Below are 82,260 nucleotides of genomic sequence, written 5' to 3'. Positions count from 1 at the left end.
GGGTTCGGGCGGGTTTACCGCCTCTGCCGATCTGGTGCTGGTCGCCACCGGCGCGCGACCCGACACCACCCTAGCCGCCGCTGCGGGGATTGCGCTGGGGCCCTCTGGCGCCATCCGCGTCACGCAGCGCATGGAAACCACGCTACCCGGCATTTGGGCCGCCGGCGACTGCGCCGAGACCTGGCATCGGATACTCCAGCGGCCAGCGTACCTGCCACTCGGGACGACCGCGCACAAACAGGGCCGTGTGGCCGGCGAGAACGCGGTAGGCGGGGAGCGTCTGTTCGCGGGCTCGGTCGGCACCCAAACCGTGAAAGTGTTCGAGTTGGCAATCGCACGGACGGGCTTGCGCGAAGCCGAGGCGCGCACGGCCGACTTTGATCCCGTCACCATCGAGACTGAAACCTGGGATCACAAGGCCTACTACCCTGGAGCGCAGAAGCTCCGCGTCCGGGTGACCGGTGATCGCCGGACTGGCCGGCTCCTGGGCGCGCAGATCCTCGGCCCCTGGCGCTCGGAGGTGTCGAAACGCATCGACGTGTTCGCAACGGCACTGTTCCACGGCATGGGCGTCGAAGACTTGAACGATCTCGATCTCAGCTACACACCGCCCTTCGGCAGCCCGTGGGACGCGGTGCAGATGGGCGCGCAGGCCTGGACGAGCGTGATGAAAAACGAAGTGGCAAGTTGTTCACCGCCCATCGACCCACAAATTTTAGGAAGGAGCACACCATGAAAGTTCGCGACCTGATGACCCCAAACCCGATACAAATCGCGCCCGAGACGGCTGTGGCGGAAATCGCCCGCATCTTGATTGAACACCGCATCAACGGCGTTCCGGTCACCGATACTGAGGGACGTCTGCTCGGCATCGTGACCGAGGGTGATTTGGTCCATCGCGCCGCCGACGAGCGGTTGGAGCCGCGCGAATCGGTCTGGAAGGAGAACTTCTACCGCTCTGTGTTTCGCCGGCGCACACCCGAGACGGACAAGACCGAGGGCCGCACGGCCGCGCAGGTCATGACGCGGGAAGTCCTTACCGTGGCGCCCGAAGACCATGTCACCGTGGCCGCGCGTCTGCTCGCGGATCACAACATCAAGTCTCTGCCCGTCATCGAAAACGAGCGGCTGATCGGCATCATCTCGCGCTTCGATTTGATCAAGCGACTGGCCAGCAACCGCGGATATCTTCAACCCCATGAGCAAGGACTGAGCTAATGTTGACCGCTTTTTTAATTTTTATCGCCACCATCGTACTGGTCATCTGGCAGCCGAAAGGTTTGGGTGTGGGCTGGAGTGCCCTGCTGGGCGCCGCACTGGCACTGCTAGCCGGCGTGGTGCATCTGGGTGATATTCCAACGGTTTGGGGTATCGTCTGGAATGCCACCATCACCTTCATCGCCGTCATCATCATCAGCCTGCTGCTTGATGAAGCCGGTTTTTTTGAGTGGGCGGCGCTACATGTGGCACGCTGGGGTAACGGTAACGGACGCAGGCTGTTCGCCTTTTTCGTGCTGCTGGGCGCGGCCGTGGCGGCACTGTTCGCCAACGACGGCGCGGCGCTGATCCTGACACCGATCGTAATGGCGATGCTGCTGGCGCTCAGGTTCAGTCCAGCGGCGACGCTGGCCTTCGTGATGGCGGCTGGCTTTATTGCCGATACCGCCAGCCTGCCACTGGTCGTCTCCAACCTGGTCAACATCGTCTCAGCCGATTTCTTCAAGATCGGCTTCACCGAGTATGCCGCCATCATGGTGCCGGTCAACATCGTCGCCGTCGCTGCCACCCTGGCGATGTTGATGTGGTTCTTTCGCCGCGACATCCCGAAAGACTACGATGTTATGCAACTAAAAAACCCGCGTGAGGCGATTCTTGACAGCGCCACCTTCAAGGCCGGTTGGTGGGTATTGGCGCTGCTGCTGGTTGGCTTTTTCGGGCTGGAACATGTCGGCGTGCCGATCAGCGCTGTAGCGTCAGCCGGAGCGCTGATTCTACTGGGTGTGGCGGCGCGCGGCCATGTGATCTCCACCCGCAAGGTGCTCAAAGAAGCGCCTTGGCAGATTGTGATTTTTTCACTTGGCATGTACCTGGTGGTCTACGGCCTGCGCAACGAGGGTCTCACCGAACATATCGCCGGACTGCTCGATTACTTCGCACAAGGAGGCGTATGGGGCGCAGCTTTCGGGACGGGCATTCTCACCGCGCTGCTATCGTCGGTCATGAACAACATGCCTACGGTGCTGGTGGGTGCACTCTCCATTGATGCCACGAGTGCAACCGGTGTGGTCAAGGACGCGATGATCTACGCCAATGTGATCGGCAGTGACCTCGGGCCGAAGATCACCCCCATCGGATCGCTGGCGACGCTGCTCTGGTTGCATGTGCTGGCGCGCAAGGGCATGACGATCACTTGGGGTTATTACTTCAAGGTGGGTGTTGTACTAACTGTTCCTGTACTGGCAGTGACACTAGCTGCGCTAGCTCTTCGCCTGAGTCTCACTTGATGCGAGCGGAGCGCTGTTTGCGGACATGCAGTATTGGAGTAAAGAAGGGTGAGCGGCTTGGCGTATGGCTATTCTCTTGAGTGCGGTCATCGGGATACCGCTCTATATCCGCGCCTTTTTTTAGTGGAACTGGATTTACTCGGCCACAGAAAGAAAAAGAGCATCCATGCCACGCCGTTCGATCCTGTCCGCCGCCGAGCGTGACAACCTGCTTGCATTGCCGGACGCCAAGGAAGAGCTGATCCGTCACTACACGTTCAGCGACACCGATCTGTCCAGCATCCGGCAGAGGCGCGGCCCGGCCAACCGCCTTGGCTTCGCCGTGCAGCTCTGCTATCTGCGCTTTCCCGGCGTCATCCTTGGCGCCGATGAACCGCCGTTTCCGCCCTTGCTGAAACTGGTCGCTGACCAGCTCAAGATTGGCATCGAAAGCTGGGGTGAATATGGGCAGCGGGAGCAGACCCGGCGCGAGCACCTGGTCGAGCTGCAAATGGAGTTCGGCTTCCAGCCGTTCACCATGAGCCACTACCGGCAGGCTGTTCAGTTGCTGACCGAGTTGGCCATGCAGACCGACAAGGGCATTGTGCTGGCCAGCGCCTTGATTGAGCATCTGCGGCGGCAGTCGATCATCCTGCCCGCTCTCAACGCCATCGAGCGCGCCAGTGCCGAGGCCATCACCCGCGCCAACCGGCGCATCTACGATGCCCTAGCCGAACCGTTGTCGAACGGGCACCGTCATCGTCTCGACGATCTGCTAAAACGCCGCGATAACGGCAAGACAACTTGGCTAGCCTGGCTGCGCCAGTCGCCCGCCAAACCGAACTCCCGCCACATGCTCGAACACATCGAACGCCTCAAAGCCTGGCAGGCCCTCGACCTGCCCGCTGGCATCGAGCGGCTGGTGCACCAGAACCGCCTACTCAAGATCGCCCGTGAGGGTGGCCAGATGACGCCCGCCGATCTGTCCAAGTTCGAGCCGCAGCGGCGCTACGCCACCCTCATGGCGCTGGCCATCGAGGGCATGGCCACCATTACCGATGAAATTATCGATCTACATGACCGCATTCTGGGCAAGCTGTTCAACGCTGCCAAGAACAAGCATCAGCAGCAGTTCCAGGCATCCGGCAAGGCGATCAACGCCAAGGTGCGCCTGTACGGGCGCATCGGTCAGGCGCTAATCGACGCCAAGCAATCGGGCCGCGACCCGTTCGCCGCCATCGAGGCCGTCATGTCCTGGGATGCCTTCGCCGAGAGCGTCACCGAGGCGCAGAAGCTCGCGCAGCCCGATGACTTCGATTTCCTGCATCGCATCGGCGAGAGCTACGCCACCTTGCGCCGTTACGCGCCGGAATTCCTTGCCGTGCTCAAGCTGCGGGCTGCTCCCGCCGCCAAGGACGTGCTTGATGCCATCGAGGTTCTGCGCGACATGAACATCGACAACGCCCGCAAGGTGCCCGCCGATGCGCCGACCGGCTTCATCAAACCGCGCTGGCAGAAGCTGGTCATGACCGACGCGGGCATCGACCGCCGCTACTACGAACTGTGCGTGCTATCGGAGATGAAGAACGCGCTGCGCTCCGGCGACATCTGGGTGCAGGGGTCGCGCCAGTTCAAGGACTTCGAGGACTACCTGGTGCCGCCCGCGAAATTCGCCCGCCTCAAGCAGGCCAGCGAATTGCCGCTGGCCGTGGCCACCGACTGCGACCAGTACCTGCACGACCGGCTGACGCTGCTGGAAACACAGCTTGCCACCGTCAACCGAATGGCGCTGGCCAACGAGCTGCCGGACGCCATCATCACGGAGTCGGGCCTGAAGATCACGCCGCTCGACGCGGCAGTGCCCGACACCGCACAGGCCCTGATCGACCAGACCGCAATGATCCTGCCGCACGTCAAGATCACCGAATTACTGCTGGAGGTGGACGAATGGACGGGTTTCACCCGGCACTTCGCGCACCTGAAATCCGGCGACTTGGCCAAGGACAAGAACCTGCTGATGACCACGATCCTCGCCGACGCGATCAATCTGGGCCTGACCAAGATGGCGGAGTCCTGCCCCGGCACGACCTACGCCAAGCTGGCCTGGTTGCAAGCCTGGCACGTCCGCGATGAAACCTACGGGGCGGCGCTGGCCGATCTGGTCAACGCACAGTTCCGGCATCCCTTCGCCGAGCACTGGGGCGACGGCACCACGTCATCGTCGGACGGCCAGAACTTCCGCACTGGCAGCAAGGCCGAGAGCACCGGCCACATCAACCCGAAATACGGGAGCAGCCCGGGACGGACGTTCTACACCCACATCTCCGACCAGTACGCGCCGTTCCACACCAAGGTGGTGAATGTCGGCGTGCGCGACTCGACCTACGTGCTCGACGGCCTGCTGTACCACGAATCCGACCTGCGCATCGAGGAGCACTACACCGACACGGCGGGCTTCACCGATCACGTCTTCGCGCTGATGCACCTGCTGGGCTTCCGCTTCGCGCCGCGCATCCGTGACCTGGGCGATACCAAGCTCTACATTCCCAAGGGTGAAACCGCCTATGACGCGCTGAAGCCGATGATCGGCGGCACGCTCAACATCAAGCACGTCCGCGCCCATTGGGATGAAATCCTGCGGCTGGCCACGTCGATCAAACAAGGCACGGTGACGGCCTCGCTGATGCTGCGCAAGCTCGGCAGCTATCCGCGCCAGAATGGTCTGGCCGTCGCCCTGCGCGAGTTGGGCCGCATCGAGCGCACGCTGTTCATCCTAGACTGGTTGCAAAGCGTCGAGCTGCGCCGCCGTGTGCATGCCGGACTGAACAAGGGCGAGGCCCGCAACGCGCTGGCCCGTGCCGTGTTCTTCAACCGCCTGGGCGAAATCCGCGACCGCAGTTTCGAGCAGCAACGCTACCGGGCCAGCGGCCTCAACCTGGTGACGGCAGCCATCGTGCTGTGGAACACGGTTTATCTGGAACGGGCCGCGAATGCCCTGCGTGGCCACGGCAAGCCCGTTGATGATTCTCTATTGCAGTATCTGTCGCCGCTGGGTTGGGAGCACATCAACCTGACTGGCGATTACCTCTGGCGCAGCAACGCCAAGATCGGCGCGGGCAAGTTCAGGTCGCTACGGCCGCTGCAACCAGCTTAACGTGCTTTATTTTCCGTTTTCTGAGACGACCCCTTATCAGGTCCGGATACGCGTAAAAAAGCCTCCGGATGGAGGCTCATTTTCGGCAGGGGGGANTCTATTGCAGTATCTGTCGCCGCTGGGTTGGGAGCACATCAACCTGACTGGCGATTACCTCTGGCGCAGCAACGCCAAGATCGGCGCGGGCAAGTTCAGGTCGCTACGGCCGCTGCAACCAGCTTAACGTGCTTTATTTTCCGTTTTCTGAGACGACCCCTACCAGTACACGCTCAACTGGTGTCACGACGATCAGCCCACCCGTCTGCTTACGCGCAACGGTCAGCCGTTGTGGGCGATTCCGTATCAGGAGGAAGTCAACGATATCCCAATGATCCTTGCGCGCCAGATGGACGCGAAGTCGTTCGCCGATCTGATGATTGACCACTTTGAGGAAATGCTGCGGCAGTCCGCCCGAGAACCGCTGGTGATGGGCATTGCATTGCATGCGTACCTGATGGGACAGCCGCATCGATTGTGTCACCTGCGGCGCGCACTCGAACATATTGCCCGCGCGCGCGACGAAGGCCGGATCTGCATCACCACCCCGGGTTCTATTGCAAGCCACATGGATTTTCTAGGCCATTAATCACTTCATTCTAACTTCGTTGTACCGCCTCTATCGCTCGTATTCCGTTTTCAACCTCAATAGGATTCGCCATGTTCATGTCAAAGGCCATCAAGCTGCTGTTATGCGCCCTCACCGGCCTGCTCCTCGCACAAGGCGCATCGGCGCAATCGTGCGAACCGTCCAAGGTCGCCCAGAAATATCCGTCGCTTGCGGGCAAGACCATCAAGATCGGCGTGGACCCCGAGTCGCCGCCGTATGCGTTTCGTGACAGCAAGGATTTCAACAAGATCATCGGCGCCGATGCCGATATGGCTCGCGCCGTATTCGACTGCGCCGGCGTGAAAACGGAGTTCTTCACTGCCGGCTGGCCCGGGCTGCTGCCGGCGCTGCGTGCGGGACAGATCGATGTGATGTGGGACTTGCTGTACTACACACCGGAACGCGCGAAGGAAACGACTTTCGTCACGTATATGCAGGCCGGCACCGGCGGTCTGGTAGCGGCCGGCAACCCCAAAAAGGTCGATGACATCTCAAAGCTCTGCGGCCTCACGGTCACGGCGGGCATCGGCACGGTCGAGCTGACAATGGCGCAAGCGCAAGCCGCCAAATGCAAAGCCGAAGGTAAATCCGATGTGACCATCATGACGTCCGCCGATATCGCGTCGGGCGCGCGCCTCGTCGCCAGCCATCGCGCAGACGTCATGATGTACGACCTGGCGCTGGTCGACGGTCTCGCGAAGCAGAATCCCCAGCTCTACACCCGCGGCTTCATGGTGACGAGCGGCATGAAGATCGGCGTGGGCGTGAAGAAAGGCAACGCCGACATGATCGCCGCCGTGTCCGATGGACTCAAGATCATGCAGGCCAATCAGACGCAGAAGAAAACCTTTCAGCAATACGGCGTAGATCCGTCGCTGGAAATGCCCGCCACACTGCTTACTCAATAAAGACTGCCTGCACGGCACACCTTGCCGTGTGCCGGTAGCGTCATGGATCAGGTTCTGAAATGAAGGCATTGCGTATCAAACACAACGTCGTCGGCGCGCTCGGTATGGTCGCCATATTCCACCTGCAGCCGGCAATGGCCGCCGGTCTCGATGGCGTTCAGGTGCTCGACGGTTTCAAGGAACTGGTCGGTTATGTCGGCTCGCCGTTCCTGCTCGGCGGCGCATGGATCGCGGTGAAGATCACGCTGATCGCGATGTCAATCGGGCTTGTGCTCGGGCTCGGCCTTGCGCTGATGCGGCTGTCACGGTTCAAGACCTTGAACTCGGCGGCGTGGGGTTATATCTGGTTCGTGCGCGGCACACCGCAACTGCTGCAACTCGTGTTCATTTTCGACGCGTTGCCGCTGATCGGATTGCGCTTCGATGAAGTCACCACTGCGGTGATCGGCTTTGCATTGAACGAGGCGGCGTTCAGCGCTGAACTGTTTCGTGCCGGGATTCTGTCCGTGAACCGCTCACAATCCACCGCGGCCGCCGCGCTCGGCATGGGACCGTTGCTCACGTTACGCCGCATTATCCTGCCGCAATCGATGCGAGCGGTGATCCCGGGTCTCGCCAACGACACCATCGGCATGTTGAAGCTAACATCGATTGCGTCGGTGATCTTCGTCAACGAACTTACGTTCCGCTCGCAACAGGTCGTCGGACAGAACTTCAAGTTCTTTACCGTGTTCGGTGCGGCAGCGGTGATCTATCTGTTTCTGACGAGCGGAATTTCCTTGCTTCAGGTATGGCTCGAACGCATCTTCGATCACGAGCGCGATCGGAAACTCACGTTCTCGTGGTTCGGACTGCGCGCTTCGACGCCTGATGCGAAACCGCTCGACGCACCGACTGTTTTGCCGGTCCCCACCCAGCAGCCGGAGGCCAACGATCATGCATGGATCGGCACGCTGCTTCCCTCCGAAAGCCGCACGCCGCGCCATCGCGATGAACCGTTTGTGACGTGCAGGAACGTCTGGAAATCGTATGGCAAGCGCGAGATTTTGCGCGGCGTCGACTTGTCGATTTCCCATGGCGAAGTGGTCGTGATCCTCGGTCCGAGCGGTTCCGGTAAAAGCACGCTGCTCAAGCTCATCAACCATCTCGAACCGCTTGACTGGGGGACGATCAAGGTCGATTCAGAGTATGTGGGTTATCGGGAAGTGCCGGGTGGCGGCGGCACTGTGCGGCCCCTGCACAACCTCGCACGTGCGCGCGCCGAAGCACGCGTGGGCATGGTGTTCCAGCATTTCAACCTGTTCAGCCATTTGAGTGCGCTGGAGAACATCGTCGAAGCACAGCAGCAGGTCTATGACGTACCTCGCGCCGAAGCAGAAGCGCTCGGCCGCGAACTGTTGAAGAGCGTGGGCCTCGCCGCGCATGCGGATTTTCTGCCGCATCGGTTATCAGGTGGTCAGCAGCAGCGGGTAGCGATTGCGCGTGCGCTTGCGATCAAACCGAAGTTAATGCTGTTCGACGAACCGACTTCGGCACTCGATCCAGAACTCGTCGGAGAAGTGCTTGGCGTGATGCGCGGGCTCGCTGATGCCGGGATGACGATGGTCGTGGTCACGCACGAAATCCGCTTTGCCCGCGATGTCGCCGATCGCGTCGTTTTCATGGATGGCGGCGAGGTCATCGAGCAAGGGACGCCGCAGGAGGTGATCGACAACCCAACTCACGAGCGTACCCGAAAATTCCTTAACGTCTTCGCCAATTAAATATGAGGCTCACATGACGGACTTCGAAACTTTCAGCCTTGGCCGCGTCGCGTTGCAGTCCGGCGCGACGATGCCTGACATGCGGCTCAGCTACAAGACATATGGCCAACTGAATGCGGCGCGGGACAATGCGATTGTCTACCCGACGTTTTATAGCGGCAGCCATGTCGACAACGAGTGGCTGATTGGGGAGCACATGGGTCTCGACCCGCGGGAGTACTTCATCATTGTGCCGAACATGTTCGGCAACGGCGTATCGAGCTCACCGAGCAACAACCCGCCGCCTTATGATCGCGGCCGTTTTCCGCATGTCACGCTCTACGACAACGTCGCGATGCAGCACCGCCTTGTGACCGAGAAGTTCGGCATCGAGTCGCTCAAGCTCGTCACCGGCTGGTCGATGGGCGCGATGCAGGCGTTCCATTGGGCCGCGACGTATCCGGAAATGGTCGAGCGCATTCTGCCGTTCTGCGGGGCCGCGCGCTGCTCGCGGCACAATTTCGTGTTTATAGAAGGCCTCAAGGCGCCATTGCTGCTGGACCCGGAATTCAAGGACGGTTTCTACGATTCACCGCCGACACGCGGAATGCGGGCTGCGGCGCGTGTGTTCGCCGGATGGGGATTTTCGCAGGCGTTTTTGCGTCAACGGCTCGACATGGAAGCAATGGGATATGGCTCGCTTGAGGACTTTATCACCCAGTTCTGGGAGGGTGATTTCCTGAAGAAGGACGCGAACAATATTCTGTCGATGATGTGGAGTTGGCAGCACGGCGATATTTCCGCCAATTCTCTTTACCAGGGAGACTTCGATCGCGCGTTGGGCAGCATCACTGCCAAGGCTATTGTGATGCCCGGGCGCACGGATCTGTACTTCCCGCCGGAAGATAGTGAGTATGAAGTTTCGAAGATGCGCAACGCTGAGTTGCGGCCCATTGAGTCGGTATGGGGGCATTTCGCGGGTGGGCCCGCGGCCAATGCGGTCGATGTCAAGTTCATCGATAGTGCGGTGAGGGAAATTCTGGCTATGTAGTGGCCCGGCACTTGTCCTACACAATGCTTGCAGCGAGATGTCGCGCTGCGGCGGTTCACCCACCGTAATCTTTCCAGACGTAAGCTCCGGAAGGCGCCTTCAACGCGATTGCCGCGGATTGCCTACACTCATTTGCGACCGCGATAGCGCTTCGATCGTTCGATCGACAGCACGTGCTGCGTTGCGCTGCGCGTCGTCACCCGGACCACTCGTTCACCACACTGTCAGATATGGAAAACAGCACCCCCACCAGCATTTCTCTCAAACAGAGCCGCGTCGTCGTGGCCGGCGGCACGTCAGGAATTGGCTTTGCCGTAGCCGACGCTGCTGCGCGCGCCGGCGCCGAAGTCATCATCGCCTCGAGCAGGCCTGAGCGCGTCGCGGCGGCGTTGGAACGACTACCTCATGGCGTGCGCGGCGAGTCGCTTGATTTTACCGACGAGGAGCAAGTGCGCGCGTTTTTTGCGCGCGTCGGTACGCTCGACCACTTCGTCTACACCGCCGGGGAATCATTGCTTCTGCAACCCCTGGCTGAGCTTCGCATCGACGACGCGCAGCGCGCTTTCGAAGTGCGCTATTGGGGCGCGCTCAAGTCCGTTAAATATGCGGCTCCCCTTATTCGCGCCGGTGGCTCCATCACCCTCACGAGCGGAGTGGCCTCGTCGCGGCCGCTGCCTGGCTGGGCGATCCCGTCCAGTATCCTGGGCGCAATCGAATCGCTGACACGGACATTGGCCGTCGAGCTTGCGCCACTGCGCGTCAATGCCGTGGCACCCGGCGTTCTGCGTACTGCGCTGTGGGACAACATGAGCGAAGCGGATCGAGCGGGTCTCTACGAGCATATTGCCGCGAAGATGCCTGTACGGCGCATCGGGGAAGCAAGTGACGTTGCGCAGACGTATCTTTACCTGATGCAGCAGGGGTTTAGTACGGGGCAAGTCATCGTTGTCGACGGTGGTCACATTCTGGTTTGATGGACGGCAACTCGCGTTCTTCGCGAGTTGCCATCGGCGAGAAGATAGATCCGGCCTTGCCCCCTTACATGTCTTCTCAGCCATAGAACTGATCTCTGTGACGCAAAGACTCAGGCAAAGCGAACAGGCCAATCAGAGCGCACACGAGACCCATTCCTCCGATGGCATACAGCGCCGGTGTGGTCCAATAATTCCGCAGACGCGGCCGGTCGCGCACCGCTGTCGCGCGATGACGCACTCGGGATGATTCACGAACTGAAAACCTGGCCTTTGCTCGACGGGTATCGTGGACGGCCGCGCGCTGATATTGATGCCCTTGTGACCGCCATCGTCGCGTTTGCGCGAATGGCGGTGCAGCTTGACGGACGCATTGTCGAAGCAGAAATCAATCCGCTCTTCGTGCTGCCAGCGGGCCAAGGGGTGCGCGCCGCTGACGGCGTTGCTGTACTCGCATCGGAGGCTCACGAAGCGTGAGGGTCTTCGGGTCGCCTTCGACTGGCTCGCCGAGGTAAGCGGCCCCGGGTTCAAGCCGGCCGCCTCGACCTGGCGTCGGGGATGGCCCTCACCTCGTGGCAATACCGTCGTCCCCAGCTGAAGCGCTAGCACGACATCTATGATCGGCGCAGAACGCTCTCCCGCGGACAGGAGTTTTTTTTGCACTCGCGACCGCCCCCGTGCATACTTTCTTTCCGCCACGAGAAAGTGCGGCGCGACGAGAAGACCGCGCCTCGGGAGACTCAATGCGTTTTGATTTCCAGTCGCTGAAACTATTCGTTGCCGTCTGCGAGCACGGCAGTATTGCCCGCGCGGCAGAAGCCGAAAACATCGCGCCTTCTGCGCTCAGCAAGCGTATGTCTCAACTTGAGGACACCCTCAAGACCCCCCTCTTTGTGCGGAGCAACAAAGGGCTCGAGTTGACGATCGCGGCTACCGCCCTCTTGCAGCACGCCCGCGTGCTGCTGCGCGATGTCAAACAAATGGAAAGTGAACTGCTCGACCATGCCGAGGGCGTGCGTGGACAGATCCGGCTACATGCGAGCCTCTCGACCATCGTCCAGTACATTGCCAACGACATTCGCGACTTCCTGGCACTGCACCCGGGACTGCGCATCGACCTGCAGGAAAGTTTAAGCCCGGCCGTGGTCCGCGCAGTCGCGGAGAACACAGCCGACATTGGCGTGTTCGGCGGCACGACGGTGACCGCCGGCCTGCAGGTATTTCCCTATCACAGTGACCGGCTGGTGGTGATCATGCCGCCCGATCATCCACTCAGCCATGCAGACAAGGTGAAATTTCGCGAGATGGCCCAGTACCCACTGGTGGGACCACAAGCTGGTAGCTATCTGAATTCGCTCGTCTTGCGCGCGGCAGCAGACCTGGACCACCCGCTCAAGCTGTCGATCCGGGTAAATGGTTTTGAACCCGTGCGCAGCATGGTCGAAGCGCGGCTTGGCATAGGGCTGGTGCCTGAACATCATGCCCGCCGCTATGTGAGCTCGGGGCCCCTCGTCGCCGTGCAGCTCGACGAGGTCTGGGCCGAACGACACTGGAAGATCTGCGTGCGCGAGGCCGAAACGCTCCCCGCACCGGTCCAACTGTTCCTCAAGCACTTGCTTGCACGTAGCCATCAGGAATGAGCCAGTCTCAACCCCGCTTGCGGCCAGTTCAAGGTCCCCAGGCGCCCCGTGCCCGACAGCGTGACGTAAGCGGTCTTCATGTCGGCGCCACCAAAGCAGATGTTGGTCACCATGCCATCGGGCACCGTCACTTGCCGCAGTACCTCACCGGAGGGCGCCACCACCGTGATGCAACCCGTGACCAGCGTTGCCACGCAGATATTTCCTTCTGCGTCCACGGCCAGGCTGTCAAAGCGTTGGTAGCCCGGTAGCCCGCAAATCAGGCGTCCGCCGTGCGGAGACGGATAAGGATGCTTGCGGGCCCTGCCGGGCGCCTCGAGATCGAATGCCCATAAGCGCGCGGTTTCGGTTTCCGCCACGTACACGACACGATCGTCAGGCGACAGGCCAACTCCGTTCGCCGTCGTGAGCGGGTAGGCCACTTCGACGATCATTGATCCGTCGGCTCGCCCGTAATAGAGGCCGGCATGATCGCGCTCGCGCAGCCGGTTCTTGCCGAAGTCGGTGAAGTAAAAGCCGCCGTTGTGGTCAAACACGATGTCGTTGGGACCGCATAGCGGGTGTTGACCACAGCGGTCGTACACAGTCTTCAGATCCCCCGTGTGTGGGTCGAAACGCTCGATGCGCCCGCTGGTATAACGCGGATGTACGCCTGGTTTGGTGCGATTCAGACCGGCAATGGTACGGAACAGGAAACCACCGTTATTGCAGATGTAGAAGGCTCCATCCGGGCCCAAGGCCAACCCGTTGGGCCCGCCACCCACCTCCTTCAATACGCTGACCGTGCCGTCGGGCGTCACGCGGCTGATGGTCTCGCGCTCGATTTCGACCAGCACGATTGAGCCATCGGCCATCGCCACGGGTCCTTCGGGAAACTTGAGCCCTTCAGCCACGATATGGATGCCGTTCTCCATCATTGACCTCCGTGCAAGTCACCGCTTGCTGGCATTTTCGACGAAATGATTGTCATACGTAGCTTTCAGGTCAATCGAAGCCTTGCCGATGTCGGGATCGAATGCGGCAAGCACATCGCGTACGGTGTGCGCCGCGGCGTCCGTCATCAGTCCATCGCGCGAAATGCAGTTCTGCATGTTGCCGTAGGCTCGAGCGAAGACATTCTTGTCGGCGAGAGCATATTGGGCGGGTACTGCTTCGACCACCTGCTCAGGCGTGGCGTGCGCCATCCAGCGCTCGGCCTCGAGGACAGCGTTCGTCACGGCCTGCACCGTATTGGGATACCTGGCCGCGAATTCCCTCGTGGTGTAGACAGAGGCTTCCGGGTAGTCGCCGCCCAGCGTCGCACGGGTTGCGGCGGGGTCGCGCATCACGGCCAGAGGGAAAAGATCGCCGCTGCCCTGCAGTACGGTCGCGACCGGGTCGTTGCTCATCAATGCATCGATCTGCCCGCTGCGTGCCGCTGCAATCGCACCGGCAGACGAACCCACGCCGATGATCGAGACATCCCCCGTTTTGAGGCCGGCCCTGTTAAGCAGATAATTGACGCCCATGTGGAAACTCGAACCGGGCGAGCTCACGCCGATGCGCATCCCCTTAAGATCCGCATAGGTCTTGACCTTGTCACGGCTGGCACGCGTCACGCCGAACACCCAGCCAGGGCAAGAAGCCAGGGTCACGAACGAGACCAACTTCTGCCCTTTGACCGCCATCGTGATCGTGTTGGAATAAGCACCCGCGACCATGTCGGCGCTGCCGCCCAACATTGCCTGCAGCGCCTTCGCGCCGCCGCTAAATACACCAATGTCGACGTCCAGCCCCGCCTGCTTGAAATAGCCCCGGCTTTGCGCAATGACGAAGGGTAAGTAGGGAAAGCCAACGCCGGCGGCGGCCAGGTGAAGTGTTGGTTTCTCCGGCACTGGCGCCGGGGCAGCGCTCGCGCCCGAGTGGCTCGTCAGCGCGAGGCAGGCAGCTAATATCGGCAACAGCAGGCGCCTGATCGTTAGCACGATGTTGTCTCCTTGTTGTCCAGATCGGTTCGACGGCGACTCTTTAGCCCTGTACGACGTTCTGGCGTTGCTGCCCCAGGCCCTCGATGCCAAGCGTCACCACGTCACCGGGTTTCAGATACACGGGCGGCTTCTGCCCCAACCCAACGCCCGGCGGCGTGCCGGTGGATATGATATCGCCCGGTTGCAGCGACATGAACTGCGACAGGTAGGCTACGAGGTAAAGCACGCCGTAAATCATGGTGGCCGTATTACCGTTCTGGTAGCGGTGGCCATTCACCTCCAGCCACATGGGCAGTGCTTGCGGATCGCGCACTTCGTCTGAAGTCAGCAGCCACGGGCCTGTTGGACCGAAAGTGTCGGCCGACTTACCCTTGGTCCACTGCCCCTGGCGCTCCGCCTGAAACGCGCGCTCGGACACGTCATTGATCACGCAGTAGCCGGCCACGTGATCCATCGCATTGCTCTCGCTCACGTACTTCGCGGGCTTGCCGATCACGACACCCAGTTCCACCTCCCAATCCGTCTTGAGAGAGTTGCGCGGGATCTCGATGGCATCGCCCGGGCCCACGATCGCGCTGACAGCCTTCATAAAAACAATGGGCTCCGGCGGTATCGCAGCGCCCGTTTCGGCGGCATGGTCGGAGTAGTTCAGCCCGATGCAGATGAATTTTCGCGTACCGCCCACGCATGGACCCAGGCGCGGATTGCCTTCCACGCGCGGCAGCGAAGTGACGTCGAGTGCTTTCAGGCGGGCGAGACTCTCGGGCAGCAGCGTGTCGCCGGAGATGTCGGCCACATGGCCCGACAAGTCTCGCAAGTTTCCATCGGCGTCGAGCAGTCCCGGCTTCTCCTCGCCGGGCGGACCGTAGCGCAATAGCTTCATTTTCTGTGTTCCCTTCAATAGGTCGCGCGGCCGCCCGACAGATCAAAAACCGAGGCCGTGGTAAATGAATTCTCTTCACTGACAAGCCAGGCAATCATCGCGGCTGCTTCGTCTAGTTCGAGAAAACGGCCACGCGGAATCTTGCCCAGCATGTAGCGGATATGCTCGGGCGACTGCTCCATCGCGCCTGGCGTACGCGCCACTGCCGGCGTCACGCAGTTGACCGCGATGTCGTGGCTCGCCAGTTCCTTTCCGAGCGACTTGGTCATGGCAATCACGGCAGCCTTCGCCGAGCTGTACGCCGCGGCGTTGGGGTTGCCTTCCTTGCCAGCGACAGAAGCCAGATTCACGATGCGGCCGTAGTTCTGTCGGATCATCACGGGTACCACGGCGCGGCAACAGTGGAAGGTGCCATTGACGTCGATGTCGATCACCTGCTTCCAGACGTCGACGGGATACTCGGCCAAGGTCGCATTGGGGCCAACGATCGCCGCGTTATTGATCAGGATATCGATGCGTCCCGCCACGTTCAGCGTACCCGAGACGGCAGCTTCGACGCTCGCATAGTCGGCGATATCAACACGCTCGACGTGAACATCGGTGTGTCCCAGTTCTGTACGGGCCCGCTCCAGGCCCGCGGCATTGATATCCCAGATCACGAGGCGCGCGCCAGAGGCCAGCAGCCGGCGGCCGACCTCCAGGCCGATGCCTTGTGCGCCGCCGGTCACAACAGCGATGCGATCCTTCAGGTTGATTGCGTTGGTCTGCAAGATAGATTCCTTGATGTTGGATTGTCGAGCGCGGCTGGCAAGCTCATGCGCTCACGGCAACGGTCTGCCCGGCGACAGGGCGCCAGCGCAGCAGATAGTCCTCGACGACGGATACCGCTGTATCGAGCACCAGTGCAAACAAGGTCAGCACCAGAATGCCCGCGATCACCGAGTTGATGTCGAACACGCCCTCAGCCAGCAGAATCAGATACCCTACGCCCTTCTCCGAGCCCAGATACTCACCGACCACGCTTCCGACAAACGCGATACCAATCGCGTTGTGCAGGCTTGAGAACACCCAGCTCGTCGCCGAAGGCAAATAGACGTGCCGCATCAGCTGACGTGCATTGGCGCCCAGCATGCGGGTGTTGGACAACACCGCAGGGCTGACCTCGCGCACGCCCTGGAAGACGTTGAAGAACACCACGAAGAAGACGAGCGTCACGCCCAGCGCCACCTTCGACCAGATGCCGAGGCCAAACCAGAGCGCGAAGATCGGCGCAAAGATCAGGCGTGGCATGGAATTCATGGCCTTTATGAATGGATCGAACACGACCGCGAGGAACGGATTGAGCGCGAGCCATAGTCCGCACGCGAGACCAGACACCGTACCGATGGCGAACGCCAGCATGGTTTCGAGCAAAGTCGTGTACAGGTGGCGAAACACCGAGCCGGTCACGGTCCATTCGACGATGCGACGCGCAACGCCCAACGGATCGCCGAAGAAGAAAGGCGACAACCATTTCTGACTGGTGCCGATCCACCACAGAAACAGAACGCCGAACAGAAGTGCGAGCCGCGTGACGAGAACGACAACGCGATTGTTTGGGTCAAACACGATTGCGCGCATAGCTTTTCAGAACCTCCCCTCGAAGCACGTCCCAGATCTGGGTGTGCAGTTGCAGGAACCGCTGCGTCATACGGATTTCTGACATTTCGCGTGGACGCACGAGGTCGATTTCAAACTCGGCGATAGGCCGCGTACCCGGGCCCGCCGACAGCACGATGACGCGGTCCGATAAGGAAATAGCCTCCTCCAGATCGTGGGTCACGAACATCACGGACTTACGGTCGCGCGACCACAGCCTCAGCAGCTCGTTTTCCATCAGGTGCCGGGTCTGGATGTCCAGCGCACTGAACGGTTCGTCCATCAGGATGATGCGAGGATTCAGCGCCAGTGCCTGCGCCAGGCCGGCGCGCTTGCGCATGCCGCCCGACATCTGGTGCGGATACTTTTTGCCATGGCCTTGCAGCCCCACCCGCTCAATCCACTCGTGCGCCACCTCAAGCGCCTCATCGCGAGGCGTGCCACGGAAGATGAGGCCCATCGCGATGTTCTCTTCGGCCGTCTTCCAGGGCATGAGTGCATCGACCTGGAACAGGTAGGCAGCTTGCGTGTTCAGGCCATGGCTCAGTTTCTCGCCGAACACGCTCAAGCTGCCCGACGAAGGCCGGGTGAGCCCGGCCGCCACGTTCAGCAACGTGGACTTGCCACAGCCCGTAGGGCCGACGATCGAGACGAACTCGCCGTCGCCGATCGTCAGATTCCCGCCGGAAACGGCGGTGTAGGTCTGAGCGTTCTTGCCATTGCCGGCGAAGGTGCAGGTCACGTTGTCAAAGCGCAAAGCCTCACGCATTGCAGTCTGGCCATGCTCGAGAGTGATAGTGCACGGCGCGGTACTCATGGCTGGATCTCCGCCGCTTTCACGACAAACCGGTTGTCATAGGTCGAGGCGAGATCGATTTTGGCCGACGCCACGGTGGGGTCGAACGCCGACAGCACATCACGCACGGTCTGTGCGCCTTTTACGGTGATCTCTCCGTTCTGTGCGATGCAACGGCGGCTGTTCGTGAAGGCATCCGCATACAGTGCCTTGTTCTCGCCCAGGTACTCAGGCGGCACATTGTCCGCGACTTGCTGAGGCGTGGCTTTGGCGATCCACTTCTCCGCGCGCACGATCGCATTGGCGACTGCCTGTACCGTCTTCGGATTCTTATTGATGAAATCCTGAGTCGCGAACAGGCTCGACTCGGGATAATCCGAGCCGAACACCTTGACGTTACCCTCCGCGGTACGCATGTTCTCCAACGGTTTGAGGCTGCCGTCTTTGGTCAGGATCGTGGCGCTCGGATCATTGACGATCAGCGCATCGATCTGACCCGCCCTCACTGCCGCTACCGCTCCCGCAGCCTGGCCAACACCGATGATGGAGACGTCCGAGGGCTGAAGGCCCGCCTTGTGCAGGATGTAGTTCAGTGCCATGTGAGTGCTGGAGCCGGGCGCACTCACGCCGATACGCATACCCTTCAGATCCTTCGTCGACTTGACTTCGGCCTGACGCTTCTGGGACACGCCAAAGATCCAGCCGGGACAAATGACCTGCGCCGCGATCACCACGAGGTGCTGCCCCTTGGTAGCCATCGTGATGGTGTTCGAATAGGCGCCCGCTACCATGTCGGAGCTCCCACCCAACAACGCCTCCAATGTCTTGGACCCACCGGAGAAGGCAGCGATGTGCACATCCAGCCCCTCGTCCTTGAAGTAGCCGCGTTGCATCGCGACGAGCATGGGCAAATAGGTGATGCCGACGGAGGCGGCCGCAATGTGAAGTTCGGGTTTTTCAGGCACGTCCTTGGCCACGGCCGCGACAGAACCGCAGCCAAGCTCGAACGCGACGCAAAGCGCGATGGCAAATTTCAGCTTCATGGTTGTCTCCTCCCTTTCCGGGGATATTTGGGTGCGACCTACCGCCGAGGACGGACCGGATCTTCACGACCCCGATTCCTGTGATGCTGAGAACGGCCGAGGATCATCGGCTCCTCATGCTCCCGACCCTCGTGCTTCTGACTTTTGTCCTGCTGCGCAATGCGCGCTTACGCTGCCTGCTTGCGCAGTGCCTCGACTACCGCATCGCCCATGTCTCGGGTACCCACGGATTGCGTGCCCTCCTGATGGATGTCCGCAGTTCGATAGCCGGCGGCTAGCACTGCACGCACGGCCCGCTCGACGCGGGTTGCGGCATCCTCCATGCCGAAGCTCTCACGCAGCATCATCGCAAGCGACAGGATCGCGGCGAGCGGATTGGCGATATCCTTGCCTGCAATGTCTGGCGCCGAGCCGTGCACAGGTTCGTACAAACCCTTCCGGTTATAGCCCAGCGATGCTGAAGGCAGCATGCCGATTGAACCGGTCAACATGGCCGCAGCATCCGATAGAATGTCTCCAAACAGGTTGCCCGTGACGATTACGTCGAACTGCTTGGGTCGACGCATGAGCATCATCGAGGCGGCATCCACGAAGAGATGACTCAGTTCGACATCCGGGTACTCATCGCGCCCGACGCGCGTGACCACTTCGCGCCACAACTGGCTCGCCTCCAGCACATTCGCCTTGTCCACCGAGCACAACTTGCGGCTGCGGCGTCGCGCGCTTTCGAAGGCAGCACGCGCAACCCGCTCGACCTCTGATTCCGAATAGCGCATTGTGTTGAAACCCACGCGCTCTCCGGCCTGGTTGGTTTCGAACCCGCGCGGTTGGCCGAAATAAGCGTCGCCATTCAATTCACGCACGATGACGATATCCAGCCCATCGACGACCTCGGGCCGCAAGGTGGAAGCGCCGATCAGTTCCGGGAACATGTAGGCCGGCCGGAAGTTGGCATATAGCGTCAGCGCCTCGCGCAATTGCAGCAATCCCGTACCGGGACGACGTTCACGCGGGATATCGGCCTCGTCGGCCACCCCCACCGAACCGAACAGGATCGCATCGGCCTTGCGCGCCAACGCCAGCGTGGGTTCGGGAAGCGGCACACCATGGGCCTGAATGCCCGCCTCGCCGATGGGCGCCTCCTGAGTCTCGGCCTGAGGAGCCAGGATCCGCAGTACCTTGACAGCCTGCGCCACCACCTCTGTGCCGATACCGTCACCCGGCATGACTGCAATCTTCATCTGAACTTCTCCTTGGTTGTTATCCGTGAGAGTGCGTCTTCAATAAGCTTGGGCACGGTTGCGCTCGAACGCGTCAATGCGGTCCTGATGCGACAGTGTGTAGTCGATCTCGTCCATGCCGCGCAGCAGACACTGCTTCGCAAAGGGCTCCAACTCGAAGACATGGACAGAGCCGTCGGGCAACGTCGCCGTCTGTGCGGGCACGTCGATGGCAATGCGGCTACCCGGACTGGCCACCAGGGTGTCCAGCAGTGGCAAAACCACGGCCTCGGGCAGCACGATCGGTAACAGCCCGTTTTTCAGGCAGTTGATGAAAAAGATGTCGCCGAAGCGTGGCGAGATCGCCGCACGGATACCGTAGTCATACAGCGCCCAGACGGCGTGCTCCCGCGACGAACCGCATCCGAAATTGTGGTTCGCTACGACGATGCGAGACTCCCGGTAAGGCATCTGGTTGAGCACGAAGTCCGGTCGCTCCGCACCGTCGTGGTCGAAGCGCAGCGCACGGAACAGAAACTGGCCGAAATCGTCGGAACGAGGTTTCTGGAGGAAGCGTGCCGGCAGTATCTGGTCGGTATCGCAGTTGATGGCTGCAATCGGCACCGCGGCTGAGTCAAGGTAGTTCAGGCTGTCCATCTTCAGACTCCCATGAGGCGGCGCACGTCCGTCAGGCGACCTGTCACCGCAGCGGCGGCTGCCATGGACGGGCTCATCAGGTGCGTGCGCACACCCGGCCCCTGGCGTCCCACGAAATTACGGTTTGAGGTCGAGGCACAGCGCTGGCCAGGGGCAGCGATATCGCCGTTGGTCGCGAGGCACATCGAACAGCCGGGGAAGCGCCACTCGAAACCGGCTTCCCTAAACACGTGGTCCAGCCCTTCGGCTTCGGCCTGCGCGCGTACCTGGTGCGATCCGGGCACCACCCATGCCTCGACGCCGGGTGCAACGCGGCGACCGCGCGCGACCTCGGCCGCGCTGCGCAGGTCCTCAATCCGCCCGTTGGTGCATGAGCCGATAAAAACTCTATCGATCGCCACGCCTTCGAGCGCCTCGTGCGGGTTCAGTCCCATGTATTCGAGTGCCCGCAACATTGACGCCCGGAGATCGGGGTCAGCCTCATCGGCAGGATCGGGCACGCGGCGATCGATCGCGCATGCGTATTCAGGCGTGGTTCCCCATGTCACCATGGGCGCAATATCAGCCACGTCGATATGCACTTCGCGATCGAACACCGCGCCTGCGTCGGTGAACAACTCGCGCCAGTGCGCCATCGCCCGCTCCCACTGTGCGCCTCTGGGGGCGTAAGGACGGCCGGACAGATAAGCGAACGTGGTGTCGTCGGGAGCGATCATTCCGGCACGGCCGCCCGCCTCGATGGTCATGTTGCACAGCGTCAACCGCCCTTCCATCGATAAACCCGCGATAGCCGAGCCGGTGTACTCAATCACGTGGCCTGCCGCGCCGGCCACGCCAATCCGCGCGATCACGGCAAGAACCAGGTCTTTGGCGGTAACGCCCTGCCCCGGCCTTCCGTCGAGGACGACGCGCATATTGCTCGATTTGCGCTGCCACAGGCATTGTGTGGCGAGCACGTGCGCCACTTCGGTTGCGCCGATGCCGAATGCCAGCGCGCCGAGCGCGCCGTGGGTCGATGTGTGGCTGTCGGCGCAGACGACGGTCATGCCAGGCAGACTTAATCCCTGCTCGGGTCCGACGACGTGGACGATTCCGCGCCGCGCGTCATCCATGTCGAAGAGCGTGATGCGCGACTCCGCTGAATCACGTTGCAAAGCCGTGATCATGCCTCGCCGCTCGGGGTCCGCCACGGACGCCAGATCGTTCGCCGTGCTGGAAACGTAGTGATCAACCGTGCCGAAGATACGCTCGGGTGAGCGGGGTTTGAGTCCACGCTCACGCAACATGTCGAACGATTGAGCCGTGACGTCGTGGACGAAATGCCGGTCTATGAACAGCAGGTCCTGCCCATCGTCGCGGGTCATGACCCGGTGAGCTTCCCAGATCTTGTCGTAAAGGGTTCGCGGACCACCCATCGCTTGGTCGAATTGCATTGCTTCGTCTCACTCCATCAATTTATCGACCGTGATCAACACGGCCATGCGGTTTCGCAATTGATTCTGGTGTGGAAGCATCATGCATCAGGCACGCCGGCTCGTTCGTGGTCTTTTGGAAAGGCACCATCGCCGATCGCGATGACGAGATTCATCACTTTCGACGTTCTCGACGACGCGACAAAATTTCGTGGCCTGTCGGGATCAAGGACGCAATGGCCGGCAAGACGCGTCAACGGCTGGTGGCAAAAGCGCCGTGCGGGCAACCGCTCGATCCGCAAACGCTTCGCGATTGGGGTGTGAGCCCTGAGCAGACCACCCGTCCGGTCAACGCCGGATCGTTGCAACGCCTGTTCAAAGGTGCCTATTTGTTAGCGGGCGACACGCCCACCCGCGCTGGAAACATGAGTTCCCGGCGCAGCGAAATCGCTGTCAACTTGAGCGGCATCGCGTCGAGCGTCTTCGGATCGTCGACGACGCCAAGCTAGCGCCCCGGATGTTTTCCAATCACGGCACCGCTCGCGTCATTCCGTTGCCCGCGCAATCGCCTGACAATCCGGTCAAACGCGTGCCATTGCTGTGCGAGCAATCCGCCACGAGCGATGACACGCAACGCGAGGCCGAATGCGGAAATTGCCGGGTAACGGGGCAATCGACAACGGCTCGCCGTCGATCGCCCCTTAGCCACTGTTGAATCCGCCCTGTGAAGCGGACGCCGGTCAAAGCAACCCACCTTGGGACTGCTTATGTTGATTACGAATGGAGGTCGAAGAGCGGCAGCCCGCAGGCGCTTACATCCCGTCTGCCCGCTCAGCGAGTCGTGAAGGCGCAAATCCTTCGTCGCCCACGATCTTTCTTTGCCGCGCACAATACTTCGCAAATAGTGCGGTTAACAACGGCGCCAGCAGCGACGTGACAATCGTCGACGCGGCAATCTGCGGTGTGGCGACCGCGACGAGCGACGCGAGGTGCGGATCGACGGCTGCAATGGCGATTGGCGTCGCGACCGCGTTGCCGGCGGTCGTCGACACGGCGACACCGGCCACGCCTGAACCACCGGCGAGACGGGACGCCGCGATGTTGACCACGCCGCCAATGATGAGCGTTACGAGCCCGAGCAGGATGCCCGACGCGCCCGCGCCAAGGATCGAGTGCAGGTTGATCTGCGCGCCGAGGCCGAAAGCAAAGAAAGGAATCAGGAGATCACTGCCTGATTTCAGAAACGCGCGCATGTTGCGATCGAGGTTGCCGAGCAGCATGCCGATCAGAATCGGCAGGATTGTCGCGATCAGGTCGACAAAGGGAATCCTGGCGAGACCGGACATGCCGAGCGCGAGCATGGTCACGAATGGGCCTTCAAGAATCGACAGTACCGCGAGCGCGCCACGATCGACCTCGTCACCAAACTGTTTGGTCAGCGCCGCGTAGAGCCCCATGTTCGCGTTGGTCATCGCCGCGATGATCGCCATGCTGGACAGCCCGAACACCGGGCGCCCCTTGAACAGATAACTGACCAGCAAGCCGATCGCCACCCCGCTCGCGAGCTTGGCGAGCGTGATCGCCGCGCCGTTCTTCAGCGCGCGCGGCGCGGTTTTCAACTGTATTTCGGCACCCATGCAGACGAAGAACGCCGCGAGAATCGGCAGCGCTCCGTGCGCGAGCGAGGTTGAGAAACTGCCGATGGTCAGTACATGCGGGAAGAACGTGTTAAGCAGGCTGCCCCACAGCAGCGGAATCACCATCATGCCACCGGGAAATCTCTCGATGGTTTCCTTGATCTTCATTTCGATTCGTCTCCGTCGGAGGACGCGCCCGCTCGGGTGAGCGTGGCGCCCCACCGTTGTCCATATTCAATAAGGCAACTTCACGGACTGCGCAGGCTGCCAGGGCTCTGCCGCAGTTCGCTTCAAGGATGCGTCACATCTGCGCGCCGATCATCCAGGGCACGAACTCTTCGTTGCCGACCCCGAGCGCTTCACTCTTGCTCTGCGCGCCAGATGCGACTTCGATGATCATCTCGAAGATCTCGCGGCCCTTCTGCTCGACCGTCGTCTTGCCATCCATGATGTCGCCGCAGTTGATGTCCATGTCGTCGACCATGCGTGTGTACATCTTCGTGTTCGTCGCGAGCTTGATTGACGGCGCCGGCTTTGCCCCAAAGCATGAGCCGCGGCCGGTTGTGAACAGAACGAGGTTCGCGCCGCTCGCAATCTGGCCAGTCGCGCCCATCGGGTCGTAGCCTGGCGCATCCATGAACACGAGTCCCTTCGTGTCGACTGGCTCGGCATAGCGGTACACCCCCATCAGCGGCGTCGAGCCGCTCTTGGCGACCGCGCCGAGCGACTTCTCGAGAATCGTGGTGAGCCCGCCCGCCTTGTTGCCCGGCGTCGGGTTATTGTCGATGCTGCCCTTTTCCCGCTCCGCGTAGCTTTCCCACCAGTGGATCCGCTCGACGATTTTCTCGCCGACCTCCGCGGTAATCGCGCGGCGCGTCAGCAGGTGCTCAGCACCATAGATCTCCGGCGTCTCACTGAGGATGGCGGTGCCCCCGTGTTGAACGAGCAGATCGACCGCGGCGCCAAGCGCCGGGTTCGCCGTGATGCCCGAGTAACCGTCCGAGCCGCCGCATTGCAGTGCGATGTTGAGGTTGGAGATCGGCAAGGGCTCGCGCTTGACCTCATTCGCAGCCGGCAGCATCGCCTCGATCGCCGAGATTGCCGCATCGACGGTCTTCTGTGTACCGCCCTGCTCCTGGATCACGAGCGGCACCATGGTTGCACCCGGCTCGACACCTTCCGCGATAAACAGCGCACCCATTTGATTCGCTTCACAGCCGAGCCCGATCACCAGTACGCCCGCGAAATTCGGGTGGCGGATATAGCCACCAATCGTACGACGCAATTGCTGCACGCCTTCGCCATTGTGATCAATGCAGCAACCGAAACTGTGCGTGACCGGCACGATGCCATCGACGTTCGGATACGCATCCAGCCTGCCGGGCGCCGAGAAGTGCTGCGCGACGAGCTTGGTCACGGTTGCCGAACAGTTGACCGTGCTGACCACGCCAATGTAGTTTCGCGTAGCCACCCGGCCATCGGTACGACGAAAGCCCATGAACGTCCGCGATTCTCCGGCAGGCGCAACCGCCTTGACGTCCTTGCCAAACGCGTAATCGCGCGCGAAATCGCCCATCGACACGTTCTGGGTATGCACGTGCGCACCCGGTTGGATATCCTGCGTGACGAAACCGATGATCTGCCCATAGCGCCGCACCGGATCGCCGGCTTTCAGCGCGCGCAGCGCAACCTTGTGCGCACCGGGGATATCGTCGCGCGTAACGATGCCGCCGGCCTCGGCGAGCGTCGTGTCCGCAGGTATCGGACCGCGCGCGATCGCGACGTCGTCGTCCGCATGCAGCCTGATGACCAGTGAAGTAGAATCCGTCATGTTTTTCTCCTGAATCGTGGGGGACGGACGCACCCGAGATTGATGCATCTCTTCAATGTGCCCGTTCTGCCAAATGGTCGTTTCTTGCCAGGAGCGGCGCAAATTGGTCAGGCCACTTCGGCCGGAGCAGAGATGGGATTTCACAGACTTTCATCCGGCATCCTCGACAAGGTTGTGCGGCAGATCGAGGAAAACGTGCTTGACGGCACTTGGGCTTTATCTGCGCGCCTGCCGGCCGAGCGCGTGCTCGCGGAGCATTTTGGTGTGTCGCGTCCGACCGTGCGTGAGGCGATCCGTCACCTGATCAGCAAGGGGATGCTCGAAGCGAAGCGTGGTAGCGGTGTGTATGTGGTGCAGAAGCAGCTTCCCGCACTGACTTCGCCGTGGCTGCAACTTGTCGCCGAGCACCCGCCGCTGCGCGAGGAGACACTCGAGTTCCGAATGGTGTTTGAGTGCGCGGCAGCACGTTTCGCCGCGCAGCGCTCCACACCCGAAGAGCTGCGCCGGTTGGAGTCTCTGCTTGCGCGGATGCACGATGCGGTGATCGGGCACGATGTCGATACCGAGGCGCGAATGGACGGTGAGTTTCACACCGCGCTGACCGCAGCGGCGCACAACCGCATGCTCGGGCAGTTCTATGCCAGCGTGATCACCATGTTGCGTGACCATATCGCCGCGAACACCTTCGACGCCACCGCGAACAACGCGAATGCAGCCGTGCAATCCGCCATGCGCATGCGCCAGCACGAATTGATTTTCCTCGCAGTGCGTGAACGCAATCCGGAAGCCGCGCAGCAGGCGATGTTCGCGCACATCGATTTTGTTGGGCGGCAGTTCATGCCCGCTACGAGCGCGTAAGGCAAACAAGCGGCAAGGTTGCCGTCGCCGGCACTATCGTACTGATTGAATACACGCCCCACAAGCGAGGCAGATCCGGCGTCGAGCAGCGAGGCATGTCACGTCGGTTCGACCAATAGCCGCCACGAAGGCAATCCGCGCGAAATACCTTGTCGCTGCGACTATCGCTGCACATTCGTCATCACTTCCGCTTGAGCCGTGACCGAACCCGCGCCAGCCTCATGACGCAAACACCACACGGCAACTAAGCGCGTCGATCGTGAAGCGCATCACGCCGCGCTGCGCTTTCGGCATGCGTTCACTGATCTCCGGGCGTCCCGCTAGACGCTATACCACTCTTCCAGGCCGCACTCTCGCGAAGAGCGGATCGCCGTCCGCGAGAGCCCTGCCGTGCGGGACACCTGCCCGGATCAGAACCCTGCGGCCAGGCCGTCGCGCCGGGTGTCGCTCGCGGCAACATAACCGCGCTCGGGGTCGTTGCGGTCGAGCTTCCAGATGTACTGCCCGGAACCGAAATCCATATACGGATCCTCAATCGACTTGATCGTATGACCGAGCGCCTGGAGCGCGCGCACGGTGTCCCGATCGAGCGTCGCCTCGACGTCGACTGTGAAGTCCCGATTGACCTTCCAGCGCGGCGCGTCGCACGCGGCCTGTGGCTGCTGACCGTAGTCGAGCATGCGTACGATGGATTGCAGATGCCCTTGCGGCTGCATGTCGCCGCCCATCACGCCGAAGCTCATCACCGCTTCCTGGCGGCCGTCCACCTGCTGGGTCAGGAAAGCGGGGATGATCGTATGGAACGGCCGCTTGCCGCCTTCCACCACGTTCGCCGATTTCGGATCCATCGAGAAACCGTAGCCGCGGTTCTGCAGCGAAATGCCGGCGTCCGGCACGACGATGCCCGAGCCGAAGCCCATGTAGTTCGACTGGATGAAGCTCACCATCATGCCGCGCTCGTCGGCCACCGACATATAGATCGTGCCGCCCGCTTTCGGCATACCAAAATCGAACTGCGTGGCGCGCTTCGGATCGATCAGTTTGGCGCGCGACTTCAGGTACGCGTCGTCGAGCATCTGCTCGGGCGTGACCTCCATCGAACGCGGATCGGCCACGTAGCGGTAGACATCGGCGAACGCCAGCTTCATCGCTTCGATCTGCAAGTGCTGCGATTCGATGCCGTCGACCGGCAACGCACCCATGTCGAACTGTTCGAGAATGCCCAGCGCGATCAACGCGGCGATGCCCTGCCCGTTCGGCGGAATCTCGTGCACCGTATGACCGCGATAGTCCTTGCTGATCGGCTCGACCCAGTCGGCGCGGTAGTTGCGCAGGTCGTCCATTGTGAGCGCGCCGCCGCCTTGACGCGAGAACGCGGCAATCTGCTCGGCGATCTCGCCTTCGTAGTACGCGCGCGGACCCTGCTCGGCCAGTTTGCGCAGCGTCTTCGCGTGGCCTGGAAAGCGCACCAGTTCACTCACTTCCGGCGCGCGGCCGCGTGGCATGAAGGTGTCGGCAAAGCCCGGCTGATCCTTCAACTCGGGCACGGCCGCTGCCCACTTGTATGCGACGACGCTCGCCACCGCGTGCCCGCGCTCGGCGATCTCGATGGCCGGCTCCATCAGGTCCGCAAACGGCAGCGACCCGAACTTCTGATGCAGCGCCTCCCAGCCGGCGATCACACCCGGCACCGTCACCGCATCCCAGCCGCGTTTGGGCTGCTTCGCGAGACCGTTTTCCTCACCGTACTTTCGCTTGAAGTAATCGACACTCCATGCGGCCGGCGACACGCCCGACGCATTCAGCCCATGCAGCTTCGCGCCGTCCCACACCAGCGCGAACGCGTCGCTGCCGAGACCGCACGAGACCGGCTCGACCACCGTGATGGCGGCCGCCGCCGCGATCGCCGCATCGACGGCGTTACCGCCTTTCCACAACATCCGCAGGCCGGCTTGTGCGGCAAGCGGATGGGACGTCGAAACAATATTGCGCGCGAAGACGGGCAAACGGGGGGTGGGATACGGGTTTTGCCAATTGAAACGTGTCATTGCAAACTCAAACGAAAGTGATGAGGGAGCCGCCGCCCAGCGAAGCGGTCATGGAATCCGGTTACGACTCGCGCGGATCGAGCGCATCGCGCAAACCGTCGCCGAGCAGGTTGAAACCGAGCACGGCCAGAAAGATTGCGATGCCCGGAAAAATCGACATCCACGGCGCCTGACTGACAAAGTCCTTCGCCGTGTTGAGCATCGAACCCCACGACGGCGCCGGCGGCAGTTGGCCCAGCCCGAGGAACGACAGGCTCGCTTCGGCGATGATCGCGGTCGCGATCGTCAGGCTTGCCTGCACGATGATCGGCGGCAGCACGTTCGGCAGAATGTATCGCATGATGATCCGTGCGTGGCCGAGACCGATTGCGCGCGCGCCTTCGACGTATTCCTCGGCCTTCACGGTGATCGCCTGGCCGCGCGTCAAGCGGACGAAGCGCGGCATCGCGGAGATGCCGATCGCGGCCATCGCGTTGGTCAGGCTTGGTCCGAGGAACGCGGCGAGCGCGATAGCGAGAATCAGGAATGGAATCGACAACAACGCATCGGCGATTCGCGAGATCACGCCGTCGACGAGCTTGCCGAAGTAACCCGCCAGCAAACCGAGTGGCACGCCGATCAAGACCGCAATGCCAACCGATACGACACCAGCAAGCAGCGACGCGCGCGCCCCCCACAGCAGACGGCTCAACACGTCGCGGCCAAGTTCGTCGGTGCCGAACCAATGCGCGGCCGAAGGCGCCTGGCGCACGGTCATGAAGCTCGCCTGCACCGGGTCGTAATGTGACAGCCAGGGTGCGAAAAGCGCCATCAGGACGATGAGCAGCACGAGCGCCGCGCCAAGAACGGCAGCGCGATTGCGCATGAATTTCGCGAGTCCGCGGCGCTTGCGGCGCGGCAAGACGGCCGCCTGCGAAGCGGCGCGCGCGCGAGCGGGGGTTGTGGGAGTAGCCATCAGCCGCGCCTAAGTCGGGGATTGAGGAGGACGTACAGAACGTCGGCGCACAGGTTCACGACGATAAAGCACAATGCGGTGACGAGCACGACGCCCTGCACGACCGCGTAGTCGCGATTGAACACGGCATCGACGATAAGCTTGCCGAAGCCGGGGATCGTGAAAACCTGCTCGGTCAGCACCGCGCCCGCCAGCAGTTCGCCGAACAGCAGCGCGAGCACGGTGACGATCGGAATCAGCGCGTTGCGAAGAGCGTGCTTGACGACCACGGTGCCGCGCAGCAGCCCTTTGGCGCGCGCGGTCCGAATATAGTCGGTGCGCAGCACGCTCAGCATTGCGCTGCGCGTGTGGCGCATCAACTGCGCGCCGAGCGACGCGCCGAGCACCAGCGCGGGCATCAGCATCGTCTTGATGCTCAGCCAGAAGTCTTCGGTCGGCGATACGTAGCCCGACGACGGCAGCAAATGCCAGCGCACCGATACGATGAAGATCATCATGATCCCGAGCCAGAAGTTCGGGATCGACATGCCAGACAGCGCGAAAATGTTCGCGCCGTAATCGAGCGCACCACCGCGGCTTGCGGCGGAAATGACGCCGGCCGGAATACCGATGCCGATCGCGAAGATCATCGCCATCGCCGCGAGTTGCAGCGTGACCGGCAACTTCTGCGCGATCAGCGACGTCACCGGCACATCGGTTCGCAGCGACGCGCCGAGATCGCCGTGCACGACGTCGCGAACCCATAGAACGTATTGCGTCGGCACCGGCTCGTCGAGATGGTACTTGACGCGCAGCGACGCGATCAGCTGTGGATCCTGATCTTCCCCGGCCATCGCCGTCACCGGATCGCCGGGCAGCAGCTTCTGCAGGCCGAAGATCAGCATCGACACGAGAATCAGCGTTGGAATGGCGACCAGCATGCGATTGGCGATGATCCGCAGCATGATCGGTCAGCCTTTGATGCTAACGCCGCGCAGGCGGATCAGGCCGTCCGGATAGGGCGTGAAGCCTTGCACCTTCTTCGACAGCTCGAACGGCCAGGGCTGGCTATAGACATAGACGATCGGATCGTCCTCGGCGAGCAGCTTCGACGCCGCGTCGTAATCCGTTTTGCGGTCCGCCGCAGTCAGTTTCACGCGCGCGGCGTCGAGATACCGGTCGACTTCAGGGTTGCAGTAATGCGCGTAATTGAGGTTGCCGGCGCACGTATTGAACTGATGCAGGTTGCCGTCGGGGTCGACGCGGCCCGACCAGCCGAGGTACATCGCCTCGAAGTCGCCGCTGTGCGCGGCATTGAGCTCGGTCGCGTAGTCGGTCGGCCGCAGCTTCAGGTTGAAGCCGGCTTCGCCGACCATCGCCTGCATCATCTGCACGATCTGGCTCGACACCGTGTTGTTCGGATAAGTGAACTCGATGTCGACATGCTCGTGGCCCGCCGCTTTCAGTAGCGCCTTCGCTTTCGCGACGTCGCGATGCGGCATTGGCAGCGACGCGTTGTAGTACGGGCTCGACTTCGGGATCGCCTGATTCGCCGGCGTGAAGATGCCGGCCCCGATCACCTGGTTGATCGCATCACGGTCGATCGCGAGGTCGAACGCCTGCCGCACCCGCTTGTCTTTCAACAGCGCGTTGCTGCGCTTGCCGTTACCGATATTGAACGTCACGTAGTAATAGCCGAACCCGCTGACCGGCGCGAACTTGCCGCTTGCGTCGCTCTTGACCGACGCGACATCGGACGGCGCAAGGCGTTCGAGCATGTCGAGCGAACCCGAGCGCAGATTGGCGAGCCGCACTGTGCTGTCCGGAATGGGCAGGAAGATCACGCGCTGGACCGGGTATTTATCGGCGTCCCAGTAGCCGGGGAATTTTTCGAGCACGACGCGATCGTTCTGCACGCGCTGGACGAACTTGTACGGGCCCGAACACACCGGATGCGCGGCAACGCCGGCCGGATCGGCCAGCGTCTTCGGCGCGAGCATCATGCCGGCGCGGTCGGTCAGCGTCGCGAGCAGGGCCGCGTCCGGCTGTTTCAACGCGATCGCGACCGTGTAGTCGTCGATTACATCGACGTGATCGACCGACGCCAGTTCGCTCTTACGATTGCTCGTCGGCAGCGTGCGGTCGCGGTCCAGGTTCGCCTTGACGGCGGCCGCGTTGAACGGCTCGTCATCCTGGAACTTGACTCCTTGACGCAGCTTGAACGTCAGCGTCTTGCCGTCGGCGCTCGTCGTCCACGACGTCGCCAGCATCGGCACGATCTTCAGGTCCGGCGTGATATCCACCAGCGAATTGCACAGCGACGCAAACACGATCCGGTCGACGAGCTGCACGCTGCGCGCGGGGTCGAGCGAACCGATGTCGTCCTGCAGGCCGATCCGTATCGTCTGGCTGGTCTGGGCCATCGCAGCAGTGGCGCCGAGCGCGAGCGCCGCGGCAATCAACATTCTTCGCATGAGGACTTTCCCTTTCTTTTCTAATTCAAAAAATGGTGCGCTAAACGGGCATCGGTGCGGCGGCAACTTGATGCTTCACTCGCTCTTCATCTCGGGCAGTGGTTCAATCGCCGCCGGCGGCGGCCAGCGTCGCCTGACGATCGCGGTAGATCGCGAGCCGTTCGGCCAATTTAGGGCTGACGCTCGTGAGCAGCGGCGCGCCGCCGGCGTTCTGGATCTCGCGCCAGAAATGGCACGCCACCTGCCGTCCGTCTTCGAGTCGCTCGCTGACCGGCCGCACTTGCGCACAGTGCGGCTTCGCGTGCGGACAGCGCGTATGAAAACGGCAACCGGACGGCGGCGCAGTCGGACTCGGCAGATCACCAGACAACGCGGGCTTCGCGCGCCGCTCGTGCGGGCTGCTCGCCGGAATCGCGCGCAGCAGCGCTTGCGTGTACGGATGCAGCGGCGCGTCGAACAGGGCATCGACGTCGGCCAGCTCGACAATCTCGCCGAGATACATCACGGCGACGCGATCGCTCATATGGCGAATCACCGCGAGGTCATGCGCAACCATGATCAGCGTGAGGCCGAGATTCTGTTTCAGTGTCTCGAGCAGATTGATCACCTGCGCCTGCACCGAGACGTCGAGCGCCGACACCGGCTCATCGCCGACGATCAGCTTCGGCTCGCCGGCCAAAGCGCGGGCAATGCCGATCCGTTGTCGCTGGCCGCCCGAGAATTCGTGCGGGTAACGGTCCGCATAGGCCGGTTGCAGGCCAACCGTGCGCAGCAGTTGCGCAACGCGCTCGCGGTGCTCGACGCCGTTGCGCGCGAGCCCGTGCAGCGCGATCGGCTCGCCGACGATCTGACCGATCGTCATGCCCGGATTCAGCGAGGCGAACGGATCCTGAAAGATGATCTGCATTTCGCGACGCAGCCGCCGCAGCGGCGCGCCTTGCTGGTGTGTGATGTCCACGCCTTGATAGAACACCCGGCCGTCTGTCGAGTCGATCAGACGGAGCAGGAGTCGGCCCAGCGTGGACTTGCCACAGCCGGATTCGCCGACGATCGCGAAAGTCTCGCCGGCGTTGACCGCGAACGACACGTCGTTGACCGCATAAACAGTGGGCGTGCGCGTGAAGAGATGCCGCGCACCGCCAAAATGCTTCGTCAGTGCGCGCGCCTCGATGATCGGCGACGGCGAACTCGACGCCGGGTCCGCATGCGGCGTTGCTGGAGTCAACCTCGTCATGCGAATTCCTTGCGTGATAGCGGCGCGGCGACCTGTTCGACCGGCGCTAGCCAGCAGGCGACGCGATGCACACCGTCGATCACCTTGTCGGGCGGCGCGGCGTCGATGCAGCGCTGCTCCGCGAACGGACAGCGCGGCGCGAAGCGGCAGCCATGCGGCATCATCTCGGGCGACGGCACTGAACCGCGGATCGTCGCGAGCGCGCCTTCACGCTTGCCGACCGACGGAATCGCGCCCATTAGTCCAATTGTGTACGGATGTTGCGGGTCGTCGAACAGATCGGCGACCGTGCCGTATTCGACGATGCACCCTGCGTACATCACCGCGACATGGTCGGCGACTTCCGCGACGACGCCGAGGTCATGCGTGATCAACACCATCGCGGTGCCGGTCTCGGCTTGCAGATTCTTCACGAGTGACAGCACCTGCGCCTGGATCGTCACGTCCAGCGCGGTGGTCGGCTCGTCGGCGATCAACAGGCGCGGGCGATTGGCGAGCGCCATCGCGATCATCACGCGTTGGCGCATGCCGCCGGAAAGCTGATGCGGGTAGGCGTCCAGCCTGCTTTCCGGCGCCGGGATCCGCACGAGCCGCAACATCTCGAGCGCTTGCTCGCGCGCCTGGCCGCGCTCGACATGGCGATGCCGCCGGATGCTTTCGCCGATCTGCTCGCCGACGGTGAACGCCGGGTTCAGCGACGTCATCGGCTCCTGGAAGATCATCGACAGCCGGTTGCCGCGAATATCGGCCAGATCGCGCTCGGACAGTGAGAACAGGTCCTTGCCTTCGAAGTGCGCGGTGCCGCCGACGCGGTGCGCAGGCGGGCTTGCGAGCAGACCCATCAGCGCGAGCGACGTCACACTCTTGCCGCAGCCCGATTCACCGACGATGCAAAGCGTCTCGCCAGGGCCGACTGAAAACGACACGTCGTGCACGAGGTTCGGCACCTCGGCCGCGCGCGAAAACTTCAACGAAAAGCCGCGGACCTCCAGGACCGGTCGACGGTCGGCATCGGGCATGCTTGAAAGCTCCATATCGGACTAATGGTCCTGTTCAATGCGTCGTTCCGGGACGATTATCTGGTGCGCTTTACGTTGGAAAATATTAATATTTCTTGGTCACACTTAAATTTTTCTTGTGGATGGGCAATGCCAACGCTGCGCATGTTGAGAACCTTCCGGGCCGTCGCACGAACCGGATCATTCGCCGCCGCGGCCGAGAGCGTCGCGCTGACGCAGGCGGCCGTGAGCTTGCAGATGCGCGCGCTCGAACAGGCACTCGGCCGCCAGCTGTTCGATCGCAGCGGACGGCAGATCGCATTGAACCGGCACGGGCAAGAGATCTGGCCGAAAGTCGAGCAGATTTTCGATCTGCTGACCGAGCTCGAGGGAACGCCGACGGATTCGATGGTCGGACCGGTGACGATCGGCGCCGTGGTATCGGTGATCGGCGCGCTGTCGCTGGTCGTCGCGCGGCTGAAGGCCGCCCATCCGCAACTGGATGTGCGGCTGCTATCGTCGCGCTCCGACGAACTGGCCAAGATGGTGGAGGCGGGAGAGGTCGATATCGCGGCGATCGTTGCGCGTGCGGACATCACGCTGCCCGACACGCTGAAGTGGACGACGCTCTACACGGAGCCGCTGATGCTGATAGCCAGCCGCAAAATCACCGATACCGATCCGCAGCGCATCCTGCTCAGCCACCCCTTTCTGCGCTTCGACCGTCGGGTGCGCACCGGGCGCGTCGTGGAGCATGCCTTGCAGGCGGCAGGCCTCGCGGTCAACGAGTACCTCGAACTCAACTCGATCGAGACTATCGTGGCGCTGGTGCGCGAAAATATCGGTGTCACGGTGCTGCCACTTCTGCACCGCGGCAACTGGCACAACGATCCATCGCTACGCGTGCTGTCGATTTCGAATTCACCGGTATTGCGCACGGTCGGCATGATCCATCGCGCGTCGTATGACAGACGCGCCATCACGCAGGCGATTATCGATACGCTGCACGGTAGTTAGGCGGCCCATCTGTGCGCGTGGGGTTGGCTGGCGAGAAGTGAAGAAAGGTGATCGGGAGGCCGGTTAACTGAACCGTTTACCGATGTGCAATCTGAGCGCGCTCGTCGACCACACCGGCAGGCAGATCCCCGACGCGCTCGCAGCGATGACGCGACAATTCCGCGCGACTGCACGCCGCGCATGCCTACCTCAAGCGTCACGAAGACTCACGACTTATCCGACGGCCGCGGAGTCAGCATCAGCGCCAGCACCGCGACCCCAATCACCAGCAACACGCCGCCATACACGGTGTCGTTGCGGGTGTCGAACAGAACGCCGTGAATGACCATCGCCATGCCGGCGAGCGCGACGAACACCGCGATGGCCGCGAACACGATCCGACGTTCGGCGCGAATCATGGCGCTCTCCCGCAAGATGGTTGGTGCCGTAAGACGCACAGGAACAACGGAAGACTTCCAACCTCGCACTATTCTCTTTCTAAAGACGACAAATCGCGCAGGAAGTCGAGCCGAAACCTCAATCTATCGTAGGCGGCGATCGGCCAATAGTAAATACGGATACCGCCTGGCTGCTCTCATATCCAAGGCGGCAGCGGCAGCCTCAGCGCAGCGCAAGCTTTCTTCGGATTGAATGAGTACTCAGAGATGCAGACGATCGACTGCTAAGGTGGCTGAAAATTCCACGCCACGAGTCGGCGCTGATTGAACGCCTAAAACTTGGGATGACATTCGAAATTCATGGACGATCCATGCTCCGTCAGCACTTGCACGCCGCTGACGGTTTCCGTCGTCACGCTGGCTTGCATGCCGCGATGCTCGCAGTAATCGCGCGCCTGGTTCATCGCCTGTTCGTGCGCGCGCGCCCACGCCATGCGTCCACCGGTAGCGCTTGCCGCGACTGTATAGGTGTTGGGCTTGCTGGTGGCCACCACGTCGCTGGACGTGGCGCATCCCATCAGACTCGCGCACGCGGCGATGGCCACGACAAGGGCGCGCGCGCGTCCCGACAGCGGGTATCGCTCGTTGAGCGCGCCGAATGCCGCCGCCCGCCCGGGCGTGTGGTCCGAGACTGAGTTGAACATGTGTCACCTGCACTTCATTACGGATTAGTCGATATCGAATTATCCGTAATCGCGCGCAAGAGATCAGCCTCGCCATCTGAAAACACTGTTGCTTGCGCCTAAACAATCGCACACAGCGAGTCCACTCGGCTCTCACCCGACATCAATTCGACCGCCTGTCACGCGTTCTATTGACGGAGGATCGTCGCACGCGCCAACGGGTGGCCGCGTTATCTCGCACCGTCCGTCCAACGCGAACAGGTCGGCACAGTCGTGGCTGTCGGTTCCCGTGTGAGCGCGTTCGGTAATTTTCCGCAGGCCTTGACCCATCTGGCGCTGATCAGCGCGGCATATCAGCTCGATCGCATCCTCGATAAGGTCCACATTCCGTGGACCTGAGCGCGGCGCGGGGCGCAAAAAACTTCCGCAATCGCACCTCAGCGTCTAGTCTGTAACCACACCATTCCAACCAGACCGGACATGAACCGGAGGAGACAGTCGATGGATCTCGAAGCACGCACCATGAAACGCGTAACGGTTCGGCTCGTGCCGTTCCTGATGCTCTGCTATTTCATAGCCTATCTCGACCGCGTCAACGTCGGCTTTGCTGCGTTGCAAATGAACAAGGCGCTCGGTTTTTCCGCGAGCGCTTTCGGTTTCGGCGCTGGGATCTTCTTCATCGCCTATTTTTTCTTCGAGGTGCCGTCCAATCTGCTGCTGGAGAAATTCGGCGCGCGCCGCTGGATCGCGCGAATCATGTTCACATGGGGCATTCTCGCGGGCGCGATGGCGTATATCCCAGATATTGCGCGTTACACGGGGCTCTCGGCCGCGCACGTGTTTTACGGCCTGCGCATTTTGCTGGGCGTAGCGGAAGCCGGCTTCTTTCCCGGCATCATCTTCCTGCTCACCTTGTGGTTCCCCGCCGCGTACCGCGGCCGCGTGGTCGGCTACTTCATGGCGGCCATTCCGCTATCCACCGTGATCGGCGGGCCGATTTCGGGCGCCTTGCTGTCGATGGACGGCTTCGCCGGACTGGCCGGCTGGCAATGGGTCTATCTGATCGAGGCGGCGCCCGCGCTGGTGCTCGCGTTCGCGGTGCTCTACTACCTGACCGACAAGCCTGCCGACGCGAACTGGCTCGCCGCAGACGAGCGCAACTGGCTGGTCGCGCGCCAGAAACAGGAGCGCGATCATCGCGAAGCCGTGCATGCTTTCAGCGTGAAAGAAGCGCTCTTCAATCCGCGCGTGCTCGCGGTCGCACTGATCTATTTCGGTGCGAACGCAACCAACTACGGGCTGAGTTTCTTCCTGCCGCAGATCGTCAAATCGTTCGGCCTCACCAACCTGCAGACAGGCTTCGTGACGTCGCTGCCGTATATCGTCGGCGTGATCAGCATGGTGTTCTGGGGACGGCATTCGGACCGCAAGCTCGAACGCAAACGGCACGTGGCGTTCGCGCTGCTGGTGGCGGCCGGCGGCATCGCCGCGGCGGCCGGGCTCGACAATCCGGTGCAGAAGATGATCGCACTGTCGATCGCCGGGTTCGGCATCTTCGGCTGCCTGCCGGTGATCTGGACCCTGCCGGCCGCATTCCTGTCGGGTGCGGCGGCGGCGGGCGGCATCGCCGCGGTCAACTCGCTCGGCAATCTGGCGGGCTTCTTCGGACCCTACGCGATGGGCTGGATCAAGGACAGCACCGGCGGCTTCGGCGCGGGTCTGTTGTGTCTGTCGGGCGCGGGACTCGTCGGGGTAGCGGCCGTTCTGCTACTGCATCACGACACTTCGCTCGAAGCGTCGTCCGGTTTTTCGGAACCTGACATCGCGGACGGCGCGGAGGCGGCGCGGCCCTAGACGCGATTATTTCCGCCGCGACCGGAACGGAACGGGCCACGCCGTGAAAGGCGTGGCCCGTTCCACATCAAGGCGCGCCGCGGCCGCTCGCCGACGTTGCCGGCAGCGCGTTGGCGGGACTGCCGGCATCGGGCGGCACTACGTCGTCCGGCGTGGGTGTCGGCGCCAAGGCCGGCTCGCCACCCCCGCGCGCTTCACCATCCACCGCCCCGCTCGCGGCCACCGGCGCCGAGCCCGGCGTAGGAAGCAGCGGCGGTTGCGGCAACGCACGCGGCTGCGCGGCCGCAGCGGACGCCGACGGCTCCACAGGCGCCGTCGGCGGCGCATGACGTGTCGTACTGCGCGGCGCAACCGGCGCCTCCGGCTTGGCCGGCGAAGCCGCGAACAGATTCTGGAACCACTCGCGCAATCTGCCCGAGCGCTCGGCAAACCAGCCCGGCTTCTCGTCGGTCGCGAACTTGACGCGCGTATCGACCAGCCTCGAGCGCTGCGCGCGCTGGAAGAAATCGCCGACGATCGGCAGCGCGCTGTGCGCCCCTTGCCCCCAATAATCGCTGCGCAAGGTCACGCGGCTGTCGTTGAAGCCCACCCACGCGCCCGCCACGAGTTGCGGGTGAATCAGGATGAACCAGCCGTCCGCATTGCCTTGCGTCGTCCCCGTCTTGCCCGCGACGTCGCCGCGCACGCCGAAACGGCTGCGAATGCTCGACCCCGTGCCGCGGTTCACCACGTCGCGCATGACGTCGATGAGCACGCGGTCGGCGTCGGCGGATAGCTCCTGTTTGGGCGGCACCGGCGCGAATTCGGCCAGCACCTCGCCCTTGCGGTTCTCGATGCGCGTCACCATTACCGGTTCCACGTAGCCGCCCAGATTGGCGATCGTGCCGTAGGCCGCGACCATCTCCTTCAGCGTGACGGGGCTCGTGCCGAGCGCGAGCGACGGCACCGGGTCCAGCTCGCTGTCGCGCACGCCCATGGCCCGGGCGAGACGCGCGACCTTGTTCGGCCCGACCGTCTCCATCAACTGCGCGGTAATCCGGTTGCGCGAATACGCGAGGCCGTCGCGCAGGCTGATCTTGCGCTCGCTCGGCTCGTCCTCGTCGCTCGGACGCCAGACTTCGCCGCCCGCCAGCGGGATTTCCACGGGCTTGTCCACGAAGGTGTCGGCGGGCTTCGCGCCCGACTCGAAGGCCGCCGCGTAGACGAACGGCTTGAAGGTCGAGCCCGGCTGGCGCCGCGCCTGCTGAACGTGATCGAACGGATCCTGGCTGAAGTCGCGGCTGCCCACCCACGCTCTGATCTGGCCGTTGCGCGGGTCCATCGCCAGAAAGTCCGCCTGCACGCGAGTCTTGGTCTCGCAGAGCGACTTGACCAGTTCGCGGTCGGACGAGACGCGCTTGAGCGCGTCGTCGTCGCTTAGTCCCGCGTCTTTGGCGGCGCGGTAGTCCGGTGTTTCGCGCAGGAAGGTCTGCAGCAGATCGCGGCCATTCGAGCAGCCCGAACGCGTGCCCCACGCCGCGTTGGCGATCCCCTGCAACTGGTTGCCCTGCAAGGTGACGGCTTGAGTGGCCATGGTCTGCAGACGCGAGTCGATGGTGGTGCGCACCACCAGCCCGTCGGCGTACATGTTGTAGTCGTTGCGATCCGCCCATGAGGCGAGCCACTTGCGCAACTGCTGTGCGAAGTGCGGCGCGGGTCCGGGCGGCTCGGTCTGGCGCTCGAAATCGATGCGCAACGGCCGGCGGCTGAGCGTGGCATAGGCCGCCGGCGTCAGCTTGCCGTACTTGACCATCTGCCCGAGCACCGTATTGCGGCGCTGCAACGCGCGTTCCGGGTTGATCACCGGGTTGTAATAGCTATTGCCCTTGAGCATGCCGGTGAGCGTGGCGCTTTCCAGCACGGTCAGATCGGAGGCCGATTTGTCGAAATAGGTGCGGGCCGCCATCTCGATGCCGTAGGCGTTGTAGAGGAACGGCACCGTGTTCAGGTAGGTCTCGAGAATCTCGTCCTTGGTGTAGAGCGCCTCGATCTTGAAGGCCGTGATCGCTTCCTTGAGCTTGCGCGTGAGCGTCGGCGCGCGGCCGATCTCGTCAGGATAGAGATTGCGGGCCAACTGCTGGGTAATGGTCGAGCCGCCCTGCCGGTCGCCGGAAAACGTGTGCAGCGCGGCCGAGGCCGTGCGCCGCCAGTCGAGACCCCAATGCTGGTAGAAGCGGTGATCTTCAGTGGCGATCAGCGCATTCACCACGTTGGGCGAGATGTCCTTGAGCTTGACCCACTCGCGGTTGGAGGGCTTGAATTCCGCCAGCAGCTTGCCGTCCGCCGACAGAATCTGCGCCGGCTGCTCGACCTTGGCCTTGCGGATGTCGCCGATGCCTGGCGTGAACGGGATCAGGATCAGCACATAGAGCACGAACAGCAGCGGCAGCGCCGCGCAAGCCTTCAGCACGCCGCGCCAGGTAGGATGGCGCACGTGCCACAAGGCTTGGGCGATCAAGGGGTTCGCCAGAGTCAGCCCTTTTTCAAGGGTCTCCAGAAATGAGGGGATCAGGCGCTTCACGCTAGCTTCGAGTCGGCTTGGAAAGGCGCAATCCTACCAAGATGCGCGGCGGCGGCCGATTTTTGTAGCGCCAGCGCGTCGCGAGGGGCCAAACCAGCGGGGTGCGCCCGCATCAATCGAGGCCCACTATAATGTCGCCAATTCCGACAAGAGGTGCTTCATGATCATCAAACCGCGCGTGCGTGGCTTCATCTGCGTTTCCACCCATCCGACCGGCTGCGAGGCCAACGTCAAGGAACAGATCGAGTACGTCAAGGCACGCGGCCCCATCGCCAACGGCCCGAAGAAGGTGCTCGTGATCGGCGCATCCACGGGCTACGGCCTCGCCGCCCGCATCAGCGCGGCGTTCGGTTCCGACGCCGCGACGCTCGGCGTGTTCTTCGAGCGCGCCGGCAGCGAGACCAAGGCGGGCACGGCCGGCTGGTACAACACCGCCGCCTTCGAGAAATTCGCCACGGAGAAAGGCCTGTACGCCACGAGCATCAACGGCGACGCCTTCTCCGACGAAGTCAAGCAGCGCACCATCGAAGTCATCAAGCGCGATCTCGGCCAGGTCGATCTGGTCGTCTACAGCCTCGCCGCGCCCAAGCGCACGCATCCGAAAAGCGGCCAGGTGTTCAGCTCGACGCTCAAGCCGGTCGGCCGTGCCGTGAATCTGCGCGGCATCGACACGGACAAGGAAGTCATCAAGGAAACCGTGCTCGAACCCGCCACGCAGGACGAAATCGACCACACCGTCGCGGTAATGGGCGGCGAAGACTGGCAGATGTGGATCGACGCCCTGCTCGAAGCCGGCGTGCTCGCGGACGGCGCGAAGACCACCGCGTTCACCTACCTCGGCGAAAAGATCACCCACGACATCTACTGGAACGGCTCGATTGGCGCGGCCAAGAAAGACCTCGACCAGAAGGTGCTCGGCATTCGCGAGAAGCTGGCGGCCAAAGGCGGCGATGCGCGCGTCTCCGTGCTCAAGGCGGTCGTCACCCAGGCGAGCTCCGCGATCCCGATGATGCCGCTGTATCTGTCGCTGCTCTTCAAGGTCATGAAGGAAAAAGGCACGCATGAAGGCTGCATCGAACAGGTCTACGGCCTGTACAAGGACAGCCTGTACGGCGCGGCACCGCATCTCGACGACGAAGGACGTCTGCGCGCCGACTACAAGGAACTCGATCCTGAAGTGCAAGACCGCGTGCAGGCGCTCTGGACTCAGGTGACCAACGACAATATCTACGAACTCACCGATTTCACCGGCTACAAGACGGATTTCCTGCGTCTGTTCGGCTTCGAAATCGCGGGCGTGGACTACGAAGCGGACGTCAATCCGGACGTGCAGATTCCGAAGCTCGTTCAGGTCTGACAGACGGCGGGGCCGAGGGCGGCCCCGCCTCGTTGACGCCTGGTTCACGCCTGCTGGCCGGGCACGTTAGAGAGCCGTTGCTTCGAGATCGTGGAGATTCTGCCGGGCGTGGAGAACGCTTACGCGAAAAGCTGCGAGCGCGAAGCGCCGGCCGCAGCCTGCGCCGCGCGTGCCACGCAGTCCCGCTCGACCTCAGCAGGGAAACGCGCCCTGCAGCGAACGGAGAATCGCGAGACCGATCGGAAAGTCGTCCGAAATGCTCGGGTGATTGTTGAAAAACTCGTCGAGCAACGGATAGACGTTCTGGTTGCCGATCGCGAGATTTTGCGGCGGACAGAAGAGCGGCGGACGTTTCTTCGCCACCAGATCTCCATTCGCCCAGCCGAACGCATTGATCGTGCCGGTGATGTACGCCGCGTAGATCGAGTTGTTATCGGCGTGCGCCCATTTTTTGTACTGGGCGGCCGTCATCTCGGCACTCGCATTCAGAGTGAAACACGCTGTCAGTAACGCCAGCGCAACTTTCGATACCCGCATCGTGGAACCTTCAATCGGTGTCGCAAAAGCGGCCATTGTAGGCGACTCGGGGCATGCCATGCAGAAGCGCTTGCGCAGGCAGGAATCCGTAAGCGTGACGCACAATTTTTGTAAGCGGCGCAGGCGTCCGCGAGAGCGTGTGCAAAGCCCGCCGCGGCCACTCGCGGACGCTACGGTGTGCCGTTGCGGCAATACGTTCGGTAAGCTTCGCGCGGGGCAAGACGCGCCATATAGGCCGCGACCGCGGGCAAATCGCCGTGCTGCAACGGCGTCTCAAGCCAGCGGTTGATAGACAGTGCGATCGGAATGTCCGCGAGCGAAAACGTCTCTCCCGCGATGAACGCGCCAGTCTGTTCCAGTTGACCTTCGATCACGGCCATATGCCTCGCCCAGTTCCCGCAAGACAGCTCGATCTGCCGCGGGTCTTGGTGGGCCGGAGAATGCCTGACGAGCGCCAGAAAAGCATAGCTCCAGGAGCGGTTCAATTCGCTCGCCTGCCAGTCGATCCATTGATCGCAGCGGGCGCGCTCGCGAGGGTCGACGGGATACAACGACTCGCCGTGATAGCGGCCGGCGAGGTAACGGATGATCGAGTTCGACTCCCACAACACGAACTCGCCGTCCTTGATGACCGGGACCATCGCGTTGGGGTTCAGCGCGAGGAACTCCGGCACGCCGGTCGCGCGAAATCCGGAGCCCCAGTCTTCCTGCTCGAATGGAAGCGCAAGCTCCGCACAGGTCCACAGGACTTTGCGGACGTTGATGGACGAGGTCTTGCCGAGGATCTGTAGCATGGGTTCAAACTGTATCGGCGGCGCGCTGAAGCCGACAGGCACGATTTGCGTCGTGCGCACCGGGCCAGCTGTGCTCAGTGCGAAGCGACAAAGATCGAGCCCGGCGCGGGCGGCGGCATGGCGAAGGTCTTGCGCAACCGGTCGGCCTCCTCGACCGGACTGCGGCCGAATAAGCGCTTGAATTCGCGGCTGAACTGCGAGGCGCTTTCATAACCCACCTGCGCGCACGCCAGCGCTGCCGTCATCTCGTTTCTCACCATGAGAAGGCGCGCCTGATGAAGCCGCGTCGACTTCAGATATTGCATGGGCGACGAGCGCGTGACTGCCTTGAAGTGAAAGTGGAAGGTGGGCACGCTCATGTTCGCCTCCAGCGCCAGCTGCTCGACGCCCAAGGGCTCGCCATAACACGCGTGAATCTTGCGGATGGCCTTGGCGATCCTCGCGAATTGTCCTTGCGCGGTCAGGGCGGCGCGCAGCGCCCCGCCCTGCTCACCCGTCAGCACGTGAAAATAGATTTCGCGCACCAGCGCCGGCCCGAGCAGCTCGGCCTCCAGCGGCACGCTCATCGCCTCCAGGAAACGCAGCACTGAAGCGCTCAACTTCGCATCGAGCGGCGTCGACATCATGCCGAGCGGCTCGGCTCGCACGCCCGCGTTACGCTCGTCGAGTTGCAGCATCAGATCGGCCGCCACTTTGAAGTCAAGGCGCAAATAGATCGCGAGCAAAGGCTCCGCCTCGCTCGCTTCGGTTTCCATCGAAAACGGCACCGGCACCGAGACGGCCAGATAGTGCTGCGCGTCGTACACGTAGACCGTATTGCCAAGAAAGCCCCGTTTGCGGCCCTGGCACACGATCACCACGCCGGGGTCGTACAGCACGGGCGTGCGACTGAGCGGCCGGTTCGAACGCAAAAAGCGCACGTCGGGCAACACAGTGAGGTTGTAGCCTTCAACGGGCGCGAGATTTTCGAGCAAGGCCACCATGCGTTGCCGCGCGCCTGGATTACGGTGTTTGGCCGTCACTTTTGAGCCCCTTCAAAAAACATGCATAGCCAGACGGCAATGTGCCACCGCCGCGCGGGAAAATCCATCGACTCATAGGATTAGGCAATCACCGCAGACGAACCGGTATTCGCACCGGGCCTGGCCGCCCCTACCATGCAGTCCTGGGCTGGCTTCCGTCGAGCCCGTGCGCTTTCGCCCGAAGGCGCCGCGTGACGGCGGATAAACAAAGGAGTGGATCACCATGAGCAAAACGTTTCTGATCACCGGCGTGAGTTCCGGTTTTGGCCGCGCGTTCGCGCAGGCTGCGCTCGACGCGGGTCATATCGTCGTCGGCACGGTGCGCAATCAGGCCGCGCGCGACGCCTTCATGGCGCTAGCGGCTGGACGGGCCCACGCCATCGTGCTCGACGTGACGGAGTTCGACGCCATCGCGCCCGCCGTCGCGACGATCACGCAAACGGTCGGCCCGATCGACGTCCTCGTCAACAACGCGGGTTACGGGCACGAGGGTACGCTGGAAGAGTCGCCGCTCGACGATATACGCCGGCAATTCGACGTCAACGTGTTCGGCGCGGTGGCGATGATCAAGGCCGTCTTGCCGGCCATGCGTGAGCGCCGCTCGGGTCACATCGTCAATATCACCTCGATGGGCGGCTTCATCACGTTGCCCGGCATTGCGTACTACTGCGGTAGCAAATTCGCGCTCGAAGGCATCACCGAGACGCTGGCGAAAGAAGTGGCAGGCTTTGGCGTCAAGGTGACGGCAGTCGCGCCCGGGTCGTTCCGCACTGACTGGGCCGGCCGCTCGATGATCCGCGCCGGCCGCAGCATTGCCGACTACGACGCCCTGTTCGACCCGATCCGCGAGGCGCGCGAAGCGAAGAGTGGCAAGCAGGCCGGCGATCCGCGCAAAGCGGCTCAAGCACTGCTGACGATCGTCGCAGCGGAGAATCCGCCGGTGCACCTGCTGCTCGGCAACGACGCGTTCGATCTGGTGAAAGCGAAGCTCGCTGCACTGAACGCGGAGATTGAAACGTGGGAGGCACTGTCGCGTTCGACGGATTTCGGCTGAAAACAACGATGCACGTGCGTGGGCATGGGCGTATCGAAAGCCCATAAAAACAGGGCGCGCGCAATCAATCTGCCGACTGCGCGCGCCGATACACTGTCTTGACTGCCTCTACCGCTTACTGATTCCGAATCCGGATCGGCCCACCGATGCTATTGAATAGCAAATCGCCGTTCGGGAACAGTTGCGGTTGAGCGTAGCCGCCGTTACCCCAATTGGACTTGCCGAAAATCGCGCGATATACGACCTTGCCGGTATTCCAGTCGAGGCCGTCCATTTCCCAGCCGTCTTTCTCGTAGTAGCCATTGGTCATCACAATGCCGGAAGGGCCGCTCATGGTCGGCGCCATGCTGATCGACACTACCGAAGCGTTGGTCCACGCCGACTTCCACTGATGCTTCACCGGATCCCAGTCGATCCGCTCGGCCCCATGCGCCGGCTTGTTGATCGGACCGAGCGACAGGACGTCGACCAGTTTGTCCTTTTCGCCGTGCTCGGCAATGTTGTTGACCACGAATGCGCTATATCCGTTGACAACCACCGACTGCTCGGACTGGATGTATTTCGTGCTCGACGGCAAGCCGGCAGTCACGAGAATCTGGCCCGCGATCCGGTTCGATTTCGTGCCCGACTGTTTCTTGAAGCCCTCGGGAATCTGGTCGCGCCAGAACGCCACGAGCTTCATGCGATCCGCGCCGTCCGTTATCACGACGAGCCGGTCGTCATCTTTGCCGAAGCCCATCAAGGTCGGCGTCGAGCCGGTTCCGGTTCCGAACTTGACTGTCGGCATCCAGTCGCCCGTGTCGTATGGCGAACTCCACGCGCCGTCAGACGCGTCGTTGGAGAGTTTGGTCCCCGTCCAGACGACCTTGTGCATCTTCTTGTCGGAGGCGAAATAGAGGCCGTTCCTGTCGTCGACCGCAACCGAATTGCTGACGAACTCGTTCTCGTCGAGGTGGATGGTGTGCGCCTGGCCGGTCAGATCGCGGTTGATCACGGAGACCGAGTTGTTGCCCAGCACGACGAGCTTGCCGTCATAAGTCAGATTCAGACCCATGATGCCTTCCTTGCCGGAGAAGCCGTGCTGGCCCGTCAGCACATCTTTGCTCAGATCGCGCGATGCGACCACTTCGATACCCGCTGCGGGATTGCGCGGATCCTTCAGGCCATAGACGAAGATCCGGCCGTCCGCGGTGTTGTAGTAGACGCGGTTGTCCTCGTCGACCAGACCGTAGATGCCATTGCCCACGCGCGTCTGATCGAGGCCCAGCCGGTTGAAGACGGCGTCCTTCACCTGATCGACGTTAGCGAAATGCTGATCCAGCACCTTGCCGAGCACTGCAGGCTCGATCACCTTGACGCCCGGCGGCGTGATGCGCGCGACTTCCCTGAATCCGCTGTTCGAGACGTCGATGTACGTCGCACCTTCGCTCGACACTCCCCACATAAAGTCTTTCGATGTGGACTCGAGCGTCATGATGTTGACGGGGCCGCGAATCACGCGGGGCTCTTTGGCCGGGTCGATGTGGAACGTGCCGCGCGTTAGAGGATAGGGTGCGACGTCGGTAGCTGCCGGATCGACGTGAGTCAACGCATAGGTCTTCGACGAAAAAAACGGATTCGGTGCGGGCTCGCTAACAACAGCAAACGCAGATGACACACTCAGAGATACCACAGCCGCAATCGCGCCAAGCCGCAGCGCCATTTTCTTGTTACTTTGCATTCAGTTCTATCCTCACAATGTGGGTGGTGACGCGGGCGCTATGTTCAACTGATCGTCTTCACAACACAATGCTGCGCCGGTTAAAACTCAATTTGCGCTTATGAAATTGAAAGACGATTGGCTTTCCGAAACAAAGCAAGCTGAAGAAGAAAGTCATTGAGCAGGCGCCCAGCTGCCCGTCACTAACGCCGACCGGCATGATCGCTTCGATCTGGATAATCAGGATCGCGAAAATATCCGCGAAGCCGGTCGAGCGGCAACGGATTGTTCCGCATACCTTGGCTCCGTGAGAGTGACATCGCGTCGCATAGGCGAGTGGGTGGCGCTTTCGTCGAGCGACCAACGGGTTACGCTTAAGTGAAGTGGAGACGCGCAGGCGGAACGCGGCCTGACGACCTTGCTTCCTGGCCGTCGCCGCTTTCACGGCTTCACGCCTTCACACTTTGAGCGTCGCCTGCTCGAGAATCATGTCGTAGAGCGCCTGCGCCGCCGGCGACAACTGCGCGGTCTTGCGCGCCACGAGGACGAGTGTGCGCGACACGACGGGTTGCGTGAGCTCGACGGTGCGCACCGTCGCATACGCGCCCTTCTGGAGCGCGAGCGCCGGCACCACGGCAGCGCCCACACCTTGCGCGACCAGGCCGACGGCGGTCGAACTGCGCTGGACCTCGTAAAAGGAGCGCAAGGCCAGCTCGCTCGACTCCAGTGCGACATCGAGTAACGCGCGGTTGCCGCTCACCTCGCCCGCGAGAATCAGCGGATAGGATTGCAGTTGCCGCCAGGCAATGCGGCGCCGCTTCGCGAGCGGATGATCTTCATTGCAGATCAAGACGTAGCGGTCCTCCGTGAGCGGCACGCTGACCAGATCCGGATGCGCCTCGCGCGCGATATTGATGCCGAATTCCACCTCCCGGCGCAGCACGGCCTCCTCCACCGCAGCCGAAGCGTGATCGAGAATCCTGATCCGGTTATGCGGGTAGCGCGCCGAATAGGCCTGCAGAATGCGCGGCAAATACTGCACGCCCACCGTCGGTACGCAGGCGATCGACACGTCGCCACGCCGCGCCTCGCCCGTCTCGCGGATTTCCACCAGCGCGTCGGCGAGTTCGCCGAGCAGGCGGCGCGCCTGCGGCAAAAAACTGCGCCCGATCTCGGTGAGCGCCATGGATCGCGTGGTCCGCTCGATCAGCGTGACGCCGAGGTAAGTTTCGAGCTTGCGCAGACGCTGCGTAATCGCCGTTTGCGTGACGTGCAATGAATCGGCGGCGCTCTGGAAGCTGCCGCGATCCGCAATGGCGACGAATGCCTGGATACCGAGCGTGTCGATTTTCATTAGAAAAATGAAGGAATCGGAATGATAAATTCATTTTACTCCGCGCTCGGCGCCACTGAAAATGAACGGATTGGATCGGTTCGGGGCACGGTGCAGACGGAGTCCCCGACAACCGGTCCGGCCATCACGCACACGAGGAGCAACAGATGACGTCGAAGCAGGATTGGCAAGCAAAGCAATACGTGTTGTTCGAAAACGAGCGCACGCGTCCGGTCAGGGATCTGCTGGCGGCCGTGCCGGCAACGGACGTACGGAGCGCGGTGGACATTGGCTGCGGCCCGGGCAACTCGACCGAAGCGCTCGCCGCGCGTCTGCCGGGCGCCGTCGTCAGCGGCATGGACAGCTCGCCGGACATGATCGAGGCGGCCCGCAAGCGCCTGCCGCAATTCCAGTTCGAGGTGAGCGACATTGCCACGTGGGACGCGCATGGGCCCTATGACCTGATTCTTGCCAATGCGGTGCTGCAATGGGTGCCTGATCATGAGCGGCTGTTTCCGTCGCTCGTGGCGAAGCTCGCGCCGGGCGGCAGTCTCGCCGTGCAGATGCCGGACAACCTGGACGAGCCCGCACACCGTCTGCTGCGCGAAATCGCTGCGGACGGCCCGTGGGCTGCCAGACTGAGTGGCCTCGAGCGCACCCTGCGCTACGACGCCGGCTGGTACTACGCGTTGCTCGAGCCGCTGTGCGCGCGGGTCGACGTGTGGCGCACCGTCTACCACCACCCGCTTGCGGGCGGCGCGGACGCGGTGGTCGAATGGTTCAAGGGCAGCGCGCTACGGCCCTTCCTCGCCGAACTCGACGCCGCCGGGCAAGCCGCCTTCCTGCGGCGATATCGCGACGCGATCGCCGAGGCTTATCCGGCCCTCGCCGACGGCACGGTGCTGTTGCCGTTTCCGCGACTGTTCATCGTCGCCACCCGCTAGCGCAGCAGGCCCGCGAATCAGCTGGCGTGCCTGCTGTGGCGCCGGCACGCCAGGGAACGTCAGGAATTGCCGCGCTTGAATTCTGCGTGATATTGTTCAATCAAAGCGGAGGATGGCGGCTCGCCGTCCTCACCGGAACGCAATTTACAGCAGCGAGCGTCGCCATGAGTGATGTACGCCATCATCTGAGTCCACGAGACCGTTTGGAGCTGTTGTGCTGGCTCACATGCGGCAGTCTTGGCGCTTATTACCTGAATGAGGACTGGCCCGACGCGGCGTTTCACGTGCAGGCGGCCCACAAATGGCTCGACCGGCGCGCGCGCGAGGCCGACTGGCTGAGTATCGCGAAACTGTCGGCCACCGCGGTGGAGATTGCGCGGCGGCACGCACAGTTTGTCGAAACCGATTGGGCTAGAGACGCGGTCGAGGAGATTCTTGATACGGACGAGCTGGACCCTCAGGCCAGGCTCGTCAGGCAGGTGATCGCCGATTGTCAGAACGCTTTGGCTGATAAAAGGCTGGCGGATTAGCTTAGGTTTTTGCCCTGGCCGGGGTGCATCAAAAGTTATGCCGCAGCCCCAAAATCACCGAAACCTGCCGATCCGTATCCGAATTGACGATATTGGGAATCTGCGCCAGGTTCTCCGTCCCGCCTGTCGCCGGATCCACTCCCAACCCGGCCCCTGAAGACTTTTGCCCGATCGCCACGGCATAGACAGCGGTGCGCTTCGAGAGGCTGTACACCGCGCCAAGATTGACCTGGTGCACCCGGGTAGAAGCCACGCCGCTCGGCTTGGCCTCATTGAAGATATACGCGAGCCCAAGCTGCAAATCCGGTGCAACCATATAAGTCGTATTCAACTCGGCAATATCGAACGAAACATCGGCTCCCGCGGGCCGCGCGGCACTCGCGAAGTACTGGCTTTGCGACAGCCGTGTGTGCGTATAAGTCACCGCTACACTCGCCTTGCCGAACGCGTACGCCCCCCCTGCCCCAAGAATGCGCACCTTGCTCGCATCCTGCAACAGACAATACGACGCGTCCGCGTTAGCGCAACTCAGATCGCCGATATAGCTGCTGGTGCCGCCCAACGCCGCCTGCAACGGCTGATTCAACTCCAGATACCCCGCGCTCAGCGACAACGGTCCCTGCACGTAATTCGCCGCCAGCGCCCACCCCTTGTTCTGCGAAAAATGACCCGCCACGCCGCCCAGACTGAACAGGCCACCCAGCGTGAAGCCACCGAAACTCGGACTGATGTACTTGATCGAATTATTGAAGTTGAACGCTTCGTTCAGGTTGTCGATGTCGCCGAAATGCGAACCGTATAGCGTCGCCCAATTGTTGCTCGACGCGTACGCACCCATATAGTCCGAGAACGGATCGTATTGACGCCCGAACGTCAACGCCCCATACGTGCCGTTGTTCAAACCGACCCACGCATTGCGGTTAAACAGCGTATTCGATTGCAGCATCGCGCCGTTGCCGATCAGAAAGCTGTTCTCCAGCGCGAAGTTGACGCTCGTCCCGCCGCCAATGTCCTCCGTGCCCATCAAGCCCCAGCGCGACGGCACCAGATTGCCGCCCGCCAGCTGGTAGTTCGCGTGCCCGTTGGTGCTGCCGTCGGCGAGCGTCGTTTGCTGGTTGTTCGTGTAGACGACACCGGCGTCGACCGTGCCGTAAAGCGTCACCGAAGATTGCGCGTGCGCGCCCATCGCAAGGCCGAACGCGGCCAGCGCAAGCGCCGGGCGCTTGACGAAATTGTCTGCCATGATTTTCCTGCCGGGAAGTAAGGGGAGTGGTAGTCGGGCGACGCGATTACTGGCCGAAGCGTGCGTAGATATCCGGGCGCTTCCTGCGCAGAATGAGACCGATCACCACGCCGACGCACGCCACCGTGAACACGATCCACGGAAAGGATTTGACGATCGGACTATCGGAGCCGCTGAGCGCGTCGAGATTGCGCACCAGAATCACGCCGATATAGAGCAGGCCCACACCACCCACCAGCGGTGCGACGAACGAGTGCCATACGCGCGTGTCCTTACGCGTTTTGCGGAAGAACGCGATCACCGAAAAACTCGTCACCGCCTGCAACATCACAATGCCGATCGTGCCGAGCGCGGAACTCCAGCTGAACACGATGTTGAACACATCGCTGCCCGCCGCGATGAATAGCCCGAGCAGCACGCAAACGGACAGCGTTTGCAGATAGCTCGCCCTATACGGCGAACGGTACTTTTCGTGCACGCGGGTAAGCACTTGCGGCAGGATGCCCTCGAGACTCAGCGCGTGGATATAACGCACCAGCGTGTTATGAAACGACAACAGACTCGCGAAGATACTGCTGAGCAGCAGGAAGCTCATCACCGTCGTCACCGCTTCGCCCAGATATTTGCCGGACTGGATGAACCAGAAATCGCCGGGCTGTTTGGTGGCGACCGTGACCACATCGGCAAGACCGTACGCGCAGACAATCGTCCACGTGACAAAGGCGAAGAACACGAGAATCAGCATGACCGATACGTACGTCGCGCGAGGCACCGTCACTTTCGGATCGCGGCATTCCTTACCGTAAATCGCGGTGGCCTCGAAGCCGATGAACGACGCAAACGCGAACATCACCGCAATGCCGAGGTGGCCGCTGAACACATGTTGCGGCGTGAACGGCGCGAGCGTGAGGCCGTTGGGTCCGCCACCATGCACGACGATCGCAATTGCGAGCAGCAGCAGAATGCCCAGTTCAAGACACATCAGCACGCCGAGCAGGCGGCTATTCAGATCGATACCGCGTATTCCGGTGAATTGCACCACGGCTACGCAGATCAACGAATAGCCGTACCAGGGTAAGCCGGTATGCAACAGCGGCGAGAGAATCACAGTGCAGAAGAATCCGAACAGCCCGTATAGCGCGATCTGGATGAACGTGTACGACATTAGTGCGACGAGCGCGCCGGCCATGCCCAACGGCCGCCCGAGTCCGGCGGTGATGTACGCATAGAACGCACCGGCTCGCACCACGTGCCGGCTCATCGAAGCAAAGCCGACGCTGAAGATCAGCAGCACCACGCCCGCGACCACGAACGCGCCCGGAATGCCCGCGCCGTTACCCAGACTGATCGCGGGCGGCACCGCGCCGAGCATGCCGGTCAGCGGCGCGGCCGCCGAAATCACGAGGAAAACGATCTGCCACAGGCCCAGCGTATTGCCTTTCAATTCCACGGCGTTCTCCGCGTCGACCGCACGGGTCGGAGAATAAGGTTCACTCATCGCTGCCTCTGTTGTGTTGGCTAGTCTGGAACACGTCCTGAACCCCAGCACGGCTGATCCAGGCACCCGGTTGACCGACGTCCGAAGCTTCGGTGTGAGCGCATGGTAGGTAGCTAAAAAATAAAGCGACTTCGCGAACCGCGCCAAATTTTCGATAATGTGCGCCAATGCGCGGGGAAGCCACAATTCAGCGGCTTACCGTGGATATTTAGGAACCTGAACTATTTTCGAACGGCAACATCTGGCCTGCACGATGCTTTCACAATGAAAGAAAATGCCATGAAGTCCGGCGCTATTGTTTTTTCCAGTTGCGCGTGGCGCGCCACAAGACGGTCGCATCGGCATAACCGACAGCGCGGGCGATTGCCGCATTGGTGAGTTCTTCCCGTTCGAGCAGACCCTCCACACTGCGCTGCCGCTCCTCGCGCAGGATTTGCCGCACGGACGTGCCCTGCTCCGCAAGGTGCCGCTGCAATGAGCGGTGCGAGAGACCGAGATCTTTCGCAATGTCGGCGACGATCAGCTTTTCGTGCGCGAGACGCCGCGTAACCAGATCGCGAACCTGCTCGACGATACTGTGCGGCATCGCATCGCGTGCAATCAGGTCGGTCGCGTGGCGCTCCATCATGCGCGCCATTTGCGAGTCGGCGCTCTTGAGCGGTGCGTCGAGATCCTGCGGACGCAGAATCATCCCATTGAAAGGCTGCTGAAAGCGCACAGGCACACGAAAGATCCGCGCATACGGTTTGAGATCCACCGGCGCTGCGTGCTCGAAATGGACTTCGACCGGATTCCACGCTGCTCCCCTCACCAGCCTGACCATATGGCACATGGTCGAGAGGCTGTATTCCGCATCCTGCCGGCGCGGCCAGATTTGCGGACTGGCAATCTGATAAGTCCACATCGGCCATTCGTCGTCACGTAGCAATTCGCAGGTCGTGGTGTTCTGCCACGACGCGAGCGCGAGCGAAAACTTGCGCAACGCCGCATTCAAGGTGGGGGATGAAAAGAACACCAGACCCGCCGGCCCGAGTTCCGTCACTTGTAATTCGCTGCCAAGGCGCAAGCCGAGCGCGGATTCGCCGAGCACTTCGGCGGCACGTTCGAACGCGGCCACATAACGCGTGAGCGGCAGAATTTCATACGGATTCGACAGGAGCCGCCGGCTCATGCCGAACTCCTCCAGCAGCGCGTCGCATTGCGCGCCCGATGCGTCTAGAGCGCGCACAACCGGCCCCATGACCGCGGCGCGAATCATCGGGAAACTGCCGTTGAGCGTGACTTTTTTCATGTTGAGCGTCTCCTTCTCAGTCTTCGCTGATGTGTTGCCCGAGTCATTCCTCTTGGCGCACTTTATCGTTCATTTGGCGCGATAAGCAAGCGCGAAAATAATATTGGGTTCCTACGATTTGCCATCGACTCAGCGATTGCCGCGCGCCATTTGCCTCGCGAGCACGCTGTCCGGTCCAGCAACTCCTTACGGGAATCTTATGAACACGAATGCCACGAAAGCCGCTCACGTCCCCGTTCATCCGCTCGATCCGCTGAGCGGCGCAGAAATGCAGCTAGCGTGCGATCTCGTGAAAGCCGCGGAAAAACTCGATTCGCACGCGCGCTTTCCAATGGTGGAACTGCGCGAGCCGCCGAAAGCCGAAGTCGTGGCGTTCAAGACCGGCGAGTATTTTTCGCGGACAGCCTTCGTGCTTGCAATCGATCGGACGAATGGCGCGACGATCGAATTCGAGGTGGACCTGAGAGAAAAGAAGATCGCCGCGCGCCGCGTCATGCCATTCGGCGAGGCGCCTTACGGCCAGCCGCCGATCATGATCGACGACTTCATGAACGCGGAACAGATCGTCAAGAGCGACGAAGCATGGCGCGTGGCCGTGATGAAACGCGGCCTCAGCGAAAAAGATCTGGAACGCGTTCAGGTCGATCCGTTCTCGGCGGGCTGTTTCGATCGCGAGAACGAGAACGGCCGGCGTCTAGTGCGTTGCGTGAGCTACTACCGCGAAACGCTGACGGATAACGGCTATGCGCATCCTATTGAAGGCGTGCTCGCCGTGGTCGATCTGCTCGAAAAGAAGGTGATCGAACTCGTGGACGACGGCCGCATCATTCCGATTCCGCGCGCCAAACACAACTACGACACGCCGAGCCTCGGCGAGCCGCGCAGCACGCTCAAACCGCTCTCGATCAACCAGCCCGACGGCCCGAGCTTTACGATCGACGGCTGGCACGTGAACTGGCAGAACTGGAACTTCCGCGTCGGTTTCACGCCGCGTGAAGGGCTCGTCCTGCATCAACTCTCGTGGGACGATGGCAAGAGCGCGCGACCGATCATCTACCGTGCGAGCGTCACGGAAATGTGCGTGCCCTACTCCGACCCGAGTACCAACCATTACTGGAAAAGCGCCTTCGACGCCGGCGAATACGGTCTCGGCAAACTCGCGAACCAGCTCGAACTGGGTTGCGATTGCCTCGGCACGATCCGCTATTTCGACATTCCGTCCGCGGACGACTTCGGCAATGCGTTCGTGATGAAGAACGCCGTCTGCATGCACGAAGAAGACTACGGCACGCTGTGGAAGCACTATGAATTCCGCACCGGCGTATTCGAAATGCGCCGCTCGCGTCGTCTCGTGATTTCCTTCTTCGCCACGGTCGGCAACTACGACTACGGCTTCTACTGGTATCTCTACCAGGACGGTACGATCCAGCTCGAATGCAAGCTGACCGGCATCGTGCAGACCTCGGCGGTCGCCGATGGCGATACCTATCCGTGGGGCGGCATGATCACGGAGAACCTCGGCGGTCCGACGCACCAGCACTTCTTCAATGCCCGCATGCATATGATGGTGGACGGCGAGCACAACACCGTGACCGAACATGAATTCGTGCCTCGTCCAATGGGCGACACCAACCCGTACGGCAACGTGTTCGACACGACGAAGCGCGTGTTGAAAACCGAAAGCGAAGCGGCCCGTGTCGCGAACGGCAACACCGGCCGTTACTGGAAGGTCTTTAACCCGAACGTGAAGAATGCCGTCGGCGCGAATCCAGGCTACAAGCTGGTCGTGAACGACTCGCCGCTGATGCTCGCCGATGAACGCTCCAAGGTGCGCCAGCGCGGCGGCTTTGCCACGCGTCACGTATGGGTCACGCCGTTCGATGCGGCCGAGCGCTATGCCAGCGGCGATTACCCGAATCAGCATTCTGGCGGTGGCGGACTGCCGCGCTATATCGAAGCGAACCGCAACATCGAGAACGAAGACATCGTGCTGTGGCATAGCTTCGGCCACACGCACGTGTGCAAGCCGGAGGATTTCCCGGTGATGCCGGTGGAATACGCGGGCTTCATGCTCAAGCCGAACAACTTCTTCTCGGCGAACCCGACCATGGATTTGCCGGCCGAGCGTGATCTGAACAGCGTTGAAGACGGCAAGTCCCCGGATCATGGTTGCTGCAAGCACTGATCCGATCGTGTCTCGTGCGCGGCACACCGCCCTTGCGCGCGTGCTGTGCGCGAGTTCGGCGTGCGTGGGCCTCGCGAGCGGCGGCGCTACGCTGCTGATGCAGGCCGGTATCGGTCCGCGCGCTACTTCGCTGTGGATGAGCGCGCTGATGCTGCTGGTCATGATGAGCGTGCCACTGCTGATGTCACGCTCGTGCGCCCGCCACACCATGCTGGCGAGCGCCGCGACCTTGATCGCGACGCTTACCGCGATGAACCATGTGCCGGCGTATCTGAACAGTTCGGCGCACGGCACTGGCATTGCAGTGCTGATGATGGCAATGGCCATCGGAATGTTGTTCTATAGACTGTGCGTTCTCGGTCCATCCGTCAAACAGCGTGACGACCTGCATCGCCGCACGCACGACTCGGTCAACACGGCGCCACCTTCAGCCGCAACGGCTTTGCTCGCCCTGCTGGCGGGACTGTCGAGCGGCAGCCTTGCCCGCTTCCAGCTCTTTGCGATTTGCGGCGTAAGCGGCGCGCAGCCGTTCTGGCAAATCGCGCTATTGCTTGCCGCAGTCTGCGCGCTCGCATTCATCGCCGACCGTTCACGCGGCAATCGCATGCTGATCGCGTTGTACGTCGCGCGGGCCGCGCTGATCGGCACGCTTGCGGCGAGCGACATTCCCGCGCTTGCCCCGCTCGCGGCGACTCTCTTTCTGGTCCTCGACTGCCTGACGATTCCAGCGCTCGTCAATTTGCGCGGACGCTCGAACAGCGTAGCGAGCGCAAGCTGTCCCGGCCTCGCGCATCACGTCGGCATGGTGTTGGGCGCGGCGTTGTCGACCACTCCCTACTTTTTCGGCGATGGATTCATTGTGCTGTATGCGTTGGGCGCGGCAGCGAACGTGATCTGCGCTGCGTCTTTAGCAGTGTGTTGGCGTGCAACGCGCCTCTTCCATCCGCATTCGAACCCATACCGGCGTCAAACGAACCCTTCCGGCTAGCGCAACGGCCACAACCCCAACGGAGACAAAACATCATGACTGAACGCAAGCCAGCGGTGACGCTGCCACATACCATGTTCATCAATGGCGAAAAGACCGGCAGCGCCGCGGGCAAAACCTTCCCGATCTTCAACCCGGCCACTGCGGAAGCAATCGCGCAGATCCCCGACGCGTCGCAAGCGGATATCGATCACGCCGTTAGAACCTCGAAGGCCGCCTTCGAATCCGACGCGTGGCGCAGAATGCCGCCGGCCATGCGCGAAGGATTGCTGCTCAAGCTCGCCGACCTCGTCGAGCGGCATAGCGACGAACTCGCCACGCTGGAAACGCTGAATCAAGGCAAGCTCATCGGCTTCTCGAAGATGCTGGAAGTCGCGGGCAGCGTGCAATGGCTGCGCTATATGGCCGGCTGGGCGACCAAGATCGAAGGCACCACTTTCGATCTGTCTATTCCCTTCCCGCCGGGCACGCGCTACAACGCGTCGACGAGGCGCGTGCCGGCCGGCGTGGTCGCCGCAATCGTTCCGTGGAATTTCCCGCTGCTGATGGCGGTATGGAAAATCGCCCCGGCGCTGGCCTGCGGCTGCACAGTGGTGCTCAAACCCGCGGAAGAAACGCCGTTGACCGCCATACGGCTCGCTGAACTGGCTTATGAAGCGGGCTTCCCTGCCGGCGTCTTCAACGTGGTCACCGGCCGAGGCGAAACCGCCGGCGCGGCGCTCGTCCGGCATCCGCTGGTGAACAAGGTCACCTTCACCGGATCGACCGAGGTCGGGCGCATTATCGGTCGGCAATGCGCCGACGATCTGAAGCGCGCGTCACTCGAATTGGGCGGCAAGAGCCCGGTGATCGTGCTCGACGACTGCGACCCGCGCAAGGCGATCGAAGGCGCGGCCGGCGCGATCTTTTTCAATCATGGGCAGGTTTGCACGGCAGGCTCGCGCCTGTACGTCGCACGTTCGATTTATGACGAAGTCGTGCAAGGCATCGCAGCCGTTGCCGACGGCATCACACTCGGCTCCGGTTTCGATGCCGCGACGCAGATGGGCCCAATGGTTTCCGCGCGGCACCGCGACAAGGTGGCCGGCATGATCGCGCAAGGCAAGGACGAAGGCGGAGAGATCGTGTCGCGCGATGCGCGCGTGGAGAGCGACGGCTACTTCGTGCGGCCGACGGTGATCGCCAATCGCGCCCGCAAGCCGCTTTCCGTCGTCAAGGAAGAGGTGTTCGGTCCGGTGCTGGTGGCCATGCCCTACGACGACATCGATGAAGTGCTGATTGAGGCGAACGCCTCCGAGTACGGACTCGGCGCGAGCGTCTGGACCAACCAGCTCGACAAGGCGCTGCGACTGGTGGACGGCATCGAGGCCGGAACAGTTTGGGTCAACACGCACAACATGGTCGATCCGGCCATGCCGTTCGGCGGCTTCAAGGCGTCCGGCATCGGCCGCGAACACGGCAAGGCGATCATCGACACCTATACGGAGAGCAAGTCGGTCTGTATTGCTTATTGATGAAGGGCTGCCTGCGCGCCGCTTGACAGGCAGGCGCCGCGCAGGCAACCCAGTAAAATACCGGGACATCGCGCTACCGCGCGTCATCTCCCGGTCGAACATCTTGAAACGCAAAATGCCCGCGCTGAATGCGTGGATAGCGGGCTATTGATGAGCAGGCGGCATATCGCCGTCTGCTCGCCCGCCTTGCTCGCGCGCGAGGCGGGCCGTGCGGCGATCGACCTGAATGAGTTCGTGCTGCTGCCCGTGCTGGCGAGCGTCGATCAGCGCTATCTCACCTGGTAGCATTGTGTGATGGCGGCGGGAGTTGAAAATGTCGATACGCGCGGTGGCTTCAGCAGTCGGGCTTAGGAACAGCAGCGGGCGAATTAGCTGAATCATACGCCACGCATATATTTTTCTCTTTTCAGTTCAGGCTTATCGAGTTCGGATTCAACTAGCGTGCGCAGGCATTTCGTGAGGCCGCACGAAGCGGGTGTAAAAACCCCCGCTGTAGCGGGGATGTCACGAAAGCGTGTCCTTACTTGATTGCCCTGCTCGTGGGCGTTACCCGTGAGTCGTTACACAGGCGCTCACATCCGCCCTCGCAGAGCGGCACAAGCGTTACCCCAATTTGTAGCAGGCCACTGATTCCAGAGCTATCGACGGGATAAGGGACCGAAATGGTGCGCCTATCAATAAAGATATATTCTGGCCTGACTCCGAGTTGCACCAAGTAATCGCGTAATTTTGCACCGCGGATTTCGGCAAGCCGTATTGGGTCTCTCTCTTTAATATACCCGCCCACGCTAATAATGCCGCGGATCTCCACACCGGGCCATTGTTTTGCGTTGTAAACCATATCAGCTATTTTAAGCCTGTCGATATTAGGTATTTCGGTAGAGTTAAGAGGCACGCTGTCAAGCATATCTTCCGAAATTGTGCAGGCAGTGACTTGCACAGACGCAGAAATGAAAACAGCACCCATAAAAACCGGAAGAAATTTTCGAACAAGATTTACCATATTTTTTTCTTTGAAAAATCATCAATATTTTCGAAATGTGCCACATAACACGCTATCGTATCCGCGTTGCACCATGCCTTCTCAGGTGAACCTTGCCCCCAGTATGCAAGGGCATGCCCAAAGCCATAGCTCTCATCACCAGAATTGAATGTATCGACGTAGTGTGAACATTCGTGAATGATCGTTTTCAATTTGCAGTTGCCGACTACGTAAACATCTGGCAGTGTGCAGAAATGGCTATATATGGCTATTATGCGCCGCGCCGAATCCGGCTTACAAACGGCCGCATCGTTCGATCCTGAATCTGGAACAATAGCGCAGGAAATTTTCATTGCCTTTTGTTCGTCCCACCTGATAATATTATCAGGCTTTAGTGCTTGCATTGCCGCCGCGAGATTTGTCAATCCTGTGCTCAGTTTGGATCGCAATGCATCGTCGCAACGACCAAACCAAAACTTCGCACGCTCCCGGTCTACCGTACTCCACCGAGCAACATCCGCGATTCGCTCATTTATCAGTATTAATGCGGTATTCCTGAGCCTTATTATCAAATCCCGGAACTCCTTGTTACTCATATTCCGACAAATCGGTGTTGTGTTTAGAATAACATCGACGTTAGAATTAGGATTTGCGTTGGTCACTGCAGTGTCGTGAACCACCTGCCATTCTGTGTTGCCAGTCATTTCTAATTCCGTTTCGAATTTCACTTGGTATTGATTGTTCTTCCGGGAGGGAAGCATCGCATTTTCAATGCTGCGTGTTCTCCTATGACACCGCAACCTCGAGAAAAAGCCGGTTCATTGCATGGGTGGGAATACGTTGCGTTCGTCCGTTAAGGTCAGTGACACCACTCTGGATAACTTCCGAATTGACCCGCACGCGATATCGAACATTTGCTAGAGGAGAGCCATCGGTATCAGTCAAGGTGTATTGCTCGTCAAAGCGATGCGGCGCACTATCGACGCCGGTTCCCGGTGCTCCGGCAGGGTCAACGACTCGCACGTATTCATAATCGCGGTCCTCGCACCACGACTCTCCCGCGAGGCTCGCAGTGATCCGCGGTGGCGTTGGACACTGGCACAGAACGATATCTCCATCGAGTGCCACATGGTGCGTCGTCTCGTATTGAAGCCGATACGGGCCACCCGCTTTCGCGAGTATCCCGATGCTTTTGCACGTCAGACAGAATGCCTCTTTCCCGAGTAGTGCGGCCTTATGCCCGTGAAAGCGAAAGCCGGTGCCCTGCACATAGTCGAGAATCTCGCCCCCTCCGCTCAACGTGTCGCCCACAACTGCAATGCGTCGTTTCATGCCCGCCCTCACTGAAGGTGAAGCTGGCTGGCATGCTCATCGAGCGGCATGAATAGCGGGGATGTGTGAACCTTGCGGTGTGGACGTTCGTCAATCACATCGCCGTTATCCAGCAGACTACCCACAACCGCCAAGGCCGCTTCTGGCTGACCCGGAATGCCGATACCGGGGATGATCCGTGCGCGGCTTCCGTCCCGGTACTCGATGAAGTCGCCGATACGTGCGGCATTTCTGAGGGTGTGCTCGATCTTCCAGCTGCTTATCGCCTTGCGCAACGCGCCGCCCCCTGGAGTCGCCGCGCCGTCTTCGTGGAAGACGCCCGCGCCCAATCCGGCCCACAGCGTTTCGGTGATGCGGTCGCCATGGCTCTGGCTGCTACCCACAAGCGCATACGGTGCACCTTCAGGCGTCGAGGCGCTCCCCGCACCGTCCATGATCACGGCTTGCGCGCCGTCGCTGTATGTGACGATATCTCCGACATACGCAAGGGGCAAACCGGCCAGCGTGATAGACCGCCCGGTGAGCGCGCCTACAGTGGCGAAGTGATAAAACGTGCCTTCACTTTCCCGATCCGACATATCCACGACTCCATGAAATAGACGAAGACAACCGGTGAGCCAAGCCACCGGTGCTGCTGCGGCGGCTTAGCCACTGCAGCCTCAAAATCATCTGTGGAGGCCTGCAGCGGCGTACATGGGATAAGTCGGAAAAGCAATGCGACTGATGCACGCTGAATGACAACGAGTACTAAAGTTGATAGATCAGGGGGGCGGCCCGAGTGCATCGGATGCATGGGCGAAAAAAAAGCGCGATGATTCGCGCCTCCTTCGTGGGTGCGGCGTCGCCGCCTGCGCTAGTGCGAACCCCGAGGAGATCGCGGGCTTCCAGTTCGGCGGCGTGTACAGCTTCAGCAATGACACCAGCTTCGCGAACAACCGCGCGTACAGCTTCGGTGGCCAGTACGCGAACGGCGGCCTGCTGGTGGCCGCTGCCTACATGCAGGCGGACAATCCGGGCGTGCGCTCCACCGGCGCGATCACCGCCAACGACGCGAGCTTTATCGCCGGACGCATGCGGGTGTTCGGCGGCGGCATCAACTACACGTTCGGCTCGGCGACGGCAGGTTTTGCGTACACCAACTCGAACTACAAGAATCCGACCGGCAACGGCTATATCGGCATTCCGCTGGCCGCGCCGGGCGTGACGTTGAATACGCTGAAGTATCAGAACTTCGAGGTGAACGGCAAATACCAGTTCACGCCGGCGTTCTTTGTCGGCGCCCAGTATGTGTACACGATGGAGAACTACGACGCGTCGTCAGGCAGTGTGAAGCCGAAGATCCACTCGGTGGGGTTGATGGCGGATTACAACCTGTCGACGCGCACCGACGTTTATGTGCAGGGCGAGTACCAGAAGGTAGCGGGCGATTCGACTCACTCGATTCTCGACAACGCGTTCATTCCTGGCGTGCAGGCGCCGTCGTCGACGAGTACGCAGGTCGCTGTTCGGGTCGCGCTGCGGCATAAGTTTTAAAGCAGTGGGGGCTTCGCGTCCGCATCGTCGTAGGATCGAAAACACCCTCTCAGATCTACTTCTCCTCCTGCTCGCGGCCCTTGAACAGCCGCGCACTCGACAGAATGGCGAGCGCGATGGCCACGCTGAGAATCGCCGTGGCTTCGCGCCCGAGCCCAGACGCCACGCCAACACCCGCGCTCAGCCACAGGCTCGCCGCCGTCGTCAGGCCGCGCACCTCGCGCTCGGCGCTGAGCTTGATGATGGCGCCCGCGCCCAGAAAGCCGATACCCGACACGAGTCCTTGCAACACCCGGCTCATGTTGTCCTGCGAAAATCCGGCCTGCAACGGCACGACCACGAACAAGGCCGCGCCCACCGCCACCATCATATGCGTACGCATGCCGGCATCGCGCCGCGACAACTCACGCTCGAAACCCAATATGCCGCCGAGTATCAATGCGAGCCCGAGGCGCATCAGCACCTGGGTGACGTCGGCCACCCTGCCGAGATCGGAAAATTCTGCCTGGGCGGTCGCCCACACCACGTGCCACCCGTTACTCATTACATTTACCTGACGACAAGAAAACGCCAAGCATACGGCAATACCGCCGCTTTGCGTACCTCACCCCGTCGACGTCTTCTTCACGAATGCGTTCACCACGGCTTCCAGCTCTTTTGTGATCGTCGTCATTACGCCGGCCACCACGGCGAACTCGCGGCCGGTCACTTGCGCGCGGCTCGCCACGATCTGTCCGTTGAACGAGACGATGTGCGCTTCTTTCGCGATCCCCTTGATCCGCTCGATCAGTTGCTGCTGCTCCTTCTTCTGCAAGCGCGCTATGCGCCGGCTTTCCTGCTCGTAGACGGCGGTGACACCGTGCAGTTGTGTCAGCAACGGATCGACAGAGTCGACCAACGCCGTCAGCGCACCGTCAGCGCGCGGTGACGCGCGCCCGATCGCCTCTAATGCAGCCGAAGCCAGCGCGATAAAGTCCGCGATCTTCGCGGCCACTTTCCCGCTGCCGTGAAACGCTTCGCGCAGCGCCGGAGAAAACAGGCCGGGCAAGCCGTCGCGGCCTTGCGTCAGCGCCGTATGACTGTCGGCAAAGGTGTTTAACGTTTCGCGCGCGATCGCCAGCGCGCCGTCGAACTGCTGGAACGCCAGCATCGCTTTCAACACGATGCGCTGCGAGAGCATCCGTTGACGCCCCGCGAGATTGATCAACGAGCTCAACACCTCGCTGGAGACGTCTATGTCGGACGTTTGTGCGTGAACCCGTTCTGTCGTGATGCTCATGTCAACTTCTTATGATGGTGATCGGCCCCGTCGCGCGACACGGTCCCCGGGGCTGCGCATCGATGCGCAGCCCGGGTTGAGAGCATGGACCCGGTTACTCCGTTGCGTGCGCGTGCATCACACCGGAGTGCATCGACCACGCCATCCACGGACGGCGCAGCGCGACGATCGCGAGGAACGCGCATGCCGCCAGCGCGCCGAACGTCGCAAAGCCCATCTGGTAGCTGCCCGTGCTTTCCTTGGCGATACCCATGACGACCGGCAGATAGAATCCGCCGATGCCGCCTGCCGCGCCGACAATGCCCGACATCAGACCCGTACGGCCGGCCCAACGATGCGGCACCAGCTGGAAGGTTGCACCATTGCCGAGGCCAAAGGCCACATACAGGCACAACAGCAGTGTGATGCCGCCCGCCATCGAAGGCATGGCAGCGGCGAACACGAAGTCGCACAACGAGATGATCGCGAGCAGGAAGGTCAGCGCGCGCACGCCGGACACCTTGTCGGCGATCAGGCCGCCGAGCGGGCGCACCATCGCGCCGGTCGCGGCGAGCAAAGCCATGAAGAGACCCGCGTCGATCTTCGAGAGCTGATAGAGGTTGGTCAGCAGCAGCGAAACATATGAGGACATGCCGACGAAACCGCCGAACGTAATGCTGTACACCAGCATGATCGCCCACGTGTCACGCTCGGCCAGCACCGCGCGATAGCGCTTGGGCAGCACCGCGATGGCCAGCAATGCGCCGATCACCGGCAACAGCAGCACACCGGTCTTGCCGGAGCCGAACATGCCGGCTTCGACCAGCAGCACCAGCACGATCAATCCGGCGAGCGTCACCGCGAAGCTGCCGAATGCGCGCAGCACGCTGCCCGATTTCACGCCCGAATCATTGGCCCAGAAATAGAGCGTGATCGCCGCGATCGCGAGCAACGGCAGTGCGCCGCCGGCGGCCATCTGCCAGCCGTAATGCGTGGCCAGCTGCGGGAACAGGAAGCCGTCGAGCACCGCGCCGATATTGCCGGCCGCGGCGAGGCCGAGCACGAGACCTTGCACCTTCGGCGGATAGTTGCTGCCGGCCATCGGCAGCGCCACGGCGAAACTTGCACCGCCGACGCCGAGGAAGACGCCGAGCACCAGCAGCACCGTGTATGACGGCACGGACGGCATCAACGGCAATACGATGGTCGGCACCGCCGACAACAGCACGCCCATCAACGCAATGCGCTTGCCATGGGCGGATTGATACAGGTTACCCAGCGTGACCCGCAGAATTGCGGCCGACAGCACCGGCACCGCGACCAGCAGTCCCTGTTGCGCGGGCGTCATCGCAATGCTCTTGCTGATGAACGGCGCGAGCGGTCCATACAGGACCCAGACGGTAAAGCCGGTGTCGAAATAGAGGAAACACGCCACCAGCGCGCGCCAGTCCCCACTCTTTAGGGAGCTCATCACGTTTTTCATCAGATATCCTCACAAAACTGATTTTTCGACTATCCGGCAGATTGCGCCACGCGCCACGCACCGGAATGATCACGATGTTGAAAACCGGCATAAACATGCAACCTCCATGCCATCCGGCTCCGTCTTTTAAAACTTCCCTGCGTACTCGTTGAAACCTTGAAACGGTGAACGCACTCGTCGCTCTGGAACGCGTGCGGCTATCAATAAACGTCGCGTGCGTAGCGTTTTTCCTGCGCGAGGCGGCTCACGTAGTCGAGCGCTTTCTCATCGCTCATGCCGCCATGCCGCGCGACCACTTCCTTGAGCGCCGCATCGACGTCTTTCGCCATCCGGTTGGCGTCGCCGCACACGTAGAAATGCGCACCGTCTTCGAGCCATGCCCACAATTGCGCACCTTGCTCGCGCATGCGGTCCTGCACGTAGACCTTGTCCGCCTGATCGCGCGAGAACGCGACGTCGAGACGGGTCAGCACGCCGCTGTCGCGCATCGATTCAAGTTCGTCGCGGTAGTAGAAATCGGAAGCGGCATGCTGCTCGCCAAAGAACAGCCAGTTGCGTCCCGTGTCGCCACGTGCCCGCCGCTCGTGCAAGAAGCCGCGAAACGGTGCAACGCCGGTACCGGGTCCGACCATGATCATCGGCGTTTCTGAACCATGAGGAGGACGAAAGTGTGCGGACTTCTGCACGAACACGGGAACGTTGACATCGCCCGCGCGATCGGCGAGAAAAGTAGACGACACGCCTTTGCGATGACGGCGTCCGTTGCTATAGCGCACGGCGGCAACCGTCAGATGAACTTCGCCGGCATGTGCCTTCGGGCTCGAGGCGATCGAGTAAAGACGCGGTTGCAGACGCTTGAGCATGCCGGTCAATTCGGTTGCCGTGAGGCGCACCGGAAATTCGTGCAGCACGTCGGCGATCTGCTGGCCCCATAACCACTGTTTGAGGTCGGCCTTGCGCTCGGGCGCCAGCAGATCGCGTAGCGCGCCGTTATTGCTGCGTGCGGCGACAAACGCGAGCAGATCCGAATTCGGTCGCGCGATCTCGTAGTGCCTGGCGAGTGCATCGGCGAGACGCATTTCGCCCGCGCCCGCCACATTCACGGCGGCATCCGCGCTCAAACCGCTCAGCCCGATCAATTCGTCGACCAGTTCGGGACAGTTGCTTGGCCACACGCCAAGCGCATCTCCTGCTTCGTATTCGAGTCCCGAGTCGCCCGTGTGCAGCGAGAAGTAACGCGTGTCTTTCGCCGCGCCCTGCTTGTTCAGGCGCAGATTGCTCACGAGCCGCGATGCGGCGGGCCGCGTCTTGCTCGGCACCGTGCCCGGCACCACCGCGTTGACCATGCCGCCGGGCGGTACCGCGTACAGCGCGGCATCCTCTTCCTTGATGCGCACGATGATGCGATCGAGCCACGCATCCGCGCTCTCCTGATACTCGCTGTCGCAATCGACGCGGTCCATCAGCCGCAGCGCGCCTTGCTCGGCGAGCCGCTGGTCGAGCCGGCGGCCATGTCCGCAAAACTGGTCGTAGTTGCGGTCACCGAGCGCGAGCACCGCGAAGCGCACGCCGTCGAGCCGAGGCGCGCCCTCGCCGTTCAATTGCGTCCAGAAACTTTGCGCGTTGTCGGGCGGATCGCCGTCGCCGAAAGTGCTTGTCATCAACAGCACGTATTGCGCCTTGGCAAGCATTGAGGCCGGATAGTCCGCCATGCACGATGTGCGGATTTCGAAGCCCGACTCCATCAAACGAGTTGCATAGCCTTCGGTCAGCGACTCGGTGTTGCCGGTTTGCGAGGCCCACAGCAAGGTGACCTTGGGACGCGCGCGCACAATGCGCACGCCCGATACTTGCGATGCTTGCGATGCCTGCGCATGCGAGGCCGCAAGCGGAGCGGCGGCAATCGTCGCACTGCGGCTATAGAGACCGGCTAGCAAGCCGTCCACATACAGGCGGCTCGTGGTATCGAACGGAGCGTTGCCGGGCAGAACCGGCACGCTGTCGACGCCCTGCGCTTCCGCTGAACGCAGGCCGCCAACGAAGCCGGCCAGATAGACCCGCTGCTGATCGTTGAACGAAGGTGCGAGCGTCGCCGGCAACTGCAACAGGCCGGTGAGTGCATTGATACGGGGCATATCCAGATCCTCGGCGCTTGCCGATACGGTGTTCTCCTGCGCCGCGCTCACGGCTACGGCAACGGATGCCTCGGCGAGCACCGTATCGTCGTCATTCAGAAGCGGCTCCGTGCTGTCGGCCACCACCGGGCTCAACGCGACCGCACAAAACTTGAGTTCGGGCTGCTGCGAGACCGGGTCGATCGCATCGCTCGTTACGGCGTTGATGCACAGGTCGTCGCCGAATACATCGTTCCAGTGCATCGGCGCAAAGCAGTTGCCCGCGCTCACGCGCTCGGTCACGACAGCCGGCAACACCGCGCGGCCGCGGCGCGAGCGAATCTCCACCGGGTCTTTTGCCTTGATGCCGAGCGTGGCGGCATCTTCCGGATGAATTTCGACGAACGGACCGGGGTTCAGCTTGTTGAGCATCGCGACCTTGCCGGTCTTGGTCATCGTGTGCCATTGATGCTGCAAGCGGCCGGTATTCAGCACGATCGGAAACTCACGATCCGGCAATTCGGCCGGCGCCGCGTAAGCGCGCGCGAAAAACATTGCCTTGCCGCTCGCGGTCGGAAAGACGAGCCGCGGACGGCTGCCGTCCGGCAGTTCCTTGAGTGTCTGGCTCACTCCGTTGTTGAGGTAGCGAACCGGATTGCGCTCGGCGCAATCGTCCGATGCAAGCGGCCATTGCAACGGCGTTTCTTTCAAACGACGATGGCTCGCGCCGCGCAGGTCATAGCCGGTTTTGGGATTCGACGCGCGGGTGATTTCCGCGAAAACTTCCTCGGCGCTCGCGTAAGTGAAAGCCTCCGCGTAACCCATTTCGCAGGCAATGCGCGCGATGATCTGCCAGTCCGGCAGCGCAGCGCCCGGCGGCTCGATCCCTTTTTGCATCAGCGTGACATTGCGCTCGGAGTTGATCATCACGCCTTCGGCTTCGGCCCACAGCGCGCCGGGCAATAGCACGTCGGCGTATCGGTTGGTCTCCGTGTCGAGGAAAGCGTCTTGCGCGATCACGAGTTGCGCCGCGCGCAAGCCGTCGATTGCGTTCTGACGATTCGCCACGCTCGCCACCGGGTTCGTGCAGATGATCCAGCACGCCTTGATCTCGCCCGCCGCCATGCGTGTGAACATGTCGATCGTGCCGTTGCCCACTTCCGGTTTGAGCGTGCCCTTCGGAATGCGCCACAGGTCTTCGATAAACGCGCGGTCTTCTTCGACTAGCACCGAACGCTGGCCCGGCAATCCCGGTCCCATGTAGCCCATTTCGCGGCCGCCCATCGCATTGGGCTGGCCAGTCAACGAAAACGGTCCGCTGCCGCGGCGGCAAATCTTGCCCGTTGCCAGATGCAGATTGCAGATCGCGTTGGTGTGCCACGTGCCGTGCGTACTCTGATTCAGGCCCATGGTCCAGCAGCTGATCCACTCGCTCGCGGTGCCGATCATCTGCGCGGCCGCACGCAGATCGTCGAGTGCGATGCCGGTGATCTGCGCGACCTTCTCCGGTGTGTAGTCGGCGAGAAACGCAGGCATCGCGTCCCACCCCTCGGTAGCGTCGGCGATGAAAGCGGCATCCGTATGGCCGTTTTCGTGCAGCAGATGCAGCAAGCCGTTGAGCAACGCCAGATCGGTGCCCGGCTTGATCTGCATAAAAAGATCGGCCTTCTCCGCCGTCGTGTTGCGGCGTGGATCGACGACGATCAGTTTGGCGCCGGCCTTCACGCGATCCAGCATGCGCAGGAACAGAATCGGGTGACAGTCGGCCATATTCGCGCCGATCACGAAGAACAGGTCGGCATGATCGATGTCTTCGTACGATCCCGGCGGGCCGTCCGCACCGAGCGACAGTTTGTAGCCGCTGCCCGCGCTCGCCATGCACAGGCGCGAATTCGATTCGATGTTGTTGGTGCCGACGAAGCCTTTGGCGAGCTTGTTGACGAGGTACTGCGCCTCGATCGACATCTGACCGGACACGTAAAACGACAGCGCATCCGGTCCATGTTCGTCGAGCAGGCCGCGCAAACGCGCCGCGGTGGTGCTGATCGCCTGCGCCATGGGCAGCGGCGCCGGGTCCTGGCCACGCGCATGGCGCACGAACGCATCTTCAAGACGCCCGGACTTGCGCAACGCAACGTGCGCCGATTGCCCCTTCGTGCACAGCCGGCCGAAGTTGGCCGGATGCTCCTTGTCGCCGGAGATCTTCACGACCTGGCCGTCCTCGACATGCAGCACCATGCCGCAGCCAACGCCACAGTAAGGGCACACGGTTTTCACGTTAGTGGAGGACATGGCGGGCAAGATCACTCGAAAAGGTTTCAGACAATCCGTGGCTCAAACGGCGACCCACACCTGGCCGTTTTCGACTCGCGCGGCGAACGCGCCGACGGAATACGCTGGTGTTTCCAGGCACTCGCCGGTCCGCAGGTCGAAGTGATGCTTGTAGATCGGCGAAGCGACCACGATGCGCTCGCCGAGGCTGCCGATCAGCCCGCGCGACAGCACCGCCGCCTGCGAGCCGGGGTCGAAGTTGTCGATCGCGAACACGGTGGCGTCGGCGTCACCGTTGTCAACGTGAAAAACCGCGACCTGCTCGCCGTTGACAAGCGCGCAAACGCCCGTGTTGGGCACGATGTCGTCGAGCGGGCAAACCGGTGTCCAGGCGCGTGGCAGGCGATCGTTGTTCATGACGGAAGTCCTCGGTGAATGGTGCAAATCAATCAGACGGTTTCGACGACGACGGGAATCGCGGCGAGCTTCGCGTGGCGCTCCGCGGGCGTGGCCGGCCGGATCTGGCCGCGTTCCTCGACGAAAGCAACGTTGCTGTCGGATTCGCCGCTGTTGACGAAATGACGGAAGCGCTTGCGCGTTTCGGGATCGGTGACAGCCTTCTTCCATTCGCACTCGTAGGTGTCGACCACGTGCTGCATTTCCGACTCGAGTTCGTCGGCCACGCCGAGGCGATCGTTGACAACCACGTCGATCAGATACTCAAGGCCGCCTTCGAGGTTGTCGCGCCACACGCTGGTGCGTTGCAGACGGTCGGCGGTGCGCACGTAAAACATCAGGAAGCGGTCGATGTAGCGCACCAGCGTGTCTTTATCGAGGTCCGAAGCGAGCAGCTCGGCGTGACGCGGTTTCATGCCACCGTTGCCGCACACGTAGAGATTCCACCCCTTCTCGGTCGCGATGATGCCGACATCCTTGCCCTGTGCTTCCGCGCACTCGCGCGTGCAGCCCGACACGCCGAACTTGATCTTGTGCGGCGTGCGCAGGCCCTTGTAGCGGTTCTCAATCTCGACCGCGAGGCCCACCGAATCGCCTACGCCATAACGGCACCACGTCGAGCCGACGCACGACTTCACGGTGCGCAGCGACTTGCCGTAGGCGTGGCCCGATTCGAAACCGGCGGCGATCAGCTCTTCCCAGATGAGCGGCAATTGTTCGACGCGCGCGCCGAACAGATCGACGCGCTGACCGCCGGTGATCTTCGTATAGAGGCCGTATTTCTTCGCCACCTGCCCGACCGCGATCAAACCGTCGGGGGTCACTTCACCGCCGGCCATGCGCGGCACGACCGAATAGGTGCCGTCGCGTTGAATGTTGGCGAGGTAGTAGTCGTTGGTGTCCTGCAACGACGCGTGCTCCTTCTTCAGCACGAACTCGTTCCAGCACGACGCGAGAACGCTCGCCACCACTGGCTTGCAGATATCGCAGCCGAGACCATGACCGTGCTTCGCGAGCAGTTCGCCGAAGCTGCGCACGCCTTCCACCCGCACGATGTGATACAGCTCCTGGCGCGAATACGGAAAGTGTTCGCAGACGTGATTGTTGACCGCGAGACCCTGCTTCTTCATCTCGGCTTTCATCACCTGCGTGACGAGCGGCACGCAGCCACCGCACGACGTGCCGGCGCTGGTGGCGCATTTGAGTGCGCCGATGTCCGTCGCGCCCGCGCAGACCGCGGCGCATAGCTCGCCCTTCGAGACGTTGTTGCACGAGCAGATCTGCGCGCCCGCGGGCAACGCCTCCACGCCGAGCGCGGGCTTCGCGTTGCCGTCCGCCTGCGGCAGGATCAGGAATTCGGGCGACGCCGGCAGCTCGATGCGGTTCAACATCATCTGCAGCAGCGTGCCGTATTCGCCGGCGTCGCCCACCATCACGCCGCCCAGCAGGTACTTGCCGCACTCCGACACCACCAGCTTCTTGTAGACCTGCTTGCGTTCGTCGCTGAACTGGTAGGCGCGGCTGCCCGGCGTATTGCCGTGCGCGTCGCCGATGCTTGCCACGTCCACACCCATCAGCTTGAGCTTGGTGCTCATGTCGGCGCCGGCGAATTCGGCCGTGCCACCGTGCAATTGCTTCGCCACCGCGCGGGCCATTTCATAACCCGGCGCCACGAGGCCGAACAACTGGCCGTTCCATAGCGCGCATTCGCCGATCGCATAGATGTGCGGATCGCTCGTGCGGCAGGCGTCATCGATCACGATACCGCCGCGCGGGCCGAGTGTCAGACCGCTCTCGCGCGCCAGATCGTCACGCGGACGAATGCCCGCCGAGAACACGATCATGTCGGTGTCGAGGTGGCTGCCGTCCGCGAATTGCATGCGGTGCGTGCCGGCCTCGCCGTCCACGATCGCCGTGGTGTTCTTTTGCGTGTGCACCGTCACGCCCAGTTCCTCGATCTTGGTGCGCAGCACGCGGCCGCCGCCATCGTCCACCTGCACGGCCATCAGACGCGGCGCGAATTCGACCACGTGCGTTTGCAGGCCCATGTCGCGCAGCGCCTTTGCGCATTCGAGACCGAGCAGTCCGCCGCCAACCACCGTGCCCGTCTTCGAGCGCGCACCGCATTCGCGCATCGCTTCGAGGTCGTCGATAGTTCGGTACACGAAGCAATCCGCGCGTTCACGGCCCTGCACGGGCGGCACGAACGGATAGGAGCCGGTGGCGAACACGAGCTTGTCATAAGGCAGCGTTTCACCCGTCGATACTTTCACGGTGCGCGCGTCGCGATCGATCGTCACGGCCTTTGCGTTTAACTTGAGCAACACGTTTTGCCGCTCGAAGAAACCCGGCTCGACCAGCGACAGGTCGTCCGCCGACTTGCCCGAGAAGAACTCGGACAGGTGCACGCGGTCGTAGGCCGGCCGCGATTCTTCGCTCAGCACCGTGATGTCGAGGCCATGTGCGGCGTCTTGTGCAAGGCACTCGACCAGTTTGTGGCCGACCATCCCGTGACCGATAACGATGATTTTCATGACCGCGGTTTCCTCAATGTGGCTGGTTGCGAGCGCCGTCGGGCGGCAGGTGGCGAAAGCGATTCCGGAAATAAAAACGGCGTCCCGCGAACCCAGTCGATGACTGAGTTCGGGGGACGCCGTTGTCCTGACCTGTACTGCGGCGAATACTTTGTGTTGCACTCGCAGCGGATCCACGTTGATCCGATGGCAAGCCTTAATGCAAGGCCTGTGCCAATTGCACGGAATGGCCCGAAAGACGCCGTGGCGCGGGGCTTCGAGGCAAATGGCACGCGCGTGCGGCGCCCCCGGCGCGCGACGCGTTTCGATGCAGCGAAGCACACGCATGGTGCGACGCAGCACTGTGTACGTGCGCAATCGGGGCACGCATGCGGTGCGTCGACGCCAGTTCTTTCGGTGGAAGCCGAGACCCGGCAAGGCATTGAACGCACCGTCGCGCTGTATGGCGTGATCTTTGCGTAAGAGTGAACAGGTCGACGTGGCAACGCAGCCGCCATGACCTGCAGTACGAACGAATATCGGACGAAGCACAATGTTGTGATTCGTCCCACTCGAAGTCGAATACCGATACACCAGGCAGCAAACGGACAACGGCGTCCCCTCGTGACCAACACGAGCGGACGCCGTTTTTTATTTGGCTCCGGCAATTCAACTGCCGTTAGCCGACCCACAAGCGAAGGACACCGCGATGAACACGAACACCGGCAAGGTCACCTTATTGAGCGCAGGCCCGGGCGACCTCGATCTGCTCACGCTGAAAGCCGCAAAAGCGTTGGCGGCGGCCGACGTCGTGCTGCTGGACGACCTCGCGAATCCGGAGATCGTGACGCTGGCGCCGCAGGCGCGGGTGATTCGCGTCGGCAAGCGAGGCGGCTGCCGCTCCACGCCGCAAGCGTTTATCGAACGCCTGATGCGGCGCTACGCGCTCAAGGGCTTGCATGTGGTGCGGGTCAAGGGCGGCGAAGCGCTGCTATTCGGACGGGCTGGTGAAGAACTTGCGGCGCTGCGCGACGCCGACATTTCGGTCGAGATCGTCAACGGCATCTCGTCGGGGTTCGCGGCCGCCGCGGGACTAGGCATTTCGCTCACGCATCGCCGCCACTGCCACGGCGTTACTTTCATCACCGCGCATACGGAGGATCACGGCGAGCCGGACTGGGCTGCATTGGCGGCGACCCACACCACATTAGCAATCTATATGGGGATGCGGCGCATCGAGAGCATCGCGACCGCGTTGCTCGCGAGCCTGCCGGCCGACACCCCGGCAGCCGTCGTTCAGTGGGCGGGGGGCAGCAATGAGCGGCGCCTCGTGAGCCGTCTCGATCGCCTCGCCGCCGATGCGACGAGCGCGAGTTTCGGTAGTCCGGCGGTGATTCTGGTGGGCAGCGCGATCGGCGAGAGCGTCGAGTGCGCGCGGGCTGCGGATCAGGCACGGCGCGATGAAACAGTGGTCATGCAGATCGACAAGCTGATCGGGCGAGAGTTCGTTGCACAGGCGGCGTAAAAGCGCTCAGGCGCAGAGATTACCGAAATAACTGCGGTCGGAAAGAGTGCTCAGTACGGCAGTATGGCTGCGCAGGTTGTAGATTCGCGCCGGGCGACCTTCGCTATAAAACGCGGTTCTGTGAAAACTGTCTCCATGCGGCCTGAAAACAGACTCTCCTGAAGATGAATTCTCTCAGGACTTCAAATTGCTCACTAACAAGAATGGACGGAAAGGAATAGACGGACACACAGAACACACACTGGGGAAAATCGGATGGGCCATCAACGAGCCACACGCCTTCTGATCGCAGACGACGACGCGAATCTGCTGGCCGCTTACGTACTCTTTTTCAGCGCACATGGTTTCGACATCAGGACCGCGCGCAACGGCCTCGACGCACTGGCGCAATACTGCGCCTGGCATCCGGAGGCCGCGTTGCTGGACGTCGAAATGCCGCGCCTGGACGGTCGCGCGGTCGCGCGGCGAATCCGCTACGTGGGCGACGTGCCCGCGCCCATGCTGGTGGCGGTTACCGGGCTCGAGCGCGACGAGGAAAAGAGCGAGTCGCTGCGTTCGGGCTTCAATCATCACTTCGTCAAACCGGTGCCCATGCCGGTCATTCTTGCCGCGTTGAACGGGCGGATCCGCCATTAAGTCCGAGACCGGCGGCTTGTGCCTCGTTGCGCCGGCAACGTTGCGCTGGACATTTTGACCGGCCTCTTCCCGCGTTTGCCGAGGTTGCCGACCCTGCCGACCTGGCCGACGCACTGGCCACCCAACGCCGTCAGTCGCCGAAACCCAGTTCCGCGTCCACCGACTGCCCCACGCGCAGCCGCTGCCCAGCCCCGCGTGCGACAAGTGCATTGTTTCCGAACGTAATCGCCCCGTTTCGCTGCGGATTCGCGCGATAGACACTCATCGTGTCGGTCGGCTCGTTCGGCCAGTCCGGATCGGGCGCGCCTTTGGCCTGGTCGATGGTGGGCATCGGGCAGCGCGAGCACGGCTTCACCAGTTGCAATTGCACGTTCTCACCCGCCTCCCCGTCGATGCTCAGCGTCTCCACGTAATCCTCTTCGTACGCGTCGAGCCCCGTCAGCACGACATTGGGGCGGAACCGGTTGATCGGAATCGCCGGTGCGCCCTTGCCGCTCAGCCGCGTGTTCAGATCGTCGAGCGACGCCTGACCGATCACCAGCAGCGGAAAACCATCGGCAAAGTGCGTGGTTGCGCCGCCCACGCTATCCGTATAGTCCGGATCGACAATGCGCTCCCGCTCGGGATCGAAGCGCAGCAGGCGCGCGGGCACGCCGAGAAACGCCGAGAACCATTCCGCGCTTGCCGCGCCGGTGTCGAGTCCATAAGCGGCATCGCGCCAGACCTGCGTCTGCACCGCGCTCGGCGCGTCGAGCCGCGCGCTGTCCAGCGGCGTGCGCAATTCGCTCATGCCCGGCGCGCGAATCACGAGATCTTCGGCGCCGATTTCGACCTGAATCAGCGCCATGCGCGGATACGCGCGCTGCGTGAGCATGGCGCCGGCCGGGTCGGTGACCATCCAGCAGCGGTCGTATTCGAGGCCGGTGGCGAACAGACGCGCCTCATGCAACGCAATGCCCGCGCAGGATTTGATCGGATAGACAAAAAGCTCGCTGATGGTCGCCATGGAGTGGGGGCACGTGGGGAGCGTGCGAATTGTTGTGTTTAAGTCGCGATTGTAAAGCCCTCTACTCCCATCCTTCCAGCCGTAATGTCGCCCGCACGAGCCGCTGCTCTTCCTGTTCGATCTATCAACTGCTCGGCAACGAACTCGACGGCCCGCGCGGGCGCATCTATCTGATCAAGCAGATGCTGGAGGAAGAGCCGGTCACGCAGAAAATCCAATTGCACTTCGACCGGTGCCTGAGCTGCCGCAATTGTGAAACCACCTGCCCGTCCGGTATCACCTGTCATGCGCTGCTCGATATCGGCCGTGCCGAGCTGGAGCGGCGCATCGAGCGGCCCTTGCCGGAACGCTTGCTGCGCGAGGGTTTGCGCCGCGCGATCCCGCATTCCGTGGTATTCGGCGCGCTCCTGAAGACCGGCCGCGCGACGCGGCCGTTTCTTCCGGCCGCGCTTGGACGTAAAATCGCGAGGCAAAGCGTTCGGCCAAATGCTGGGACAAACCCAAGGCCGGCGCCGCGGCATCCGCGCACAATGCTGATGCTGGAAGGCTGCGTGCAACCCGCGCTGTCACCGAACACCAACGCGGCCGCTCGGTCAGCTGCAAGCAAGCTTGCCAGGGCAGACTCAGCAAAGAATCGCGTTTCACTGCCCCTGCACGTTGCAGCATGCTCAGAAGCTGGGCGGCGCGGTCGAGTCGATCCTGCAACAACTCGGCTTCGATCTCACCGCCGTGCCCGACGGCCATCTGTGCTGCGGCTCGGCAGGCACGTATTCGATTACCCAGCCCGAGCTTGCGCAAAGGTTACGCAAAGGCTAGGCAAAAACCGGCTCGACGCGCTGGAAAGCGGCAAGCCGGAGCTGATCGTCACGGCCAATATCGGCTGCCAGATGCATCTGGACGGCGCCGGGCGCACGCCGGTGCGCCACTGGATAGAACTTGTAGAAGCATCCTTACCATAAACGAACCAGGAAATTCATTATGCTGAGCAAACCTGTGCTGACCCTTGCCGAAACGACCCGCATTCTCGAAGCCGCCCGCGCGGAAGCCGAGCAGAACAAGTGGGCCGTCGCCATCGTGGTGGTGGACGACGGCGGCCATCCGCTCGGAATGCTGCGCCTCGACGGCAGCGCGCCGGCCAGCTCGTATATCGCGACCGAAAAGGCCCGCACTTCGGCGATCGGACGGCGCGAAACCAAGGTATATGAAGACATGATCAACAACGGCCGCACCGCATTCCTGAGCGCGCCGCTGCAAGGCACGCTGGAAGGCGGCGTGCCGGTGATCGTCGACGGCCAGGTGGTCGGCGCGGTCGGCGTGTCCGGCGTCAAGTCGGATCAGGACGCGCAGATCGCCAAGGCCGGGATTCAGGCTATCGCCGCTTAAATTCGCCTGCCGCTCGAAGCGGCGGCGATCACCAAAAGAAGCTAAACCGTTGCACAACGCGGGCCGATGCCCCCTCATCGGCCCCATTCAGATAGATGGAGCAGTCGATGACTCAGATGAACCCGCGCGGCGGACTGCAAGTCGCCGCCAACCTCGACCAGTTCGTCGAAACCGAAGCCCTGCCCGGCACCGGAATCGACAGCGCTGAATTCTGGTTGGGCTTCGACGCCCTCGTGCATGAGCTGACGCCCAAAAACCGTGCGTTGCTCGCCGAGCGCGACCGCTTGCAAACCGAGCTGGACAACTGGCATCGCGCCAATCCGGGTCCGGTGCGCGATCTGCGTGCGTACCGCGCGTTTCTGGAGGGCATTGGCTATATCGTGCCCGTGCCTGCCGGCGTCAAAGCCACGACCGACCACGTGGACACCGAAATCGCCGAACAGGCCGGCCCGCAACTGGTGGTGCCGCTGTCGAACCAGCGCTATGCGCTGAACGCGGCGAACGCGCGCTGGGGCAGCCTGTACGACGCGCTGTACGGCACCGACGCGATTCCCGAGAACAACGGCGCCGACAAGCAGAAGGCCTTCAACCCTGTGCGCGGCGCCGCGGTGATCGCCTATGCGCGCAAGTTTCTCGATCAGGCCGCACCGCTCGCGAACGGCTCGCATGCCGACGCGACCCACTATGGCGTGGAAGGCGGCAAGCTGATCGTCACGCTGAAGAACGGCAAGAGCGAACTGAAGACGCCGGCGCAATTCATCGGCTATCAGGGTGAAGAAAGCGCGCCGTCCGCAGTGCTGCTCAAGCACAACGGCCTGCACTTCGAAATCCAGATCGATGCGAACGACTCGATCGGCAAGACCGATTCGGCGCATGTGAAAGACGTGGTAGTCGAAGCGGCGGTGAGCACGATCATCGACTGTGAAGACTCGGTCGCGGCCGTGGATGCGGACGACAAGGTCCAGCTCTACCGCAACTGGCTCGGCCTGATGAACGGCGATCTGGCCGAAGAGGTCACGAAAAACGGCAAGACCTTCACGCGCCGGCTGAACGCCGACCGCGTCTACACCGCCGCGAATGGCACGGCGCCGGTCGTGCTGCATGGCCGCTCGTTGCTGTTCATCCGCAACGTCGGTCATTTGATGACCAATCCGGCGGTGCTGACGAAAGACGGCCACGAGATTCCGGAAGGCATTCTCGACGCCGTGATCACCTCACTGTGCGCGTTGCACGACCGCAAGCACAAGCTGAATTCGCGCACCGGCTCGATCTATATCGTCAAGCCGAAGATGCACGGCCCGGCCGAAGTCGCCTTCGCGAGCGAGTTGTTCGCGCGCGTGGAAGACCTGCTGAAGCTGCCGCGCAACACGATCAAGATGGGCATCATGGACGAGGAGCGCCGCACCAGCGTGAACCTGCTCGCCTGTATCGCCGAAGCGTCGGAGCGTGTCGCGTTCATCAACACGGGTTTCCTCGACCGTACCGGCGACGAGATGCACACGGCCATGGAAGCCGGTCCGATGCTGCGCAAGGGCGACATGAAGTCGAGCGCCTGGATCGCCGCTTACGAGCGCAGCAACGTGCTGGTCGGTTTGAGCGCGGGCCTGCGCGGCCGCTCGCAGATCGGCAAGGGCATGTGGGCGATGCCTGATCTGATGCACGCCATGCTCGAACAGAAAATCGCGCACCCGAAGGCCGGCGCGAACACCGCATGGGTGCCCTCGCCGACCGCCGCGACGCTGCACGCGTTGCATTACCACCAGATCGACGTACAAGCGGTGCAGCAGGAACTGGAACGCACGGACTACGCGAAGGTGCGCGACGAACTGCTCGACGGCTTGCTGACGATTCCGGTCGTGGCCGAGGCAAAGTGGAGCGACGACGAGATCCGCAGCGAGATCGACAACAACGCACAGGGCATTCTCGGCTATGTGGTGCGCTGGATCGATCAGGGCGTGGGCTGCTCGAAGGTGCCCGACATTCACAACGTCGGCCTGATGGAAGACCGTGCCACGCTGCGTATTTCCAGCCAGCATATCGCCAACTGGCTGTATCACGGCGTGGTGAAGCGCGATCTGGTTGAAGAGACATTCAAGCGCATGGCGAAAGTGGTCGACGAGCAGAACGCGGGCGACCCGCACTACAAGCCGATGGCGCCGGGCTTCGACACGATCGCTTTCAAGGCCGCGCAAGCGCTGGTGTTCGAAGGACGCCAGCAGCCGAGCGGCTACACGGAACCGTTGCTGCACAAGTTCCGGCTGAAAGTGAAGAAAGAAGCCTGAGGACTGGCTTGCCGGGCCGCGCGTGAAGCGTGGGCCGGCTGAAAGAAAGACGGGCGCCGCGTGGTTAGCGGCGCCCGTTTTAATGTGCGCGATACTGCTGCGCGTTGCTTCTGCGTGATGAGTTTCGCGGGAGTTTCGCGAGCGCATGGCGCTCTCGAACGAGCGCGGCGCGCATCAGCCGCCTGCGCTAGCCGTGGCGGCCTTCAAAGTGGATCAAGCCGCTTCCGCCGTATATTGCGCCGGCACACCGTCCTGCATGTTGGTCTGCATATACGCCTGCAAATAAGCCTCGAATTCCGCCTTCACTTCCGGATGACGCAGCGCGAATTCCACCGTCGCTTTCAGATACCCAAGCTTGCTGCCGCAATCAAAACGCGTGCCGAAATAGCGATAAGCCAGCACCTGCTCTTCGGTCAGCAGCGATTGCACTGCATCGGTCAATTGCAGCTCACCGCCCGCACCCGGCTTCAACGCGCGAATATGTTTGAAGATGGTGGGCATCAGCACATAACGGCCCACCACGCCGAGATTCGACGGCGCCTTGTCCGGCGCCGGCTTCTCGACGATGCCCGACAGCTTGATCACGTTGTCTTCCCACTCGCGGCCATCCACCACGCCGTACGAGCGGCTGTCTTCACGCGCGATGGTTTCGACGCCGATCACCGAGCTGTGATAGTGATTGAAGGTATCGACCAGTTGGCTCATCACCGGCTTCGAGCTGTGCAGCAGGTCGTCGGCCAGAATCACCGCGAACGGGCTGTCGCCCACCAGTTTTTCGGCGCACAGCACCGCGTGGCCAAGACCGAGCGCTTCGGCTTGACGCACATAGAAACAGTCGACATTGGCCGGCTTGATGCTGCGCACCAGGTCGAGCAGCTTCTGCTTGTTACGCGCCTCGAGTTCTGCCTCGATCTCGTAAGACTTGTCGAAATGATCTTCGATGGCGCGCTTGCTGCGGCCCGTCACGAAGATCATCTCGGTGATGCCGGCGGCAATCGCTTCTTCGACCGCGTATTGAATCAGCGGCTTGTCGACGATCGGCAGCATTTCCTTAGGACTTGCCTTGGTAGCCGGCAGGAATCGTGTCCCGAGGCCCGCTACGGGAAACACGGCTTTGGTGACTTTCAGCATGGTAGGCATTCCCACATCGGTTAGAAATTAGTGTGTTCGCGGGCCAGGCGGCCAATCGATTTCGCCGGAAAGGCTAGCAAAAAATGACGTCAGTGCCCACGTGAAATTTCCTCAATCAGAATAAATAAAGCCATTCAATTTCGATATGCAGCGTGGCGATAAGCAACAATTACATATGGAAAATCGATTTATTTTTCGCAGATTCAGAAATTTCTACATATCCTGACAACTGGCCTACGGGCGCGTGAGGCGCGCCGGCATATGGGCCGTTCGCGCCCGCCAGACGCCTCGCGAGCCGCGTTATTCGTTGTCGTCGAGCTGGGGCAGCTTGCCCGGATTCATGCGAAAACGGCGGATCGGCTCGTTGCGCAGCGCCTCCCGATAGGCGGAGGCGGCGACAAGGATCAGCAGCACGGCAATGCCGGCGAGTAAATGCAGGTTCATGACTTCACCTCGGGTCAAGAGAATCCGTCACTCAAATTAGCACGACAAAAGCGGTAAATAATTCGCCGCTACATCCGGATATATGCAATTACAATTCGTCACAAAATTGCCGTCTAATTCAATTCAGCGCGCAATTTTTTTATCGATTTTTTGCCTGCGCCGTGCACTAGCATGTCATGCACCGTGGACGCGTACGCCGTCCGCGCGAACCCGCTTTTTCCTCCGTCAGAATAAGGACCGCGCATGAGAGACTCTGCACTGGATGCCGCCGGCTCATCCCTGCCCCTCTCCCCGCCCCGCACGAGCGCCGCGTCGCGCACTCACAGCGAAGCACGCGCGAACAGCGCGGGCAAGGAGCATGTCATCGACGCCATGCGGGGCTTCGCCGCCTTGCTGGTGGCCTATTTTCATTGCCGCCAGGTCGAATGGGTGGGCATGCAGGCGTTTCACCAGAGCGTGGGCCACGCCTTCAGTTTGAACGCGATCGCCGCGTATCTGACCTTTCCGATTGCGTGGGGCTCGGCGGGGGTGCCGATTTTCTTCGTGATTAGCGGCTATTGCATTCACCGCGGCGGCGCGCTGCGGCTCGCCGGAAATCCGGACTACCGGCTCGATACGGGCAATTTCTGGGTGCGCCGCTTCGCGCGCATTTATCCCGTGCTGCTCGCGGCGCTCGTGCTGACCTTCGCGCTCGACTGGTTCAGCCTGCAACTGCCGCCCGTCAGTCACAAGATCCGCGAGATCGGCCTGCAGGCCTTCCTCGTCAACCTGTTCTCGCTGCAGGGCGTGGCCGGTCACACATTCGGCTCGAACGGCGCGCTCTGGACGCTATCGCTCGAAGTGCAGTTCTACGCGATCTATCCGCTGCTGTTCGCGCTGCGCCGGCGCATCGGCATGACCTCCGTGCTGGCGATCGTCGCGGTGATCAACGTGGTGTCCGCCTACATGCTGGAGCGTCACGACATTCAGTTCTTCACGTCCTATTGGTTTTCATGGACGCTCGGCGCATGGATCGCCGACGCCCGAGCGCGCAGCGCGCCGCATGCCCGCTCGCCGGTGTGGCTCTACGCGCTCGCCGCCGGATTCGTCGCGCTCGGTTGCGCGGCGTTCCATTTCGGTCAGTACGGTGCATTCCAGTTGTGGGCGATCGGCTTCGCGTTCTACCTGTACAAGGCGCTCGACCGCGGCAACGCGGACCGCAGCCCC

General features: G+C 62.0%; 70 protein-coding genes and 5 pseudogenes (2 of these 75 only partly in view). 32 read left to right on the top strand and 43 right to left on the bottom strand.

The genetic code is table 11. The features are described 5' to 3' along the window. The 11 genes and pseudogenes from AC57B1_RS19355 to AC57B1_RS19305 all read left to right on the top strand — a co-directional run. Positions 1-736 carry the 3' portion of an FAD-dependent oxidoreductase gene (locus tag AC57B1_RS19355; RefSeq protein ID WP_496418317.1) on the top strand. Its footprint begins 83 nt before the window's first position, so only the last 736 of its 819 coding nucleotides appear in the window; the start codon falls outside the window, past its left edge; the stop codon is at positions 734-736. Continuing rightward, the gene (locus tag AC57B1_RS19350) at positions 733-1,218 is read left to right on the top strand and encodes a CBS domain-containing protein (RefSeq protein ID WP_003799990.1); all 486 of its coding nucleotides are present in this window, start codon (positions 733-735) and stop codon (positions 1,216-1,218) included. Before AC57B1_RS19355 ends, AC57B1_RS19350 begins: the two co-directional genes overlap by 4 nt. Next, positions 1,218-2,504, top strand: a complete 1,287-nt coding sequence (locus tag AC57B1_RS19345) for an arsenic transporter (RefSeq protein WP_003799992.1) — start codon at positions 1,218-1,220, stop codon at positions 2,502-2,504. The genes AC57B1_RS19350 and AC57B1_RS19345 overlap by 1 nt, the downstream gene beginning before the upstream one ends. A gap of 166 nt (positions 2,505-2,670) precedes the next feature. Next, positions 2,671-5,637 carry a Tn3 family transposase gene (locus AC57B1_RS19340; protein WP_041015698.1) on the top strand — a complete coding sequence of 989 codons (2,967 nt, stop codon included), beginning with the start codon at positions 2,671-2,673 and terminating at the stop codon, positions 5,635-5,637. Positions 5,638-5,893: 256 nt separating this feature from the next. Next, positions 5,894-6,262: pseudogene (locus AC57B1_RS19335) on the top strand (polysaccharide deacetylase family protein); the annotation flags it as partial. A 71-nt stretch (positions 6,263-6,333) separates the two neighbouring features. Beyond that, positions 6,334-7,191, top strand: a complete 858-nt coding sequence (locus AC57B1_RS19330) for an ABC transporter substrate-binding protein (protein WP_408354791.1) — start codon at positions 6,334-6,336, stop codon at positions 7,189-7,191. A 59-nt stretch (positions 7,192-7,250) separates the two neighbouring features. Then, positions 7,251-8,954 (top strand): amino acid ABC transporter permease/ATP-binding protein, encoded by a 1,704-nt coding sequence (locus tag AC57B1_RS19325; protein ID WP_496418316.1) that lies wholly within the window; start codon positions 7,251-7,253, stop codon positions 8,952-8,954. A 13-nt stretch (positions 8,955-8,967) separates the two neighbouring features. Next, positions 8,968-9,984: an alpha/beta fold hydrolase gene (locus AC57B1_RS19320; RefSeq protein ID WP_496418315.1), complete on the top strand. Its 1,017-nt coding sequence runs from the start codon at positions 8,968-8,970 to the stop codon at positions 9,982-9,984. Between the two features lie 230 nt (positions 9,985-10,214). Next, positions 10,215-10,958: an SDR family oxidoreductase gene (locus AC57B1_RS19315; protein WP_408354801.1), complete on the top strand. Its 744-nt coding sequence runs from the start codon at positions 10,215-10,217 to the stop codon at positions 10,956-10,958. Between the two features lie 213 nt (positions 10,959-11,171). Continuing rightward, positions 11,172-11,432 (top strand): annotated as a pseudogene (locus AC57B1_RS19310) (acetate--CoA ligase family protein); the annotation flags it as partial. A 266-nt stretch (positions 11,433-11,698) separates the two neighbouring features. Beyond that, positions 11,699-12,595, top strand: coding sequence for a LysR family transcriptional regulator (locus AC57B1_RS19305; protein WP_091794150.1), 897 nt, complete (start codon positions 11,699-11,701; stop codon positions 12,593-12,595). On the opposite strand, the gene AC57B1_RS19300 is transcribed toward AC57B1_RS19305, so the two are convergent. The 10 genes from AC57B1_RS19300 to leuC all read right to left on the bottom strand — a co-directional run bounded on the left by AC57B1_RS19300 (position 12,586) and on the right by leuC (position 22,232). Next, positions 12,586-13,509: an SMP-30/gluconolactonase/LRE family protein gene (locus AC57B1_RS19300; RefSeq protein WP_496418354.1), complete on the bottom strand. Its 924-nt coding sequence runs from the start codon at positions 13,507-13,509 to the stop codon at positions 12,586-12,588. The two genes, AC57B1_RS19305 and AC57B1_RS19300, sit on opposite strands and share 10 nt — an antisense overlap. An 18-nt stretch (positions 13,510-13,527) precedes the next feature. After that, positions 13,528-14,559, bottom strand: coding sequence for an ABC transporter substrate-binding protein (locus AC57B1_RS19295; protein WP_496418314.1), 1,032 nt, complete (start codon positions 14,557-14,559; stop codon positions 13,528-13,530). Between the two features lie 43 nt (positions 14,560-14,602). Further along, positions 14,603-15,445 (bottom strand): fumarylacetoacetate hydrolase family protein, encoded by an 843-nt coding sequence (locus AC57B1_RS19290; RefSeq protein WP_496418313.1) that lies wholly within the window; start codon positions 15,443-15,445, stop codon positions 14,603-14,605. Positions 15,446-15,459: 14 nt separating this feature from the next. Further along, on the bottom strand, positions 15,460-16,215 hold the full coding sequence (locus AC57B1_RS19285; RefSeq protein ID WP_496418312.1) for an SDR family NAD(P)-dependent oxidoreductase: 756 nt from the start codon (positions 16,213-16,215) through the stop codon (positions 15,460-15,462). Positions 16,216-16,258: 43 nt separating this feature from the next. Further along, positions 16,259-17,065, bottom strand: a complete 807-nt coding sequence (locus tag AC57B1_RS19280; RefSeq protein ID WP_408187066.1) for an ABC transporter permease — start codon at positions 17,063-17,065, stop codon at positions 16,259-16,261. Continuing rightward, the gene (locus AC57B1_RS19275) at positions 17,046-17,900 is read right to left on the bottom strand and encodes an ABC transporter ATP-binding protein (RefSeq protein ID WP_408354810.1); all 855 of its coding nucleotides are present in this window, start codon (positions 17,898-17,900) and stop codon (positions 17,046-17,048) included. The genes AC57B1_RS19280 and AC57B1_RS19275 overlap by 20 nt, the downstream gene beginning before the upstream one ends. Beyond that, on the bottom strand, positions 17,897-18,922 hold the full coding sequence (locus AC57B1_RS19270) for an ABC transporter substrate-binding protein (protein WP_091794166.1): 1,026 nt from the start codon (positions 18,920-18,922) through the stop codon (positions 17,897-17,899). Before AC57B1_RS19270 ends, AC57B1_RS19275 begins: the two co-directional genes overlap by 4 nt. A 167-nt stretch (positions 18,923-19,089) precedes the next feature. After that, entirely contained in the window at positions 19,090-20,163 is a 1,074-nt protein-coding gene (gene leuB, locus AC57B1_RS19265) for a 3-isopropylmalate dehydrogenase (RefSeq protein WP_496418311.1), read from the bottom strand. 39 nt (positions 20,164-20,202) lie between these two features. Further along, a complete protein-coding gene (gene leuD / locus AC57B1_RS19260; RefSeq protein ID WP_408354817.1) occupies positions 20,203-20,799 on the bottom strand; it encodes a 3-isopropylmalate dehydratase small subunit in 597 nt (198 codons plus the stop codon). Positions 20,800-20,801: 2 nt separating this feature from the next. Continuing rightward, positions 20,802-22,232, bottom strand: coding sequence for a 3-isopropylmalate dehydratase large subunit (gene leuC, locus AC57B1_RS19255; RefSeq protein ID WP_496418310.1), 1,431 nt, complete (start codon positions 22,230-22,232; stop codon positions 20,802-20,804). A 71-nt stretch (positions 22,233-22,303) separates the two neighbouring features. Between leuC and AC57B1_RS19250 the strand changes: the two genes are divergently transcribed. Then, positions 22,304-22,720 carry an AbiEi antitoxin N-terminal domain-containing protein gene (locus tag AC57B1_RS19250; protein ID WP_496418309.1) on the top strand — a complete coding sequence of 139 codons (417 nt, stop codon included), beginning with the start codon at positions 22,304-22,306 and terminating at the stop codon, positions 22,718-22,720. A gap of 303 nt (positions 22,721-23,023) precedes the next feature. Here AC57B1_RS19250 and AC57B1_RS19245 read toward each other — a convergent pair whose 3' ends face one another. Both AC57B1_RS19245 and AC57B1_RS19240 read right to left on the bottom strand, forming a co-directional pair. After that, on the bottom strand, positions 23,024-24,016 hold the full coding sequence (locus AC57B1_RS19245) for a 2-keto-3-deoxygluconate permease (protein WP_408354826.1): 993 nt from the start codon (positions 24,014-24,016) through the stop codon (positions 23,024-23,026). Positions 24,017-24,149: 133 nt separating this feature from the next. Next, positions 24,150-25,679, bottom strand: a complete 1,530-nt coding sequence (locus tag AC57B1_RS19240) for a UxaA family hydrolase (RefSeq protein ID WP_091794174.1) — start codon at positions 25,677-25,679, stop codon at positions 24,150-24,152. Positions 25,680-25,811: 132 nt separating this feature from the next. On the opposite strand from AC57B1_RS19240, the gene AC57B1_RS19235 reads away from it, so the two are divergent. Continuing rightward, positions 25,812-26,537, top strand: a complete 726-nt coding sequence (locus AC57B1_RS19235) for a FadR/GntR family transcriptional regulator (RefSeq protein ID WP_091794176.1) — start codon at positions 25,812-25,814, stop codon at positions 26,535-26,537. A 410-nt stretch (positions 26,538-26,947) separates the two neighbouring features. Here AC57B1_RS19235 and AC57B1_RS19230 read toward each other — a convergent pair whose 3' ends face one another. The 6 genes from AC57B1_RS19230 to AC57B1_RS19205 all read right to left on the bottom strand — a co-directional run bounded on the left by AC57B1_RS19230 (position 26,948) and on the right by AC57B1_RS19205 (position 34,246). Next, positions 26,948-28,585, bottom strand: coding sequence for a gamma-glutamyltransferase family protein (locus AC57B1_RS19230; protein ID WP_408187073.1), 1,638 nt, complete (start codon positions 28,583-28,585; stop codon positions 26,948-26,950). 61 nt (positions 28,586-28,646) lie between these two features. Beyond that, positions 28,647-29,540 (bottom strand): ABC transporter permease, encoded by an 894-nt coding sequence (locus tag AC57B1_RS19225; protein ID WP_496418308.1) that lies wholly within the window; start codon positions 29,538-29,540, stop codon positions 28,647-28,649. Next, the gene (locus AC57B1_RS19220; RefSeq protein WP_091794182.1) at positions 29,540-30,484 is read right to left on the bottom strand and encodes an ABC transporter permease; all 945 of its coding nucleotides are present in this window, start codon (positions 30,482-30,484) and stop codon (positions 29,540-29,542) included. The genes AC57B1_RS19225 and AC57B1_RS19220 overlap by 1 nt, the downstream gene beginning before the upstream one ends. 6 nt (positions 30,485-30,490) lie before the next feature. Then, positions 30,491-31,993, bottom strand: coding sequence for an ABC transporter substrate-binding protein (locus AC57B1_RS19215; protein ID WP_408354842.1), 1,503 nt, complete (start codon positions 31,991-31,993; stop codon positions 30,491-30,493). A gap of 103 nt (positions 31,994-32,096) precedes the next feature. Then, positions 32,097-33,227 carry an ABC transporter ATP-binding protein gene (locus AC57B1_RS19210; RefSeq protein ID WP_496418307.1) on the bottom strand — a complete coding sequence of 377 codons (1,131 nt, stop codon included), beginning with the start codon at positions 33,225-33,227 and terminating at the stop codon, positions 32,097-32,099. Next, positions 33,224-34,246 (bottom strand): ABC transporter ATP-binding protein, encoded by a 1,023-nt coding sequence (locus tag AC57B1_RS19205; RefSeq protein WP_496418306.1) that lies wholly within the window; start codon positions 34,244-34,246, stop codon positions 33,224-33,226. Before AC57B1_RS19205 ends, AC57B1_RS19210 begins: the two co-directional genes overlap by 4 nt. A gap of 129 nt (positions 34,247-34,375) precedes the next feature. Between AC57B1_RS19205 and AC57B1_RS19200 the strand changes: the two genes are divergently transcribed. After that, the gene (locus tag AC57B1_RS19200; RefSeq protein WP_091794190.1) at positions 34,376-35,242 is read left to right on the top strand and encodes a LysR substrate-binding domain-containing protein; all 867 of its coding nucleotides are present in this window, start codon (positions 34,376-34,378) and stop codon (positions 35,240-35,242) included. A gap of 206 nt (positions 35,243-35,448) precedes the next feature. On the opposite strand, the gene AC57B1_RS19195 is transcribed toward AC57B1_RS19200, so the two are convergent. Next, complete coding sequence (locus AC57B1_RS19195) at positions 35,449-35,640, bottom strand: DUF2964 family protein (RefSeq protein WP_091794192.1); 192 nt, start codon at positions 35,638-35,640, stop codon at positions 35,449-35,451. A 311-nt stretch (positions 35,641-35,951) separates the two neighbouring features. Then, positions 35,952-36,323 (bottom strand): hypothetical protein, encoded by a 372-nt coding sequence (locus tag AC57B1_RS19190; protein WP_496418305.1) that lies wholly within the window; start codon positions 36,321-36,323, stop codon positions 35,952-35,954. Between the two features lie 252 nt (positions 36,324-36,575). Between AC57B1_RS19190 and AC57B1_RS19185 the strand changes: the two genes are divergently transcribed. Together AC57B1_RS19185 and AC57B1_RS19180 are read left to right on the top strand one after the other, a co-directional pair. Then, the gene (locus AC57B1_RS19185) at positions 36,576-36,701 is read left to right on the top strand and encodes a hypothetical protein (protein ID WP_496418358.1); all 126 of its coding nucleotides are present in this window, start codon (positions 36,576-36,578) and stop codon (positions 36,699-36,701) included. Between the two features lie 102 nt (positions 36,702-36,803). Continuing rightward, positions 36,804-38,156 carry an MFS transporter gene (locus AC57B1_RS19180; RefSeq protein ID WP_496418304.1) on the top strand — a complete coding sequence of 451 codons (1,353 nt, stop codon included), beginning with the start codon at positions 36,804-36,806 and terminating at the stop codon, positions 38,154-38,156. A 67-nt stretch (positions 38,157-38,223) separates the two neighbouring features. On the opposite strand, the gene AC57B1_RS19175 is transcribed toward AC57B1_RS19180, so the two are convergent. Next, positions 38,224-40,716, bottom strand: a complete 2,493-nt coding sequence (locus tag AC57B1_RS19175; RefSeq protein WP_496418303.1) for a penicillin-binding protein 1A — start codon at positions 40,714-40,716, stop codon at positions 38,224-38,226. Between the two features lie 160 nt (positions 40,717-40,876). On the opposite strand from AC57B1_RS19175, the gene fabV reads away from it, so the two are divergent. Continuing rightward, entirely contained in the window at positions 40,877-42,073 is a 1,197-nt protein-coding gene (gene fabV, locus AC57B1_RS19170; RefSeq protein WP_408354860.1) for an enoyl-ACP reductase FabV, read from the top strand. A gap of 192 nt (positions 42,074-42,265) precedes the next feature. On the opposite strand, the gene AC57B1_RS19165 is transcribed toward fabV, so the two are convergent. The 3 genes from AC57B1_RS19165 to AC57B1_RS19155 form a co-directional block, all read right to left on the bottom strand. Beyond that, positions 42,266-42,544 (bottom strand): hypothetical protein, encoded by a 279-nt coding sequence (locus tag AC57B1_RS19165; RefSeq protein WP_496418302.1) that lies wholly within the window; start codon positions 42,542-42,544, stop codon positions 42,266-42,268. A 236-nt stretch (positions 42,545-42,780) separates the two neighbouring features. Beyond that, positions 42,781-43,404 (bottom strand): glutathione S-transferase family protein, encoded by a 624-nt coding sequence (locus AC57B1_RS19160; RefSeq protein ID WP_408354866.1) that lies wholly within the window; start codon positions 43,402-43,404, stop codon positions 42,781-42,783. Between the two features lie 74 nt (positions 43,405-43,478). Next, complete coding sequence (locus tag AC57B1_RS19155) at positions 43,479-44,387, bottom strand: AraC family transcriptional regulator (protein WP_408303501.1); 909 nt, start codon at positions 44,385-44,387, stop codon at positions 43,479-43,481. Between the two features lie 262 nt (positions 44,388-44,649). Here AC57B1_RS19155 and AC57B1_RS19150 point away from each other — a divergent pair, with 262 nt between their 5' ends. Continuing rightward, positions 44,650-45,480, top strand: coding sequence for an oxidoreductase (locus AC57B1_RS19150; RefSeq protein ID WP_496418301.1), 831 nt, complete (start codon positions 44,650-44,652; stop codon positions 45,478-45,480). 115 nt (positions 45,481-45,595) lie between these two features. Here the strand turns inward: AC57B1_RS19150 and AC57B1_RS19145 are convergent, their stop codons facing one another. Genes AC57B1_RS19145 through AC57B1_RS19135 form a run of 3 tightly spaced genes read right to left on the bottom strand, consistent with a single transcriptional unit; the run spans position 45,596 to position 48,533 of the window. Beyond that, positions 45,596-47,200 (bottom strand): hypothetical protein, encoded by a 1,605-nt coding sequence (locus AC57B1_RS19145; RefSeq protein ID WP_496418300.1) that lies wholly within the window; start codon positions 47,198-47,200, stop codon positions 45,596-45,598. A 58-nt stretch (positions 47,201-47,258) separates the two neighbouring features. Beyond that, complete coding sequence (locus AC57B1_RS19140; RefSeq protein ID WP_408354875.1) at positions 47,259-47,624, bottom strand: hypothetical protein; 366 nt, start codon at positions 47,622-47,624, stop codon at positions 47,259-47,261. 12 nt (positions 47,625-47,636) lie between these two features. Then, positions 47,637-48,533 carry a LysR family transcriptional regulator gene (locus AC57B1_RS19135; protein ID WP_496418299.1) on the bottom strand — a complete coding sequence of 299 codons (897 nt, stop codon included), beginning with the start codon at positions 48,531-48,533 and terminating at the stop codon, positions 47,637-47,639. A 146-nt stretch (positions 48,534-48,679) separates the two neighbouring features. Between AC57B1_RS19135 and tam the strand changes: the two genes are divergently transcribed. Both tam and AC57B1_RS19125 read left to right on the top strand, forming a co-directional pair. Then, positions 48,680-49,456 carry a trans-aconitate 2-methyltransferase gene (tam, locus tag AC57B1_RS19130; RefSeq protein ID WP_408354881.1) on the top strand — a complete coding sequence of 259 codons (777 nt, stop codon included), beginning with the start codon at positions 48,680-48,682 and terminating at the stop codon, positions 49,454-49,456. 164 nt (positions 49,457-49,620) lie between these two features. Continuing rightward, on the top strand, positions 49,621-49,986 hold the full coding sequence (locus AC57B1_RS19125; RefSeq protein ID WP_091800518.1) for a hypothetical protein: 366 nt from the start codon (positions 49,621-49,623) through the stop codon (positions 49,984-49,986). A gap of 28 nt (positions 49,987-50,014) precedes the next feature. Here AC57B1_RS19125 and AC57B1_RS19120 read toward each other — a convergent pair whose 3' ends face one another. The 3 genes from AC57B1_RS19120 to AC57B1_RS19110 all read right to left on the bottom strand — a co-directional run bounded on the left by AC57B1_RS19120 (position 50,015) and on the right by AC57B1_RS19110 (position 54,018). Continuing rightward, positions 50,015-51,229 (bottom strand): porin, encoded by a 1,215-nt coding sequence (locus tag AC57B1_RS19120; RefSeq protein WP_496418298.1) that lies wholly within the window; start codon positions 51,227-51,229, stop codon positions 50,015-50,017. Between the two features lie 46 nt (positions 51,230-51,275). Further along, a complete protein-coding gene (locus AC57B1_RS19115) occupies positions 51,276-52,727 on the bottom strand; it encodes an APC family permease (protein WP_496418297.1) in 1,452 nt (483 codons plus the stop codon). Between the two features lie 292 nt (positions 52,728-53,019). After that, positions 53,020-54,018, bottom strand: coding sequence for an AraC family transcriptional regulator (locus AC57B1_RS19110; protein WP_408354890.1), 999 nt, complete (start codon positions 54,016-54,018; stop codon positions 53,020-53,022). Positions 54,019-54,217: 199 nt separating this feature from the next. On the opposite strand from AC57B1_RS19110, the gene AC57B1_RS19105 reads away from it, so the two are divergent. The 4 genes and pseudogenes from AC57B1_RS19105 to AC57B1_RS19090 all read left to right on the top strand — a co-directional run. After that, positions 54,218-56,203: a primary-amine oxidase gene (locus tag AC57B1_RS19105; RefSeq protein WP_496418296.1), complete on the top strand. Its 1,986-nt coding sequence runs from the start codon at positions 54,218-54,220 to the stop codon at positions 56,201-56,203. A gap of 7 nt (positions 56,204-56,210) precedes the next feature. Further along, the gene (locus tag AC57B1_RS19100; protein ID WP_496418295.1) at positions 56,211-57,191 is read left to right on the top strand and encodes a hypothetical protein; all 981 of its coding nucleotides are present in this window, start codon (positions 56,211-56,213) and stop codon (positions 57,189-57,191) included. Between the two features lie 35 nt (positions 57,192-57,226). Continuing rightward, on the top strand, positions 57,227-58,705 hold the full coding sequence (gene styD / locus AC57B1_RS19095) for a phenylacetaldehyde dehydrogenase StyD (protein ID WP_408354899.1): 1,479 nt from the start codon (positions 57,227-57,229) through the stop codon (positions 58,703-58,705). A gap of 135 nt (positions 58,706-58,840) precedes the next feature. Beyond that, positions 58,841-58,987, top strand: a pseudogene (locus AC57B1_RS19090) (LysR substrate-binding domain-containing protein); the annotation flags it as partial. Positions 58,988-59,225: 238 nt separating this feature from the next. On the opposite strand, the gene AC57B1_RS19085 reads toward AC57B1_RS19090, so the two are convergent. The 4 genes from AC57B1_RS19085 to AC57B1_RS19070 all read right to left on the bottom strand — a co-directional run bounded on the left by AC57B1_RS19085 (position 59,226) and on the right by AC57B1_RS19070 (position 61,645). Beyond that, positions 59,226-59,708: a hypothetical protein gene (locus tag AC57B1_RS19085; RefSeq protein WP_496418294.1), complete on the bottom strand. Its 483-nt coding sequence runs from the start codon at positions 59,706-59,708 to the stop codon at positions 59,226-59,228. Continuing rightward, on the bottom strand, positions 59,702-60,391 hold the full coding sequence (locus AC57B1_RS19080; protein WP_496418293.1) for a M35 family metalloendopeptidase: 690 nt from the start codon (positions 60,389-60,391) through the stop codon (positions 59,702-59,704). Before AC57B1_RS19080 ends, AC57B1_RS19085 begins: the two co-directional genes overlap by 7 nt. A gap of 82 nt (positions 60,392-60,473) precedes the next feature. Next, entirely contained in the window at positions 60,474-61,019 is a 546-nt protein-coding gene (locus AC57B1_RS19075) for a PAAR domain-containing protein (protein ID WP_496418292.1), read from the bottom strand. 8 nt (positions 61,020-61,027) lie between these two features. Beyond that, positions 61,028-61,645, bottom strand: a complete 618-nt coding sequence (locus tag AC57B1_RS19070) for a hypothetical protein (protein ID WP_496418291.1) — start codon at positions 61,643-61,645, stop codon at positions 61,028-61,030. A 247-nt stretch (positions 61,646-61,892) separates the two neighbouring features. Between AC57B1_RS19070 and AC57B1_RS19065 the strand changes: the two are divergent. Continuing rightward, positions 61,893-62,552, top strand: a pseudogene (locus AC57B1_RS19065) (porin); the annotation flags it as partial. Between the two features lie 55 nt (positions 62,553-62,607). Here the strand turns inward: AC57B1_RS19065 and AC57B1_RS19060 are convergent. From AC57B1_RS19060 to nirB, 6 genes are all read right to left on the bottom strand, one after another. Continuing rightward, positions 62,608-63,096 carry an MgtC/SapB family protein gene (locus AC57B1_RS19060; protein ID WP_496418290.1) on the bottom strand — a complete coding sequence of 163 codons (489 nt, stop codon included), beginning with the start codon at positions 63,094-63,096 and terminating at the stop codon, positions 62,608-62,610. Positions 63,097-63,156: 60 nt separating this feature from the next. Further along, positions 63,157-63,831, bottom strand: coding sequence for a type IV pili methyl-accepting chemotaxis transducer N-terminal domain-containing protein (locus AC57B1_RS19055; protein ID WP_496418289.1), 675 nt, complete (start codon positions 63,829-63,831; stop codon positions 63,157-63,159). A 94-nt stretch (positions 63,832-63,925) separates the two neighbouring features. Continuing rightward, positions 63,926-65,293: an MFS transporter gene (locus tag AC57B1_RS19050; RefSeq protein ID WP_091794240.1), complete on the bottom strand. Its 1,368-nt coding sequence runs from the start codon at positions 65,291-65,293 to the stop codon at positions 63,926-63,928. A gap of 200 nt (positions 65,294-65,493) precedes the next feature. Beyond that, positions 65,494-69,699 (bottom strand): bifunctional nitrate reductase/sulfite reductase flavoprotein subunit alpha, encoded by a 4,206-nt coding sequence (locus AC57B1_RS19045; protein ID WP_496418288.1) that lies wholly within the window; start codon positions 69,697-69,699, stop codon positions 65,494-65,496. Between the two features lie 42 nt (positions 69,700-69,741). Continuing rightward, positions 69,742-70,095, bottom strand: coding sequence for a nitrite reductase small subunit NirD (gene nirD, locus AC57B1_RS19040; protein ID WP_091794244.1), 354 nt, complete (start codon positions 70,093-70,095; stop codon positions 69,742-69,744). Between the two features lie 32 nt (positions 70,096-70,127). Beyond that, positions 70,128-72,668 (bottom strand): nitrite reductase large subunit NirB, encoded by a 2,541-nt coding sequence (gene nirB / locus AC57B1_RS19035; protein WP_496418287.1) that lies wholly within the window; start codon positions 72,666-72,668, stop codon positions 70,128-70,130. On the opposite strand from nirB, the gene AC57B1_RS19030 reads away from it, so the two are divergent. The 3 genes from AC57B1_RS19030 to AC57B1_RS19020 all read left to right on the top strand — a co-directional run bounded on the left by AC57B1_RS19030 (position 72,645) and on the right by AC57B1_RS19020 (position 74,808). Next, complete coding sequence (locus tag AC57B1_RS19030; RefSeq protein WP_496418286.1) at positions 72,645-73,130, top strand: hypothetical protein; 486 nt, start codon at positions 72,645-72,647, stop codon at positions 73,128-73,130. The genes nirB and AC57B1_RS19030 overlap by 24 nt on opposite strands. A gap of 226 nt (positions 73,131-73,356) precedes the next feature. After that, positions 73,357-74,172: a uroporphyrinogen-III C-methyltransferase gene (gene cobA, locus AC57B1_RS19025; protein ID WP_496418285.1), complete on the top strand. Its 816-nt coding sequence runs from the start codon at positions 73,357-73,359 to the stop codon at positions 74,170-74,172. Between the two features lie 255 nt (positions 74,173-74,427). Further along, a complete protein-coding gene (locus tag AC57B1_RS19020; protein ID WP_408303497.1) occupies positions 74,428-74,808 on the top strand; it encodes a response regulator in 381 nt (126 codons plus the stop codon). Positions 74,809-74,938: 130 nt separating this feature from the next. On the opposite strand, the gene AC57B1_RS19015 is transcribed toward AC57B1_RS19020, so the two are convergent. Next, positions 74,939-75,814: an MOSC domain-containing protein gene (locus AC57B1_RS19015; protein ID WP_496418284.1), complete on the bottom strand. Its 876-nt coding sequence runs from the start codon at positions 75,812-75,814 to the stop codon at positions 74,939-74,941. Between the two features lie 107 nt (positions 75,815-75,921). Between AC57B1_RS19015 and AC57B1_RS19010 the strand changes: the two are divergent. The 3 genes and pseudogenes from AC57B1_RS19010 to AC57B1_RS19000 all read left to right on the top strand — a co-directional run. Next, positions 75,922-76,773 (top strand): annotated as a pseudogene (locus AC57B1_RS19010) (heterodisulfide reductase-related iron-sulfur binding cluster); the annotation flags it as partial. Between the two features lie 19 nt (positions 76,774-76,792). Beyond that, positions 76,793-77,197: a heme-binding protein gene (locus AC57B1_RS19005; protein WP_091794256.1), complete on the top strand. Its 405-nt coding sequence runs from the start codon at positions 76,793-76,795 to the stop codon at positions 77,195-77,197. A 107-nt stretch (positions 77,198-77,304) separates the two neighbouring features. Continuing rightward, complete coding sequence (locus tag AC57B1_RS19000) at positions 77,305-79,479, top strand: malate synthase G (protein ID WP_496418283.1); 2,175 nt, start codon at positions 77,305-77,307, stop codon at positions 79,477-79,479. A gap of 213 nt (positions 79,480-79,692) precedes the next feature. Here AC57B1_RS19000 and galU read toward each other — a convergent pair whose 3' ends face one another. Continuing rightward, positions 79,693-80,610, bottom strand: a complete 918-nt coding sequence (gene galU / locus AC57B1_RS18995; protein ID WP_091794260.1) for a UTP--glucose-1-phosphate uridylyltransferase GalU — start codon at positions 80,608-80,610, stop codon at positions 79,693-79,695. Between the two features lie 300 nt (positions 80,611-80,910). Next, positions 80,911-81,054 carry a hypothetical protein gene (locus AC57B1_RS18990; RefSeq protein ID WP_007181947.1) on the bottom strand — a complete coding sequence of 48 codons (144 nt, stop codon included), beginning with the start codon at positions 81,052-81,054 and terminating at the stop codon, positions 80,911-80,913. Positions 81,055-81,297: 243 nt separating this feature from the next. On the opposite strand from AC57B1_RS18990, the gene AC57B1_RS18985 reads away from it, so the two are divergent. After that, a protein-coding gene (locus tag AC57B1_RS18985; protein ID WP_496418282.1) for an acyltransferase family protein crosses the window boundary here: on the top strand, positions 81,298-82,260 show its 5' portion. 249 nt of this gene lie beyond the right edge of the window; only the first 963 of its 1,212 coding nucleotides appear in the window; its start codon is at positions 81,298-81,300; its stop codon lies beyond the right edge, outside the window.

The organism is Paraburkholderia sp. BGA-UO-ETr-F21 (assembly GCF_059567925.1).
Note: the sequence above shows the minus strand (reverse complement) of the source record. Positions and strands in the feature narration are given on the sequence as shown.

Bases quoted from the DNA above. Each gene is read 5' to 3' on its own strand.
- AC57B1_RS19350 (WP_003799990.1), top strand. From the start codon at position 733: ATGAAAGTTCGCGACCTGATGACCCCAAACCCGATACAAATCGCGCCC.
- AC57B1_RS19345 (WP_003799992.1), top strand. From the start codon at position 1,218: ATGTTGACCGCTTTTTTAATTTTTATCGCCACCATCGTACTGGTCATC.
- AC57B1_RS19340 (WP_041015698.1), top strand. From the start codon at position 2,671: ATGCCACGCCGTTCGATCCTGTCCGCCGCCGAGCGTGACAACCTGCTT.
- AC57B1_RS19330 (WP_408354791.1), top strand. From the start codon at position 6,334: ATGTTCATGTCAAAGGCCATCAAGCTGCTGTTATGCGCCCTCACCGGC.
- AC57B1_RS19325 (WP_496418316.1), top strand. From the start codon at position 7,251: ATGAAGGCATTGCGTATCAAACACAACGTCGTCGGCGCGCTCGGTATG.
- AC57B1_RS19320 (WP_496418315.1), top strand. From the start codon at position 8,968: ATGACGGACTTCGAAACTTTCAGCCTTGGCCGCGTCGCGTTGCAGTCC.
- AC57B1_RS19315 (WP_408354801.1), top strand. From the start codon at position 10,215: ATGGAAAACAGCACCCCCACCAGCATTTCTCTCAAACAGAGCCGCGTC.
- AC57B1_RS19305 (WP_091794150.1), top strand. From the start codon at position 11,699: ATGCGTTTTGATTTCCAGTCGCTGAAACTATTCGTTGCCGTCTGCGAG.
- AC57B1_RS19300 (WP_496418354.1), bottom strand. From the start codon at position 13,509: ATGGAGAACGGCATCCATATCGTGGCTGAAGGGCTCAAGTTTCCCGAA.
- AC57B1_RS19290 (WP_496418313.1), bottom strand. From the start codon at position 15,445: ATGAAGCTATTGCGCTACGGTCCGCCCGGCGAGGAGAAGCCGGGACTG.
- AC57B1_RS19280 (WP_408187066.1), bottom strand. From the start codon at position 17,065: ATGCGCGCAATCGTGTTTGACCCAAACAATCGCGTTGTCGTTCTCGTC.
- AC57B1_RS19275 (WP_408354810.1), bottom strand. From the start codon at position 17,900: ATGAGTACCGCGCCGTGCACTATCACTCTCGAGCATGGCCAGACTGCA.
- AC57B1_RS19270 (WP_091794166.1), bottom strand. From the start codon at position 18,922: ATGAAGCTGAAATTTGCCATCGCGCTTTGCGTCGCGTTCGAGCTTGGC.
- leuB (WP_496418311.1), bottom strand. From the start codon at position 20,163: ATGAAGATTGCAGTCATGCCGGGTGACGGTATCGGCACAGAGGTGGTG.
- leuD (WP_408354817.1), bottom strand. From the start codon at position 20,799: ATGGACAGCCTGAACTACCTTGACTCAGCCGCGGTGCCGATTGCAGCC.
- leuC (WP_496418310.1), bottom strand. From the start codon at position 22,232: ATGCAATTCGACCAAGCGATGGGTGGTCCGCGAACCCTTTACGACAAG.
- AC57B1_RS19245 (WP_408354826.1), bottom strand. From the start codon at position 24,016: ATGAAGATCAAGGAAACCATCGAGAGATTTCCCGGTGGCATGATGGTG.
- AC57B1_RS19240 (WP_091794174.1), bottom strand. From the start codon at position 25,679: ATGACGGATTCTACTTCACTGGTCATCAGGCTGCATGCGGACGACGAC.
- AC57B1_RS19235 (WP_091794176.1), top strand. From the start codon at position 25,812: ATGGGATTTCACAGACTTTCATCCGGCATCCTCGACAAGGTTGTGCGG.
- AC57B1_RS19230 (WP_408187073.1), bottom strand. From the start codon at position 28,585: ATGACACGTTTCAATTGGCAAAACCCGTATCCCACCCCCCGTTTGCCC.
- AC57B1_RS19225 (WP_496418308.1), bottom strand. From the start codon at position 29,540: ATGGCTACTCCCACAACCCCCGCTCGCGCGCGCGCCGCTTCGCAGGCG.
- AC57B1_RS19220 (WP_091794182.1), bottom strand. From the start codon at position 30,484: ATGCTGCGGATCATCGCCAATCGCATGCTGGTCGCCATTCCAACGCTG.
- AC57B1_RS19215 (WP_408354842.1), bottom strand. From the start codon at position 31,993: ATGCGAAGAATGTTGATTGCCGCGGCGCTCGCGCTCGGCGCCACTGCT.
- AC57B1_RS19210 (WP_496418307.1), bottom strand. From the start codon at position 33,227: ATGACGAGGTTGACTCCAGCAACGCCGCATGCGGACCCGGCGTCGAGT.
- AC57B1_RS19205 (WP_496418306.1), bottom strand. From the start codon at position 34,246: ATGCCCGATGCCGACCGTCGACCGGTCCTGGAGGTCCGCGGCTTTTCG.
- AC57B1_RS19200 (WP_091794190.1), top strand. From the start codon at position 34,376: ATGCCAACGCTGCGCATGTTGAGAACCTTCCGGGCCGTCGCACGAACC.
- AC57B1_RS19195 (WP_091794192.1), bottom strand. From the start codon at position 35,640: ATGATTCGCGCCGAACGTCGGATCGTGTTCGCGGCCATCGCGGTGTTC.
- AC57B1_RS19190 (WP_496418305.1), bottom strand. From the start codon at position 36,323: ATGTTCAACTCAGTCTCGGACCACACGCCCGGGCGGGCGGCGGCATTC.
- AC57B1_RS19180 (WP_496418304.1), top strand. From the start codon at position 36,804: ATGGATCTCGAAGCACGCACCATGAAACGCGTAACGGTTCGGCTCGTG.
- fabV (WP_408354860.1), top strand. From the start codon at position 40,877: ATGATCATCAAACCGCGCGTGCGTGGCTTCATCTGCGTTTCCACCCAT.
- AC57B1_RS19165 (WP_496418302.1), bottom strand. From the start codon at position 42,544: ATGACGGCCGCCCAGTACAAAAAATGGGCGCACGCCGATAACAACTCG.
- AC57B1_RS19160 (WP_408354866.1), bottom strand. From the start codon at position 43,404: ATGCTACAGATCCTCGGCAAGACCTCGTCCATCAACGTCCGCAAAGTC.
- AC57B1_RS19155 (WP_408303501.1), bottom strand. From the start codon at position 44,387: ATGGTGGCCTTGCTCGAAAATCTCGCGCCCGTTGAAGGCTACAACCTC.
- AC57B1_RS19150 (WP_496418301.1), top strand. From the start codon at position 44,650: ATGAGCAAAACGTTTCTGATCACCGGCGTGAGTTCCGGTTTTGGCCGC.
- AC57B1_RS19145 (WP_496418300.1), bottom strand. From the start codon at position 47,200: ATGCAAAGTAACAAGAAAATGGCGCTGCGGCTTGGCGCGATTGCGGCT.
- AC57B1_RS19135 (WP_496418299.1), bottom strand. From the start codon at position 48,533: ATGAAAATCGACACGCTCGGTATCCAGGCATTCGTCGCCATTGCGGAT.
- tam (WP_408354881.1), top strand. From the start codon at position 48,680: ATGACGTCGAAGCAGGATTGGCAAGCAAAGCAATACGTGTTGTTCGAA.
- AC57B1_RS19125 (WP_091800518.1), top strand. From the start codon at position 49,621: ATGAGTGATGTACGCCATCATCTGAGTCCACGAGACCGTTTGGAGCTG.
- AC57B1_RS19120 (WP_496418298.1), bottom strand. From the start codon at position 51,229: ATGGCAGACAATTTCGTCAAGCGCCCGGCGCTTGCGCTGGCCGCGTTC.
- AC57B1_RS19115 (WP_496418297.1), bottom strand. From the start codon at position 52,727: ATGAGTGAACCTTATTCTCCGACCCGTGCGGTCGACGCGGAGAACGCC.
- AC57B1_RS19110 (WP_408354890.1), bottom strand. From the start codon at position 54,018: ATGAAAAAAGTCACGCTCAACGGCAGTTTCCCGATGATTCGCGCCGCG.
- AC57B1_RS19105 (WP_496418296.1), top strand. From the start codon at position 54,218: ATGAACACGAATGCCACGAAAGCCGCTCACGTCCCCGTTCATCCGCTC.
- styD (WP_408354899.1), top strand. From the start codon at position 57,227: ATGACTGAACGCAAGCCAGCGGTGACGCTGCCACATACCATGTTCATC.
- AC57B1_RS19085 (WP_496418294.1), bottom strand. From the start codon at position 59,708: ATGGTAAATCTTGTTCGAAAATTTCTTCCGGTTTTTATGGGTGCTGTT.
- AC57B1_RS19080 (WP_496418293.1), bottom strand. From the start codon at position 60,391: ATGACTGGCAACACAGAATGGCAGGTGGTTCACGACACTGCAGTGACC.
- AC57B1_RS19075 (WP_496418292.1), bottom strand. From the start codon at position 61,019: ATGAAACGACGCATTGCAGTTGTGGGCGACACGTTGAGCGGAGGGGGC.
- AC57B1_RS19060 (WP_496418290.1), bottom strand. From the start codon at position 63,096: ATGAGTAACGGGTGGCACGTGGTGTGGGCGACCGCCCAGGCAGAATTT.
- AC57B1_RS19055 (WP_496418289.1), bottom strand. From the start codon at position 63,831: ATGAGCATCACGACAGAACGGGTTCACGCACAAACGTCCGACATAGAC.
- AC57B1_RS19050 (WP_091794240.1), bottom strand. From the start codon at position 65,293: ATGAAAAACGTGATGAGCTCCCTAAAGAGTGGGGACTGGCGCGCGCTG.
- AC57B1_RS19045 (WP_496418288.1), bottom strand. From the start codon at position 69,699: ATGTCCTCCACTAACGTGAAAACCGTGTGCCCTTACTGTGGCGTTGGC.
- nirD (WP_091794244.1), bottom strand. From the start codon at position 70,095: ATGAACAACGATCGCCTGCCACGCGCCTGGACACCGGTTTGCCCGCTC.
- nirB (WP_496418287.1), bottom strand. From the start codon at position 72,668: ATGAAAATCATCGTTATCGGTCACGGGATGGTCGGCCACAAACTGGTC.
- cobA (WP_496418285.1), top strand. From the start codon at position 73,357: ATGAACACGAACACCGGCAAGGTCACCTTATTGAGCGCAGGCCCGGGC.
- AC57B1_RS19020 (WP_408303497.1), top strand. From the start codon at position 74,428: ATGGGCCATCAACGAGCCACACGCCTTCTGATCGCAGACGACGACGCG.
- AC57B1_RS19015 (WP_496418284.1), bottom strand. From the start codon at position 75,814: ATGGCGACCATCAGCGAGCTTTTTGTCTATCCGATCAAATCCTGCGCG.
- AC57B1_RS19005 (WP_091794256.1), top strand. From the start codon at position 76,793: ATGCTGAGCAAACCTGTGCTGACCCTTGCCGAAACGACCCGCATTCTC.
- AC57B1_RS19000 (WP_496418283.1), top strand. From the start codon at position 77,305: ATGACTCAGATGAACCCGCGCGGCGGACTGCAAGTCGCCGCCAACCTC.
- galU (WP_091794260.1), bottom strand. From the start codon at position 80,610: ATGCTGAAAGTCACCAAAGCCGTGTTTCCCGTAGCGGGCCTCGGGACA.
- AC57B1_RS18990 (WP_007181947.1), bottom strand. From the start codon at position 81,054: ATGAACCTGCATTTACTCGCCGGCATTGCCGTGCTGCTGATCCTTGTC.